The sequence below is a fragment of the Streptomyces sp. NPDC053432 genome (assembly GCF_055585365.1).
Genome location: NZ_JBVJKF010000005.1, coordinates 207,950 through 323,292, shown reverse-complemented (window position 1 = coordinate 323,292; position 115,343 = coordinate 207,950). Strand labels below are relative to the sequence as shown.

At 72.1% G+C, this 115,343-nt stretch carries 93 protein-coding genes and 1 riboswitch (2 of these 94 running past the window's edge); of the genes, 60 read left to right on the top strand and 33 right to left on the bottom strand.

Annotated elements, in window-relative coordinates:
• Window positions 1-456 carry the end of an ATP-dependent 6-phosphofructokinase gene (locus tag ACZ6Y1_RS11810; protein ID WP_469626354.1) on the top strand. Its footprint begins 570 nt before the window's first position, so 456 of the gene's 1,026 nt are visible here — the last part of the coding sequence; its start codon lies beyond the left edge, outside the window; it ends in the stop codon at window positions 454-456.
• 162 nt (window positions 457-618) lie between these two features.
• On the opposite strand, the gene ACZ6Y1_RS11805 is transcribed toward ACZ6Y1_RS11810, so the two are convergent.
• On the bottom strand, window positions 619-1,308 hold the full coding sequence (locus ACZ6Y1_RS11805) for a helix-turn-helix domain-containing protein (RefSeq protein WP_469626351.1): 690 nt from the start codon (window positions 1,306-1,308) through the stop codon (window positions 619-621).
• Window positions 1,309-1,574: 266 nt separating this feature from the next.
• Here ACZ6Y1_RS11805 and ACZ6Y1_RS11800 point away from each other — a divergent pair, with 266 nt between their 5' ends.
• Window positions 1,575-1,967, top strand: coding sequence for a MerR family transcriptional regulator (locus ACZ6Y1_RS11800; RefSeq protein WP_469626347.1), 393 nt, complete (start codon window positions 1,575-1,577; stop codon window positions 1,965-1,967).
• Between the two features lie 110 nt (window positions 1,968-2,077).
• Window positions 2,078-2,431 (top strand): thioredoxin family protein, encoded by a 354-nt coding sequence (locus tag ACZ6Y1_RS11795; RefSeq protein WP_469626344.1) that lies wholly within the window; start codon window positions 2,078-2,080, stop codon window positions 2,429-2,431.
• Here the strand turns inward: ACZ6Y1_RS11795 and glgB are convergent.
• From glgB to ACZ6Y1_RS11775, 4 genes are all read right to left on the bottom strand, one after another.
• Complete coding sequence (glgB, locus tag ACZ6Y1_RS11790) at window positions 2,421-4,718, bottom strand: 1,4-alpha-glucan branching enzyme (RefSeq protein WP_469626341.1); 2,298 nt, start codon at window positions 4,716-4,718, stop codon at window positions 2,421-2,423. The genes ACZ6Y1_RS11795 and glgB overlap by 11 nt on opposite strands.
• Window positions 4,715-6,184, bottom strand: coding sequence for a maltokinase N-terminal cap-like domain-containing protein (locus tag ACZ6Y1_RS11785; RefSeq protein ID WP_469626338.1), 1,470 nt, complete (start codon window positions 6,182-6,184; stop codon window positions 4,715-4,717). Before ACZ6Y1_RS11785 ends, glgB begins: the two co-directional genes overlap by 4 nt.
• Window positions 6,185-6,337: 153 nt before the next feature.
• Window positions 6,338-8,056: a maltose alpha-D-glucosyltransferase gene (gene treS, locus ACZ6Y1_RS11780; protein WP_469626336.1), complete on the bottom strand. Its 1,719-nt coding sequence runs from the start codon at window positions 8,054-8,056 to the stop codon at window positions 6,338-6,340.
• A complete protein-coding gene (locus ACZ6Y1_RS11775; RefSeq protein ID WP_469626333.1) occupies window positions 8,053-10,047 on the bottom strand; it encodes an alpha-1,4-glucan--maltose-1-phosphate maltosyltransferase in 1,995 nt (664 codons plus the stop codon). The genes treS and ACZ6Y1_RS11775 overlap by 4 nt, the downstream gene beginning before the upstream one ends.
• Before the next feature lie 451 nt (window positions 10,048-10,498).
• Here ACZ6Y1_RS11775 and ACZ6Y1_RS11770 point away from each other — a divergent pair, with 451 nt between their 5' ends.
• Window positions 10,499-11,398, top strand: a complete 900-nt coding sequence (locus ACZ6Y1_RS11770) for a helix-turn-helix domain-containing protein (RefSeq protein WP_469626330.1) — start codon at window positions 10,499-10,501, stop codon at window positions 11,396-11,398.
• A 62-nt stretch (window positions 11,399-11,460) separates the two neighbouring features.
• On the top strand, window positions 11,461-14,097 hold the full coding sequence (glgP, locus tag ACZ6Y1_RS11765) for an alpha-glucan family phosphorylase (RefSeq protein ID WP_469626327.1): 2,637 nt from the start codon (window positions 11,461-11,463) through the stop codon (window positions 14,095-14,097).
• A 166-nt stretch (window positions 14,098-14,263) separates the two neighbouring features.
• Here glgP and ACZ6Y1_RS11760 read toward each other — a convergent pair whose 3' ends face one another.
• Window positions 14,264-15,292 (bottom strand): Lrp/AsnC family transcriptional regulator, encoded by a 1,029-nt coding sequence (locus tag ACZ6Y1_RS11760; RefSeq protein ID WP_469626324.1) that lies wholly within the window; start codon window positions 15,290-15,292, stop codon window positions 14,264-14,266.
• Between the two features lie 148 nt (window positions 15,293-15,440).
• Here ACZ6Y1_RS11760 and ACZ6Y1_RS11755 point away from each other — a divergent pair, with 148 nt between their 5' ends.
• The gene (locus tag ACZ6Y1_RS11755; protein WP_469626321.1) at window positions 15,441-17,012 is read left to right on the top strand and encodes an MFS transporter; all 1,572 of its coding nucleotides are present in this window, start codon (window positions 15,441-15,443) and stop codon (window positions 17,010-17,012) included.
• Between the two features lie 224 nt (window positions 17,013-17,236).
• Window positions 17,237-17,797 carry a hypothetical protein gene (locus ACZ6Y1_RS11750; RefSeq protein WP_469626318.1) on the top strand — a complete coding sequence of 187 codons (561 nt, stop codon included), beginning with the start codon at window positions 17,237-17,239 and terminating at the stop codon, window positions 17,795-17,797.
• A 143-nt stretch (window positions 17,798-17,940) separates the two neighbouring features.
• Here ACZ6Y1_RS11750 and ACZ6Y1_RS11745 read toward each other — a convergent pair whose 3' ends face one another.
• Entirely contained in the window at window positions 17,941-20,208 is a 2,268-nt protein-coding gene (locus tag ACZ6Y1_RS11745; RefSeq protein WP_469626315.1) for a M4 family metallopeptidase, read from the bottom strand.
• A gap of 381 nt (window positions 20,209-20,589) precedes the next feature.
• Here ACZ6Y1_RS11745 and ACZ6Y1_RS11740 point away from each other — a divergent pair, with 381 nt between their 5' ends.
• Entirely contained in the window at window positions 20,590-22,065 is a 1,476-nt protein-coding gene (locus ACZ6Y1_RS11740; protein ID WP_469626312.1) for a sugar transferase, read from the top strand.
• Between the two features lie 44 nt (window positions 22,066-22,109).
• Here ACZ6Y1_RS11740 and ACZ6Y1_RS11735 read toward each other — a convergent pair whose 3' ends face one another.
• Window positions 22,110-23,075, bottom strand: a complete 966-nt coding sequence (locus ACZ6Y1_RS11735; RefSeq protein WP_469626309.1) for a GDP-L-fucose synthase family protein — start codon at window positions 23,073-23,075, stop codon at window positions 22,110-22,112.
• Window positions 23,076-23,978: 903 nt separating this feature from the next.
• Here ACZ6Y1_RS11735 and gmd point away from each other — a divergent pair.
• The 3 genes from gmd to ACZ6Y1_RS11720 all read left to right on the top strand — a co-directional run bounded on the left by gmd (window position 23,979) and on the right by ACZ6Y1_RS11720 (window position 28,772).
• Entirely contained in the window at window positions 23,979-24,992 is a 1,014-nt protein-coding gene (gene gmd / locus ACZ6Y1_RS11730) for a GDP-mannose 4,6-dehydratase (protein ID WP_469626305.1), read from the top strand.
• 236 nt (window positions 24,993-25,228) lie between these two features.
• Complete coding sequence (locus ACZ6Y1_RS11725) at window positions 25,229-28,015, top strand: CBM96 family carbohydrate-binding protein (RefSeq protein WP_469626302.1); 2,787 nt, start codon at window positions 25,229-25,231, stop codon at window positions 28,013-28,015.
• Between the two features lie 97 nt (window positions 28,016-28,112).
• Window positions 28,113-28,772, top strand: a complete 660-nt coding sequence (locus tag ACZ6Y1_RS11720) for a hypothetical protein (RefSeq protein ID WP_469626300.1) — start codon at window positions 28,113-28,115, stop codon at window positions 28,770-28,772.
• Between the two features lie 336 nt (window positions 28,773-29,108).
• On the opposite strand, the gene ACZ6Y1_RS11715 is transcribed toward ACZ6Y1_RS11720, so the two are convergent.
• Entirely contained in the window at window positions 29,109-30,230 is a 1,122-nt protein-coding gene (locus tag ACZ6Y1_RS11715) for a glycosyltransferase (protein ID WP_469626620.1), read from the bottom strand.
• A gap of 11 nt (window positions 30,231-30,241) precedes the next feature.
• Window positions 30,242-30,781 carry a WcaF family extracellular polysaccharide biosynthesis acetyltransferase gene (locus ACZ6Y1_RS11710; RefSeq protein WP_469626297.1) on the bottom strand — a complete coding sequence of 180 codons (540 nt, stop codon included), beginning with the start codon at window positions 30,779-30,781 and terminating at the stop codon, window positions 30,242-30,244.
• A gap of 122 nt (window positions 30,782-30,903) precedes the next feature.
• Here ACZ6Y1_RS11710 and ACZ6Y1_RS11705 point away from each other — a divergent pair, with 122 nt between their 5' ends.
• Together ACZ6Y1_RS11705 and ACZ6Y1_RS11700 are read left to right on the top strand one after the other, a co-directional pair.
• Window positions 30,904-32,418, top strand: coding sequence for a hypothetical protein (locus ACZ6Y1_RS11705; protein WP_469626294.1), 1,515 nt, complete (start codon window positions 30,904-30,906; stop codon window positions 32,416-32,418).
• Between the two features lie 45 nt (window positions 32,419-32,463).
• On the top strand, window positions 32,464-33,870 hold the full coding sequence (locus ACZ6Y1_RS11700) for a Gfo/Idh/MocA family protein (protein ID WP_469626291.1): 1,407 nt from the start codon (window positions 32,464-32,466) through the stop codon (window positions 33,868-33,870).
• On the opposite strand, the gene ACZ6Y1_RS11695 is transcribed toward ACZ6Y1_RS11700, so the two are convergent.
• The 3 genes from ACZ6Y1_RS11695 to ACZ6Y1_RS11685 are packed head-to-tail and all read right to left on the bottom strand — an operon-like array spanning window position 33,867 to window position 38,025.
• Window positions 33,867-35,078, bottom strand: coding sequence for an MATE family efflux transporter (locus tag ACZ6Y1_RS11695; RefSeq protein WP_469626289.1), 1,212 nt, complete (start codon window positions 35,076-35,078; stop codon window positions 33,867-33,869). The genes ACZ6Y1_RS11700 and ACZ6Y1_RS11695 overlap by 4 nt on opposite strands.
• Complete coding sequence (locus tag ACZ6Y1_RS11690; protein WP_469626286.1) at window positions 35,075-36,823, bottom strand: lipopolysaccharide biosynthesis protein; 1,749 nt, start codon at window positions 36,821-36,823, stop codon at window positions 35,075-35,077. The genes ACZ6Y1_RS11695 and ACZ6Y1_RS11690 overlap by 4 nt, the downstream gene beginning before the upstream one ends.
• Entirely contained in the window at window positions 36,820-38,025 is a 1,206-nt protein-coding gene (locus ACZ6Y1_RS11685) for a glycosyltransferase family 4 protein (RefSeq protein ID WP_469626617.1), read from the bottom strand. The genes ACZ6Y1_RS11690 and ACZ6Y1_RS11685 overlap by 4 nt, the downstream gene beginning before the upstream one ends.
• A gap of 170 nt (window positions 38,026-38,195) precedes the next feature.
• Here ACZ6Y1_RS11685 and ACZ6Y1_RS11680 point away from each other — a divergent pair, with 170 nt between their 5' ends.
• A complete protein-coding gene (locus tag ACZ6Y1_RS11680; protein WP_469626284.1) occupies window positions 38,196-38,696 on the top strand; it encodes an FAD synthase family protein in 501 nt (166 codons plus the stop codon).
• On the opposite strand, the gene ACZ6Y1_RS11675 is transcribed toward ACZ6Y1_RS11680, so the two are convergent.
• Window positions 38,677-39,399: a CDP-alcohol phosphatidyltransferase family protein gene (locus ACZ6Y1_RS11675; RefSeq protein WP_469626281.1), complete on the bottom strand. Its 723-nt coding sequence runs from the start codon at window positions 39,397-39,399 to the stop codon at window positions 38,677-38,679. The two genes, ACZ6Y1_RS11680 and ACZ6Y1_RS11675, sit on opposite strands and share 20 nt — an antisense overlap.
• A gap of 63 nt (window positions 39,400-39,462) precedes the next feature.
• Window positions 39,463-41,811, bottom strand: a complete 2,349-nt coding sequence (glgX, locus tag ACZ6Y1_RS11670; RefSeq protein WP_469626278.1) for a glycogen debranching protein GlgX — start codon at window positions 41,809-41,811, stop codon at window positions 39,463-39,465.
• Between the two features lie 172 nt (window positions 41,812-41,983).
• Between glgX and ACZ6Y1_RS11665 the strand changes: the two genes are divergently transcribed.
• The 9 genes from ACZ6Y1_RS11665 to ACZ6Y1_RS11625 all read left to right on the top strand — a co-directional run bounded on the left by ACZ6Y1_RS11665 (window position 41,984) and on the right by ACZ6Y1_RS11625 (window position 51,300).
• The gene (locus ACZ6Y1_RS11665) at window positions 41,984-43,204 is read left to right on the top strand and encodes a L,D-transpeptidase (RefSeq protein ID WP_469626614.1); all 1,221 of its coding nucleotides are present in this window, start codon (window positions 41,984-41,986) and stop codon (window positions 43,202-43,204) included.
• A 119-nt stretch (window positions 43,205-43,323) separates the two neighbouring features.
• A complete protein-coding gene (locus ACZ6Y1_RS11660) occupies window positions 43,324-44,121 on the top strand; it encodes an MSCRAMM family protein (RefSeq protein WP_469626275.1) in 798 nt (265 codons plus the stop codon).
• A 112-nt stretch (window positions 44,122-44,233) separates the two neighbouring features.
• Complete coding sequence (locus ACZ6Y1_RS11655; protein WP_469626272.1) at window positions 44,234-45,181, top strand: L,D-transpeptidase family protein; 948 nt, start codon at window positions 44,234-44,236, stop codon at window positions 45,179-45,181.
• A 122-nt stretch (window positions 45,182-45,303) separates the two neighbouring features.
• Window positions 45,304-46,545, top strand: a complete 1,242-nt coding sequence (locus tag ACZ6Y1_RS11650; RefSeq protein WP_469626268.1) for a L,D-transpeptidase — start codon at window positions 45,304-45,306, stop codon at window positions 46,543-46,545.
• Window positions 46,546-46,647: 102 nt separating this feature from the next.
• Window positions 46,648-47,415 carry an enoyl-CoA hydratase/isomerase family protein gene (locus tag ACZ6Y1_RS11645; RefSeq protein WP_376656779.1) on the top strand — a complete coding sequence of 256 codons (768 nt, stop codon included), beginning with the start codon at window positions 46,648-46,650 and terminating at the stop codon, window positions 47,413-47,415.
• A gap of 230 nt (window positions 47,416-47,645) precedes the next feature.
• The gene (locus ACZ6Y1_RS11640) at window positions 47,646-48,158 is read left to right on the top strand and encodes an ATP-binding protein (RefSeq protein ID WP_469626264.1); all 513 of its coding nucleotides are present in this window, start codon (window positions 47,646-47,648) and stop codon (window positions 48,156-48,158) included.
• 418 nt (window positions 48,159-48,576) lie between these two features.
• Window positions 48,577-49,326: a polysaccharide deacetylase family protein gene (locus ACZ6Y1_RS11635; RefSeq protein WP_469626611.1), complete on the top strand. Its 750-nt coding sequence runs from the start codon at window positions 48,577-48,579 to the stop codon at window positions 49,324-49,326.
• On the top strand, window positions 49,323-50,510 hold the full coding sequence (locus ACZ6Y1_RS11630) for a YncE family protein (protein ID WP_469626261.1): 1,188 nt from the start codon (window positions 49,323-49,325) through the stop codon (window positions 50,508-50,510). Before ACZ6Y1_RS11635 ends, ACZ6Y1_RS11630 begins: the two co-directional genes overlap by 4 nt.
• 577 nt (window positions 50,511-51,087) lie before the next feature.
• Window positions 51,088-51,300: an EF-hand domain-containing protein gene (locus ACZ6Y1_RS11625; protein WP_469626258.1), complete on the top strand. Its 213-nt coding sequence runs from the start codon at window positions 51,088-51,090 to the stop codon at window positions 51,298-51,300.
• Between the two features lie 46 nt (window positions 51,301-51,346).
• Here ACZ6Y1_RS11625 and ACZ6Y1_RS11620 read toward each other — a convergent pair whose 3' ends face one another.
• Window positions 51,347-51,913 (bottom strand): PadR family transcriptional regulator, encoded by a 567-nt coding sequence (locus tag ACZ6Y1_RS11620; protein WP_469626256.1) that lies wholly within the window; start codon window positions 51,911-51,913, stop codon window positions 51,347-51,349.
• Window positions 51,914-52,058: 145 nt separating this feature from the next.
• Between ACZ6Y1_RS11620 and ACZ6Y1_RS11615 the strand changes: the two genes are divergently transcribed.
• Entirely contained in the window at window positions 52,059-52,772 is a 714-nt protein-coding gene (locus ACZ6Y1_RS11615) for a flavodoxin family protein (RefSeq protein ID WP_469626253.1), read from the top strand.
• Between the two features lie 2 nt (window positions 52,773-52,774).
• Here ACZ6Y1_RS11615 and ACZ6Y1_RS11610 read toward each other — a convergent pair whose 3' ends face one another.
• The 6 genes from ACZ6Y1_RS11610 to gcvT all read right to left on the bottom strand — a co-directional run bounded on the left by ACZ6Y1_RS11610 (window position 52,775) and on the right by gcvT (window position 58,631).
• Entirely contained in the window at window positions 52,775-53,287 is a 513-nt protein-coding gene (locus ACZ6Y1_RS11610) for an AMIN-like domain-containing (lipo)protein (RefSeq protein WP_469626608.1), read from the bottom strand.
• 110 nt (window positions 53,288-53,397) lie between these two features.
• Window positions 53,398-54,780 (bottom strand): L-serine ammonia-lyase, encoded by a 1,383-nt coding sequence (locus ACZ6Y1_RS11605; RefSeq protein WP_469626249.1) that lies wholly within the window; start codon window positions 54,778-54,780, stop codon window positions 53,398-53,400.
• Between the two features lie 139 nt (window positions 54,781-54,919).
• On the bottom strand, window positions 54,920-55,594 hold the full coding sequence (locus tag ACZ6Y1_RS11600) for a hypothetical protein (protein WP_469626246.1): 675 nt from the start codon (window positions 55,592-55,594) through the stop codon (window positions 54,920-54,922).
• Window positions 55,595-55,760: 166 nt separating this feature from the next.
• On the bottom strand, window positions 55,761-57,017 hold the full coding sequence (gene glyA, locus ACZ6Y1_RS11595) for a serine hydroxymethyltransferase (protein WP_469626242.1): 1,257 nt from the start codon (window positions 57,015-57,017) through the stop codon (window positions 55,761-55,763).
• 15 nt (window positions 57,018-57,032) lie between these two features.
• Window positions 57,033-57,413, bottom strand: coding sequence for a glycine cleavage system protein GcvH (gene gcvH, locus ACZ6Y1_RS11590; RefSeq protein ID WP_376657649.1), 381 nt, complete (start codon window positions 57,411-57,413; stop codon window positions 57,033-57,035).
• A 102-nt stretch (window positions 57,414-57,515) separates the two neighbouring features.
• The gene (gene gcvT, locus ACZ6Y1_RS11585; protein WP_469626238.1) at window positions 57,516-58,631 is read right to left on the bottom strand and encodes a glycine cleavage system aminomethyltransferase GcvT; all 1,116 of its coding nucleotides are present in this window, start codon (window positions 58,629-58,631) and stop codon (window positions 57,516-57,518) included.
• Between the two features lie 157 nt (window positions 58,632-58,788).
• Window positions 58,789-58,892, bottom strand: a riboswitch (glycine riboswitch).
• Window positions 58,893-59,138: 246 nt separating this feature from the next.
• Here gcvT and ACZ6Y1_RS11580 point away from each other — a divergent pair.
• The 11 genes from ACZ6Y1_RS11580 (at window position 59,139) to ACZ6Y1_RS11530 (ending at window position 71,500) form a co-directional block, all read left to right on the top strand.
• Window positions 59,139-59,825: an AAA family ATPase gene (locus tag ACZ6Y1_RS11580; RefSeq protein WP_469626236.1), complete on the top strand. Its 687-nt coding sequence runs from the start codon at window positions 59,139-59,141 to the stop codon at window positions 59,823-59,825.
• A gap of 191 nt (window positions 59,826-60,016) precedes the next feature.
• Window positions 60,017-60,763: an enhanced serine sensitivity protein SseB gene (locus tag ACZ6Y1_RS11575; RefSeq protein ID WP_469626233.1), complete on the top strand. Its 747-nt coding sequence runs from the start codon at window positions 60,017-60,019 to the stop codon at window positions 60,761-60,763.
• 61 nt (window positions 60,764-60,824) lie between these two features.
• Complete coding sequence (locus ACZ6Y1_RS11570) at window positions 60,825-61,565, top strand: enhanced serine sensitivity protein SseB C-terminal domain-containing protein (protein ID WP_469626231.1); 741 nt, start codon at window positions 60,825-60,827, stop codon at window positions 61,563-61,565.
• 439 nt (window positions 61,566-62,004) lie between these two features.
• On the top strand, window positions 62,005-63,000 hold the full coding sequence (locus ACZ6Y1_RS11565) for an ABC transporter permease (protein WP_469626228.1): 996 nt from the start codon (window positions 62,005-62,007) through the stop codon (window positions 62,998-63,000).
• A 90-nt stretch (window positions 63,001-63,090) separates the two neighbouring features.
• Window positions 63,091-64,866 (top strand): ABC transporter substrate-binding protein, encoded by a 1,776-nt coding sequence (locus tag ACZ6Y1_RS11560; protein ID WP_469626225.1) that lies wholly within the window; start codon window positions 63,091-63,093, stop codon window positions 64,864-64,866.
• Between the two features lie 144 nt (window positions 64,867-65,010).
• On the top strand, window positions 65,011-66,009 hold the full coding sequence (locus tag ACZ6Y1_RS11555; RefSeq protein ID WP_469626223.1) for an ABC transporter permease: 999 nt from the start codon (window positions 65,011-65,013) through the stop codon (window positions 66,007-66,009).
• The gene (locus ACZ6Y1_RS11550) at window positions 66,006-67,106 is read left to right on the top strand and encodes an ABC transporter ATP-binding protein (RefSeq protein ID WP_469626220.1); all 1,101 of its coding nucleotides are present in this window, start codon (window positions 66,006-66,008) and stop codon (window positions 67,104-67,106) included. Before ACZ6Y1_RS11555 ends, ACZ6Y1_RS11550 begins: the two co-directional genes overlap by 4 nt.
• A 35-nt stretch (window positions 67,107-67,141) precedes the next feature.
• Window positions 67,142-68,230, top strand: coding sequence for an ABC transporter ATP-binding protein (locus ACZ6Y1_RS11545; protein WP_469626604.1), 1,089 nt, complete (start codon window positions 67,142-67,144; stop codon window positions 68,228-68,230).
• A gap of 335 nt (window positions 68,231-68,565) precedes the next feature.
• Window positions 68,566-69,222, top strand: a complete 657-nt coding sequence (locus tag ACZ6Y1_RS11540; RefSeq protein ID WP_469626217.1) for a trimeric intracellular cation channel family protein — start codon at window positions 68,566-68,568, stop codon at window positions 69,220-69,222.
• Window positions 69,223-69,281: 59 nt separating this feature from the next.
• Window positions 69,282-70,139 carry a thioesterase family protein gene (locus ACZ6Y1_RS11535; protein WP_469626214.1) on the top strand — a complete coding sequence of 286 codons (858 nt, stop codon included), beginning with the start codon at window positions 69,282-69,284 and terminating at the stop codon, window positions 70,137-70,139.
• 197 nt (window positions 70,140-70,336) lie between these two features.
• Entirely contained in the window at window positions 70,337-71,500 is a 1,164-nt protein-coding gene (locus ACZ6Y1_RS11530; protein WP_469626210.1) for a cysteine desulfurase family protein, read from the top strand.
• A gap of 10 nt (window positions 71,501-71,510) precedes the next feature.
• Here the strand turns inward: ACZ6Y1_RS11530 and ACZ6Y1_RS11525 are convergent, their stop codons facing one another.
• A complete protein-coding gene (locus ACZ6Y1_RS11525; protein WP_469626207.1) occupies window positions 71,511-72,170 on the bottom strand; it encodes an N-acetylmuramoyl-L-alanine amidase in 660 nt (219 codons plus the stop codon).
• Between the two features lie 68 nt (window positions 72,171-72,238).
• Between ACZ6Y1_RS11525 and mnmA the strand changes: the two genes are divergently transcribed.
• Complete coding sequence (gene mnmA / locus ACZ6Y1_RS11520; RefSeq protein ID WP_469626204.1) at window positions 72,239-73,375, top strand: tRNA 2-thiouridine(34) synthase MnmA; 1,137 nt, start codon at window positions 72,239-72,241, stop codon at window positions 73,373-73,375.
• Window positions 73,376-73,484: 109 nt separating this feature from the next.
• A complete protein-coding gene (locus ACZ6Y1_RS11515; protein ID WP_469626202.1) occupies window positions 73,485-73,976 on the top strand; it encodes a CAP domain-containing protein in 492 nt (163 codons plus the stop codon).
• A gap of 24 nt (window positions 73,977-74,000) precedes the next feature.
• Here ACZ6Y1_RS11515 and ACZ6Y1_RS11510 read toward each other — a convergent pair whose 3' ends face one another.
• Complete coding sequence (locus tag ACZ6Y1_RS11510; protein ID WP_469626199.1) at window positions 74,001-74,924, bottom strand: NADP-dependent oxidoreductase; 924 nt, start codon at window positions 74,922-74,924, stop codon at window positions 74,001-74,003.
• 124 nt (window positions 74,925-75,048) lie between these two features.
• On the opposite strand from ACZ6Y1_RS11510, the gene ACZ6Y1_RS11505 reads away from it, so the two are divergent.
• The 11 genes from ACZ6Y1_RS11505 (at window position 75,049) to gatB (ending at window position 87,909) form a co-directional block, all read left to right on the top strand.
• Window positions 75,049-76,107, top strand: a complete 1,059-nt coding sequence (locus ACZ6Y1_RS11505; protein ID WP_469626196.1) for a GlxA family transcriptional regulator — start codon at window positions 75,049-75,051, stop codon at window positions 76,105-76,107.
• Window positions 76,108-76,158: 51 nt separating this feature from the next.
• The gene (locus ACZ6Y1_RS11500) at window positions 76,159-76,503 is read left to right on the top strand and encodes a DUF1330 domain-containing protein (protein ID WP_469626194.1); all 345 of its coding nucleotides are present in this window, start codon (window positions 76,159-76,161) and stop codon (window positions 76,501-76,503) included.
• Window positions 76,504-76,505: 2 nt separating this feature from the next.
• Complete coding sequence (locus ACZ6Y1_RS11495; RefSeq protein WP_469626191.1) at window positions 76,506-77,453, top strand: hypothetical protein; 948 nt, start codon at window positions 76,506-76,508, stop codon at window positions 77,451-77,453.
• A gap of 30 nt (window positions 77,454-77,483) precedes the next feature.
• Window positions 77,484-78,173, top strand: coding sequence for an SDR family oxidoreductase (locus ACZ6Y1_RS11490; protein ID WP_469626188.1), 690 nt, complete (start codon window positions 77,484-77,486; stop codon window positions 78,171-78,173).
• The gene (locus ACZ6Y1_RS11485; protein ID WP_469626185.1) at window positions 78,170-79,153 is read left to right on the top strand and encodes a methionine synthase; all 984 of its coding nucleotides are present in this window, start codon (window positions 78,170-78,172) and stop codon (window positions 79,151-79,153) included. Before ACZ6Y1_RS11490 ends, ACZ6Y1_RS11485 begins: the two co-directional genes overlap by 4 nt.
• Window positions 79,154-79,183: 30 nt before the next feature.
• Complete coding sequence (gene ligA / locus ACZ6Y1_RS11480) at window positions 79,184-81,385, top strand: NAD-dependent DNA ligase LigA (protein ID WP_469626183.1); 2,202 nt, start codon at window positions 79,184-79,186, stop codon at window positions 81,383-81,385.
• A 367-nt stretch (window positions 81,386-81,752) separates the two neighbouring features.
• Window positions 81,753-83,933: a putative bifunctional diguanylate cyclase/phosphodiesterase gene (locus tag ACZ6Y1_RS11475; RefSeq protein WP_469626180.1), complete on the top strand. Its 2,181-nt coding sequence runs from the start codon at window positions 81,753-81,755 to the stop codon at window positions 83,931-83,933.
• A 407-nt stretch (window positions 83,934-84,340) separates the two neighbouring features.
• Window positions 84,341-84,637, top strand: coding sequence for an Asp-tRNA(Asn)/Glu-tRNA(Gln) amidotransferase subunit GatC (gatC, locus tag ACZ6Y1_RS11470; RefSeq protein WP_376662368.1), 297 nt, complete (start codon window positions 84,341-84,343; stop codon window positions 84,635-84,637).
• Between the two features lie 5 nt (window positions 84,638-84,642).
• Window positions 84,643-86,139, top strand: a complete 1,497-nt coding sequence (gene gatA, locus ACZ6Y1_RS11465) for an Asp-tRNA(Asn)/Glu-tRNA(Gln) amidotransferase subunit GatA (protein ID WP_469626176.1) — start codon at window positions 84,643-84,645, stop codon at window positions 86,137-86,139.
• A 62-nt stretch (window positions 86,140-86,201) separates the two neighbouring features.
• Window positions 86,202-86,381 carry a hypothetical protein gene (locus ACZ6Y1_RS11460; protein ID WP_344165909.1) on the top strand — a complete coding sequence of 60 codons (180 nt, stop codon included), beginning with the start codon at window positions 86,202-86,204 and terminating at the stop codon, window positions 86,379-86,381.
• A 16-nt stretch (window positions 86,382-86,397) separates the two neighbouring features.
• Window positions 86,398-87,909 carry an Asp-tRNA(Asn)/Glu-tRNA(Gln) amidotransferase subunit GatB gene (gene gatB / locus ACZ6Y1_RS11455; protein WP_469626173.1) on the top strand — a complete coding sequence of 504 codons (1,512 nt, stop codon included), beginning with the start codon at window positions 86,398-86,400 and terminating at the stop codon, window positions 87,907-87,909.
• Between the two features lie 58 nt (window positions 87,910-87,967).
• Here the strand turns inward: gatB and ACZ6Y1_RS11450 are convergent, their stop codons facing one another.
• From ACZ6Y1_RS11450 to ACZ6Y1_RS11430, 5 genes are all read right to left on the bottom strand, one after another.
• A complete protein-coding gene (locus ACZ6Y1_RS11450; RefSeq protein ID WP_469626169.1) occupies window positions 87,968-89,878 on the bottom strand; it encodes a protein kinase domain-containing protein in 1,911 nt (636 codons plus the stop codon).
• A gap of 32 nt (window positions 89,879-89,910) precedes the next feature.
• Complete coding sequence (locus ACZ6Y1_RS11445; protein WP_469626167.1) at window positions 89,911-90,603, bottom strand: GNAT family N-acetyltransferase; 693 nt, start codon at window positions 90,601-90,603, stop codon at window positions 89,911-89,913.
• Window positions 90,600-92,663, bottom strand: a complete 2,064-nt coding sequence (locus ACZ6Y1_RS11440; RefSeq protein WP_469626164.1) for a penicillin acylase family protein — start codon at window positions 92,661-92,663, stop codon at window positions 90,600-90,602. The genes ACZ6Y1_RS11445 and ACZ6Y1_RS11440 overlap by 4 nt, the downstream gene beginning before the upstream one ends.
• A 43-nt stretch (window positions 92,664-92,706) precedes the next feature.
• Window positions 92,707-93,207, bottom strand: a complete 501-nt coding sequence (locus ACZ6Y1_RS11435; protein WP_469626161.1) for a DinB family protein — start codon at window positions 93,205-93,207, stop codon at window positions 92,707-92,709.
• A 584-nt stretch (window positions 93,208-93,791) separates the two neighbouring features.
• Window positions 93,792-94,589, bottom strand: a complete 798-nt coding sequence (locus ACZ6Y1_RS11430; RefSeq protein WP_469626158.1) for a GNAT family N-acetyltransferase — start codon at window positions 94,587-94,589, stop codon at window positions 93,792-93,794.
• 59 nt (window positions 94,590-94,648) lie between these two features.
• Between ACZ6Y1_RS11430 and ACZ6Y1_RS11425 the strand changes: the two genes are divergently transcribed.
• The 6 genes from ACZ6Y1_RS11425 to ACZ6Y1_RS11400 all read left to right on the top strand — a co-directional run bounded on the left by ACZ6Y1_RS11425 (window position 94,649) and on the right by ACZ6Y1_RS11400 (window position 102,217).
• Window positions 94,649-95,035: a cupin domain-containing protein gene (locus tag ACZ6Y1_RS11425; RefSeq protein ID WP_469626155.1), complete on the top strand. Its 387-nt coding sequence runs from the start codon at window positions 94,649-94,651 to the stop codon at window positions 95,033-95,035.
• Between the two features lie 175 nt (window positions 95,036-95,210).
• Window positions 95,211-97,451 (top strand): MMPL family transporter, encoded by a 2,241-nt coding sequence (locus ACZ6Y1_RS11420; RefSeq protein ID WP_469626151.1) that lies wholly within the window; start codon window positions 95,211-95,213, stop codon window positions 97,449-97,451.
• A gap of 21 nt (window positions 97,452-97,472) precedes the next feature.
• A complete protein-coding gene (locus ACZ6Y1_RS11415) occupies window positions 97,473-98,027 on the top strand; it encodes a GNAT family N-acetyltransferase (protein WP_469626148.1) in 555 nt (184 codons plus the stop codon).
• A 100-nt stretch (window positions 98,028-98,127) separates the two neighbouring features.
• A complete protein-coding gene (locus ACZ6Y1_RS11410) occupies window positions 98,128-98,721 on the top strand; it encodes a hypothetical protein (protein WP_469626146.1) in 594 nt (197 codons plus the stop codon).
• A gap of 185 nt (window positions 98,722-98,906) precedes the next feature.
• A complete protein-coding gene (locus ACZ6Y1_RS11405; RefSeq protein WP_469626143.1) occupies window positions 98,907-99,074 on the top strand; it encodes a hypothetical protein in 168 nt (55 codons plus the stop codon).
• An 80-nt stretch (window positions 99,075-99,154) separates the two neighbouring features.
• A complete protein-coding gene (locus ACZ6Y1_RS11400) occupies window positions 99,155-102,217 on the top strand; it encodes a helix-turn-helix transcriptional regulator (RefSeq protein WP_469626600.1) in 3,063 nt (1,020 codons plus the stop codon).
• Here ACZ6Y1_RS11400 and ACZ6Y1_RS11395 read toward each other — a convergent pair.
• From ACZ6Y1_RS11395 to ACZ6Y1_RS11385, 3 genes are all read right to left on the bottom strand, one after another.
• Window positions 102,180-102,368 (bottom strand): DUF6191 domain-containing protein, encoded by a 189-nt coding sequence (locus ACZ6Y1_RS11395; RefSeq protein ID WP_469626140.1) that lies wholly within the window; start codon window positions 102,366-102,368, stop codon window positions 102,180-102,182. The two genes, ACZ6Y1_RS11400 and ACZ6Y1_RS11395, sit on opposite strands and share 38 nt — an antisense overlap.
• A gap of 39 nt (window positions 102,369-102,407) precedes the next feature.
• Window positions 102,408-103,631 carry a PQQ-dependent sugar dehydrogenase gene (locus ACZ6Y1_RS11390; protein WP_469626137.1) on the bottom strand — a complete coding sequence of 408 codons (1,224 nt, stop codon included), beginning with the start codon at window positions 103,629-103,631 and terminating at the stop codon, window positions 102,408-102,410.
• A 123-nt stretch (window positions 103,632-103,754) separates the two neighbouring features.
• Window positions 103,755-104,762: an aldo/keto reductase gene (locus ACZ6Y1_RS11385; protein WP_469626133.1), complete on the bottom strand. Its 1,008-nt coding sequence runs from the start codon at window positions 104,760-104,762 to the stop codon at window positions 103,755-103,757.
• Between the two features lie 73 nt (window positions 104,763-104,835).
• Here ACZ6Y1_RS11385 and ACZ6Y1_RS11380 point away from each other — a divergent pair, with 73 nt between their 5' ends.
• From ACZ6Y1_RS11380 to serA, 6 genes are all read left to right on the top strand, one after another.
• Window positions 104,836-105,783: a 2-hydroxyacid dehydrogenase gene (locus tag ACZ6Y1_RS11380; protein WP_469626130.1), complete on the top strand. Its 948-nt coding sequence runs from the start codon at window positions 104,836-104,838 to the stop codon at window positions 105,781-105,783.
• Between the two features lie 309 nt (window positions 105,784-106,092).
• Window positions 106,093-108,969, top strand: coding sequence for a putative bifunctional diguanylate cyclase/phosphodiesterase (locus ACZ6Y1_RS11375; RefSeq protein WP_469626126.1), 2,877 nt, complete (start codon window positions 106,093-106,095; stop codon window positions 108,967-108,969).
• Between the two features lie 203 nt (window positions 108,970-109,172).
• Complete coding sequence (locus ACZ6Y1_RS11370) at window positions 109,173-111,059, top strand: acetolactate synthase large subunit (RefSeq protein ID WP_469626598.1); 1,887 nt, start codon at window positions 109,173-109,175, stop codon at window positions 111,057-111,059.
• Window positions 111,060-111,090: 31 nt separating this feature from the next.
• Complete coding sequence (ilvN, locus tag ACZ6Y1_RS11365) at window positions 111,091-111,615, top strand: acetolactate synthase small subunit (protein WP_376656536.1); 525 nt, start codon at window positions 111,091-111,093, stop codon at window positions 111,613-111,615.
• Window positions 111,616-111,714: 99 nt separating this feature from the next.
• Entirely contained in the window at window positions 111,715-112,716 is a 1,002-nt protein-coding gene (ilvC, locus tag ACZ6Y1_RS11360) for a ketol-acid reductoisomerase (RefSeq protein WP_469626122.1), read from the top strand.
• A 266-nt stretch (window positions 112,717-112,982) separates the two neighbouring features.
• Window positions 112,983-114,572: a phosphoglycerate dehydrogenase gene (gene serA / locus ACZ6Y1_RS11355; protein WP_469626118.1), complete on the top strand. Its 1,590-nt coding sequence runs from the start codon at window positions 112,983-112,985 to the stop codon at window positions 114,570-114,572.
• A gap of 257 nt (window positions 114,573-114,829) precedes the next feature.
• On the opposite strand, the gene ACZ6Y1_RS11350 is transcribed toward serA, so the two are convergent.
• On the bottom strand, window positions 114,830-115,343 hold the end of the coding sequence (locus tag ACZ6Y1_RS11350) for an MFS transporter (protein ID WP_469626115.1). It continues 1,034 nt past the right edge of the window; only the last 514 of its 1,548 coding nucleotides appear in the window; its start codon lies off the right edge, out of view; the stop codon is at window positions 114,830-114,832.

Genomic DNA, 115,343 nt, shown 5'->3' with positions numbered 1-115,343 from the left:
CTGCCGGAGCGCCCCTTCGAGGTGGACGCCCTGGTGAAGATGGTGGAGGAACGGTTCTCCCGCGGCAAGAAGTTCGCGGTCATCTGCGTGGCGGAGGGCGCGCACCCCGCCGAGGGCAGCATGCCGTACGAGAAGGGCGAGATCGACGCGTACGGTCACGAGCGCTTCGCCGGCATCGGCAACCGGCTCGCCACCGAGCTGGAGCACCGCCTCGGCAAGGAGGCCCGCCCGGTCATCCTCGGCCACGTCCAGCGCGGCGGCACCCCCACCGCATACGACCGCGTGCTCGCGACCCGCTTCGGCTGGCACGCCGTCGAGGCCGTGCACCGCGGCGAGTACGGCAACATGACCGCCCTGCGCGGCACCGACATCGTGATGGCCCCGCTGGCCTCCGCGGTCACCGAACTCAAGACGGTCCCCGAGCACCGCATGTACGAGGCCGAGTCGGTCTTCTGACCCCTCCCGGGTCCCCCGAACCTCCGGACCCCGGACCCCCGCCCCCCCCGGGTCCTTCGGCCCGCGGCCGGGACCCACGGCCCCGCTTCCGCAGCCGAACGGCCCCGGTCCCGTCCCTCTCCGGGACGGGACCGGGGCCGTTCGCAAGGGCCCGGATGTGTCCTAGGCCGCACCGCCCGCGAGGCTCCAGAAGCGGTCCAGGATGTCCGCGAGGTACTCCCGCCCCGCGTCGCCGCTCGCCGCGTCGCCGCCGCTGCCCCAGCTGAGCGTCGCCACCATCCGGGACTGGTACTCGGCGTGCAGCTGCTCCAGCACCCGCTCCAGGTGGCCCCGGGGTATCGGCAGCAGCTTGGTCAGCGGCTTCACGTACGCCTGCCAGCGGGTGGTCACCGCACTGCGCAGGGCGTCGGCGAGTTCCTCGTTCTTGCCGGTCGCGGTCAGGAACTGGGCCAGCGTCAGCCCCAGCACCGTCGCCAGCGCGGCGGACTGCCGCTCGTTGCCCTTCCAGCGCCCGGAGTCCTCCATCTTCTGGTAGGTGCCCGGCTCCACACCGATCCGCCGGGCCAGTTCCTCGGGGGCCAGCCCGCGCGCGAGCCGGTGCTCCCGCAGGGTGACGGGTTCGGCGAGCAGTTCCCCGGGCGAACACCACAGGACGCCCGCCAGAGCGGTGAGCTCGGCGGACGTGGGCGATATCTCGCCACGCTCCCACGCCATCACGGTCTCGGGCGCGACGACGAGTCCGTACTGGGCGTGAAGGCCGTAGGCGACGTGACCGGGTGCCATGCCCAGGGCCGCGCGCAGGCGGCGCGCGGCGGGGGCATTGAATGGTGGGCTGGATTGCACACGGCACACCGTAGAAGTGGCCAAGGCGCGGCGCCTACAGACCAAACAAACAAGCCCATAACTCGTAGGAAAGTCCTACGGAGTTAAGGGCTTTTGCCGGTCTGCGAGGCGACTGTCCGGTAATCGGGCGCTTGAAGATCCACTTCCGCATACGGTTCCAGGTCGAGCGCGTCCGCGCAAGGGCCATCACATCCCCTTCACGCGGGAACCACCGCCCCTTCCCCGGCGCACCACTTCCTTGCCTTGACCCCGACGTCAAGGAATAGCGTCGGGGCATGCGAATCGGCGAACTGGCGGAGCGGGCCGGGACCAGCACGCGGGCCCTGAGGTACTACGAATCGCGCGGGCTGCTGACCGCGCGGCGCAGCGGCAACGGGTACCGCACCTACGACGAGGACGACCTGCGCCTGCTGCGCCAGATCCGCATGCTGCAGGACTTCGGGTTCGAGCTGGAGGAGACCCGCCCGTTCGTGGACTGCCTGCGGGCGGGGCACCCCGCCGGGGACTCCTGCCCGGCCTCGCTGGCCGTCTACCGGCGCAAGCTCGCCGAGATGGACGCGCTGATCGGGCAGCTGGCCGACGTACGGGAGCAGGTCGCACGGCAGCTGGCCGAGGCCGAGGAGGCCGCCGGGCAGGCGGCGGGTCCGCGCTGCGAGATGACCGGCTGAAACGCGGGTGCGCGGCGCACCGAAGCGCGACCGCACCGAAGCGCGACCGCACCGCCGCGGCGAAGTGCTCAGCCGATGAACGCCGAAACCACACGAGAGGGGAAGACGACATGATCCGTGCCCACGGGGTGCCCGAGGTGACCGACGACGACTTCGAGGCCGAGGTGCTCGCAGAACGGGGCCGGCCCGTCCTGGTGGAGTTCACCGCGGACTGGTGCCCGCCCTGCCGGCAGCTCGCGCCCGTCCTGTCCGCCGTGGCCGCCGAGGAGGCCGGCCGGCTCAAGGTCGTGCAGCTCGACGTGGACAGCAACCCCGGTTCGGTCGCCCGGTACGGGGTGCTGTCCATGCCGACCCTGCTCGTCTTCCGTGACGGCGAGCCCGTCCGGCAGATGGTCGGGCTGCGCCCCAAGCGGAAGCTCCTCCAGGAGCTGGAGGAGGAGATGGCGAAGGCCGTTACGGCCTGAACCAGACCGTCGCCAGCGGCGGGAGCGTCAGGCGCAGGCTCGCCGGGCGCCCCTGCGCCGGCACCGGCTCGGGCCGCAGCGGTCGCGCGTGGTGGACGCCGCTGCCGCCGTAGAGCTCGTTGTCGGTGTTGAGGACCTCCCGCCACAGCGGAACCTCCTCCGGGACGCCGATCCGGTACCCGTGCCGGACCACCGGTGAGAAGTTCGACACCGCCAGCAGTGGCGAGCCGTCGTGCGCGTACCGCAGGAAGGCGAACACGTTGTCGTCCGCCGCGTCGGCCTCCACCCAGCCGAAGCCCTCCGGCACGGTGTCCCGCTCCCACAGCGCCGGCGTCGCCGTGTAGGTACGGTTCAGGTCGCGCACCAGGCTCCGTACGCCCCGGTGGTCACCGGCCGCCACGTACGAGTCGTCCAGCACCCACCAGTCCGGCCCGTGCACCTCCGACCACTCCGAACCCTGCGCGAACTCCTGCCCCATGAAGAGCAGCTGCTTGCCCGGGTGGGCCCACATGAAGCCCAGGTACGCCCGGTGCGCGGCCCGCTTCTGCCACCAGTCGTCCCCGGGCATCTTCGACACCAGCGAGCCCTTGCCGTGCACCACCTCGTCGTGCGAGATCGGCAGCACGTAGTTCTCGCTGAAGGCGTAGATCATCCCGAAGGTCATGTCGTGGTGGTGGTACTTGCGGTGCACCGACTCCTTCGACATGTAGCGCAGCGTGTCGTGCATCCAGCCCATGTTCCACTTCAGGCCGAAGCCCAGCCCGCCCGAGTCCGTCGGCCGGGTGACCCCGTCCCACGCCGTGGACTCCTCGGCGATGGTCACCACGCCCGGGCAGCGCCGGTACACGGTCGCGTTCATCTCCTGGAGCAGCGCCACCGCGTCCAGGTTCTCCCGCCCGCCGTGCTCGTTCGGCGACCACTCGCCCTCGTTTCGCGAGTAGTCGAGGTAGAGCATCGAGGCCACCGCGTCCACGCGCAGCCCGTCGACGTGGAACTCCTCGCACCAGTACACGGCGTTGGCGACGAGGAAGTTGCGGACCTCCTTGCGGCCGTAGTCGAACTCCAGCGTGCCCCAGTCCGGGTGCGCGGCCCGGCGCGGATCCTGGTGCTCGTACAGCGGCCGCCCGTCGAACTCCGCGAGCGCCCACTCGTCGCGCGGGAAGTGCGCCGGCACCCAGTCGACGATCACCCCGATCCCCGCCCGGTGCAGGGCGTCCACCAGGCAGCGGAAGTCATCCGGCGTGCCCATCCGCGAGGTCGGCGCGTAGAAACCGGTCACCTGGTAACCCCACGAGCCGCCGAAGGGGTGCTCGGCGACCGGCATGAACTCCACGTGCGTGAAGCCCAGCTCCTTGACGTACGCGGGCAGCTGATCCGCCAGCTGCCGGTAGCTGAGCCCCGGCCGCCAGGACGGCAGGTGCAGCTCGTAGACGGAGAACGGGGCCTGGTGGACGGGCCGGGAGCCGCGCGTCGCCATCCACTCCGCGTCCTGCCACACGTACCGGGAGGCGGTGACGACCGAGGCGTTCGCCGGGGGCACCTCCGCCGACCGGGCCATCGGGTCGGCGCGCAGGGTGTGGCTGCCGTCGGGGCGCGCGATGTCGTACTTGTACAGCGCACCCGCGCCCACGCCCGGCAGGAACAGCTCCCACACGCCGGAGGAGCCCAGCGAGCGCATCGGGTGGGCGACGGGGTTCCAGTACGAGAAGTCCCCGCTGACCCGGACGCCCTGGGCGTTCGGCGCCCACACCGTGAACCGGGTCCCGGAAACCCCCTGGTGCTCCATCGGCTCGGAGCCGAGGGCCTTCCACAGCTGTTCGTGGCGGCCCTCACCGATCAGGTGCAGGTCCAGCTCGCCGAGGGCGGGCAGGAACCGGTAGGGGTCGTGGACCTCGATCTCGTCGCTGTCGTAGGCGACCAGCAGCCGGTAGTCCGGCACTCCGGTGAGCGGCAGCAGCCCGGCGAACAGCCCGTCGCCCTCGTCGAGGAGTTCGGCGCGCAGCCCCTTGGCGATGACGGTCACCGTCTTGGCGTACGGGCGCAGCACGCGGAAGACCACCCCGCCGCGCTGGGTACGGGCGCCCAGCACGGAGTGCGGATCGTGGTGGCGGCCCTCCAGGAGCCGGGCCCGCTCCTCCCCGCCGAGCGCGGGCGCGGGCCGGACCCCGTGGGGCGGGGCGGCGCTGCGGGCCCGCGGGGCGCGGCCCTTCTTCGCCGGCGCAGCGGCCGGTACGGGTGCGGCGGCTTCGTCGCGGACGGTCGGTGACGGCTGTCGTGCGGCGCTCACGCGAGCGGCCTCCTCGGGGGCTTCGGATGGGGGGTGGTGCCCGGGGTGGGCGGGGGCATGCGGTGGGCGGGGGTGCCAGGGCCGGGCGGGGGCATGCGGTGGGCGGGGCGCTGCGGCTCCGACAGCCGGCGGATCGCTGCCATCGGGACGTGCAGCCAGTCGGGGCGGTGCCGGGACTCGTAGCGGGCCTCGTACACGGCCTTGTCGGTCTCGTACGCGCGCAGCAGGACCGGGTCCTCGCGCGGGTCGCGGCCGGTGGTGCGGGCGTAGCCCTCGCAGAACGCGGCCCGGCAGTCGTCCGCCCAGGCCGGGGCGAAGGGCCGGTGCGAGCGGGCCGCGTAGTCGAAGGAACGCAGTATCCCCGCGATGTCGCGGACGGCCGGTTCGGGGCGGCGGCGGTCCGCCAGCGGCCGGGCCGGCTCGCCCTCGAAGTCGATCAGCGCCCAGCCGCCGTCGGCGGTGCGCAGGGTCTGGCCCAGGTGCAGGTCCCCGTGGATGCGCTGGGCGGACACCCCGGTGCCCCGGGAGGCGGCCAGCGCGTCGAAGGCCCCGCGCAGCCCCGCCTCGTAGGGCCGCAGCGCCGGCACCTCCCGGGCGGTGGCCGCCAGCCGCGCCGTCATCCCCGCCGCCAGCCGGGCCGTCTGCTCCGGGCCGAGGGCGACGGTGGGCAGGGCCGAGGCGAGCGCGCTGTGCACCTCGGCGGTGGCCCGGCCCAGCGCGTACGCCTCGGAGGTGAAGTCCGCTCCCGCGCCGAGCCGGCGCAGCGCGAGCTGCCACCCGTCGTCGGAGCCGCGCAGGTACGGCTGGAGCACGCCCAGGGTCAGCGGTTCGCCGCCGGGCAGCGCGGCCTCGTACCAGGCGACGGGCGCCGGGACGCGGGTGCAGCCGGCGGCGGCCAGGGCCCGGGGCAGCTCCAGATCCGGATTGACCCCGGGGCCGACCCGGCGGAACACCTTCAGGATGTACGAATCCCCGTAGATCAGCGAGGAGTTGGTCTGCTCGCCGGACAGCGGCCGCGGCACGAGCCCGGCCGGGATCGGCGCGCCCGGGTCCCGGTCGAAGCCGAGCGGTCCGAGTGCGCCGGGGGAGCGCAACCGTTCCAGCAGCATCGCCGCGAGCCGGGGGTCGCCCAGCGCCTCGTACACCGCCCGGCCCCGGTACGGGCCGTCCTCGGCGTGCCCGATCAGGGCGGGCGCGAGGGCCGGGGGCAGCGGGGACGGGCGGATGCCCAGGAGGAGCTGGTAGCAGTCCCCGTCGACATCGAGGAGCAGGTGCAGCAGTCCGGGGATGGAGCCCGGCGGCAGCAGTTCGGCGGCCGAGACGGCCCTGAGCCTGGTGATGGTGCGGCCCTTGCCCGCGAACCAGCGTTGCGCGGGCAGCCAGGCCCGCAGCATCGGTTCCAGCGGGCCGATCCCGGCGGCCCGGTCGGCGGTCAGCCGGTTCCGGGCGGATGCAGCCTCCGACATGGCGTCGCGTCCTTTCCCCGGGCCGTCACAGAATGCGCAGAGTGTCCCGGATGTGCGGCAGTTGCTTCTCCGGTATGTGGGGGTGTCGGATCAGGATGATCCGTACAGGGGCGGGCGATTGACCCATCCGAGCCGCCCGCCCCGTACCGGGCCCTACTCGGCGCGCTGCTCGCCGCGCTGTTCCTTGCGTAGGCGGAACCAGTAGAAGCCGTGCCCCGCCAGGGTCAGCAGGTACGGCCACTCGCCGATCGGCGGGAAGCGCACGTCACCCGTGAGCTCCACCGGTACCCGCCCGTTGAACGACCGCAGATCCAGCTCGGTGGGCTGCGCGAAGCGGGAGAAGTTGTGCACGCACAGCACCAGGTCGTCGCCGAACTCGCGCAGGAACGCGAGCACCGCCGGGTTGGACGAGGGCAGTTCGGTGTACGAGCCGAGTCCGAAGGCCGGGTTCGCCTTGCGGACCTCGATCAGCCGGCGGGTCCAGTGCAGCAGCGACGCGGGCGAGGACATCGCGGCCTCGACGTTGGTGACCCGGTAGCCGTAGACGGGGTCCATGATGACCGGCAGGTTCAGCCTGCCCGGATCGCACGAGGAGAAACCGGCGTTGCGGTCCGGGGTCCACTGCATCGGCGTGCGGACGCCGTCGCGGTCGCCCAGCCAGATGTTGTCGCCCATGCCGATCTCGTCCCCGTAGTAGAGGACGGGCGAGCCGGGCAGCGACAGCAGCAGGGCCGTGAACAGCTCCATCTGCTTGCGGTCGTTGTCCAGGAGCGGGGCGAGCCTTCGCCGGATGCCGATGTTGGCCCGCATCCGCGGGTCCTTGGCGTATTCGGCGTACATGTAGTCGCGCTCTTCGTCCGTGACCATTTCGAGGGTGAGCTCGTCGTGGTTGCGCAGGAAGATGCCCCACTGGCAGCGGTCCGGGATCGCCGGGGTCTTGGCCAGGATCTCGGAGACGGGGTACCGGGACTCCCTGCGCACCGCCATGAAGATGCGCGGCATGACGGGGAAGTGGAAGGCCATGTGGCATTCGTCCCCGCCCTTCGTGAAGTCGCCGAAGTAGTCGACGACGTCCTCGGGCCACTGGTTGGCCTCGGCGAGCAGCACGGTGTCCGGATAGTGGGCGTCGATCTCGGCGCGGACCCGCTTGAGGAGCTGGTGGGTGCGCGGGAGGTTCTCGCAGTTGGTGCCCTCCTCCGCGTACAGGTAGGGCACGGCGTCGAGGCGGAAGCCGTCGATGCCGAGGTCCAGCCAGAACCGCAGCGCCGAGATGATCTCCTCCACCACGGCCGGGTTCTCGTAGTTGAGGTCCGGCTGGTGGGAGAAGAAGCGGTGCCAGTAGTACTGCTTGCGCACCGGGTCGTACGTCCAGTTCGACGTCTCGGTGTCGACGAAGATGATGCGGGCGTCCTGGTACTGCTTGTCGTTGTCGGCCCACATGTAGTAGTCGCCGTACGGGCCGTCCGGGTCCTTGCGGGACTGCTGGAACCACTCGTGCTGGTCGCTCGTGTGGTTCATGACGAAGTCGATGATCACCCGCATGCCGCGCTGGTGGGCGGCGTCCACGAACTCCACGAAGTCGGCGAGGTCGCCGAACTCGGGCAGTACGGAGGTGTAGTCGGCGACGTCGTAGCCCCCGTCACGCAGGGGCGAGGCGAAGAACGGGGGCAGCCACAGGCAGTCGACGCCGAGCCACTGGAGGTAGTCCAGCTTGGCGGTGAGCCCCTTGAGGTCGCCCACGCCGTCGCCGTTGCTGTCGTGGAACGAACGGACGAGGACCTCGTAGAAGACGGCCCGCTTGAACCAGTCGGGGTCGCGGTCCTTGGCGGGGGTGTCCTCGAAGGTGTCGGGGACGGGATCGTTGATCATCATGTGGTGGGTGACCCTCCGGTGGGCGGGGACGGTCGCAGGGCGGCCAGTACGTGCGCGGGTGTGCGGCCCGGTTCCAGGCGTACGTAGTTCGCCCTGCCCCAGTGATAGGTCTCGCCGGTGAGCTCGTCGCGCACCGCGAGGGACCCGTGCCAGTCGAGGCCGAGTACCGGCATGTCCAACGAGACCGTCGCCTCCTGGGTGTGGTGCGGATCGAGGTTGACGACCACCAGTACGGAATTGGCGCCCGCGTGCTTCGAATAGGCGATCACCTGTTCGTTGTCGGTCGAATGGAAGTGGATGTCACGGAGCTGCTGGAGGGCCGGGTTCCGGCGGCGCAGCCGGTTCAGCGAGGTGATCAGCGGGGCGATGGTGCGGCCCTCGCGGTCGGCGGCGGCCCAGTCGCGCGGCCGCAGCTCGTACTTCTCGGAGTTCAGGTACTCCTCGCTGCCCTCGCGCACCGGCTCGTTCTCGCAGAGCTCGTAGCCGGCGTAGACACCCCACGTGGGGGAGAGCGTGGCGGCGAGCACCGCGCGCACCTCGAAGGCGGGGCGGCCGCCCTTCTGGAGGTACTCGTGGAGGATGTCCGGGGTGTTGACGAAGAAGTTCGGCCGCATGACCGACGCCGAGGCGGTGTCGGCGAGCTCCCTCACGTACTCCGTGAGCTCGGCCTTGGTGTTGCGCCAGGTGAAGTACGTGTACGACTGCTGGAAGCCGATGGAGGCGAGCGCCCGCATCATCGCGGGCCGGGTGAAGGCCTCCGCGAGGAAGATGACGTCCGGGTCGGACTTGTTGATCTCGGCGATCACCCTCTGCCAGAAGACCACCGGCTTGGTGTGCGGATTGTCGACGCGGAAGATCCGGACGCCGTGCTCCATCCAGTACCGCAGGATCCGCACCGTCTCCTCGACGATCCCGGCCATGTCGGTGTCGAAGTGGACCGGGTAGATGTCCTGGTACTTCTTGGGCGGGTTCTCCGCATACGCGATCGTCCCGTCGGCGCGGTGGCGGAACCACTCCGGGTGCTTCTCCACCCACGGGTGGTCGGGGGAGCACTGGAGCGCGAAGTCCAGGGCGATCTCCAGACCCAGCTCGCTCGCGCGCGCGACGAAGGCGTCGAAGTCCTCGATGGTGCCGAGGTCCGGGTGGACCGCGTCGTGCCCGCCCTCCGTGGAGCCGATCGCCCAGGGCACGCCCGGGTCCCAACACCCCGCGGACAGCGTGTTGTTCGGGCCCTTGCGGAAAGTGGACCCGATCGGGTGGATCGGCGGCAGGTACAGCACGTCGAAGCCCATCGCGGCGATCGCCGGCAGCCGCTCGGCGGCCGTCCGGAAGGTGCCGCTGACCGGCGCCTCGCCGGGCTCGATCACCGCCCCCTCCGACCGGGGGAACATCTCGTACCAGGAGCCGAAGAGGGCCCGCTTGCGCTCGACCAGCAGCGGCAGCGGCTTGGAGGCGGTGACCAGCTCGCGCAGCGGCTTCTTCGCCAGGGCGGCGGCCACGTCCGGGTCGAGGGCCGCCGCGTAGCGGGCGGCCACCTCGGCCTCGTCGTCCCGCATCAGCTCGGCGGCGGCCAGCACCGCGTCGCGGCCGTCGCGCTTGGGGATCTTGGCGGCCGCCCGGGTGTAGAGCTCGGCGCCCTCCAGCAGGGTCAGCCCCGTGTCGATCCCCGCGGGGATCTTGACGGCGGCGTGCGCCCGCCAGGTGGCCAGCGGGTCGCTCCACGCCTCGACGGTGTACGTCCACCTCCCCTCGACCTCGGCGCAGACCCTGGCCCCCCACCGGTCGGTACCGGGGGCGAGCTCCCGCAGCGGCACGGGGGGCCGCAGCCGTCCGCTCGGATCACGGAGCACGACGTGCGCGGAGAGGGCGTCGTGGCCCTCGCGGAACACGGTGGCGGAAATCTCGAATACCTCGTCCACGACCGCCTTGGCGGGTCTGGCGCCGCAGTCGACGGCAGGGCGGACGTCCAGCACGGGAATGCGACCGATCATGATGGGATCACCTGGGGGCAGTTCGCAGGGCTCGGTGACAACAGGCCAGCCGGGATCGCGGCTGGTAGTGCACGCTCTGTTCGCTCTGTTTCTAGCCGCTCAAGAGACGGCTGGGCTGCGGGCATGGCCGCTCCTGTCCGCGTTCACTCGGGTGGCGGGGAGAGGTTGTGGGCGGGTGCGCCGTGCGTGTACGGCGCGTGCACCGTTTCGTGCGTCGCGCGTACCCGGGGAGCCCTTCCCACTCTCGCCCCGCCCAATCCGGGTGCTTGGTTAACTACTCGTACGTACTGGCACGGTCGATACCAAGAGCCGGGTCGACATCCGCCGATGCTCAGTCAAGTCGGTTCTGCCGCAGCGTCCGTGGGCGGCGCGCGGGGGAGAATGGCATGTCACCCCGAGGGGCGGGAGTGATCGATGTGGCGGGCGGGGGCCTTGGAAGATGTGGGCGAAAATGTCCTCGGCCGCGGTGCCGGCGGCGGACCCGTTCGAGCGGTTCGCCGACGTCATCGCCGACGAGCTGGTACCGACGCAGCTCCTCGACCCCGCGGCCGGCGGCTTCCGGGCGGAGTCCGGGGCGCTCGGTCTTGACCCGGCGATTTTGTCCACTTTCGAGTGCACGCCGTGCCAGCCGCGGCGTACACCCGCACAGGTCATCCTCCTGAACACCGCACACCCCCACAGGGCCGGGGCCAGGGGCGAGGACCGGGCCGTCCGCGACATCGTCATCCAGCTGCCCGGGAGCGAGCTGCCGCTCCTGTCCGACAGGGCGGACCGGCTGGTCGCCCGGCGGATCTCCGGCGACACCGGCATGGGCGCGATCCTGGCCGGATTCATGACCTCGCTGGAAACCCACGCCGCCGAATGCGGGCCCGCCGAGCGGAGCCGGTTGGGCCGGGTCGCCGTCGACCTGATCAGCGCCGTCCTCGGCGGGCACGGCGACGCGTACGACGCCCTGCCCGCCGAGACGCGGACCCGGAGCCTGATGGAGCGCATCGACTCCTTCATCGACCACAACCTCGGCGACCCGGGCCTGACGCCTCAGCTCGTCGCCGAACGCCACCACATCTCGGTGCGCCTGCTGCACCGGATGTTCCAGGACCGGCGGGAAGGCGTCGCCGCCTCCATCCGCCTGCGCCGCCTGGAACGCTGCCACGCCGACCTCGCCAGCCTCGAACTCCTCTCCCGCCCCATCGGTGCCATCGCCGCCCGCTGGGGCTTCGGCAACCGGGCGGCCTTCAGCCGCGCCTTCCGCGAGGCGTACGGCATCACCCCGAGCGAACGGCGCGCGCAGGCGGCGGCACCGGGACGCCATGGCCGGGAAGGAGAGTCCTCGCTAGCCTTCCGGGGGTGATGCGCGGGTGCACAGCGTGGTGCGGCCGCTCCGATCCGCAATCCCCTGCGAAGGTGGAACGTGTGAAGGCTATCCGTCGATTCACCGTACGCCCTGTCCTCCCGGAGACCCTGCTGCCGCTCTCCGACCTCGCGCGCAACCTGCGCTGGTCGTGGCATGCCGAGACCCGCGAACTCTTCCAATCCGTCGACCCCGAGGGCTGGCAGGCCGCCGGCGGTGACCCCGTCCGGCTCCTCGGCTCCGTCTCCGCCGCCCGCCTCGCCGAACTCGCCGCCGACCGGCGGTTCCTGCGCCGGCTCGCCGTCGCCGCCGCCGATCTCGATGACTACGTGAACGGCGGGAGGTGGTACCAGGGGCAGGAGAACGGCGCGGAGCTGCCCGCGGCGATCGCCTATTTCTCGCCCGAGTTCGGGATCACCGCCGCCCTGCCCCAGTACTCCGGCGGCCTCGGCATCCTCGCCGGGGACCACCTGAAGGCCGCCAGCGACCTCGGCGTCCCGCTCATCGGCGTGGGACTCCTCTACCGTCACGGCTACTTCCGCCAGTCGCTCTCCCGCGACGGCTGGCAGCTGGAGCACTATCCCGTGCTCGACCCCAACGAACTGCCCCTCTCCCTGCTGCGGGAGGCCGAAGGGGCACCCGCCCGGGTGTCCCTGACCCTGCCCGGCGGCCGCGCCCTGCACGCGCACGTCTGGCAGGCCCGCGTGGGCCGGGTGCCGCTGCTGCTCCTGGACTCCGACGTCGAGGACAACGACGCCGCGGCCCGCGAGGTGACCGACCGGCTCTACGGCGGAGGCAGCGACCACCGGCTGCTCCAGGAGATGCTGCTCGGGATCGGCGGCGTGCGCGCGGTCCGTGCGTACTGCGCGATCACCGGACACCCCGACCCCGAGGTGTTCCACACCAACGAGGGGCACGCCGGATTCCTGGGGCTGGAGCGCATAAGGGAACTGGAGCGGGAGCAGGGCCTCGGCTTCGAGGCCGCCGTCGAGGCCGTGCGCGCCGGCACCGTGTTCACCACGCACACCCCCGTCCCGGCCGGGATCGACCGCTTCGAGCGGTCCCTGGTCGCCCGGCACTTCGGGGAGGGCGGCGAACTCGCGGGCGTACCGGTCGAGCGCATCCTGGAGCTGGGGGCCGAGAGCTATCCCGGCGGCGATCCCGGCGTGTTCAACATGGCCGTGATGGGGCTGCGCCTGGCGCAGCGCGCCAACGGGGTGTCCACCCTGCACGGCGCGGTCAGCCGGGAGATGTTCGCCGGGCTGTGGCCCGGCTTCGACCCGGCCGAGGTGCCCATCACCTCGGTGACCAACGGCGTGCACGCCCCGACCTGGGTGGCCGCCGAGGTCGTCCGGCTCGGCGCCCGCCAGATCGGCGCGGGCCGCACCGAGGACGCCCTGTCGGTGGGCGGCTCCCAGCGCTGGGACGCCGTGGCCGAGATCCCCGACCAGGACGTGTGGGACCTGCGCCGGGTGCTGCGCGAACAGCTGGTCCAGGAGGTGCGCGACCGGCTGCGCGCCTCGTGGCGCCAGCGCGGGGCGGCCGACGCCGAACTGGGCTGGGTGGACTCCGTGCTCGACCCGGACGTCCTCACCATCGGCTTCGCCCGGCGCGTGCCCTCGTACAAGCGGCTGACGCTGATGCTGCGCGACCCCGAGCGGCTGCGCAGGCTGCTGCTGGACCCGGACCGCCCGGTGCAGATCGTCGTCGCGGGCAAGGCGCACCCGGCGGACGACGGCGGGAAGCGGCTCGTGCAGGAGCTGGTGCGGTTCGCGGACGACCCGCGGGTGCGCCACCGCATCGTCTTCCTGCCCGACTACGGCATGGCGATGGCGCAGAAGCTCTACCCGGGCTGCGACGTCTGGCTGAACAATCCGCTGCGGCCCCTGGAGGCCTGCGGCACGAGCGGGATGAAGGCCGCGCTGAACGGCTGCCTCAACCTGTCCGTGCTGGACGGCTGGTGGGACGAATGGTTCGAGCCGGACTTCGGCTGGGCCATCCCGACCGCCGACGGGCTCGGCGCGGACGAGGACCGGCGCGACCACCTGGAGGCGAACGCCCTCTACGAGCTGATCGAGGGCCGGGTCGCACCCCGCTTCTACGACCGGGCCGGCCGCACCGGGCTCCCCGTGCGGTGGATCGAGATGGTCCGGCGCACCCTCGTCTCACTGGGACCGAAGGTGCTCGCGGGGCGGATGGTGCGCGAATACGTGGAACGGCTCTACACGCCGGCCGCACTCGCCCACCGGGCCCTGACCCCCGAGGCGGCCCGCGACCTGGCCTGGTGGAAGGGCCGGGTCCGGGCGGCCTGGCCGAGGGTGGGCGTCGAACACGTGGAGGCGCTGGCCGCGGCTCCGGTCAACGGCACCGCCGAACTCGGCGCCACCCTCACCCTGCGCGTGCAGGTGTCGCTGGACGCGCTGAACCCCGAGGACGTCGAGGTGCAGGCCTTCGCGGGCCGGGTGGACGCGCAGGACGTGATCCGGGACGGGCGGAGCTTCCCGCTCAAGCCGGCCGCCGGGCCCGACATGGAGGGCCGCTGGGTGTACGAGGGCCCGCTCGCCCTCGACCGCACCGGTCCCTTCGGCTACACCGTACGGGTCCTGCCGGCGCACCCGCTGCTGGCGACCCCGGCCGAACTGGGCCTCGTCGCCGCCCCGGTGGCCACGGACGCGGGAGGCGGCGTAGTGCTGCGCTGACGCCCGCTGGTGCCGTGACCGGAAAGGTTCACCGGGTCGCGCTGCCCGGCACGGCATCTCGCCGCGTTGCCGGACCACGGCGGTACGTCCAGTACGAGCCGTGGCCTCCGCCTTGCGATGCACCGCACCGGACAACGCGACCCGGCAAACCTCTCCGGTCACGCCACTAGGGGGCGGGCGGCGGATCCACCAGCCGCCCGTCCTCCACGAGCATCCCGGCCCGTTTGACGCTGCGCAGGGCCGGGATGACCTCCACCTGCCCGACGCCGTCCACCGCACCGATCCGCTCGGTCAGGTACGTGTACAGGGCGTCGGTGTCCCGGCACACCACCACCGCCATCAGGGAGGCCGACCCGGTGACGGCCGCCGTGAAGGCCACCTCGCGGTGGCCCGCCAGCGCGGCCCCCACCTCCGCCAGCCGGGCCGGCGGGACGGTCAGCACCAGGGTCGCCTCCGCCTCGTAGCCGAAGAGCGCGGGGACGAACTCCACGTCGAAGAAGATCGCTTCGAGGTCCCGCAGCCGTTCCACCCTGCGCCGGGCGGTGGACTCCGACAGGCCGGCGGCCTGCGCCAGTTCCGCGTACCCGGCGCGGCCGTCGCGCCTCAGCACGGACAGCAGCGCGTGCTCGGACTCGTCCATGACGTACCGCTCGGGGGCCGGTCCCCCGGCCGGCGGCCGCCGCAGGGCGGCGATCTGGTCGGGGCGCAGCGCGTCCACGCCCACCCAGCCGTCGTGGCCCCCGAAGAACTTCCGCAGGATCGTGTGGGCACTGATGCCGGTCACCCGCCGGGTGCGCGGCAGCTTGTCCAGCAGCAAGGCGTCCCGGTCCTTGCGGGTCCGGGACCGGGTCATGCAGTGGATCTCCGTGCCGCCCGAGTTCAGGGTCACCCAGGCGATGTCCGGGCGGCGGGCGAGCGCCTCGGCCACCGGGAGCGCCACGTCCGGGGCGCACTGCACCCGCAGCCAGGACTCGAACAGGCCGACACGGCTGCCCGTCGGCAGACCGACGACCCGGACCAGGCCGGCGGTCCGCAGGCGCCGGTAGCGGCGCACGACGGTCTGGTCGGACACCTCCAGGACCTCGGCGAGGCGGCTGAAGGAGGCCCGGCCGTCGAGCGAGAGGGCCTGGACCAGCGACCGGTCGAGAGCGTCCAGCTCGGCCGGCTCCGTCGACTGCTTCTCCGTGACATTCACGGTTTCCATCATCCCAGAGCCCCACATGAGGGAAATCCGGCGGATCGGCAGGTGCGGGTGGGGCACGCGGGCGGAGCGCTGCCAGCCTGGGGTTCCCGGGGAGCCACCCCGGGGACCCTTCACCCCTCCCTCTCCGAGGAGAACTTCCATGCGCAAATGGCTGCCGTTGACGGCCGTCTGCCTCGGGGCCTTCATGCTCCTGGTCGACGTCACCATCGTGACCGTGGCCCTGCCGGACATGGCCGCCGACATGCACACCGGCTTCGCCGGACTCCAGTGGGTCATGGACGTCTACGCCCTCGCGCTGGCCGCCCTGCTGCTCGGCGCCGGCTCGCTCGCCGACCGGATCGGCCGCCGCCGGGTCTACGTCGGCGGGACCGCCCTCTTCGCCGCCGCCTCGCTCGCCTGCGGGCTGGCCACCGGCCCGGCCGCGCTGATCGCCTTCCGCGCCGTCCAGGGCATCGGCGGAGCCGCCATGTTCGCCACCACCATGGCCCTGCTCAGCGGCGCCTACCAGGGCCGCGACCGCGGGGTGGCCTTCGGGGTGTGGGGCGCGGCCAACGGCGCCGCCGCCGCGTCCGGCCCGATCATCGGCGGTCTGCTCACCGAGCACTTCGGCTGGCGCTGGATCTTCTTCATCAACCTGCCCGTCTGCGCACTGGCCGTGTACGTCACCCTGCGCGCGGTCGCCGAGTCCCGCGATCCGCACGCCCGGCGCCTGGACCTGCCGGGGATGGCCACCTTCACCGCGGGCGCGGCGGCCGTCACGTACGCCGTGATCCGGGGCGCCGAGAACGGCTGGACCTCTGCCACCACCCTCGGGCTGCTCGGCCTCGGCGCCGCCGCCTTCGCCGGCTTCGTCCTCGTCGAACTGCGCGGCTCCCACCCGATGCTGGACCTCTCGCTCTTCCGCAGCCCCACCTTCGTCGCGGTCATGACCGCCGGACTGCTGCTGACCGGCGCCGCGTTCTCGTACCTGATGTACGTCTCCCTGTGGCTCCAGTCCGCCGGGGGGATGAGCCCGGTCGGCGCGGGGCTGGCGCTGCTGCCGATGAGCGCGGCCGGGTTCGTCGTCGCCGCGGGGGCCGGGCGGCTGCTGCACGGGGTCCCGCCGCGGCTGACCATCGGCGGCGGGCTGCTGCTGGTCGGGGCGGGCGCGCTGCTCCAGGCCTGGATGCTGGACGCCGGTGACGGCTGGTCGGCGCTGGTCCCGGGGCTGCTCGTGACCGGCGTGGGCGTCGGCGCGGCGACCCCGGCACTGGCCGCCACCGCCATGGGGGCCGTGGCCCCGGCGCGGGCGGGAATGGCCGGCGGCGCCCTCAACACGGCGCGGCAGCTCGGCACCGCCCTCGGCATCGCGGTGCTCGGCGCGGTCTTCCACGCGGGGCTGCGGTCGGGGCTCGGCGAGGGCGCCCAGGAGCTGGCGGAGCCGCTCGCCTCGGGCGGGGCCGGACAGTTGCTCGCGGCCGCACCCGCCGGTGCGGCACGCGACGCGCTGGCGGCGGCGGTGGACGCGGCCTTCGCGAGCGGGCTGCGGGGGACCTTCCTCACCTCGGCGCTGATGGGTCTGGCCGGCGCCCTGGCGGTGTTCCTCCTGCTGCGTCCTTCACCGCGCGCGACGGCCCCGGCCATCCCCGCCCCGGCGGCCCCGGCCGCTGCCCCGGCCCCGGCCCCGGCCCCGACTCAGACTCCGGCTCCGACTCCGACCATGCGGCCCTGAGCGGCCGGCTCCCGGGGCCGCAAGCCCCGGTTTCGGGAAGGGGCGGGGCGGGGGTGAGCCGCCCGCAGGGCCCCGCCGACCGGGCCGGAGGCCGCCCGGCCTCTTGGGTGAACCACGTACGCACCCACGGCGGTGAATCGTTTCGGCTGGGGTCCGCGCTCCTACGCTGGCCGCAGATGCCGGGCGGAACCGGTGTCCGCGGACCCGAGGAACGGACTTCCCCCATGCGTCTTCGTACCACCGCCGCCGTGCTCGCCGGCGCCGTCGCGCTCGTGCTGCCCACCGCCGGCCCGTCGCTGGCGGACGGCCACGACGGGCGGAGCCTGGGCCTGCTGCACTACCGGTTCCTCGACGAGGCCGGGGTGGAGCGCACCGGGCAGATCCGGCCCGCGGAGAACGACACCTGCTACGTGCTGACGCACACCTCCCGGGACGAGCCCGCCATCGAGGTCTGGAACGACACGGAGTCGCTGGCCGTGCTCTTCGACAACCGCGGCTGCAACGGCCACGCGGAACGGGTGCTGGACCCGGGGGAGCGGGCCCACGGCGTGGAGGTCGTCTCCGTCTTCTTCAAGCCGGCGGGGGAGGGCGGCGACGGCCACCACTGGAACGGCGGCGGCGGTGACGGCCGGGGCGACTGGAACGGCGGTGGCGGCGACGGCGGCGGCCGCTGGGACTGGAACGGAGGCGGAGGCGAGGGCGGCGGTGACGGCCGGGGCGACTGGAACGGCGGCGGCGAGGAACTCCTGCGCCGTTTCGGCGGACCCCTGACCCCGCGCCGCTAGGCCGTCCTCGCGGGAACGGACGGTCGGTTGTCGGGGCGGTGGTCCCGTCACGGCCTCATGGGACAGGGCCGCCCGGGGAGGTCTTCCTCCCGGGCGGCCCCGTGTTCAGCGGTTCAGCAGGTGCTCATCCGGCCCCGGTGGGGTCAGAAGGTGAGCTTCCAGCTGTCGATCTTGCCGGTGTCGGCCGACGCGTTGTCGTTGACGCGCAGCTTCCAGACGCCCTGGGCCACTTCGGAGGAGGCGTTGACCGTGTAGGACTTGATGATGTTGTCCGTGCTGCTGCCGGTGCGGTTGTGCAGGTTGTAGACGCTGCCGTCGGGGGCGACCAGGTCGACCTTCAGGTCACCGATCCAGGTGTGGAGGATGTTGACGTCCACCTTGAGGGTGCTCGGCGCGTTGCCCGTGCGGTTCACGGTGATCGGCGACTCGACGGTGGAGTTGTCGTTGATCGCGTAGTCCGTGGTGTTCTCGAACACGGTCTGCTGCTGGGTGCCGACCGTCCAGGTGAACGCCGCCGTACCGGTCTGGTTCGCGGAGTCGGTCACCGTCACGGTCACGTTGGACGTGCCCGCGGTGTTGGCCGTACCGGAGATCAGGCCGGTCGAGGAGTTGATCGACAGCCCGGCCGGGAGCCCGGTCGCCGCGTAGCTCAGCGCGCCGGCGTTGGTGCTGGTGGCCTGGATCTGGAGGCTGACGGCGCTGCCCGTGATGGTGTTCTGGTTACCGGGGTTGGTGACCGAGACGCCGTTCACGATGCGCGCGCCGACGCCGACGCCCGCCCAGGCGTTGGCCGCGTTGTTGTAGGTCGCTGAACCGGCGCCGTACAGGTCGGCAGCCGCCTGCAGGGTGGCCGTGCGGGCCGCCGCGTAGTTGGTGTTCGACTTGAACAGACCGGTGGTCAGCGCGCGGAACCAGATCTTCGAGGCGGCGTCACGGCCGATGCCGGTGACCGGGAGGCCGTCGGCGGTCGGCGAGTTGTAGCTCACGCCGTTGATGACCTTGGCGCCCGAGCCCTCGGAGGCCAGGTAGTACCAGTGGTTGGCCGGGCCCGAGGAGTAGTGGACGTCGATGGAGCCGATGCCCGAGTACCAGGAGTCCTTCGACGCGCCGTCCTTGCTCGGCTTGTCCTGGTAGCGCAACGGGGAGCCGTTGCCATTGATGTCGATCTTCTCGCCGATGAGGTAGTCGCCGACGTCGGTCGGGTTGTTGGCCCAGAACTCGACGGCCGTGGCCATGATGTCGGAGGTCGCCTCGTTCAGACCGCCGGGCTCACCGCTGTAGGTCATGTTGCCGGTGACCGAGGTCAGGCCGTGGGTCATCTCGTGCGCCGCGACGTCGATCGAGGTCAGGGGCTTGTTGTTGCCCTCCCCGTCGCCGTAGGTCATGCAGAAGCAGGAGTCGTCCCAGAAGGCGTTGACGTACGCGTTGCCGTAGTGGACCCGGCTGTAGGGGGCCACGCCGTCGTTGCGCAGGCCGTTGCGGCCGTGCACGTTCTTGTAGTAGTCCCACGTCAGCTGGGCGCCGTAGTGGGCGTCCGCTCCGGCGGTCTCCGCGTTGGAGGCCAGGCCGTTGCCCCAGATGTCGTCCGAACCGGAGAAGAGCGTGCCGGTGCCGGAGGAGCCGTGGTTCAGGTTGTACGTCTTGTGGCCGCCGCGCCCGGCGTCCGTCAGGTTGTACGTGCTGCCCGACTGCGTGGTGCCGAGAGTCACCTGACCGCTGTACTGCGTGTTGCCGGTGCCCGTCTCGATGGCCTGCCACTCGGTGATCTTGGCGCCGGTCTTGGCGTTGGTCACCACGTGGAGCTCGCTCGGGGTGCCGTCGTCCTGCAGACCGCCGACGACGGTCTCGAAGGCGAGGACCGGAGCGCCCTCGGCGGCCCAGATCACCTTGCGCGCGCTCTTCGAGGCCTTGGCCTCCTTGGAGCCCGCGGCGTTGGCGGCGGATATCGCCTGACCCTCCGCGGCCGACGGCGCGACCGAGGCGGTGGTGTCCGCGACCTTGATCTCGTGGTTGGTCGCCTTGGTGACGGACTTGGTGACGCCGCCCTTCGCGTGGACGGTGAGGTCACCGCCGAGGACCGGGAGGCCGTCGTAGGTCCGCTCGTAGGTGGTGTGCGTGGTGCCGTCCGCGTCCTTGACCACGTCACGGACGACGAGCTTCTCGCCGCTGCCGAGGCCGAGCGCCTTGGCGGCCTGGGCGGTGGTCGAGTTGGCCTCGGTCAGGAGCGTCGCACGCTCCGAAGCGCTGAGTTTGGCGGGCGCCGCGCCCGGGTTGGGCTTGGCGGCCGTGGGTGCCTTCGACGCGGTGACGTCGGCGGATGCGGTACCGGCCTGGATGCCGACGGCGAGCATGGCTGCCGCGGCAACGAGCGCGCCGGCCGCGGTGGCACGCCTCTGGGGGGTGGACCTCAACGCAGACTCCTTCTGCAAGGGGGGTTCCGGACGGCTGGGTGGGCCTCCGGGCAGATCAGGGCTGTGCGATGAACGGTCGAAGAGTGCCACCCGGGGAACATAATGTCAGGACCGCGTCAAAGAATTGGCCAAAAACGGTTCGTTGTTCGAAGAGACATATCCGATATCCGGACTGTTCACTTTTGCGTGCATGGTGCGGAGTCCGGTGTTCGGAGCGACCGGTACCGCTTGCTAACACTTGGGCAACGGGAGCCCGCGTTGCCCGAAACGGCGTTTGCCGTACTGGCGTTTGTCGTACTGTTTCTCGGTGCGACAGTCGTCCGTTGCCTGGGGAAGCCGTGGACGGTCGCCGCTGACATCGACCACGTGCCAGGGGGGCCCATGAGGCATGTCCATGTTCCTGCGCAAAGGTTGGCCAGGGCTGCCCGGGGCGCCTTCGTGCCCGCAAGGAGCCTCGGTGACAAGGCCCGTTGGTACCTGCCCGCCGCACTCGCCGCCGACTTCCTCGGCGCCGCCGTGCCCGTAGGCCTCGTCTTCCACGCGGCCCAGCAGGTACGACCCCTCTACTGCGCGCTCGCCGCCGCGATCGCGTGGACCGGGGTGCAGGCGCTGCGCCGGCGCTACACGGCCCGCGTGCTCGGAGAATCCCGCGGAGTGCTGCCCGTCCTGCACGACTGGCTGATTCTCATCGGGGTCCTGGCCGTGGCCCGTGTGGTGACCGAGGAGGACACGCCCAGGCTGTCCGCGCTGGGCGCCCTCCTGCCCGCCCTCCTCATCACCGTCGCCTGCCACAAACTGACCTACCGGCACCTTTCGGCCGCCCGTCGCGAGGCCCAGGCCGTCAGCCGGGTCCTGGTCGTGGGAGAGCCCGACGCCGCCGAGGACGTCGTCGCGCACCTCGCCTCGCGCACCGACCACCCGTACGTGGTCGTCGGCGTGGTCCCGGTCGGCGACGGCCCGCTCGGCAGCGGTGCGCCCGAGGCCGCCCGGCTCGCCGCCGACATGCCCAAGAGCCCCAACGGCGATTCCGCCGCCGTCCTCGGAGCCGTCCGCAGCCTGGGCGTCGACCTGGTGCTGGTGGCGCCGGGCGCGCGGATCGCGGGCGAGCGGCTGCGCCGGGTCGCCTGGGCCCTGCACGACGCCGGGCTGGAACTCGCCGTCTTTCCAGGGCTCATTGAGGTCTCCGTCAAGCGCCTGGAGACCCTGTCCGCGGGCGGACTCGCCGTGCTGCGGGTCGCACCGCCGGTCAGCCGGGGCGTGCAGACCTTCCTCAAGTCCGCCCTGGACCGGGCGGGCGCCGCGGGCGGGCTGGTGCTGCTCGCGCCGGTCTTCCTCGCGATCGTCCTCGCCATCCGCCTCGGCTCGCGCGGCCCGGCCTTCTACCGGCAGGAACGCATCGGCCGCGACGGGGTCCCGTTCACCATGTGGAAGTTCCGCACGATGGTCGTGGACGCCGACGCGCGCAAGGCCGAGCTCTCCGGGTCCAACGAGAACGACGGCCTGATGTTCAAGATGCGCCGCGACCCCCGGGTGACCAGGGTCGGCCGGCTGCTGCGCCGCACCTCGATGGACGAACTGCCGCAGCTGATCAACGTGCTGACGGGCCATATGTCGCTGGTCGGCCCGCGCCCGCCGCTGCCGGAGGAGGTGGCGCAGTACGACGAGGTCGAGCTGCGCCGGCTCACCGTACGGCCCGGGATGACGGGGCTCTGGCAGATCAGCGGGCGGTCGGACCTGTCGTGGGACGAGACGATCCAGCTCGACCTGCAGTACGTCGACAACTGGTCCTTCACCAGCGACGTCGACGTGATGGGCCGCACGCTCCGCGCCGTCGTCGACGGCCGCGGAGCGTACTGAGCGGACCGGGGACCCGGCCGGGTGGCCGGCGGGACGGGGAGGGGTCAGACGTTCCGCCCGCCGCCGGCGGCCTGCTCCCGCAGCCACCACCGGTACGTGGCCGCGATGCCGTCGCGCAGCGGGATCCCGGGCTTCCAGCCGAGCGAGGTCAGCCGGGCGACGTCCAGCAGCTTGCGGGGGGTTCCGTCCGGCTTGGAGGTGTCCCAGGCGAGGCGGCCCCGGAAGCCGGTCACCTCGGCGACGGTCTCGGCGAGTTCCCGGATGGTCAGGTCCTCGCCGCAGCCGATGTTGACCGGCTCGTCGCCGTCGTACGACTCCAGCAGCACCGCGCAGGCCGCGGCGAGGTCGTCCACGTGCAGGAACTCCCGGCGCGGGGTGCCCGATCCCCACAGGGTGACCTCCTCGCGCCCCTCGGCCGCGGCCTCGTGGAACCGGCGGATCAGGGCCGGCAGCACGTGCGAGGACTGGAGGTCGAAGTTGTCGCCCGGACCGTAGAGGTTCGTCGGCATGGCAGAGATGTACGAGGCCCCGTACTGCTTTCGGTACGACTGGACCTGGACGATCCCGGCGATCTTCGCGAGGGCGTAGGCCTCGTTGGTCGGCTCCAGGGGGCCGGTCAGCAGCGCGTCCTCGTGGATGGGCTGCGGGGCCAGCTTGGGGTAGATGCAGGACGATCCGAGGAACAGCAGCCGGCCGACGCCCGCGGCATGCGCGCCGGCGATCACGCTGAGCTGGATCTGGAGGTTCTCCTCCAGGAACTGCACCGGGTACGTGCTGTTGGCCATGATCCCGCCGACCTTGGCGGCGGCCAGCACGACGGCGTCCGGGCGGACGTCCTTCAGGTACGCCCCGGTCGAGGCGGCATCGCGCAGGTCGAGGTCGGCACGGCCACGGGTGAGCACCTCGTGGCCGTCGGCGGTCAGCCGCCGGGCGACCGCGGACCCCACGAGACCGCGGTGGCCCGCGACGAAGACACGGGCGTTCGGGGGCAGAAGAGGCGTGCTAGTCATACGGCCGATGATGCCAGTCCGCTCCCGCGGGGGTGGCGGCAGTCCGGACCCCACCGGCCCGAACCCCCCCGACCGGGGGCGGGCCCCCCGGCCCCAAGGGGGCGGAGTCCGTCCACCCCCTCGTGCGTACGGTGGGGTTCGGGGCTGAGCCCCCTCCCAGCCTCGCCGGCGTTTGATGGGCGGGGTCTGGGGCGGAGCCCGGACGTGAGCCCCCACCCCAGCCTCGCCGGCGTTTGAGGCGCGGGTCCGGGCGGAGCCCGGGGAACGGTGGAAGGGCGGGTAGGGGACCGGCTCCGCGCAGCGGCCCGCACGCAGGGGCCGGCGGGACCGGGCGCGCGCCGGGGTACCTCCTCGGGCGTCGAACCTGCAGAGGCAGCGGACATGTGGCGACGTGGTTGCGTTCGACGCCCTGCGGGGGCACCCCGCCGCACACCCGGCCCCGGCGGCGCGGGGGTTGCGGTGGGGCCGGCCCGCAGGGCACCAGGTTCAAACGCCCTGCGGGGTCGCCCACGGCGCGCATGCCCCGGCGGTGGGGGCGGCCAATCGGGCACCGGGTTCGGCGGCCTGCGGGGGTGCCCGCGGCGCGCATCCGGCCCCGGCGGTGGGGGCGGCCAATCGGGCATCGGGTTCGGCGGCGTGCGGGGGCGCCCACGGCGCGTACCCGGCCCCGGCGGGGCGGGGGTTGTGTGAGGGGCGGCCGGCCGGGCACCGGGACCTGTGGGGGCGGCCCGCCGGGCACCCGGCCCCGGCGCAACCGGGACGGGCGTGTACGGTACGCATCCAGTCCAGGTTCCGGACGGCCCCGGACCGGGGGCCGCCGCGCGGGGGCGCGACCGCCGGGCCACGGGAACCCGCAGGACACGACCGACCGCAACGAACGGCAACGCACCCCAGGGGGACCGCATGGGCAAGACCGCACTGATCACCGGAGTCACCGGGCAGGACGGCTCGTACCTCTCCGAGCTGTTGCTCTCCAAGGGCTACACGGTGCACGGGCTCGTGCGGCGGTCCTCCAGCTTCAACACCGAGCGCATAGACCACATCTACCAGGACCCCCAGACCGCCAACCGGTCCTTCGTCCTGCACCACGCCGACCTCTCGGACGGCGTCGCCCTGGTGAACCTGCTCCGCGAGATCCGCCCCGACGAGGTCTACAACCTCGGTGCGCAGTCGCACGTCCGCGTCTCCTTCGACGCCCCGCTCTACACCGGCGACGTGACCGGCCTCGGCGCCCTGCGCCTGCTGGAGGCCATCCGGGCCAGCGGTGTCGACACCCGCATCTACCAGGCCTCGTCCTCCGAGATGTTCGGCGCGACGCCGCCCCCGCAGAACGAGGGGACCCCGTTCCACCCGCGCAGCCCCTACGGCGCCGCGAAGGTCTTCGCGTACTGGACCACCGTCAACTACCGCGAGGCGTACGACATGTTCGCCGTCAACGGGATCCTCTTCAACCACGAGTCCCCGCGCCGCGGCGAGACCTTCGTGACCCGCAAGATCACCCGCGCGGTGGCCCGGATCAAGTCCGGCCTCCAGGACAAGCTCTACCTCGGCAACCTCGACGCCGTCCGCGACTGGGGCTACGCCCCCGAGTACGTGGACGCCATGTGGCGGATGCTCCAGCAGGACGAGCCCACCGACTACGTCGTCGCCACCGGAGTGGCCGCCACCGTCCGCGAGTTCGTCGAGGCCTCCTTCGGCCACGCCGGTCTCGACTGGAACGAGCACGTGCGTTACGACCCCAAGTACGAGCGCCCCAGCGAGGTCGACGCCCTCATCGGCGACGCCTCCAAGGCCGAGTCGCTGCTCGGCTGGAAGCCGACGGTCCTGGTCGCCGAACTGGCGCGCATCATGGTCGACGCCGACATCCGCCAGGTCGAGGACCAACTCGCGGGTGCGACAGTCCGCATCGACCGCTGAGGCCTTATATTTCGCCTACGATTTGCCGTGTCCCGGTCAGGCCGTCGAATACGACCGGGTCAAACCTGCCGTATGTCCGCAGTGCGCCCTCCAAGCGGAACCTGTTGATTCCAAATTGGTAGCAATGGGTCGAGCAAGGGGACCAGGCCTTCTCGTGAGCCCTAGTCTGCGCAGGTACATATGGCTGTTCGGACAGTTCCAGCCATCAACACCGGGCAACTCGCCCTGGGGGGCTCATGCGTAGATCCAGAGGGCTGACCGCTGCCCTCGTCCTGTCACTGGCCGGTGCCGGCACGGGTATAGGCCTGGTGCTGATGCCCGAGGCGTCCGCCATCACGCCTCCGGTGGCCTTCACCGCCGACGAACTGCCCACCTGGCAGACGAACGGCGTGGTCTGGGCGATGGCCCAGGCGAACGGCACCGTCTTCGCCGGTGGCACGTTCTCCGCCGTGCGCCCGCCCGAGGGCACCGCCGGCACGGAGCAGGAGGCCGTGAACTTCGTGGCGCTGGACGCCGCGACGGGCAATCCCACCTCGTGCAAGCTGGCCTTCACCATCGGCGAGGGCACCGCGACGGTGCGCACGCTGGTCGTGTCGAAGGACAACAAGACCCTCTACGCGGGCGGTTCCTTCGGCGCCGTCAACGGGACCCCGGTGTCCAGCCTCGCCGCGATCGACATCGCGAGCTGCACCCCCAAGGCCTCGTTCCACCCGAGCTTCCCCGCCACCGTGCGTGCGCTCGCCGTCACCGACGACACCCTGTACGCGGGCGGCGACTTCAACACCGTCGACGGCCAGACCCGCGAGCGGTTCGCCGCGATCGACGCCGGCTCCGGAGCGCTCAAGCCGTTCGTCGCCGACGTCGACGAGCCGGGCCGCGCCGTCGAGGTCACCCCCGACGGCAAGAGCGTGCTGCTCGGCGGTGACTTCTTCACCGTCAACGGCAAGAGCAGCCACGCGCTGGCCGTGGTCGACGCCGCCACCGGCGCGGTCAAGAAGACCTACAGCAACATCCCGTCGAACTCGGTGGTCAAGGACATCGCCACCGACGACAACGGCGGCTGGTACACGGGCAACGAGGGCTCCGGCGGCGGTGTCTTCGACGGCCGCATCGCCCTGAACCTCAGCGACTTCAACGAGAAGTGGCGCGACCGCTGCCTCGGCGCGACCCAGTTCGTGCTGCCGTACCAGGGCGTGCTGTACAGCTCCTCGCACGCGCACAACTGCTCCACCGAGCAGGAGTTCCCCGACGGCAAGCGCAACTTCCTGCTGGCGCAGAAGACCAACTGGGAAGGCGCGGCCCCCGCGCCCGTGGACGGCTTCGTCCGCAGCCCCGGCAAGCTCGGCTGGCACCCCACGGCCAACGACGGCATGGACGGCACCGAGGGCATCGGCCCGCGCGTCATGGCCGTGGCCGAGAAGAACGACGTCAAGTACATGTGGGTCGGCGGTGAGTTCACCCTCATCAACGGCAAGACCCAGTGGGGTCTGACCCGCTTCGCCTCCACCGGCGACCGCGGTGTCCCGACCACCCCGGTGGTCAGCGCGGGCAGCGTCAAGCCCGGCGAGGCCCAGGTCCGCTGGCGCACCAGCTACGACGCGGACGACAGCAAGCTGACGTACCGCATCTACCGCAACGGCTCGGCCACCCCGGTCGCCACCGTCGCCGCGAGTTCCCTGGAGTGGGAGCGCCCGCAGGCCTCCTGGACCGACACCACGGTCAAGGGCGGCCAGACGTACACCTACCGCGTGACCGCGACCGACGGCGCCGGCAACACCAGCGCCCTGTCGGCCACCGCCTCGGTGACCGTCCCGACCGCGGTCCAGGCCTACCCGGACCAGGTCCGCGCGGACGGCGCCCAGCTGTACTGGCGCTACGACGACTCGGTCAGCCCGTACGTCGCCGACTCCTCGGTCAGCGGCAACATGAGCGGTCTCCAGCTGGGCGCCCCGGCCCTGCGCCAGTCGCCCGGTGCCATCTCCGGCACGAGCACCGCGATGGGCTTCAACGGCACCAGCCAGCAGGTGTACGGCGACCGCCGCCAGACCCCCGGCGCCGCGTACACCATCGAGACCTGGTTCAAGACGAACACCACCCGCGGTGGCAAGCTCGTCGGCTTCGGTGACAACCAGAGCCGCAACAGCGGCACGTACGACAAGCACATCTACATGACCAACACCGGTCGTCTGGCCTTCGGCGTCTACAACGGCGGGACCAAGACGATCACCACCGGTCTGTTCGAGACGTACAACGACAACAAGTGGCACCACGTGGTCGCCACCCAGGGGCCGGCCGGCATGGCCCTGTACGTCGACGGCCAGAACAAGGGCACGCTGAACGTGACCACCTCCGTCTCCTACGCGGGCTACCTGCACGTCGGCGGCGACAACCTGGCCGGCTGGCCGAACCGCCCGACGAGCAACTTCTTCGCCGGGCAGCTCGACGAGACGGCCGTCTACCCGTCGGCGCTCACCCAGGCCCAGGTCAAGAACCACTTCGACCTGGCCAGCGCCCCGACGGACACCGTCTCCACGGTCAAGGCGTCCGAGGACACCTACATCAACCAGGGCGCGCCCAGCACCGCCTACGGCACGTCCACCTCGCTCGCGGTGCGCGGCACCTCGGCGTACGAGACGTACCTGCGCTTCCCCCTCCCGGCGGCTCCGGCCGGTCAGGTCCTGAAGTCGGCCTCCCTGCAGTTCAAGACCACGACGCAGACGGGCGCCGGCACCGCCGACAAGGTGTCCGTGGTCCCGGTCACCGGCACCTGGAGCGGCGAGGGCACCACCTTCAACACCAAGCCCACCCTGGGCACCACCCCGCTCGGCAGCATCGCGAGCGTGCCGGACGGCTCGGCGGTCCAGAACGTGCCGCTCGACACCGCCGCGCTCTCGGCCGCGCTGGGCAGCAGCTACAGCGTGGGCCTGACCAGCACGGGCACCGACGCGCTGTGGCTGTGGTCCGCGGAGTCCACCGCGGCGGACGGCGCCCCGCAGCTGGTGCTCACCTTCGGCGCGAAGTAGCCGCAGGAGCGGGGCCCGGCCGCTGTGGCCGGGCCCCGCACCCCCTTTCAGCAAGTACGCACGTACGGGAGCCATTCCGATGTACCGACGCCCCGCAGTGGCTGCTGTTCTGCTGGCCGCGGCCCTCACGCTGACCGCCTGCAGTTCGGACGGCGGCAAGGCCGACTCCGGCGCGGACGCCAAGGCGAAGCCCCCGGCCTCCTCGCCCGTCCCCGACCCGGCGGACAGCGCCGCCCCGTCGACCGACCCCAACGCGAAGCCGACGGGCCCCGTTGTGCCGGACGCGAAGCTCACCCCGAAGACGGGCAGCTTCACGGCGCAGGAGAAGCAGTACCTGAGCGGCCGCGTCCCGGACAAGATGGACCCGGCGGCCGTCCTGCAGAAGGGCCAGGAGGCCTGCCAGCGGGTCGAGCGCACGGCGAAGCACGACAAGGACGCGGCGACCGGGTCGATCATCGCCGGGGAGATCCCGGGCGCGAAGGACGCCATCCCCCTGCTGTGCCCGGAGCAGAAGCCGGTCCTGGCGGCGGCCGAGAAGGGCTTCCCGGACGGCACCCGGCAGTCTCCCGCGGCGGGCAACTACCGGGCGCTGACCCAGGCCACCACCTGCAAGTGGGAGGCGAGGGGCAAGGACGGCGCGACGCTGGCCGCGGGCCCCGAGACGGCGCCGAAGCCGGGCGACAAGATCACCGCCACGATCCCGGCCGGCACGGCGGAGTTCACCTCCACGGGCTGCTACGCCTGGATCCCGGCGTAACCCTGTCGCTGCCGGCACTCGGGCGCGGCGCCGTTGCCGGGGGCGCTGCCCCCGGACCCCCGGTCCTCAAACGCCGGACGGGCTGATTCTGCCTCCGGCGGCGCCTCAAACGCCGGCGAGGCTGGGTTTGGGCCCCTGCCGTCCGCCAGGCGCGAGCCTGATCGCCCGAAGGGCGAAATCCCGCCTGGCCGGGGAAGATCCGGCTGCGCCGGGCGAAATCCAGCCCGTCCGGCGTTTGAGGACCGGGGTCCGGGGCGGAGCCCCGGGGAACGGTGGAAGAGGGGGCCCCGGACGGAGTCCGGGGGAGGGTGGGGGGCCGGGTCCGCGCAGCGGGAGCTAGCGGCGGGCCGCGTCCGCGTAGACCGCCAGCAGCGTGTCCAGGACGGAGTCCATCGAGAAGGACTCTCCGGCCAGCTTGCGCGCAGCGCACGACGCCGCGGCGTTCACCGCAGGGTCGAGCAGGGACAGCACCGCCGCGGACACCCCCGCCGGCCCCGGGTCCACGACCCGCCCCGCCCCCGCCCCCGCCACATCCCGCGCCAGCCCGTTCGACCGCGTCACCACCACCGGCACGCCCACCGCCAGCGCCTCCAGCACCGACATCGGGAACGGCTCGTCCACCGACGGCAGTACGTACACGTGCGCCCGGCGCAGCTCCGCCTGGACCTCCTCCGCGGACAGCGCTCCCGGCACCGTGAACCGCTCCGACAGGCCGAGCCCCGCGATCCGCGCGCGGACGGCCGCCAGCTCTCCCTCGTCCGGGCCCGCGACCACGAAGTGCGCGTCCGGGTGCACGGCCAGCACCGCCGGCGCCGCGTCCACGAAGTCCACCGGCCGCTTGCGGGCCTGCAGCCGCGCCGAGTACAGGATCCGCGGCGGACCGCTCGGCGCCGGCCGCTCCTCCTGCGCCGGGGTCCCGTTCACCAGCCGTACGGCCCGCCCCAGCGGCGGAGCCCCCACGACGGCGTCCAGCCCCTCCCGCTCGTACGGCGTCAGGTACAGCACGGCGTCCGCGCCGCGCAGCACCCGGCGCACCGCCACCGCGTCCAGTACCTTCGCCAGCAGCTTCTCGCTCGGGTCCACCATCCCGTGGGTCTGCAGCACCAGCGGCCTGCCCGCCCGCAGCGCCGCGAGGGCCACCGGCAGGGTCACCAGGTCCCGCGCCAGGTGTACGTGGACCACATCGGCCTCCCGTACCAGCCGCCCGGCCGAGGCCAGCAGCGCGGGCGAGGTCATCCCGCTGAAGCCCAGGGGGAGCAGCCGGCGGGCCGGGAACAGCCTGGCGGGCACTCCCTCCACGGCATCGGGCCACGGCTCGCCGAAGCCCGCGCCGAGGGCCAGCAGCCGCGCCTCGTGGCCGCGCGCCCGCAGTCCCTTGGACAGGTTCAGCGCGACCCGGACCGGCCCGCCGAAGGCGTGCGAGGGGGAGTGCAGTGTGACGGCGTGCAGGACTCGCAGACCACGCGTGCTCACTTCGGCTCCTCCACCGGGCGGCGCCGCCCGTCCTGGGTCTGCAGGGTCAGCTCCGGCAGGTCCCTGTGCACCACCGAGCCCGCGCCCGCGACCGCGCAGCGGCCCACGGTCACGCCGGCCAGCACGGTCGCCCGTACCGCGACCCACGCGCCGTCCTCGACGGTGATGGGCGCGTTCCGGTAGCGGAAGTCGGCGGCCCGGTGGTCGTGCGAGCCGGTGCACAGCATGGCTTCCTGCGAGAGGCACACGTTCGCGCCGATCGTCACCGGTTCCAGGTTCAGCAGCCAGGCGCCCTCGCCGATCCAGGTGTGGTCCCCGACCGTGAGCTTCCACGGCCACAGCACCCGCACCCGGTGCCGGATCAGCACGCCCTCGCCGATCCGCGCCCCGAACGCCCGCAGCAGCGAGACCCGCAGCCGCGCCGGGCAGAACCAGCTCATGAACAGAGTGTTCATCACGGCGAACCAGAGCGCCTGCGTCAGCAGCCCGCGCCCCTTGTCGTATCCGGCCAGTGTGAAGGCGGGAAGGTCACGCAACTGAAGCCCCGATCGTGTCCGCCCCCGGACCTACGTCCGGGGGGACCGCGCCGGCGCCTCCCCTGGCGCCGCGCGCTCAGACTAGACTGCGCGCGGACCAGGCACATGGGGTGGGGGCGGCAGTGGCAACGGACATACGCAGGCCCGCGATCGCGCCCGGACCGCCCGGCGCCGTCGAGGACGAGTCGCTGTGGGGCCGGGTCACCACCCCGCGCACCCTGCTGTCGCGTGCGCTGTCCGTACCCCTCGCCCTCGGGTTCACCGTCTTCCTGCCGCTCTTCGTCGCCGTGCAGGCCGGCGAGGGCCGGCGCGACGCGGCCTTCTGGCTCCAGCTCCTGCTCACCATGTACGCGGGTGCCCGGCTGTCCGCGATGGTGCTGACGAGCCGCCGCAAGCTGCTCCAGGGCTCCTTCTGGCTGTTCGTCTACATGGCCATGGGCGTGGCCCCGCTCGCCCAGGCCGTCCTCGGCAGGGTGCCGACCCCTGTTGTCGGGCCCCGCTCCGACCTGACCGTCGCCATCGGGCTGGTGCTGCTCGGCTGTCTCGCGTTCGACGTCGGCGTCCTGCTGGCCCGCCACCGGCCCGCCGGCCGTGCGGGCGGCTCCCAGAAGGAGTCGCGGCCGGTGATGGCGCACCGGCGGCGCCTCCAACTGCTCACCGTCATCGCGTTCCTGGGCAGCGCCGCCTTCATCGTGAAGCTGGGCGGCCCGGCCGTCTTCTTCTCCAGCCGCCAGGAGATCATCGCCGGCATCGAGGAGGCGGGCATCTCCGACGGCGACGGCCAGGCCGGACAGGCCCTGCTGCGAGGCTTCGGCACCGTACCGGCGCTGCTCGCACTGCTGCTGTACACGCGCTGGCTGATCACCTCGAAGTTCGCCCGCCGCAAGGTGTCGGTCATCGTCACCTGGGGGGCGCTCGCCGTCCTCAACCTGGTGGTCAACAATCCGATCTCGAACCCGCGCTACTGGTTCCTCACGGTCATGTTCGCCCTGCTGTTCACCGTCTTCCCGGTGAGCGCCGCGATGTACCGGGTGGCGCTGTCGATGGCGGTGGTCGTCGCCCTGCTCGTCTTCCCGTTCGCGGACCGCTTCCGCTACGACGAGAAGAACTACAAGCCGGTCGAGACCACCTCCTTCCTGGAGCCGATGGCGCTCAAGGACTACGACCAGATCGGCATGTTCGCCAACACCATCACCTTCTCCAACTCCGGCCCCGGCCATTTCTACGGGCGCCAACTCGCGGGATCGGTGTTCTTCGCGGTGCCGCGCGCGGTGTGGCCAGGCAAGCCGCGCGACACCGGCGTGATGGTCGGCCAGTGGATGGGTACGGTCAACACGAACCTCTCCTCGCCGATCTGGGCGGAACTCTGGCTCGACTTCGGTCCGTTGGGCATGGGGGCGGGACTGCTCGGCATCGGGTACGCCTCCGCCCGCGTCGACCGCCGGTACGCCAAGCGCGCCACCCGCCGGTCCCCGCCGGGCAGCCTCATCTCGGTGGTGGTGCCGCTCGTGGCGGGGTATTCCTTCATCCTGCTGCGCGGTCCGCTGCTCCAGGCGTCCGGCCGGGTCGCGATCGCGGCCATGTGCCTGGCGCTGGTGGCCACGTACCGGCAGGACAGGGCCACGACGCTGCGCTGACCGGCCGGAGGCGCAGCCGTACGCAATCGACGGAAGGCGGGTCGCATGTCCTCCCTCGTCACTCTCGCGGTCATCGGCGCCGGCGACCGGGGCACCGGTTACGCGCGCTGGGCCCTGGCCCACCCGGACCGGGCACGGGTCGTCGCGGTGGCCGAACCGCGCGGGATCCGACGCGACCGCCTCGCCGCCGACCACGGTCTGGACGACGCGGCGGCGGTGGCGGACTGGCGGGAGCTGGCGGCCCGCGGCCGGATCGCGGACGCGGTCCTGATCTGCACCCTGGACCGGGACCACCTCGAACCGGCCCTGGCCTTCGCCGCGCTCGGCTGCCACATCCTGCTGGAGAAGCCGATGGCACCCACCGAGGAGGAGTGCCGGCGGATCGTGGCCGCGGTCGAGCGGGCCGGGGTGACCCTCGCGGTCGGCCACGTCCTGCGCTACACGCCCTACACGCGGGCACTGAAGGCCGTTGTCGACTCCGGCCGGCTCGGGGAGGTCGTCAGCGTCCAGCACCTGGAGCCGGTCGGCTTCTGGCACCAGGCCCATTCGTTCGTACGGGGCAACTGGCGGCGCGAGGACGAGGCCACGACCATGCTGATGGCCAAGTCCTGCCACGACCTGGACTGGCTGCAGTACGTGCTCGGGCAGCCGCCGGTCCGCGTCTCCAGCTTCGGCCGCCTCTCGCACTTCCGGCCCGAGAACAGGCCGCCCGGCGCCGCCGACCGCTGCCTGGACTGCGCGGTGGAGACGACGTGCGCGTACTCCGCCAAGCGCGAGTACGGGGACCGGCTCGCCCGTGGTGAGCGGGGCTGGCCGCTGCGCGTGGTGGTCGACGAATTCGACCCGCAGAGCCTGGAGACCGCCCTGCGCGAGGGCCCGTACGGGCGGTGCGTGTACGCCTGCGACAACGACGTGGTCGACCACCAGGTGGTGGCCATGGAATTCGCCTCCGGAGCCACCGCCACCTTCACCATGACGGCCTTCACCGAATCCGCGGACCGCCGGACGCGGATCTTCGGCACCCGCGGTGAACTCCGCGGCGACGGGGCGAACCTGACGCTCTACGACTTCCTCACGCGCACGGAGGAACCGGTCGGGCTCCCCGCCCGGGGGGCGATGGACGCCGCGGGCGGTCACGCGGGCGGCGACGCCGGGCTGATGGACGCCTTCGTCGCCGCCGTCGCCTCCGGGAACCCCGCCCTGGTGAAGTCGGGCCCGCAGGAGTCCCTGACCAGCCACCTGACGGTCCTGGCCGCCGAACGCGCCCGGCTGTCGGGCACCGTGGAGACGGTCCAGGGGGTGTTGCGAAAGTCCCGCACGGCGCCCGGCACGCACTCTCGCCGCACCGGCCGAAGCCCCGAGTACGCCCAGTACGAGGACCTTCGCCCGGCACGCCGAGAGCACGCACCGGACACCGCGGGCCCCGCACAGGACTCCCGCAACACCCCCTAGGCGGCCAGCGCGGGGGCCGGCTCCGGACGCAGGCGCGCGACGCGCAGCCAGCCGGCGGTCGCCTTGGCCGCCGAGCCCGCCGCCAGGCCCCAGGCGGCGCCCGCCACACCCCACAGCGCGTAGCCGCCCAGCAGCAGGGCTACCGCCAGCAGCGAGTAGACCACCTGGAGGGAAAGCGTCGCCTTCGGGGCGAGCACGCGCAGGGTGAGCAGCGCACAGGTGCCGAGGCCCATCACGGCGTACTGTGCCCCGGTCGCCGGGAGCAGCGCGGACGCCGCCGCCCACGTGTCGCCGAGCAGCGAGGAGCCGAGCCGGTCGGGCAGCGCGTACAGCACGGCCCCCCAGCCCGCGCCGACCGCGGCCAGCACCAGGCCGAGCAGGGCCGTGGCCCGCACCGTGGCCCGCTTGCCGCGCAGCCGCCCGAGGAACGGCGGAGCGAAGGCGTTCGCGGAGTTGAACAGGACGTTGAGCGGCCCGAAGAGGGTCGTGGCGCCCCGCAGCGCGCCCACGGCGAGGGGCGTCGCGAAGACTCCCAGGCCCAGGACCGCGAGCTGGCTGGAGCCGTTGCCCACGGCGAACTCGACCACGAACCGCCGGCCGAGGTGACCGCGCCGCAGGTACGGCCGCAGGTCCGCGCGCCGCCCCCTGACGTACGGCCGCAGCAGGAACAGCCCGAGTGCCAGCGCGGGCAGCGCGGAGACCCCCCACACCAGCACCAGCCGCCCCGCGGAGGTCCCTTCGGGCTGGACGCCCAGCGCCGCCACCACGCACACCAGCCGCAGCGCGTCGGCGGCCAGCGCCCGCTCCGGCGTGCGCAGCGCCGAGAAGCAGTACCGCAGCCCGTCCTGCAGCAGCACCAGCGGCAGTACGAGTCCCAGCGCGAGGAAGGCCCGACCGGTCGCCCCGGGCAGTACGAGGCCGACGAGCGCGAGCACCGCGCCCGCTGCGGCCGAGGCGGCCCCGGTGAAGCCGGCCGCGGACCGGGCGAGGGCGCCCACCCGGTCGCCCTTCTCCAGGACCAGGCTCTGGCCGACGTAGGCCATGTTCAGCCCGAGGAGCACGCTGAAGGTGACGTAGACCATCGAGAAGTCGGCGAACCCGGAGGCCGAGGACAGCCGGGCGGCCAGCACCAGCACCAGGATGTTCGTGGCGCTGGAGGCCGCCTGGTCCAGGACCGACGCGATCGCCGCGAGGCCGCGCCGCCTCACCGCCGGCCCGGGCGGACCGTACGCAGCGCGACCGTGTCGGTGCCGTCACCCGGGATGTGCTGCTCGCCCTCGTCGACCTCGTAGCGCAGCGGCTGGGCCTGCTGCTCGGGGGGCGCGACCGGTTCGGCGGCGGCGGACCGGCCGCGGTCCTTGCCGCGGCCCCGCTTCTCGCCGGGCAGCGGGGCGTGCAGCACCGCGCCCAGCACGGTGCCGCCGGCACCGCTGATGAGCTCGCGGATCCGGGACAGGTCGGAGCGGTGGACGGCGCGCGGGTCGCAGACCACCAGGACGCCGTCGACGCGGTCCACGAGCGCGAGGGCGTCGGCGTAGGAGAGCACGGGCGGCGCGAGCACGACGACCGTGGAGTTGGGGGAGTCGGCCTCGGAGATCAGCCGGGTGGCGCGCGACGAGGTCAGCGAACGGGCCACGTTGCGCACCGGGCGGCCGGGGATGAGGTCGAAGGCGCCGGACTCACCGGCGTCCACGACCAGCTGGCGCCCGTCGGGCCACTCCGTGTCCCCGTGCTGCGCCGGCTGCTTCCCGCTGCCGGGGCCGCCCGCCGCCTTGCTCCAGCGCGGCCGCCCGCCCGCGTCGGTGGGCAGCTGGCTGGCCAGCACGGGCGTGCGCAGGTCGGCCTCGATGAGCAGCACGTCCTTGCCGGTCTCCGCGAAGGAGGCGGCCAGGTTCACGGCGACCGCGGCGGCCGTCTCGCTGCTGCCGCGGGGGGCGACGACGAGCAGCCGCCGCCGGTCCGCGAAGCGGGCGTCGTAGGCGAGCCGGAAGGCCACCGAGCGGTACTCCTCGGCGAGCTTGGGGTCGGCCTCGCCGGCGGCGAGCAGCGGCCCGCCGCCGGTCCGGTCCCGGGGCAGGTAGCCCAGCACGGGGGAGCGCAGGGCCCGGGCCACGTCGCCCTCGGAGCGCGGCGCCGGGTCGAAGACGAGCCGGACCCAGGCGGCCAGCAGGCCGAGCGCGAGGCCCACCGCCGCGCCGAGCGCGAGCGACATCACGATGCCGGGGCCGTCGGAACCGGGAGGCGCGGTCGCGGCGCTGGTGACCCGGCCCGGCGTCATGTCGAGGGCCTGGAGCTTGGTGATGTTGCTGTTGAGGGTGTTGACCTTGCCCTGCAGGTCCGTCTTGGACGCGTAGGCGGCGTCCCGGGCGGCGCCCGCCGGCATGGTGTTGACCTGCTTGACGAGCTCGTCGAGCTGCTTGGCGACCGGGTCGCGCTGCTCCTGGTAGCTCTTGACCATCTTGTCGCGGGTGACGTCCAGGGCTTCCTGCCGCTTCGTCAGGTACGCCTCCGTCATCACGTTGGCCCGCTTGGCGGCCTCCTGCGGGGAGGACGCCGTGTAGGTGAAGCGGAGCACCATCGTCTGCGGCGGGTTGGTCACCTGCAGGCCGCTGCGCAGGGCCGCGAAACCGGAGGCGCCCACTCCGAGCTTCTTCGCCGCCTCGTTGGCTATGGAGGAGCTGAGCGCGACCTGCCGCTCCGAGCCGATGTTGATCGCCTTGTCGGGGGCGAGGCTCGGGTTGAACGGGTCGTCGGTCGGCGCGCGCAGCACCACGTCGGCGGTCGCGACGTAGGTGTCGGCCGTGGAGACACCGAGGTAGACACCGCCCAGCAGTCCGACCCCGATGCCCGCGCCGAGGAGCCGGCGGTAGCGCAGGAGCTGTCGGAACTGGTCCCGCAGGAGGTCCGGTTCGTCCTCCGCCGGGGCCGCCGCAGGGCGGTTCGTCTCGATCACGGCCGGGGACCCCCAAGTGCTTCGTCCATCAATGCGTCGATCCGGGCCAGGCCCGCTTCACGGCTCAGGTGGGCCGCCACGTGGCGCGGTCCGGCAGCCCCGAGTGCGTCCGCCCCGTCCGGGTCCTCGGCGAGGATCCGGACGGCCTTCAGGAGGGCCTCCGGGTCCTCCGGCGGCACGAGCACCCCCGCGCCCGAGCGTTCCACTTCCTGGGCCGTTCCGCCCTCCGCCGCCACGGAGGCGACGACGGGCCGGCCGGCCTGGAAGTAGGAGGTGAGTTTCGACGGCACGCTCATGTCCAGTACGGCGGCGTGCTGCGTGACCGCGAGCACGTCCGCCGCCGCGAGGATATCGGGGAACTCGCCGTCTGCGGCAGGGGGGATGATGTCTAGGTTGGGGACGTCGGCCGAGAGCTCTGCGAGCGCCGAGCGCTGGCTGCCGTCGCCCATCAGGACGAAACGGACGCCGGGGTCGAGGCGGGCGGCGCCCACGAGGACTTCGAGCCCCTGCTTGAGACCCATGTTCCCGGAGTGCAGGACGACGGTCTGCCCGGGTGCCCAGCCCAGGTGGTGGCGGGTCTCGTCGCGCGGCCTGGTGGGCTGCGCCACGTGGGACCAGTTGGGGACCAGCCGGATCCTCCCCGGGTCCACGCCCATGCCGACGACCCGGTCCACGAAGGTCTCGTGGATGACGCCGACGAGCGTGGCCCGCTTCAGGGCGTAGGCCTCGGCGCGGCCCGCGATCGCGGCGGCCTTGTCACCGCCGCTGATCCCGCTCTGCGCGGCGGCGGCGCCCATCAGGTCCTGGACGACCGGGACGTAGGGGACCTTCCAGCGGGCCGCGAGACGGGCGGCGATCACCCCGCCGGCGAGGCTGGGCATCTGGGCGAGGACGGCGTCCGGCCTCGGCATCCGGGGCGGGGCCACGGTGCCGTGCAGGAGAATCGATCCTTCGAACAGGGCTCGTCTGACGGCGGTCTGACGTGGCGGCACGGTGTGCGCGCGCCGGTGCACGGTGACCCCCGCGCGCCGTTCCGTGCGCTGGAGCGCCCCCCGGTACTCCGGCTCGACAGACCAGGCCGGGTAGTGTGGCATGCCCGCCAGGACGTGGGTCTCGTGGCCGAGATCCGCCCAGTGCTCCGCGATCTGGGTGGCGTACGGCCCAATCCCCGCGTGCTCGGGAGCGTAATTCGTGGAAACCAGCAGCAGGCGCCGGTTGCCGGATCTCGACACTGAACGTTCCTTCCGCCCCAGGATGATGCGCAGGCCACCCTATTCGTTCACCCGCGTGGTGCGGAACGTGCACGCTATTGTCTGCTAATCGGCCGCGCCGGGGGGCGCGGCTCTGGGGGTAAGAGATGACGGAGCGGGAAATGTCGGACTTTGGCGCGCCCGCGCGGCGAGACCACGCCAGGCCCTACCGAGTCGGCTACGCACCAGGTGCCTACGACCTGTTCCACATAGGGCACCTCAACATCCTGCGGCACGCCCGCAGTCAGTGCGACTACCTGGTGGCCGGCGTGGTCTCCGACGAGATGGCCGAACTCGCCAAGGGACGGCGGCCGATGATCCCGCTGGTCGAACGGCTGGAGATCGTCCGCAGTGTGAAGTACGTGGACGCCGCCTTCGTGGAGACCGTCCCGGACAAGGTGGAGACCTGGAAGCAGGTCCGCTTCGACGTCATCTTCAAGGGCGACGACTGGCGCGGCACCCCCAAGGGCGACAAGCTGGAGAAGGACTTCGCCGCCCACGGCGTCGACGTCGTCTACTTCCCCTACACGGTGCACACGTCCAGCACCCAGCTGCGCCGGGCACTGGACGCGCTGGCCGAGGCCCCCGCCGCCCCGGGCCAGCTCACCGCCGAACTGCGCTGAGCTCCCGGAACCACTTCGCGAGGAACGCCGCCAGGAACAGCGCGGCGACCGCCCCGAAGGCCGCGTAGGCCCAGGCGAACAGCTCACCGCCGCCGAGCAGCAGGAAGACCAGGCAGAACACCCCGTAGTCCACCGGCAGCAACGCCACCGCGCGCAGCGTCGACGGCGCCTCGGCCGGGCTGCCGGGGGCCGGCCTGGCCTTCAGCTTCTCGGTCAGCAGGCCGCCGAAGAAAGTGACCACGGCGGCGAGCTGGAAGCCCAGCGGCACCAGCAGCCAGCCGTCCGAGCCCGTCCCGTACGCGTCGGGGAAACGGTGGAAGGCGATCAGCACGCAGCTGTGCAGGGCCGTGAGTTTGGCGGCGTCCACGACGTGGTCGAGCCACTCGCCCGCCGCACTCCCGCCCCCGCGCAGCCGCGCGAGCTGGCCGTCGGCGGAGTCGAAGGCGAACCCGAGGGCGAGGGCCGCCCACACGGCGAGCCCCAGGCCCCACGACGGCGCGGCCACGGCGACCAGCGCCACGGCGGCGAAGCTGAGGGCGGCGCTGATCAGCGTCACCTGGTTCGGGGTGAGCCCGAGCGCGTACGACCCGGCCGCCAGGTACCGCCCCACGGGCCTGTTGACGAACCGTGAGTAGAGCGACACCCCCTTCGCCGACTTCTGCGCCCCGCGCAGCTCTCGCAGCGCGGTTCCGACTCTGCCCATCCGGCGACCCCCTCGGTGACGATGCCGTTCGAACACATCATCGCAGGGCGGCGCGGGGTCCTTTCAGCCAGCGGCCCGGCCTGGCCGGAAGCCGCCGACCCGGAGCAGGAGCACCGCGCGGGCCGGGACCGTCACCGTCTCCCCGCCCCGGTGCCGGGTGCCGGGCGGTTCGGCCTGGTCCTCCCGGGAGGTGTCGAGGACGACCTCGTACGCGTCCGCCCACGGCGCCCCCGGCAGCACCCACGGCACCGGCCGGTCCCCGGTGTGCAGCAGGACCAGGAAGCTGTCGTCCGTCACCTGCCGGCCCCGCTCGTCACGCCCCGGGATGTCCCGCCCCGACAGGTACATCCCGAGCGAGGCCGCGGGCGCGTACCAGTCCCGCTCCGTCATCTCCGCCCCCGCCGGGGTGAACCAGGCCAGGTCCCGCAGTCCGTCGGCGCCCTGCGGCCGTCCCGAGAAGAACGCCCGCCGCCGCAGCACCGGATGCGCCTGGCGCAGCGCGACCAGCCGCGAGGCCAGCGCGAACAGCGACTGCCAGGCCGGGTCCTCCAGCAGCGACCAGTCCACCCACCCCGTCTCGTTGTCCTGGCAGTACGCGTTGTTGTTGCCGCCCTGCGTGCGCCCGAACTCGTCCCCCGCCACCAGCATCGGCACCCCCGTGGACAGCAGGAGCGTCGTCAGCAGGTTGCGCAGCTGACGGCGGCGCAGCGCACCGATCCGCGGGTCCGGGCCCCCCTCGGGCTCCCCCTCCACCCCGCAGTTCCACGACCGGTTGTCGTGCGTCCCGTCCCGGTTGTCCTCGCCGTTGGCCTGGTTGTGCTTGCGCTCGTACGACACCAGGTCCCGCAGGGTGAAACCGTCGTGCGCGGTCACGAAGTTCACCGAGGCGTACGGCCGCCGCCCGCCCCACGCGTACAGGTCGCTCGACCCCGACAGCCGGTAGCCCAGATCCCGTACGTCGGGCAGCGCGCCCCGCCAGAAGTCCCGCACCGCGTCCCGGTAGCGGTCGTTCCACTCCGTCCACAGCGGCGGGAACGCGCCCACCTGGTACCCGCCCGAGCCCACGTCCCACGGCTCGGCGATCAGCTTCACCCGCCGCAGCACCGGGTCCTGGGCGATCACCGCGAGGAACGGGGACAGCATGTCCACGTCGTGCATCGAACGGGCCAGCGCCGCTGCCAGGTCGAAGCGGAAGCCGTCCACCCCCATCTCGGTGACCCAGTAGCGCAGCGAGTCCGTGATCAGCCGCAGCACGTGCGGCCGGCCCGCGTGCAGGGTGTTCCCGCAGCCCGTGTAGTCGGAGTACCGCCGCTGGTCGGACTGGAGCCGGTAGTAGCCGCGGTTGTCGATTCCGCGCAGCGACAGCGTCGGACCGAGCTCGCCCGCCTCCGCCGTGTGGTTGTAGACCACGTCGAGGATCACCTCGATCCCCGCCGCGTGCAGGGCCTTCACCATCCGCTTGAACTCCCCGACCTGCTGGCCGGCCGTCCCGCTGGCGGAGTAGCCCGCGTGCGGCGCGAAGTAGCCGATCGAGTTGTAGCCCCAGTAGTTGCGCAGGCCCCGCCGCAGCAGGTGGTCCTCGTGTGCGAACTGGTGCACCGGCAGCAGTTCCACCGCCGTCACCCCGAGCCGCGTCAGGTGGCCCACCGCCGCCGGATGGGCGAGCCCCGCGTAGGTGCCGCGCAGCTCGTCGGGAACACCCGGATGGCGCATGGTGAAACCGCGCACGTGCAGCTCGTAGATCACCGAATCGGCCCAGGGGGTCTTGGGCCGTACGTCGTCCGCCCAGTCGTCGTCATCGTGGACCACGACCCCCTTGGGGACGAACGGCGCGGAGTCCCGGTCGTCGCGCACGGTGTCCGCGATGTACTGCTGCGGCCAGTCGCGGACGTGCCCGTACACCTCCGGCGGGAGCCGGAAGTCGCCGTCCACGGCCCGCGCGTACGGATCCAGGAGCAGCTTCGCCGGATTGAACCGGGCGCCCGTCCACGGGTCCCAGCGGCCGTGCACCCGGAACCCGTACCGCTGTCCGGGGCGCACGCCGGGCAGGAAACCGTGCCAGATCTCGTGCGTGAGCTCGCCCAGCGGGCACCGGGTCTCCGTGCCGTCGGCGTCGAAGAGGCACACCTCCACGGCCTCCGCGCCCTGCGCCCACAACGCGAAGTTGGTGCCCTCCGTCCCGTCGGCCGCGTCGGAGCCCGGACGGAACCGGGCCCCCAGGGGATGGGAGGACCCTGGCCACACCGGTGGCCCGGAGCGCGCGGACGCCCTCGGCACCTGGCCCCCGACCAGCCCGTTCGGCTGGATCCCGGCGCCGTCGACCCGCGGTGCGGGCGCGGCCGCGCCGCTCCGCACCGCCGGTACGGCGTCCATGACGGCTTCCACCGCCTCTTGCTCGGCTGCGCTCGACACTGCCCGCCTCCACGGCTCCTGGGTACCGGCGGGGGTGCGGCCCGGGCGTCCCGGCCCGGTCCGCCCCCGTCTGGTCCTTCACACTGTTCTGCCCGGACTGCCGTACCCGGAACGTCCACCGCGCTCACGTTTCCCCCGGAGGGGCCCGGTCGTTGAAGGGATCGTGACACTTCTGACGAGGCGGGCAGGGGCGGGTCTGGCCGCCGTGGCGGCTTGGGCGGGTCTGCTCGGCGGCCTGACGGGATGCACCGAGGACGGCCGGTCCCCGGTCGAGATCGCGCTCCCGGGCAAACCCCGCTCGCCGGACGAGGCCATCCGCATCACGCCCGAGGACAACGCCAAGGACGTGCCGGCCGACGGACGCCTCGTGGTCGCGGTGCCGGAGGGCCGGCTGGAGCGGGTCGTGGTCACCAAGGTGGAGGACGCGCAGCAGGAGCAGGTCCCCGGCTCGATCGCCGAGGACGGGCTCAGCTGGAGCCCCGACCCCGGCTCCGCCCGGCTCGCGCTCGCCGCCAAGTACACGGTGGACGCCGTCGCCCTCGACGGGCACGACCGCCGCCAGGCCCGGCACACCACCTTCACCACCTTCGTCCCCGAGGAGAGGTTCATCGGCTACTTCAAGCCCGAGAACCGCTCCACCGTCGGCACCGGCATGATCGTCTCGTTCGCCTTCAGCCACGCCATCGAGCGCAAGGTGGACGTGGAACGGGCCATCACCGTCACCTCCGAACCGCCGGTGCAGGTCGTGGGCCACTGGTTCGGCAAGGAACGGCTCGACTTCCGGCCCAAGGAGTACTGGAAGCCCGGCACCCGGGTCACGGTGAAGGTGAACCTGCGCGACGTCGAGGGCGCCCCCGGCTCCTACGGCATCCAGGACAAGACGATCACCTTCACGGTGGGCCGCTCCCAGACCTCCCTGGTGGACGCGGCCGCGCACACCATGGAGGTGCGCCGGGACGGGGAACTGCTGTCGACCGTGCCGATCAGCGCCGGAGCCCCCAAGACCACCACCTACAACGGGAAGATGGTGGTGATGGAGATGTTCGACGTCACCCGCATGAACGGCCAGACCGTCGGCTTCGGCGGCGAGTACGACATCCCCGACGTCCCCCACGCCATGCGCCTCACCTCCTCCGGGACCTTCCTGCACGGCAATTACTGGCTGAGCCCCGACACCTTCGGCTCCAGCAACATGAGCCACGGCTGCGTGGGCCTGCGCGACGACAAGGGCGGCGGCTCGGACACCCCGGCGGGATGGTTCTTCGACCGGACCCTCGTCGGGGACGTGGTGGAGGTCGTGAACTCGCAGGACAAGACGGTGGCCCCGGACAACGGCCTCGGCGGCTGGAACATGTCCTGGGCGGACTGGGTGGCCGGCTCCGCCGTCGCGTGAGCCGTGCGGGTGATCCGTGTGATCGGAATGCCGTACCGGACGAGTGTCCTCCCGCACTCCCGTACGAGGCTCCGCGCAGCCTGTCAGGGCGGACAGGCCCGCCCCACGGACGGAGTGCCATGACAGGCAGGACAGCACGTACAGCCGCGAGGGCGAAGGCGTGGTCGCTCGGCCTCGCGGCCCTGGCGGTGCTCGCCGCGGCGCCGGCGGCCGAGACGGCCAAGGTGGTGCTGCGGCAGACGGACGTCGACACCGGGGCGCCCCTGCGCGGCGCCCGGTTCGAGCTCTGGCGGGAGGCCAACGGCCGGGCCGGGCTGCAGACCACCGGCGCGAAGGCCGACGTGCTGCGCGGCAGCGGCTGCGTGACGGACGCCAAGGGCACGTGCACGGCCACCCCGCCGGTCGGCGAGACGTACTACTGGCGGCAGACCGCCGCCGCCGCGGGCTACGAGGGGACGGCGGAGCCGGTCACCCCCTTCGACCTGGAGGAGGCGGACGCGCCCGAGGGCATCGTCCTCAACGTCCCGCAGCGCAGGAAGGGCGTGGTGCACCGCGGCGTGATCCGCATCCTGAGCAAGGACGCCAAGACGGGCCGCCCGCTGCGCGGCACGGTGTTCGAGGTCTGGAAGGAGACCAACGGCACCAAGGGCCTCCAGGACCACGGCCTGAACTCCGACCAGCCGACGGGGGGCCCGGGCCTGGCCTCCGACGCGGGCGGCATCAGCGACTTCACCGGCCTGTCGGACGGCTCGTACTACCTGACCGAGCGGGACCTCCCCGAGGGCTACGTGATGCCGGGCCAGCCGGTGACCGGCCCGCTGGCCCTGGGCGCCGCCACCCCGGGCCGCCGGCTCGTGGTGACCGTCAAGAACGGGCGGGACTACTACGGCAAGCTGCCCGACAGGCGGCGCCGCTGAGCCGTCGGGAGGACAGCGTTCACCCCGACGGTCCAGCCCCGGGCGCCCCGCCCCGGCCTTCCGGGTTGGCTGGGGGCAGCGGGGCCCGGCCGGCGGGCCCGAGGAGGCTCCGATGGCCGCAGCCCGGACGACAGCCGTGACGGCCCGAGCGGCCGCGCTCGCCGCCGCACTCGCCCTGGCGGGACCGGCCCCGGCGACGGCGGCTCTGGAGACCCGTGCCGCGGAGCCCCCGGCCGCGCAGGCCCGGGCAGCGGAGACTCGGGCCGCGGAGCCCTCGGCCGCGCAGGCCCGGGCAGCGGAGACTCGGGCCGCGGAGCCCTCGGCCGCGCAGGCCCGGGCCGCGGAGACCCGGGCAGCGGAGACCCGGGCCGGGCAGGCCCCGGCCGGGCAGGCCCCGGCGGACGCGGCCCAGGCCCCGGCCGCCGAGGGCGCCGCGGCGCAGGCCGCCGGCCCCGAGCCGGTCAGTGCCTGCTGGTCCAACACCGGCCCCTACCAGCGCGAGCTGGAGGCCCATCTGCACCTGCGGGTCGACGGCACGGAGTCCGTGGCGGACTGCCTCGCCATCCGCTCCTTCCAGTGGAAGAACGGGCTCCGCCCGGCCGACGGCTACGCGGGCGTGGACACGTACCGCACGATGCTCGTCGTGGCGGCCCGCCCGAATCCCAATCGCGACGGCGACTGTCCGGTCGAGGAGTACCGGGTGACCTGCGTGGACCTGGACCGGCAGCTGCTCTGGGTGCAGGAGGACGACCGGATCGTCTTCCCGGTGGTCCCCATCCGCACCGGCCGGGACGGGGACGAGACCCGCCGCGGCATGCACGAGATCTACTGGCGCAGCAAGGACCACAAGTCCACGCTGTACAACAACGCCCCCATGCCGTACGCCCAGTTCTTCGACGGCGGCCAGGCGATCCACGCCCGTTCCGACTACCTTTACGCCCACGGCGGCTCCGGCGGCTGCGTCAACCTGGCCGAGCCCGACGCCGTACGCCTGTGGAACCTGCTCACCGAGGGAGACGCCGTCTACGTCTGGGGCACCAAGCCGGGCACCGACGACTGACCCGGGACCGGCCGGCGCGGCCGGCGCGTCTTGGGACGGAACGGTGACAAGACCGTTTCTCTTCGTGATCCCCCCATGTGATTTCCTGTCGACATGCGCGCGACTGTCCGCGCGCGGGGGACATGGGGAGAACACGAGTGAACCTGCAGCCGATTCGCGGTCGCGCCCGCACCGGCCTGCCGGCCCTCCTGCTGGGGGCGGCCCTGCTGTTCACCACCGCGTGCAGCGGCGGGGGCGGGGGCAACAACGCGGGCACGGGTGGGGACAAGGCCGGCGGCGCCGGCAAGACCGGCACCGAAGCCTCCAAGGCCGTGGTCAGCGTCCAGCCCGAGGACGGGGCCAAGGAGGTCGCCACCAGCGGCGTCCTGAAGATATCCAGCACCGGCGGAAAGCTCGCCACGGTGACCGTCGCCGACACCAAGGGCAACGCGGTCGAGGGCAAGATGGCCGCCGACGGCGCGAGTTGGGAACCCGCCCGCAACCTGGCCGCCGCCACCGAGTACAAGGTGCACGCGGTCGCCAAGGACGAGGCCGGCCGGGAGTCCGCCAAGGACACCACCTTCACCACCCTGACCCCGCAGAACACCTTCGTCGGCCACTACACGCCCGAGGACGGGGCGGAGGTCGGCGTGGGCATGCCCGTCTCGATCAACTTCACCCGCGGCATCACCAACACCGAGGCCGTCGAGAAGGCCATCACGGTCACGGCCGAGCCCGCCGTGCAGATCGAGGGCCACTGGTTCGGCAACGACCGTCTCGACTTCCGCCCCGAGAAGTACTGGGCGGCGGGCACCAAGGTCACCGTGAAGATCGCCCTCGACGGAGTCGAAGGCCGCCCCGGCGTCTACGGCAAGCAGACCCGCACGGTCTCCTTCAAGATCGGCCGCTCCCAGGTCTCCACCGTCGACGCCGGCGAGCACACCATGGAGGTCGTGCGCGACGGCCAGGTGATCAAGAACCTCCCGATCACCGCGGGCGCCCCGTCGACGACCACCTACAACGGGCAGATGGTCATCAGCGAGAAGTACAAGGTGACCCGGATGAACGGCGCGACCGTCGGCTTCGGCGGCGAGTACGACATCTCCGACGTCCCGCACGCGATGCGGCTGTCGAACTCCGGCACCTTCGTCCACGGCAACTACTGGGCCTCCTCCGGCACCTTCGGCTCGGAGAACGTCAGCCACGGCTGCGTCGGCCTGAAGGACGTCCGCGGCGCCGGCGACGACAAGCAGCCCGCGGCCTGGTTCTTCAACGAGTCCCTGATCGGCGACGTGGTCATCGTGAAGAACTCCAAGGACAAGCAGATCGCCCCCGACAACGGCCTCAACGGCTGGAACATGGACTGGGCGGAGTGGATCAAGTAGGTCCCGTCCGTACGTAGTCGAATCGGGCCCCGTGCCCGTGGCCCGGTGCTGTGACCCACAGCACCGGGCCTCTTCGCGTTAACCGGGGCTAACCTGATCCGCATGACCATCTCTCTCGAAGTCTCCGAAGGCGTCGGCACCATCCGCCTGGACCGGCCGCCCATGAACGCCCTGGACATCGCCACCCAGGACCGGCTGCGCGAGCTCGCGGTGGAGGCCACCGACCGGGCGGACGTCCGCGCGGTCATCCTCTACGGCGGCGAGAAGGTGTTCGCGGCGGGCGCGGACATCAAGGAGATGCAGCTGATGGACCACGCGGCGATGGTCGCCCGGTCACGCGGCCTGCAGGACGCCTTCACCGCGGTGGCGCGCATCCCCAAGCCCGTCGTCGCGGCCGTCACCGGCTACGCGCTGGGCGGCGGTTGCGAGCTCGCGCTGTGCGCCGACTACCGGATCGCCGCCGACAACGCCAAGCTCGGGCAGCCCGAGATCCTGCTCGGCCTGATCCCGGGCGCGGGCGGCACCCAGCGGCTCTCCCGGCTGGTCGGCCCGTCCAAGGCCAAGGACCTCATCTTCACCGGGCGGATGGTCAAGGCCGACGAGGCGCTCGCCCTCGGCCTCGTCGACCGGGTCGTGCCCGCCGCCGAGGTGTACGAGCAGGCGCACGCCTGGGCCGCCAAGCTGGCCCAGGGGCCCGCGCTCGCGCTGCGCGCCGCCAAGGAGTGCGTGGACGCCGGTCTGGAGGCCGACATCGACACCGGGCTCACCATCGAACGCAACTGGTTCGCGGGCCTGTTCGCCACCGAGGACCGTGAGCGCGGCATGCGCAGCTTCGTCGAAGAGGGCCCGGGCAAGGCGAAGTTCGTCTAGATCCTCCCTGGGGGTGGATTAGCCAGGCCTTAAGGCAGCCTTAAGGAGAAACGGTGATCCACTCACGGTGATCGTTTCCGTGCGGTGTGTAACGGCAGGTCAGGGCTGGTTTTACGGCCCTCTTCATGCCTGCCGCATATGACAGGACACCCCCTTGGATTCGTTGAATCCAGGGGGTGTTTTCCTGCGGAACGGCCCGGAGGGGCGGTGCCGCCGTCCATGATGGGTCCATGGCGGGCCTGGAGGGTGTGGAACAGCCGCGGCAGCGCAGTGGCGCGTCGGCCGTGCGGCTCACGGCGGCTCTTGAGGACGAACAGGGTCTCAAGGCGATGGAGTCGTACGGGAATCCGGCCGAGGCCGAGGTGACGCTGCCGTCCATGCCGGAGTCGGCGAGTACGGCTCGCCGGCTCACCCAGTGTGTGGTGATCCGCCTCTGGGGACTCTCGCCGCAGACCGCCGAGCATGCCGTCCTGCTGGTCTCGGAGCTCGTCGGCAACGCGGTCCGGCACACCGGGGCCCGCTCCTTCGGCTTACGCATGCTGCGCCGGCGCGGCTGGATCCGCGTCGAGGTGCGCGACCCCTCGCGCGGGCTGCCCTGCCTGATGCCGGTCCACGAGCTGGACACCACCGGCCGGGGGCTCTTCCTCGTGGACAAGCTCTCCGACCGCTGGGGCGCCGACCTGCTGCCACGCGGCAAGATCACCTGGTTCGAGATGCGCGTGGCCGACCGCCAGAACGCCTGAAGCCCCCGGTTCGCCGTGGTGGGGCTGGTGCGGGGGCTTCATGAGGGTGCCGAGGATCTAAGGGGGTGTGATCCTCGGCAGTGCGACTTCGCTCGGGTCAATGGGGAAGTCGTGGTCTCGACTATGGCAGACGAGGGCTCAAACGCCAAAAGTCCTTACTCGGACATAAGTGTGCAAATCAGAAGGCTTGCGCGTTGAATCCTAGGTGAGGTGGGCCACTCACCTCACAATCGATGAATAAATATCGAACGGTACGTGTGATTCGTTGCCCGGATAGCGAACGGAAGGCCCTCGGGAGGGCCTCCGGCGAATGGCCCGAATTGGGTCAATCATTACCTTTCGGCCCATCCGCCCCTTAAATGGGCAGGTGCTCTCACATCCAGGCCGCCGCGCGGCCCTGCGGGCGGCCGCTCTCGGGATGGCCGGTGCGGCGACGGCCGGCCTCACCGCCGCCTGCGGATCGGGCCGCCCCGCCACCGCTCCCTCCGACCCGCCCCCGGGCCCGGCCAGACCGTCCTCCCGGCCCGTGCCGGCGGCCGCGGCCGCCCCGCGCCGGTTCGCCGGCCAGCCCGTCGAGATCGGCCACGGTCCCCGCGACCGCCCCCGGGTCGCCCTCACCTTCCACGGCAACGGGGACCCCGCCATCGCCCGCGCGGTGCTCGCCGAGGCCGAGCGGGCCGGCGCGCGGGTGACCGTACTGGCGATCGGGACCTGGCTCGACGAGCACCCGGACATGGCCCGCCGCGTCCTCGACGGCGGCCACGAGCTCGGCAACCACACCCAGCGCCACCTCGCGATCAACGAGCTGCCCGAGGCGGAGGCGTACGCCGAGATCACCGGATGCGCCCAGCGCCTCAAGCGCCTCACGGGCTCCATCGGCACCTGGTTCCGGCCCTCGCAGACGCAGTACGCCACCCCGCTCGTCCGGACGCTCGCCCAGCGGGCCGGGTACCCGCACGTCCTCTCGTACGACGTGGACTCCCTCGACTTCACCTCGCCCGGTGCCGCGGCCGTCATCCGCACCGTCACCGGCACGATCCACGGCGGATCGGTGGTGAGCCTGCACTTCGGCTACGCGGACACGGTCGACGCGATGCCTCCCCTCCTCGAAGAACTCGCGCGCCGCAAGCTGCGCGCGGTGACCACCACGGAGCTGCTGACCCCATGACGACCATCCGCCTTCCCCGGAAGGCCACCGTGCTGATCGCCGGTCTGGTCCTCGCCGCCCTGGCCGGCTGCGGATCAGCCGACAAGGGTCCCGCCGAGGCCATGGGCACCAAGGGCCCGGCCCAGCCCGTCAAGGCCGTGCCCGCCATTCCGCCCGGACTGCCCGGCATGCCGCCCGTCCTCGACCCCAAAGACGTCTACGCGGCGGACCGGCCGAACAAGCTCTCCCCGGTGGTCAAGGACTTCCCGTCCCGCGTCTACGTGCCGAACACCAACTCCAACACGGTGTCCGTCATCGACCCGGCGACCTACCAGGTCATCGACACCATCCCGGTCGGCGTCCAGCCCCAGCACGTGGTCCCGTCCTGGGACATGAAGACCCTGTGGGTCAACAACAACCGGGGCCACACGCTCACCCCGATCAACCCGGCCACCGGCGAGGCGGGCAAGCCGGTCGAGGTGCACGACCCGTACAACCTCTACTTCACGCCCAACGGCAAGTACGCCGTCGTCATGGCCTCGATGGACAAGGAGCTGGTCTTCCGCGACCCGCACACCATGGACCGGGTCAAGACGGTCCCGGTGAGCTGCTACGGCGTCAACCACGCCGACTTCTCGCTCGACGGCCGCTACTTCATCGTCAGCTGCGAGTTCTCCGGTGAGCTCCTCAAGGTCGACACCGAGAAGATGGAGGTCATCGGGCAGCAGAAGCTGCCGTTCGAGGGCGCGATGCCGCAGGACGTGAAGGTCTCGCCGGACGGGAAGACCTTCTACGTCGCCGACATGATGGCGGACGGCATGTGGGTGCTCAGCGGAGACAAGTTCGAGACGCCCAAGCTGCTGCCCACGGGCAAGGGCTGCCACGGCCTCTACGTCAGCCGCGACTCCAAGGAGATGTACGTCTCCAACCGCGGCGAGGGCTCCATCTCGGTCTTCGACTTCCCCCGGAACAAGCTCACCAAGAAGTGGGAGCTGCCCGACGGCGGCAGCCCCGACATGGGCGGCGTCTCGGCCGACGGCAAGGTGCTGTGGCTGTCCGGCCGTTACAACTCCGAGGTCTACGCCATCGACACCACGAGCGGCAAGGAGCTCGCGCGGATCCCCGTGGGCAGCGGCCCGCACGGCCTCGCCGTCTACCCGCAGCCCGGCCGCTACTCGCTCGGCCACACCGGCATCTTCCGGTAGCCGGCGGGCGGGAGGGACCCCGGGAGCTCGCACCGCTCCCGGGACCCCGGTCAGGAAGGCGGAAGCGGAGACCGCGCCCCGACAGAATGCAGGGCCATCTCCTCCCGGCCCTTACGGAATTCGTCCTCGGTTCCCAGGCAATGCAGAATCCGCCGGTGCGGCAGTTGGTGAGCAGAATTCGACTGGAACTCGGAAAGCGCGTACGCGAAGCCGACCCGCGCGAAGCGGGACACGGCCCACCGGGCGACGCCGCCTTCCCGGATGTCTCGGCAGGTGCGGTGCGGGTGGCGGGCAGGACCTCGGATGATGCGCCGCCTGTGATCGGCATTTGATGGATCGCCCTTTGTGTCGCTCGTCCCGGGGAGCCCCGCGCTCCTGGTGTGGCGGCAGCCATTATTTGCGTTGATCCCGGAGCGCGACAAGGGGGCGCCGCAATCGTGGGGTCGAATTACAGCTTCCGCCTGCCCCGGAGGTAATTGAATTTCTTTCCGCCGCTCGAACGGGACCCGCGGCGGCCCCCGCCCCGGGCGGCGGCTACCCTGGGCCGGTCAACAAGCACCAAGAAGGGGTGGACCCAGTGGCGGACATCGAGAGCGCACGGGCGACGTTCGACAAGTTCGACGTCGACGGTGACGGCTTCATCACGGCCGACGAGTACAGCGCTGCCATGAAGGCGATGGGCGACGCGTTCGTCACCGCGGCGGTCGCCGACGCCGTCGTCGCCTCCAAGGACCTGAACGGCGACAAGAAGCTGAGCTTCGACGAGTTCTGGACCTCCCTGAACAAGTAACACGCCACCGCACGCCCCCTCCCCGCCTGCCGGGGCGGGGGCGCGGTCACGCCGCCGGACCCCCGGTCCCGCCGTCGCCGGTCATGGACTCGACCTCGGTCAGCGCCTCCTCCAGCCAGTGGAGCCAGAACGTCTCCAGGGCGATCCCGCCGTGCAGGACGAGCCGGCGGAGCCGGTCCTCCACGGCGTCGCGGCCCGGCGGGAAGTCCTTCTCCTCGATGGCCTCGTACTGCGCCAACTGCCGCTGGTGCAGCTCCAGATGGCGCCGCAGCTCCGGTCCGAGCCCCTGCGGGCCCACGACGCCCGCCGCGCGGATCCGCAGCAGCAGCGGATCGCGCATCGGCTTGGGGTCCTGGCTCTCGCCGACCCACCGCGCGAGCTCGGCGCCGCCCGCCGGCAGCACCTCGTACTCCTTCTTCTGCCCCCGCAGCGGCACCTCGCTCGGCAGCTCCCGGATCAGCCCCGCCTCCTCCAGCCGGCCCAGCTCCCGGTAGATCTGCTGGTGCGTCGCCGACCAGAAATACCCGATCGACTTGTCGAACCGCCGCGTCAGCTCCAGCCCCGACGAGGGCTTCTCGAGCAGGGCGGTGAGGATGGCGTGCGGGAGGGACATGCGGCCATCCTAGATACGCCGGTCGGGCGGCCGGCTGCCTGCCGGCAGTCGGCCGGTGCCCGCGGGACCCGGAAGACCCGCTGACCCCGTCCCGTCCGGCTGCGCCCGGGTGGCGGCGCCTCTGCGGCCCGGCAAGGCTGGGGGAGTGGCTGCCGAACCCGACTACTCGAACCTTTCCGCCCTCTTCGTCAACTGCACGCTCAAACGCTCGCCCGAGGTCAGCAACACCGAAGGCCTGATCGACAAGAGCCGGGCCGTCATGGAGTCGGCCGGGGCGCGCACCTCGCTCGTCCGCGCCGTCGACCACGACATCGCGACCGGCGTGTGGCCGGACATGACCGAACACGGCTGGGAGACCGACCAGTGGCCGGTGCTCTACAGCCAGGTCATGGACGCCGACATCCTCGTGCTCTGCGGCCCGATCTGGCTCGGCGACAACAGCTCCGTGATGAAGCAGGTCATCGAGCGGCTCTACGCCTGCTCCTCGCTCCTGAACGAGCACGGTCAGTACGCCTATTACGGCCGGGTCGGCGGCGCGCTCGTCACCGGTAACGAGGACGGCGTCAAGCACTGCGCCATGAACATCCTCTACAGCCTCCAGCACCTCGGCTACGCGATCCCGCCGCAGGCCGACGCGGGCTGGATCGGCGAGGCCGGTCCCGGGCCGTCCTACCTCGACGCGGGTTCGGGCGGCCCCGAGAACGACTTCACCAACCGCAACACCACCTTCATGAGCTGGAACCTGATGCACCTCGCGGCCCTCCTCAAGGGCGCGGGAGGCATCCCGGCGCACGGCAACCAGCGCTCCCTGTGGGACGCCGGCTGCCGCTTCGACTTCCCGAACCCCGAGCACCGCTAGGTTCAGCGGGCGATGTCCACGACGAACCGTTCCGGGGAGTGCAGGGGGAAGGCGCGGTAGTAGGGCAGGGTGTCGAAGGCGGCGCCGAAGGTCACGTACCCCTCGAAGTCGCCGGTCAGCGCAATGCCCTTGAGCTTCGGCAGACCGATCCGCTGCAGCACGGGCCCGTGGTAGACGTTGCCGCCCGAGTCGTCGTGGGCGGCGGCGGGGGTGAGGCGGATCTCCAGGAAGTACCTGCCGGGCAGCGGCACGGGCGTGCCGGACCCGTCGTGGAGCAGCCGCCGGACGGGGGTGACGGTCGCCGTGGGGACGTACCCCTGGATGTCGATGACGATCCGGTCGTAGGCCGGGTGCCCGCCCCAGCGGGCGTCGACCACGAGCGGGGTCCCGGACTGCGTCCGGGCGGTGGTGGTGGCGGTGGTGGTGGCCGTGGCGGCGGGAGCGGCGAGCGGGAGCCCCACGGTCAGCAGGGCGCCGGAGGCCAGGGCCACAATCCGGCGGAGATGTGTGTGGATCATGACGTCCCCTCGATTCACGGGAGACGGGGACTGGTACACCACAGGGGACGCCGGAAGCGGAACTCTTGGTTCCACTCCCGGCGTCCCCTGTGGCCGGAGCTACCGGATCAGCACTCGATGACGTTCACCGCGAGGCCGCCGCGGGCCGTCTCCTTGTACTTGATCTTCATGTCCGCGCCGGTCTCCTTCATGGTCTTGATGACCTTGTCGAGGGAGACCTTGTGGCTGCCGTCGCCGCGCATCGCCATCTTCGCCGCGGTGACGGCCTTGACCGCCGCCATGCCGTTGCGCTCGATGCACGGGATCTGCACCAGGCCGCCGACCGGGTCGCAGGTCAGGCCCAGGTTGTGCTCCATGCCGATCTCGGCCGCGTTCTCCACCTGCTCCGGGGTGCCGCCCAGCACTTCGGCGAGGGCGCCCGCCGCCATCGAGCAGGCCGAGCCCACCTCGCCCTGGCAGCCGACCTCGGCGCCGGAGATGGAGGCGTTCTCCTTGAAGAGCATGCCGATCGCGCCGGCCGCGAGGAGGAAGCGGACCACGCCGTCCTCGTCCGCACCCGGCACGAAGTTCATGTAGTAGTGCAGGACCGCAGGCAGGACCCCGGCCGCGCCGTTGGTGGGCGCGGTGACGACCCGGCCGCCCGCCGCGTTCTCCTCGTTGACCGCCATCGCGTAGATCGTCGTCCACTCGCTGCGGTGCATCATCGGGTCGCCCTCGGTGCGCAGCTGGCGCGCCGTGGAGGCGGCCCGGCGCTTGACCCGGAGGCCGCCCGGCAGGATGCCCTCGCGGGACATGCCGCGCGCGACGCAGGCCTGCATGACGCGCCAGATCTCCAGGAGGCCCTCGCGGATCTCCTCCTCCGTGCGCCAGGCCTTCTCGTTCTCCAGCATCAGCGAGGAGATCGACAGGCCGGTCTCGTTCGCGAGGCGCAGCATCTCGTCGCCGGAGCGGAAGGGGTACTTCAGCACCGTGTCGTCGAGCTTGATCCGGTCCTCGCCGACCGCGTCCTCGTCCACGACGAAACCGCCGCCGACCGAGTAGTACGTCTTCTCCAGCAGGGGTGCGCCGGCCGCGTCGTACGCGAAGAGGGTCATGCCGTTCGCGTGGTACGGCAGGGAGCGGCGGCGGTGCAGGATCAGCTGGTTCGGCTCGTCGAAGTCGATCTCGTGGCCGGCGCCTATCTCCGTGCCCAGCAGCCGCAGCCGGCCGGTCCTGCGGATGCGCTCGACCTCGTCGTCCGCCGTCTCCACGTTCACCGTGCGCGGCGAGTGGCCCTCCAGGCCCAGCAGCACCGCCTTGGGGGTGCCGTGGCCGTGGCCGGTCGCGCCGAGGGAGCCGAACAGCTCGGCCCGCACCGACGCCGTCTGGGCGAGTACGCCGTCCTTCTTCAGCCGCGTCACGAACATGCGCGCCGCGCGCATCGGACCGACCGTGTGGGAGGAGGAGGGGCCGATACCGATGGAGAAGAGGTCGAAGACGGAGATGGCCACTGGCGGACTCCCTTGTCTGCTCGTGGGGTGGGAGGGGGGCAGGAGAGGTGTATTGCGGATTTTGTCCGGCAGGCGAGCTTATCGCGGTGAGGTGAACGGCTCGTCCGCCGGACGAGGTGGTGTGCGTTACGCGGACGGGTCAGGCGGGTGTCAGCTCACGCTCCGGAGCGGGTACGTCGCCGGGTGCGGACGTGCCGGCGTCGAGGACCGGGTCGGGGCCCGGCAGGCCCGCGTGGTGGGCCTTCACGCCCGCCCGCACGGCCCGGTGGTACGTACCGAGGGCCAGGGCCGCCACCAGGGCGATGTCCACGCCGCCCGGGGCGGACAGCAGGGTCGGGGCGGTGACGATTCCGGTGTTCGGCCACGTCGACCAGTACGGGGCGCAGGCCGCGAAGACGAAGGCCGGCGGGCACAGGATGCTCGCCGCCGGAAGACGGAAGGGGCGGGGCGGGCCGGGCTTCGTACGGCGCAGGACGCCCACCGCGACCGGACCGATCAAGTACGAGATCACCATGGCGGCCGGGATGACCGGAGCCAGGGTCTTCCGGCTGTGGCCGACGGGGCCGTGCGAGAGGGACCCGTAGCGGGCCATGCCGCCGGGGATCGGGTGGGCCGCGCCCACCTCGGCGTAGGACATGGCGATCACGCCGATGAAGACCGCACCGATGACCCAGGCCACGAGCGCCGCGGGACCGGCGACCTGAGCGGCCGTACCGGCACCGAAGAGCCGGCCGGATCCGAAGATCGAACCTGTGCCGATCATGACCAGTGCGAAGAGACCGAGTCCCTTCTTGTCGGCTGCGCTCATGTCCATGAGGTGCCTCTTCCGTCCTGCCAGGGGATGCCGTACTGCTCTTATCCGGACCCTATTTGCCGTTTTTGGTGGATTCAGTGGCAATCGGCCGCATCCGCCTGGAGCTTTGGTCATGAGAAGGGCCCGGCCCTGTGGAAACCAAGGCCGGGCCCTCCCAGGGCGCTGCCTAGAGCGACGGGTACAGCGGGAACTTCGCGGCGAGCGCGGAGACGCGCGCCTTCAGGCCCTCGCTGTCGTAGACCGGCTTCAACGCGGCCGCGATGATCTCGGCGACCTCGGTGAAGTCCTCGGCGCCGAAACCGCGCGTGGCCAGGGCCGGCGTACCGATCCGCAGACCCGAGGTGACCATCGGGGGCCGGGGGTCGTTCGGGATGGCGTTGCGGTTGACCGTGATGCCGATCTCGTGGAGCCGGTCCTCGGCCTGCTGGCCGTCCAGCTCGGAGTTGCGCAGGTCGACCAGGACCAGGTGCACGTCGGTGCCGCCGGAGAGGACGGACACGCCCACCTCGGTGACGTCCGGCTGGACCAGGCGCTCGGCGATGATCTTCGCGCCCTCCAGGGTGCGCTCCTGGCGCTCCTTGAACTCGGGCGAGGCCGCGACCTTGAAGGAGACGGCCTTGGCCGCGATCACGTGCTCCAGCGGACCGCCCTGCTGGCCCGGGAAGACGGCGGAGTTGATCTTCTTGGCCAGCTCCTGCGTCGACAGGATGACACCGCCGCGCGGACCGCCGAGGGTCTTGTGCGTGGTGGTGGTGACGACGTGGGCGTGGGGCACCGGGTTCGGGTGCAGACCCGCGGCGACCAGGCCCGCGAAGTGCGCCATGTCGACCATCAGGTACGCGCCGACCTCGTCCGCGATGCGGCGGAAGGCGGCGAAGTCCAGCTGGCGCGGGTAGGCGGACCAGCCCGCGACGATCAGCTGCGGCTTGGACTCCTTGGCGAGGCGCTCGACCTCGGCCATGTCGACCTGGCCGGTCTCGTCGACGTGGTACGGAACCACGTTGTAGAGCTTGCCGGAGAAGTTGATCTTCATGCCGTGGGTCAGGTGACCGCCGTGGGCCAGGTTCAGGCCCATGATCGTGTCGCCCGGCTTCAGGAGCGCGAACATCGCGGCGGCGTTGGCCTGCGCACCGGAGTGCGGCTGGACGTTCGCGGCCTCGGCACCGAAGAGCGCCTTGATCCGGTCGATCGCGATCTGCTCGACGACGTCGACGTGCTCGCAGCCGCCGTAGTAGCGGCGGCCGGGGTAGCCCTCGGCGTACTTGTTGGTGAGGACGGAGCCCTGGGCCTCCATGACGGCGACCGGAGCGAAGTTCTCCGACGCGATCATTTCCAGGGTCGACTGCTGGCGCAGGAGCTCGGCGTCGACGGCTGCGGCGACGTCGGGGTCGAGTTCGTGAAGAGGGGTGTTCAGTACGGACATCAGGATCCCCTGGGGTCAGTTACCGGCGGTGAGGGAGGCGTACTCCTCGGCGGAGAGCACGTCCTTGGGCTCCTCCGAGATGCGCACCTTGAACAGCCAGCCGCCCTCGAAGGGGGCGGAGTTCACCAGCGACGGGTCGTCGACGACGTCCTGGTTGGCCTCGACGACCTCGCCGGAGACGGGGGAGTACAGGTCGCTGACCGACTTCGTCGACTCGAGCTCGCCACAGGTCTCGCCCTCGGTGACGGTGTCGCCGACCTCGGGGAGCTGGGCGTAGACGACGTCACCGAGCGCGTTGGCGGCGAACTCGGTGATGCCGACCGTCGCGACGCCGTCAACGACGTCCGACAGCCACTCGTGCTCCTTGGTGTAACGCAGCTGCTGGGGGGTGCTCATGACCTGATTCTCCTGGATGCGCGGGGGTGGGAACGAACGGTGGTCTGGGGTACTGCGACATCGCCGCACGGGGCACCCGGGCGGCAGGCCGGACTACAAGGACTACTTCTGCCGCTTGTAGAACGGCAGAGCGACGACCTCGTACGGCTCATGCGTACCGCGAATGTCGACGCCGACGCCGGAGGTGCCGGGCGCGGCGTGTGCCGCGTCGACGTACGCCATGGCGATCGGCTTGCCCAGGGTCGGGGACGGGGCGCCGGAGGTGACCTCGCCGATCACCTGGCCGTCGGCGACGACGGGGAAGCCGGCGCGCGGGACGCGGCGGCCCTCGGCGACCAGGCCGACCAGCTTGCGCGGCGGGTTCGTGGCGGCGCGCTCGGCGGCGGCCTCCAGGGCGGCGCGGCCGACGAAGTCGACCTCCTTCTCGAACTTCACGACCCGGCCCAGACCCGCGTCGAACGGGGTCAGCGAGGTGGTCAGCTCGTGCCCGTACAGCGGCATGCCCGCCTCCAGGCGCAGGGTGTCGCGGCAGGACAGGCCGGCCGGGACCAGGCCGACGCCCTCGCCGGCCTTGGTCAGCGCCTGCCACAGCTCCACGGCGTGCTCGGGGGAGACGAACAGCTCGAAGCCGTCCTCGCCCGTGTAGCCCGTACGCGCGATCAGCGCGGGCACACCGGCCACGGTGCCCGGCAGGCCGGCGTAGTACTTCAGCCCGTCCAGGTCGGCGTCGGTGAGGGAGGCGAGGATGCCGGGGGACTCCGGGCCCTGCACCGCGATCAGCGCGTAGGCGTCGCGGTCGTCGCGGACCTCGGTGTCGAAGCCGGCGGCGCGCTCGGTGAGCGCGTCCAGCACCACCTGGGCGTTGGAGGCGTTCGCGACGACCATGTACTCGGTCTCGCCGAGGCGGTAGACGATCAGGTCGTCGACGATGCCGCCGTCTTCCTGGCAGATGTGCGTGTAACGGGCGCGGCCGACGCCGACGGTGGAGATGTTGCCGACCAGCGCGTAGTCCAGGGCCTTGACGGCCTCCGGCCCGGTCAGGGTGATCTCGCCCATGTGGGAGAGGTCGAAGAGACCGGCCTTGGTGCGGACGGCGTTGTGCTCGTCGCGCTCGCTGGCGTACCGCAGGGGCATGTCCCAGCCCGCGAAGTCGGTCATGGTCGCACCGAGGGAACGGTGCAGCGCATCGAGGGCGGTCAGGCGGGGGGCAGTGCTCATGGGTGTGGCTCCCGGGTCCCAGGGCATGACATGACGAGGAGGTGTCCTCCCCATCTGTCATCGGAACCTGAGAGGTTCGCCGAGAGTGCCTGACGGGTCAGGATCTCCGGCTTGCACCTTGGGTGGAGCTGACGGACAGCTCGCTTTTCAGATCTGCCTCATCCACGCGGTACGGGGCCTGAGAGATTCAAGGGAGGTTCTTGCTCCTTCGGCGCCCGGGCACCGCCTCGCGGCGTGCCGGGACTCTCCCGCGCGGATTCAAGCGGCCGGTATGCAGTTGGTGATGCGGGGGTGATGCGGTTTGGTCCAGATGGCGCACATCATTGCACGCCGTGGTGGTGATCGGGCGGGCGGGCCCGAAAGATCGTGCGGTTGTCCAGGGGGTGGACGGGACGGGGACCGGAACCCCGCGCGGGACCCGGACCGGAACCGAAGCCGCCGGATTACCGTCTTTTTACACTCAGTGGGCAAGGGTCCCGGTGACCCGATTCGGGGGAGGCGAACACTGTGCGCAGATTCGTAGGCGTGGCGGCGGCCACGGGGGCCGTGGGCGCGGTCCCGGCGCAGCGGACCGGTGCGGCGGTCCATGCGTACGGCCACGGGGCCGGGTCCGTACGGGACCTGCGCGGACCGGGGGTGCGGGGGCCGCAGCGGCTGCGCTTCACCACGGGCGACATCGTGGTCGTGTCCGGCCTGCCGGGCGGCGGCAAGAGCACGCTGATCAAGCGGGCGGCGGCCGAGGGCGGCGCGGAGGGATGCGCCGTCGACTCCCAGGACACCCGCGAGCGCTGGGAGCGCCGGATGCCGGGGGCGCTGCCGTACGCGGTGTACCGGCCGCTGGTGCGGGCCGCGCACTACTGGGGGCTGTGGCGGCACCTGCGCTCCGGGCGCTCCGTCGTCGTCCACGACTGCGGTACCCAGAGCTGGGTGCGGGCGCTGCTCGCGGCGTCGGCGCGACGGCGGGGGCGCGCGCTGCACCTGCTCCTGCTGGACACCAGCCCCGAGGAGGCGCTGGCCGGGCAGGCCGCGCGGGGGCGGGCGGTGTCGGCGTACGCCTTCGCCCGTCACCGGGGCGCGGTGGGGCGCCTCCTACGCGACGCGGAAGCGGGCCGCCCGCCGGCGGGGTGCGCCTCGGCCACCCTCCTGGACCGCCGATCCGCCGCCGCGGTGACCCGCATCGTGTTCCACCCGTAGCCGCGGGGTGCGGCGCCGCCGCGGGGGCTCCGCCCCGAACCAGCCCCTCCGGCGATCGAGGAGCGGGGTACGCGGGGCGGAGCCCCGGGAGCGGCGCGGCGCGTTCCGTACAACCGAACCCCGGCGGAGGCCTGTCGGCGGGGGCCGGTACCCTGCGGGGCGACAACTCGCGGGATCACGGAGGCACGTACATGCACAGCGGCGGCGGCTGGCCGGGCAATGAGCTGGAGCAGGTGCTCGGGGCGGCACTCGGGCAGCCGGACGCCGGCGGCCGGATCCTGGAGGTGCTCGGGCGGAGCCTGCTGTGGGTGCCCCTGCCCGCCGGCGCCGGCGCCGAGCAGGGCGGCGCCGAGGGCCTGACCCTCCCCACCATGGACATCGGCGGAGCCGCGTACGTCCCGGTCTACAGCTCCGAGGCCCAGTTCCTCGCCTGCGTCGGCCCCGGCATGGACTTCACCGTGGCGCCCGCCGTCGAATTCGCCCGCGGCCTGCCCCCGCAGCTCGGCATCGCGCTCAACCCCGAGGGCGCCGTCGGCGTCCCCCTCCCCCCGCCCGCCGTCGCGGAGCTCTGCCGCAGCGGCCGGACCGCCCTCGACGGCCCCGCCGCCGGCGGCCGCGTCCGGCTCTACGAGCCCGACTGGCAGGAGGACCCGGTGGACTTCCTGGCCGCCGCCGCGGAGGAGTTCCGGGCGGCCGGGGTGGTCTCCGCCGCCTACCGCTGCCTCGCGAGCGTCGAGGGCGGCGAACCGCAACTGTTCATCGGCGTCCGACTGGTGGGATGGGAGCCCGGGACCCGGAACGCGCCGATGGACGCCCTCGGCCGGGCCCTGACCCGGGTACCGCCGCCCTGGCCCGTGCAGTTGATCCTGCTGGACGCCGCCGAGGACCCGGTCACGGACTGGATTCGTGAGCGCGTACGCCCCTTCTACCTCCCGTAGGGCGGCTTAAGCTGTTCTCGCGTTGACGTCGGGCGGAAGAAGAGACGAAGAGGGGTACCGGGTGAGTGCGTCAGGCACGGCCGCGGCCGGGCAGGTCGAGCACATGCTGCGCCAGGTGACTCCCGGGCGCTACGAAAGCTATGAGTCGCTCCTGCGCGCCCTCGCCGAGGGCCGGCTGTGGATGCTGCTGTGGCAGGGGCAGCCGGGCTCACCGGACGCCCAGTACGGCGGCATGGAGGTCGAGGGCCTCGGTTACGCGCCCTGCGTGACCTCCCCGCAGGAGCTGGCCGCCAGCGGCTGGGGCCGGGGCTACGAGGTCGTCACCGGCCGGGACATCGCCCGCGCGCTCTATCCCGACCGCTGGGGCCTGTGGCTCAATCCGCACGCCCAGGGCGGCGGCGTCGGCATCCCGTGGGCGGACCTGCGCCGCATCGCCACGGGTCTGGACCGGATGCCGGCCGGCCCGCTGCGGCTGTCCGAGCCCGCCATCGAGCTCCCGCAGTTCTACGGGCTGCTGACCCAGCACGCGCACCGGACGCCCGCCGTCCGCTCGCTGCGCCGGGCCTGGGTGCAGCCCGCGCTCGGGTCCCCGTACCTCGCGGTGGGGCTCGACCTGTACGACGCCTCCGCGCCCGCGCTGGAGTCCGTACGGGAGATGATGCGCCAGTCGGTCGGCGTCGTCCCGGAGGGCGTACCCGTGTGCACGGTGGCGCTCGCGGACGAGCACGATCCCGTGGCGATGTGGCTGCGGGCGCAGACCCGCCCGTTCTACGACCGCGAGGGGCAGGCACCCGCCTACTGACGGGTGCGCACCCGGCTTCCGTACATCCGCATATTGAGACATCCGTCTCGAAGGCCGCATCGATCCCATCGGTGCGGCCTTCGCCATATCCGCCGAATCAGCCCAAGATCCGTGCCCGACATGGCAGTTGGGCGGGATGTCCGTTCTGTGACGAAGGGGCGGTGTTTCACCGCTCAACAGACCTTGTCGTTCGGATAACGGAAGGTGTAGGCGCAGATCACGGTTGCGCATCACATCCCCGGCGGGTCTGGCGGCCGGTTGAGACGCCGTTGAAGACTCCCCCCACCGAAGGCAGGTCAGTCCCGCAACCACCAGCTCTTCACGTGCATTTCAGGCGCATTTCGCGCCAATCGCACCATCAGCGACGCCGAGTAGAACCAAGCCGCCACAGCGGCGGGCATGGGCCGGCCACAGTCGGCCGAGAGGGGTCCCCACCACGATGACGGCACCACTGCACGACACCAGCGCGGCCGAGCCCGCAGCCGTGGCCGCCCCGGAACCACCGCAGAAGGCGATCGAGGGGCGCTCGCCGTGGCGCATCGCCTGGCTGCGCCTCAAGCGCGACAAGGTCGCCCTTGCAGGCGGTGTCATCGTGCTCCTGCTGATCCTCGTCGCGATCTTCGCGCCGCTGATCGTCAAGGCCTTCGGCCACCCGCCGGAGGAGCTGCACGAGGACCTGCTGGACCCGCTGCTCGGCCTGCCGGCCGGCGACTGGGGCGGCATGAGCGGCGACTTCCTGCTGGGCATCGAGCCGGTCAACGGCCGTGACGTCTTCAGCCGGATCGTCTACGGCGCCCGGATCTCGCTGCTGGTGGCCTTCCTGTCCGCCTTCGTGGCGGTCTCGCTGGGCACCGTCTTCGGCATCATCGCCGGATACTTCGGCGGCTGGGTCGACGCGGCCATCAGCCGGGTCATGGACCTGCTGCTGGCCTTCCCGCAGCTGCTCTTCATCATCGCGCTGATCTCGGTGGTCCCCAGCAAGCTGTGGGGCTTCGAGGGATCGGGCCTGCGCATCGCGGTGCTGGTGCTGGTCATCGGCTTCTTCGGCTGGCCGTACATCGGCCGCATCGTCCGCGGGCAGACCCTGTCGCTGCGCGAACGCGAGTACGTCGAAGCGGCCCGGAGCCTCGGCGCCGGCCGCGGGTACATCCTCTTCCGCGAACTGCTTCCGAACCTGGTGGCGCCCATCACCGTCTACTCGACGCTGATGATCCCCACCAACGTGCTGACCGAGGCCGCCCTGAGCTTCCTCGGAGTCGGCGTCAAGCCGCCCACGCCGTCCTGGGGAGAGACCCTCTCCACGGCAGTGCGGACCTACGAGGACGATCCGCTCTTCATGATCTTCCCCGGCGTAGCGATCTTCATCACCGTGCTGGCCTTCAACCTCTTCGGCGACGGCGTCCGTGACGCCCTCGACCCGAAGGGCTCCCGCTAGCCGCCGCAGGGCGCACACCAGATCCCGGCTTCGAGTTTCGAGCCGTAAGTAACCAGTACACCGGAACTACAACGGAGGGTTGCGAGCATCGTGACTACCCATCGCACGTCGAAGCGCAGGCTTGCCGCTGGCACGGCCGTCGTGCTCGCGGCCATGCTCACCGCCACCGCCTGTGGCGGCAACGACAAGAAGGACGACAAGCCGGCCTCCGCCGGTGGCTTCAACGCCGGCATAGGCAAGGTCGCCAACGCGTCGGACAAGAAGGGTGGCGAGCTCAAGTTCGTCGGCACCCAGGAAGCCGACTCGTGGGACCCGCAGCGCGGTTACTACGGCTTCATGTGGGACTTCGCCCGCTACTACACGCGTCAGCTGGTCAGCTACAAGGCGGCCCCGGGTGAGCAGAGCACCGAGCTGGTGCCCGACCTCGCCACCGCGAAGGCCGAGATCAGCGACGGCGGCAAGACCTACAAGTACACCCTCAAGGACAACGTGACCTGGGAGGACGGCACCCCCGTCACCGCCCAGGACGTCAAGTACGGCATCGAGCGCACCTGGGCCCAGGACGTCATCTCCGGCGGCCCGGTCTACCTGATGCAGGTCCTCGACCCGAAGACCGAGTACCCCGGTCCGTACAAGGACACCGCCCCGGACAAGCTCGGCCTCAAGGCGATCGAGACCCCGGACGCGAAGACCATCATCTTCAAGCTCCCGGCGCCCAACGGTGACTTCGAGCAGATGCTGGCCATGCCGGCGGCGAGCCCGGTCAAGCAGGAGAAGGACACGGCGGCCAAGTACGGCCTGAAGCCCTTCTCCAACGGCCCGTACAAGATCGACTCGTACGAGCCCAACAAGAGCATGAAGCTCTCGCGCAACGACAAGTGGAAGCCCGAGTCGGACACCATCCGCAAGGCGCTCCCGGACTCCATCTCGGTCACGTTCATGGCGAACGCGGACGACATGGACAAGCGCCTGATGAACGGCGAGTTCGACCTGGACATCAACGCGACCGGCATCGGCCAGGCGGCCCGCGCCACCGCGCTGAAGGACCACAAGGACAACCTGGACAACGGCCAGACCGGCTTCATCCGGTACGCCGTCATGCCGACCACTGTCGCGCCGTTCGACAACGTCGAGTGCCGCAAGGCCGTCATCTACGCGGCCGACCACAAGTCCCTGCAGACCGCCCGCGGCGGCCCGCAGGCCGGTGGCGACATCGCCCCGAACATGCTCCCGGCCGGCATCAAGGGTTCCGACCCGTCGTACGACCCGTACGGTGTGCTGAAGAACGACGGCAAGCCGGACGTGGAGAAGGCCAAGGCCGCGCTGAAGGCCTGTGGCAAGGAGTCCGGCTTCAAGACCACGATCGCGGTCCGCAACAACAAGCCGGTCGAGGTCGCCACCGCCGTCTCGCTGCAGAACGCCCTGAAGCAGGTCGGCATCGAGGCCGACGTCGACCAGTTCGACGGCGCCCAGACCTCCGGCATCATCGGTTCGCCGAAGGTCGTCAAGGAGAAGAACTACGGCATCATCATCATGGGCTGGGGCGCCGACTTCCCGACCGGTCAGGGCTTCTCGCAGCCGCTGGTCGACGGCCGCTTCATCCTGCAGAGCGGTAACAACAACTTCTCCGAGCTGAACGACCCGGCGATCAACGCCCTGTTCGACCAGGCGATCGCGGAGACCGACCCGGCCAAGGCCGGCGAGATCTACAAGCAGATGAACCAGAAGGTCTCCGAGGCCGCGGTCTACCTTCCCTTCGTCTACGACAAGACGATCACCTGGCGCTCCAGCCGTCTGACGAACGCCTACACCTCCGACGCCTACAACGGCCGCTACGACTACGCGTCCCTCGGCGTCACCAAGTAACACCCGTCAGACCAGGCTCAGTTCCAGTTTCCAGTGTTCCAGTGCCACACCCGCTAGGCACGAAGGGCAGGTGATGGCCGCGGTTACGGCCTGGGGGCGCTCTCCAGAAGGGGGCGCCCCCGGGCCGCAGCCAGGCCGAGCGCAGTGCTTGCATATCTCACCCGACGGATCTTCGCCGTCATCGTCATGCTGTTGGTCATCACGCTGGTGACCTTCGGAATCTTCTTCCTCTTCCCGAAGCTGATCGGGACCGATCCGGCTCTGTACTTCGTCGGGAAGCAGTCCGACCCCGCCGCGATCGAGGGCATCCGGCAGAAGATGGGTCTCAACGACCCGATCCTCGTCCAGTTCGGCAAGTTCGTCGTCGGGCTGGTGGCGGGTCGTACGTACGCCAACGGCTCCGACGTCACGCAATGCGCCGCGCCCTGCTTCGGCTACTCCTTCAAGACCGAGCAGGAGGTCTGGCCGCTGCTGCTGGACTGGCTCCCGGTCACCCTCTCGCTCGCCGCCGGCGCCGTCGTCATCTGGGTCATCGGCGGTGTCGCCACCGGCGTCGTCTCCGCCCTCAAGCGCGGTACGGTCCTGGACCGTTCGGCGATGGGCGTCGCCCTCGCCGGCGTCTCCCTCCCCATCTACTTCACGGGCATGCTGTTCATCGCCCTCTTCTCCGACCAGCTCGGCTGGTTCGGCAGGCCCGAGGCGACCTTCGCCGAGGATCCCGGCAAGTGGTTCAACGGCATGATCCTGCCGTGGGTCTCGCTCGCCTTCCTCTACGCGGCGATGTACGCGCGGCTCACCCGCGCGACCATGCTCGAAGTCCTCAACGAGGACTACATCCGCACGGCCCGCGCCAAGGGCCTGACGGAACCGGTCGTCATCGGCAAGCACGCCATGCGTTCCACGATGACCCCGATCCTGACCGTCCTCGGCCTGGACCTCGGCGCCCTGATGGGCGGCGCGGTGCTCACCGAGTCCACGTTCTCGCTGCACGGCCTCGGCTACAGCGCCGTCCGCGCCATCAGCGACCACGACCTGCCGGTCATCCTCGGCATCACCCTGATCTCCGCCTTCTTCGTCGTCGCGGCGAACCTCATCGTTGACCTCATGTACGCGGTGATCGACCCCCGAGTGAGGCTGTCATGACCGAACTGACCAAGACCGGAGCTCTGAACGAGCCCGTCGGCGGCCCGGGGGAGCCCTCCGGCTCATTCCTGGAGGTCCGCGACCTCAAGGTGCACTTCCCGACCGAGGACGGCCTGGTCAAGTCGGTCGACGGACTCTCCTTCACGCTGGAGAAGGGCAAGACCCTCGGCATCGTGGGCGAGTCCGGCTCCGGCAAGTCCGTCACCTCGCTGGGCATCATGGGCCTGCACCGCGTGGGTCAGTACGGCCGCCAGCGGGCGCAGATCTCCGGCGAGATCTGGCTCAACGGCAAGGAACTGCTCTCCGCCGACGAGGACGAGGTGCGCAGGCTGCGCGGCCGGGAGATCGCGATGATCTTCCAGGACCCGCTGTCCGCGATGCACCCGTACTTCACCATCGGAAAGCAGATCGCCGAGGCCTACCGGGTCCACAACAAGGTCGACAAGAAGGTCGCCCGCACGCGTGCGGTCGAGCTCCTGGACCGCGTGGGCATCCCCGAGCCGCACAAGCGGGTCGACAGCTACCCGCACGAGTTCTCCGGCGGCATGCGCCAGCGCGCGATGATCGCGATGGCGCTGGTCAACAACCCCGAACTGCTCATCGCGGACGAGCCGACGACCGCCCTGGACGTCACCGTCCAGGCCCAGATCCTCGACCTCATCCGGGACCTGCAGAAGGAGTTCGGCTCCGCGGTCATCATGATCACGCACGACCTCGGCGTGGTCGCCGAGATGGCCGACGAACTCCTCGTGATGTACGGCGGCCGGTGCGTCGAGCGGGGCAGCGCCGAGAAGGTGTTCTACGAACCCCGCCACCCCTACACCTGGGGCCTGCTGGGCTCGATGCCGCGCATCGACCGCGAGCAGACCGAGCGCCTCATCCCGGTCAAGGGCTCGCCGCCCAGCCTGATCAACATCCCGAGCGGCTGTGCCTTCAACCCGCGCTGCCCGTACGCCGACGTACCCAAGGGCAACGTGACCCGCACGGTCCGGCCGGAGCTGGTCGAGGAGGACGGCAGCCGCCACTGGTCCGCCTGCCACATGTCGGCGGAGGAGCGGACCCGGATCTGGACCGAAGAGATTGCGCCGAAGCTGTGACCGACACGCCTGACAAGAACGAGGCCACCGCGTCCATCCCGGCGCAGGCCACCGACTCTCCCGACGTCGCAGCCGCCCCCGAGGTGCTGCTGAAGGTCACCGGCCTGACGAAGCACTTCCCGATCACCAAGGGGCTGCTGCGCCGGCAGGCCGGCGCGGTCAAGGCCGTCGACGGGATCGACTTCGACGTCCGCCGCGGCGAGACCCTCGGCGTCGTCGGCGAGTCCGGCTGCGGCAAGTCCACCATGGGCCGCCTGATCACGCGGCTGCTCGAACCGACCGGAGGAACGGTCGAGTTCGAGGGGAAGGACATCACGCACCTGGGTGTGGCGGGCATGCGCCCGATGCGCCGCGACGTGCAGATGATCTTCCAGGACCCGTACGGCTCGCTGAACCCGCGCCACACGGTCGGCACCATCGTCAGCGCGCCGTTCAAGCTCCAGAAGGTCACCCCGGAGGGCGGCCTGAAGGCGGAGGTCCAGCGGCTGCTGTCCCTGGTGGGCCTCAACCCGGAGCACTACAACCGCTACCCGCACGAGTTCTCCGGCGGCCAGCGCCAGCGCATCGGCATCGCCCGGGCGCTCGCGCTCAAGCCGAAGCTGGTGGTGGCGGACGAGCCCGTCTCGGCACTGGACGTCTCCATCCAGGCCCAGGTGGTCAACCTGCTGGACGACCTCCAGGAGGAGCTCGGCCTCACGTACGTGATCATCGCGCACGACCTGTCGGTCATCCGGCACGTGTCGGACCGCATCGCGGTGATGTACCTGGGCAAGATCGTCGAGCTGGCCGACAACAAGTCGCTGTACGACGCGCCGATGCACCCGTACACGACGGCCCTCATGTCGGCGGTGCCGGTTCCGGACCCGCGCCGGCGCGGTGCGAAGAGCGGCCGCATCCTGCTGAAGGGCGACGTGCCGTCGCCGATCTCCCCGCCGAGCGGGTGCCGCTTCCACACGCGGTGCTGGAAGGCGACGCAGATCTGCACGACGCAGGAGCCGCCGCTGCTGGCCCTGAAGACGGGCCACCAGGTGGCCTGCCACCACCCGGAGAACGCCCCCGACCAGGCTCCGGGCGACAAGCCCCTGCCGGGGGCGGCGGACGCGGTGGACACGATTTCGGAGTAGCGGCCGAAACCCGGCGGGGCCGGGCGACCCCCGACCCCGCCGGTTCCGCTGCGCGGAGCCCCTCCGATTCACCCCTCGGCGGCCGCAGCCACCCCCGCGGTCTGTGCCGCTGCGCGGCGCGCTTCGGCTGTCGCCGCGCCCCTCCTGCTGCGTGGTGAGCCGCAGCTCCGGCCGTTCCCGCCCGCTGCCCCGGGGGGAATCCAGCCCCTCCGGCGTTTGAGGAGCAGGCCCGGGCGGAGCCCGGCGGCGGGGCCGCACGCGCATCACGCCGGGGCGCCGCACGGCACGGGGCGCCCCCGGCGAGCCCCGGCCCCCCGTCGGGCGACAATGGCCCGGTGCCCCACGATCTCTTCCCGGCGGGGATCCAGCATGCCCTGGACCTCGCCGGCATCTTCGTCTTCGCCACCGCCGGCGCCCTGCTCGCGGTCCGCAAGAACTTCGACGTCTTCGGCATCGCCGTGCTCGCCCTGGTCACCGCCCTCGGCGGTGGCCTCTTCCGCGATCTCGTCATCGGCGCCGTCCCCCCGGCCGCCTTCGGTGAGCTCAGCTTCTTCATCACCCCGCTCGTCGCCGCCGGCATCGTCTACTTCCTGCACCCCGAGGTCCAGCGGATCAACCGGGCCATCAACGTCTTCGACGCGGCCGGCCTCGGCCTGTTCTGCGTGACCGGCACGACCAAGGCGTACGGCTTCGGCCTCGGTCTCACCGCGTCCGCCGCGCTCGGCGTCGCGACCGCCGTCGGCGGCGGCGTCCTGCGCGACGTGCTGGTCAACGAGGTGCCCTCGCTGCTGCGGGACCGCGAGATGTACGCCGTCCCCGCACTCGTCGGCGCCTCGATGGTCGCCCTCTGCATCCGTTTCGAGGCCCTCACCGCCGTGACCACCGGCCTGGCGATCGTCACCACGTTCGTCCTACGGCTCCTCGCGATGCGCTACCACTGGCGGGCCCCGCTGGCCTGGAACCGCCGCTCGGCCGTGGCCGAAGAGCCGTGACAGAACCGGCCTCCAGCCAAAGCTACCGCTTAGTAGCAAGCCGGTGTACCGTCGGTTTCATGTCACATGCAGCTGCCAAGGCAACCATCGGCGACAGTGAGTTCGACCGCGACACCACCGTCACCGCCCGCGCGGACGAGCCCGGGGTGTACGACGCGGAACTCTCCGCCGGCTGGACGATCATCACCGCCGTGAACGGCGGCTACCTGCTGGCCCTGGTCGGCCGAGCCCTCTCGGCGGCCCTGCCGCACCCGGACCCGTTCACGGTCTCCGCGCACTACCTGACCTCCTCGGTGCCCGGCCCCGCCGTGATCCGCACGCAGGTGGTCCGCGTCGGCCGCACCCTCTCCACCGGCCAGGCCTCGCTGTTCCAGTACGACGAGACGGGCGCCGAGGTCGAGCGCATCCGCGTCCTCGCCTCCTACGGCGACCTCGCCCAGCTCCCCGAGGACGTCCGCACCACCGCCACCGTGCCCGTGATGCCGGCGTACGAGGACTGCCTGGGCGCCGAGGCGGGCTCGGCCCCGATCCCGGGCAGCTCCGCGATCGTCGACCGGCTCCGGCTGCGCCTGGACCCGGCGACCGCGGGCTGGGCCGTCGGCGCGCCCTCGGGCAAGGGGGAGATGCGGGCCTGGTTCGAGCTGGCCGACGGCCGCGACGCCGATCCGCTGTCGATGCTCCTCGCGGTGGACGCACTGCCGCCGACCGTCTTCGACATGGGCCTGATCGGCTGGGCCCCGACGGTGGAGCTCACCACCCACATCCGCCGCCGCCCCGCCCCCGGCCCGCTCCGGGTCTCCATCGCGACCCGCAACCTGGCCGGCGGCTTCCTGGAGGAGGACGCCGAGGTCTGGGACTCCGAGGACCACCTGGTGGCCCAGTCCCGCCAACTGGCCCGCTCCCCCCGACAGGGCTGACCGAACCCAGCCCCGCCGGCGTTTGAGGCGCGGGGTCCGGGGCGGAGCCCCGGGAAACGGAGAAAGGGCGGGGCGGGGAGCGGCTCCGCGCAGCGGCCCCCGGCCCGCACGGCCCAGACCCGCACCGGCCGGCCCGGGAAGGCCAAGACCCCGCCGCGCGCAAGCGCCCCCGACGCGACTCGTAGAATCGGGGGATCATGGCCTACCTCGACCACGCCGCAACCACGCCGATGCTGCCGGAGGCCGCCGCGGCGATGACCGCGCAGTTCTCCGCGACGGGGAACGCGTCCTCCCTCCACGCCGCCGGCCGCCGGGCCCGCCGTACCGTCGAGGAGGCCCGCGAGGCCTTCGCCGAGGCGATCGGCGCGCGCCCGAGCGAGGTGGTCTTCACCGCCGGCGGCACCGAGGCCGACAACCTCGCCGTCAAGGGCCTCTACTGGGCCCGGCGCGACGCCGACCCTGCCCGCACCCGGGTCCTCGCCAGCCCCGTCGAGCACCACGCCGTCCTCGACGCCGTCCACTGGCTCGCCGAGCACGAGGGCGCGCAGGTCGAGTACCTGCCCGTGGACCGGCACGGCCGTGTGCACCCCGAGGTCTTCCGCGAAGCCGTCGAGCGGAACCCGCACGACGTGGCCCTGGCCACCGTCATGTGGGCCAACAACGAGATCGGCACCGTCATGCCGGTGCGCCGACTGGCCGACGTCGCGGGGGAGTACGGGATTCCGCTGCACTCCGACGCCGTCCAGGCCTTCGGGCAGCTCGACGTCCGGTTCGGCGACAGCGGCCTCGCCGCACTGACCGTCAGCGGCCACAAGATCGGCGGCCCCTACGGCATCGGCGCCCTGCTCCTGGGCCGCGACCAGACCCCCGTACCCGTCCTGCACGGCGGCGGCCAGGAGCGGCACGTGCGCTCCGGGACCCTCGACGTGCCGGCCATCGCCTCCTTCGCGGTGGCGGCCGTACTCGCCGCGGAGCGGCGCGAGCGCTTCGCCGCGGAGATCGGCGCCCTGCGCGACGAGCTCGTCGCCGCCGTCCTCGCGGCCGTGCCCGACGCCGTCCTCGGGGGCGACCCCGACGACCGGCTGCCGGCCAACGCCCATTTCAGCTTCCCCGGCTGCGAGGGCGACTCCCTGCTGCTGCTGCTCGACGCCCAGGGCATCGAGTGCTCCACCGGTTCGGCCTGCACGGCGGGTGTGGCCCAGCCCAGCCACGTCCTCCTGGCAGCCGGCACCGACCCCGAGCTCGCCCGGGGGACCCTGCGCTTCTCCCTGGGACACACCTCCACCAAGGAGGACGTGGCCGCCCTGGCCGCCGCCATCGGCCCGGCCGTGGAACGCGCCCGCACGGCGGGCCTCAGCTGAGCCCCGGACCCTACGACGCCAGGCGCGACCGCACGAGGGCGATGTACCTGTCCCAGTCCCAGTGGGGGCCGGGATCCGTGTGGTCGGCGCCCGGGACCTCGGAGTGCCCCAGGATGTGCTTGCGGTCCGCCGGTATGCCGTAGCGCCGGCATATGCCGGCGGCCAGGACGGTCGACGCCTCGTACATCGCGTCCGTGAAGTCCTCCGGCCGGTCCACGTAGCCCACGTGCTCGATGCCGACGCTCCGCTCGTTCATCGAGCGGCTGCCCGCGTGGAAGGCGACGTCGAGTTCCCGCACCATCTGCTCCACATGGCCGTCCCCGCGCACGATGTAGTGCGCCGACGCCTTGTGCCACGGGTTCCTGAAGGCGTCCACCGAGGACTCGAAGCCGCCCTGCGTGACGTGCACGACGATCCGGTCCACCCGGTAGTCGTCCGGCCGGTCCGCCATCCGCCAGTTCGCCGGCGAGGCCGCCGTCCAGCTCGCGCCCGCGTGGTCGAGCTCGCCCTCCTTGCGCGGCTTGGCCACCCCCGGCACCAGCCACCAGCCCCGGCGGATCTCGTCCCGTCCGGCGATCGCCGCCACCGTGAAGACCCCGAGCCCGCCGAAGAGCACCGCCCTGCGGGTCCGGCCCGGACCTTTCCCGCCCTTGTCCCCCTGCTCGGCCATGTGATCCACCCCCCACAGCCGATAACGCGCCGTGACCCCTTGCGGTTCCCCGTACCCTGGACGGTGCTATGACTGAGAACCTGCCGCGCACCGCCCGCCCCCTCCGCGTCCTGGCCGCCATGTCCGGCGGAGTGGACTCCGCCGTCGCCGCCGCCCGCGCGGTCGAAGCCGGGCACGACGTGACCGGCGTCCACCTGGCGCTCTCCGCGAACCCGCAGTCCTTCCGGACCGGCGCCCGCGGCTGCTGCACCATCGAGGACTCCCGCGACGCCCGCCGCGCGGCCGACGTCATCGGCATCCCCTTCTACTGCTGGGACCTCGCGGACCGCTTCCGCGAGGACGTGGTGGAGGACTTCATCTCCGAGTACGAGGCCGGGCGCACCCCCAACCCCTGCCTGCGCTGCAACGAGAAGATCAAGTTCGCGGCGCTGCTCGACAAGGCCCTCGCCCTCGGCTTCGACGCCGTCTGCACCGGCCACTACGCGACCATCGTGGAGAACGAGGACGGCACGCGCGAGATGCACCGCGCCTCCGACATGGCCAAGGACCAGTCGTACGTCCTCGGCGTCCTCGACGAGAAGCAGCTGGCCCACGCCCTCTTCCCGCTCGGCGACACGGTCACCACCAAGGACGAGATCCGCGCCGAGGCCGAGCGCCGAGGCCTGGCCGTCGCGAAGAAGCCCGACAGCCACGACATCTGCTTCATCGCCGACGGCGACACCCAGGGCTTCCTCGCGAAGCGCCTCGGCAAGGCCGAGGGCGACATCGTCGACGAGGCGACCGGCGAGAAGGTCGGCACCCACGACGGCGCCTTCGGCTTCACCATCGGCCAGCGCAAGGGCCTGCGCATCGGCCACCCCGCCCCCGACGGCAAACCGCGCTACGTCCTCGACATCTCCCCGGTGAACAACACCGTCACCGTCGGCCCCGCCGAGGCCCTCGACGTCACCGCGCTGACGGCGATCCGACCCCGCTGGTGCGGCTCCACGGCCGCCGCCCCGGGCACGTACACCGCCCAGCTGCGCGCCCACGGCGGCGAGACCGAGGTCTTCGCCGAGCTGGTCGACGGCGAGCTGCGCGTCTCCTTCACCGAGCCGGTCCGCGGCGTGGCCCCCGGCCAGGCGATCGTGCTCTACGACGGCACCCGCGTGGTCGGCTCCGCCACCATCGCGACGACCACCCGGGCCACCGCCGCGTCCGTGTGAGGCCGGCCCCCGGGTGCGGGCGGCGGGCGGTGCGGCCAGACTCGGAAGTGGGGAACCCGGGGGCGGGAGGGGCAGGGGCCTCCGGGCCGTACCGCCGAGGGGACACCACATGAGGACCTCAACCCACCGCGTCCGCCGTCTGTCCGTCGCCGCCTGCGCGGCATCGCTGCTGTTCGCCGGGGCCGGAGCGGGCACGGCCGTCGCGGCCGCGCCCGGCACCGTCCGGCAGACGAGCCCCGACGAGATCGTCGCGCTGGTCAACGCCGAGCGGGCCAAGGCCAACTGCCCCGCGCTGACCGTGAACGCGAAACTCGCCCAGGCCGCGCAGGGCCACGCCGAGGACATGGCCCGCAACAACCTCACCGGCCACACGGGCTCCGACGGCTCGAACGAGGAGGCCCGGCTCGCCCGGGTCGGCTACGAGTGGAGCGCATGGGCCGAGAACGTCTCCGGCCCCGGCTACCCGGACTCCAAGGCCCACGTCGACGGCTGGATGAACAGCGCCGGCCACAAGGGCAACATCCTGAACTGCAACTTCACCGAGACGGGTGTCGGAGTCTCCGGCGACCGCGCCGTCCAGATGTTCGCCAGGCCCCTCTGACGCCCCCGCGCCCGGTCCGGGCGGTCAGGCCACGCTGAGGACGATCTTGCCGGTGGTGCGGCCCAGCTCGCCGATCTCGTGGGCCCTGGCCGCCTGCTCCAGCGGCAGCACCGTCTCGACCAGCGGACGGAGCAGGCCCTTGTCGGCCAGCGCCGCGATCTCCTCCAGCCCCTTGAGGTCGGGCTCCACCAGCACCCAGGAGGCCCGCACGCCCTGCGGGTCGGCCGGCAGGCCGTCCGGGCCGGGCAGGGTGATCAGGTGCCCGCCCGGCTTCAGGACCTTCAGCGAGCGCCGGCCGTGGTCCCCGCCGAGGGCGTCGATCACGACGTCCACGTCCTCGACGACGTCCTCGAAGTCGGTGGTGCGGTAGTCGACCACCTCGTCGGCGCCCAGCTCGCGCAGCAGGTCGTGCTTGCCCGCGCTCGCGGTGCCGATCACGTACGCGCCCCGGGCCTTGGCGATCTGCACCGCGAGGTGGCCGACGCCGCCCGCGGCCGCGTGCACCAGGACCCGCTGCCCGGCCGAGACCCCGGCCGTGTCCACCAGCGCCTGCCAGGCGGTCAGCGCCGCCAGCGGCAGCGCGGCCGCCCGCACGTGGTCCAGCGAGGCGGGCTTGCGGGCGAAGTGCCGGGCCGGGCCCACCACGTACTCGGCGTAGCCGCCGGCCTGGCGCGGGAAGCTCGGCATCCCGTACACCTCGTCGCCGGGGGCGTAGAGGGTCACGCCGGGGCCGACCGCCTCGACGGTGCCCGAGACGTCCCAGCCGACGACCGGTACCTCGCCCCAGGCGATCAGGCCGCCGCTGGCCCGCGTCTTCCAGTCGACCGGGTTCACACCGGCCGCGTGGACGCGCACCAGGATCTCGTTCAGGCCCGGCTCGGGCCGCTCGATCTCCCGCTCGACCAGGGTCTCGGGGCCGCCCCACTCGCTCACGACGATCGCGCGCATGTCTGTTCTCCTCGTTCCGTCCGGCTACGTGTCGCCGGGGCCTCCCCGGCGACACGTCCCAGACTCGGACAGCGCGGCACCCGGCGGTATTGGCCCGATGGCCACTATGTGACAGGATCTGGCCATGGACGAAAACGGCCAAACGGGTGAGATGCCTACGGTGGGCGCGACCGGCGCACGGGAGCGGCACCGGATCGCGGTGCTCGCCCTGCCCGGATTCCCCCCGTTCGAGCTCGGGATCCCCTCCCGCGTCTTCGGCAGCGCCGTCGATGAGTCCGGCGAGGCCCTGTACGAGGTCGTCGTCTGCACCGCCGACGGACGCCCCGTGCCCAGCGACGCCGGTTTCGCCCTCCAGCCCGAGGCCGGGCCCGAGGCCCTCGCCGCCGCGGACACCGTGATCGTCCCGCCCACCCACGCCATGCCCGAGCTGGCCACCGGGGCCCCGCTGCCGCCCGAGGTGGCCGCGGCCATCGCCGGCGTCCGCCCCGGCACCCGCCTGGTCTCGATCTGCTCCGGCTCCTACGTGCTCGCCGCCGCCGGACTCCTCGACGGCCGCCCCGCGACCACGCACTGGAACCTCGCCGCCGAGTTCCGCCGGGCCTACCCCCGGGTCCGCATCGACGAGGACGTCCTCTTCGTCGACGACGGCGACGTCCTCACCTCCGCCGGGGTCTCCGCCGGAGTCGACCTGTGCCTGCACCTGATCCGCCGCGACCACGGCGTCGCCGTCACCAACCGCGCCGCCCGGATGTGCGTCGTACCGCCCTGGCGCGACGGCGGCCAGGCCCAGTTCATCGACCGGCCCGTCCCCGAGCCCACCGTCGCCACCACGACCGCCACCCGCGCCTGGGCCCTGGACCACCTCGACGAACCCCTCACCCTCGCCGAACTCGCCGCCCACGCCCGGATGAGCCTGCGCACCTTCACCCGGCGCTTCCGCGACGAGGTCGGCATGACCCCGGTCCAGTGGCTCACCGGCCAGCGCCTCGAAGCGGCACGCCACTTGCTGGAGACCACGGACCTGCCCGTCGACCTGGTCGCCCACCGGTCCGGCTTCGGCTCCGGCAACTCCTTGCGCCAGCACATGCGTACCGCCTTCGGTGTTTCGCCGATCGGCTACCGGCGTACCTTCCGGGCCCGCGACATGACCCCGGAGGTCATCGCCACCGCTGCCCTTCCTTGACAAGATCGGGTCAACGAGCCGGTCGGCCGAGGAACTTGTGGAGGCACTGCCATGACCGCGTACGCCATCGGGCACATCCGCCCCGAGACGATGAACGAGGACATCCTGCGGTACATCGAGGAGATCCAGTCCACCATGGACCCCTTCGGCGGCCGCTTCCTCGTCCACGGCAAGGAGGTCGAGGTCAAGGAGGGCCCCTGGCCCGGCACGGTCGTCGTCATCGGCTTCCCGGACATCGAGAAGGCCCGCGCCTGGTACGACTCGGACGCCTACCAGGCCCTGATACCGCTGCGCACCGACCACATCGCGGGCGAGGTCATCCTGGTCGAGGGGGTCCCGGCCGACTACGACGCCACCAGGACGGCTGCGGCCCTGCGCGAAGCCGCCGGTCTCTGACGATGGGCAACCGCGCCGTCCTCGTCATCGCCGGCCCCGGGGGCCACACCCGCCACCGCTCCTCCTTCGGAGCCGTGACCCTGGCACTCGACCTCCTCGGCGGGCCGGAGGCGGCGCTGCCCTTCCTGCGCGACCACGCCGTCGAGGAGCGCTGGTACCCCGACGACGTGGTCGAGGCGGGCGTCCTCGCCGACCCGGCCCGCAGGCTCCTCCTGCTCTTCGCACAGGAGGGGCCGACCGCCTCCCCGCGCACCCGCGCCGCCGCCCTGGAACTGCTGCGGGGGACCTGGCCCGGGTGGGAGGTGCGCTGGCTGTACGACGGCCAGCGCGGGCTGCGCGCCCACCTCGGCCTCGGCCCGGGGGACGAGGAACCCGCCGCCGTGTACCCCGGCCCGGCGCTGGAGCCGGGTGACGAGGAGATCACCGACCCCGACCCGACGGTGGCCGTGGTGACCACCGCGGACGGGCGCTGCCACGTCCTGGCCCACATCGAGGACCACCCGGCCGAGGAGGGGCCCGCCCTGCTGGACCGGCTCCGCGACGCCCCGGACCACGGCGGCCACCGGCTGGGCGCGGAGGCCGGGATCCACGTGGACCCGGAGCGGCGCCGCGTCGGCTGGTGGCTGAACACGGCCCGGGTCCGTCCGGCGGCGGCGCGCTGGCCCGGCTGGACCGTGGAGTTCTGGGAGGACCGCTGGCAGGAGCACCGGCGGGCCTCCGGCGGCCGCTTCGACCCGCCCGCGCCGGACCGCGCCGCCGCGCTCGCCGCCGTACGGGACGAGGCCCTGGAGCGGTGGGCGGGGACCAGGGGCGACGTACGGGCCGGGCTCGCGGCCGCGCACCCGCACATCGTGCTCGGCAGCGGCTTCGGCCCCGCCGTCACGGCCGGACGGGCGGCCGCCGCCCGGGCCGCGATCGAGGCCGCGTACCGAAAGGCCGCCGGGGACTGACGCGCTCCGGCGGGGTGCGAGCATGGCGGTATGGCTACTCACCTGATCACCGGTGCCGGTTCCGGCATCGGCGCCGCCGTCGCCGCCCGGCTGCACGCCCGCGGCGACGACCTCGTCCTGCTCGCCCGCGACGCCGCCCGCGGCAAGCAGCTCGTCGAGCGGTTCCCCGGCGCGCGGGCGCTCGTGGGCGACCTCTCCGACCCCGACCGGCTCTCGTGGGCCTTCTCCAAGCAGGCGATGCCCGAGCGGATCGACTCCCTCCTGCACATCGCCGGCATCGTCGACCTCGGACCCGTCGGTGAGCTGCGGCCCAAGACCTGGCACCAGCAGCTCAACGTCAACCTGATCGCCCCCGCCGAGGTGACCAGGCTGCTGCTGCCCACCCTGCGCGCCTCCAAGGCCACCGTCGTCTTCGTGAACTCCGGCGCCGGCCTCACCGCCCACGCCGACTGGAGCGCGTACGCCGCCTCCAAGCACGGGCTCAAGGCCCTCGCCGACTCGCTGCGCGCGGAGGAGAAGGCCAACGGCATCCGCGTCACCTCCGTGTACCCGGGGCGCACCGCCAGCCCCATGCAGGCCAAGGTGCACTCCCAGGAGGGCAAGGAGTACGACCCCACCGCCTGGATCGACCCCGAGTCGGTGGCGACCACCATCGTCATGGCCGTCGACCTGCCGCGCGACGCGGAGGTCAACGACCTGACCGTGAGGCCCGGACGATGAGCGCGAGCGCCACCGGCATCGGCGCGCTGCCCGGCGGCGACGCCCGCGAGGCCGCCAGGACCACCACCGGTTCCTTCGAGGACTTCCCGTACCTCCCCGAACTGCCCGCCCGCGGGCCCGGCGCCGACATGATCGGCCGGTCCCTCGGCCTGCTCGTCGACATGTACGCCCACGTCGAGCCCAGCGGCTGGCGGATCAGCGACCGGCCCGGACGCGACACGCGGCGGGCCCGGTCCTGGCTCGGGGAGGACCTCGACGCCCTGGAGGAGTTCACCCAGGGCTACACCGGCAAGCTCAAGGTCCAGGTGGTCGGCCCCTGGACGCTGGCCGCCGCCCTGGAACTGCACGGCGGCGAGGCCATGCTCCAGGACGCCGGCGCCTGCCGTGACCTGGCCGGATCCCTGGCCGAGGGAGTGCGCGAGCACCTGGCGGACGTACGCAGGCGGATCCCCGGGGCGGACATCGTGCTCCAGGTCGACGAGCCGTCGCTGACGGCCGTGCTGCTCGGGCGCGTGCGGTCCGCGAGCGGGTACCGGACCTACCGGGCCGTCGACCGGCAGGTCGTCGAGGGCGCGCTGCGGGACCTCTTCGCCGTGCACGGCGGGGATGTGGTCGTGCACTCCTGCGCGTCCGACGTGCCCTTCGGGCTGCTGCGCCGGGCCGGCGCGGCAGGTGTGTCGTTCGATTTCTCTCTGCTCACCGAGCGCGAGGACGACGCCATCGGGGAGGCCGTCGAAGGCGGCGTGAAACTCTTCGCCGGAGTGGTGCCGGGCACCGACGGTCCGTTGTCGGACCCTGCCGGTAGCGTCATGGGTGTCAGGAAGCTCTGGCGCAGGCTGGGACTGGCCCCGGGGACTCTCGCGGAGTCCGTCGTGGTCACCCCGTCGTGCGGTCTGGCGGGCGCTTCACCCGGCTATGCGCGCGCGGTGCAGGCGCATTGCGTCAGGGCGGCGAGGTCGCTCGCCGACAACCCTGAGTGACGGTCGAGACGGGGCACGGGAGGACACGGCATGGCAGCCGAACAGCAGGACACGGCAGTACCGGCGGCGGTGCGTGAGCAGCACCAGCTGCTGGCCGAGCAGGTCGAGGAGCACCGCTTCCGGTACTACGTGAACGACCAGCCGGTCGTCAGCGACGCCGAGTTCGACAAGCTGCTGCGCTCGCTGGAGGCGCTGGAGGAGCAGTACCCGGAGCTGCGCACGCCCGACTCGCCCACCCAGAAGGTGGCCGGGGCGTACGAGACGGACTTCGCCTCGGTCGAGCACCGGGAGCGCATGCTCTCCCTCGACAACGCCTTCGACGACGAGGAACTGTCCGCCTGGGCCGACCGGGTCGCCCGGGACGTGAACACCCCGGACTTCCACTACCTGTGCGAGCTCAAGGTGGACGGCCTCGCCGTCAACCTCACCTACGAACACGGGCGCCTCACCCGTGCCGCCACCCGCGGCGACGGCCGCACCGGCGAGGACATCACGCCCAACGTCCGCACCATCGCCGACATCCCGGACCGGCTGAAGGGCGACCGGATCCCGGCCCTCGTCGAGATCCGCGGCGAGGTCTACTTCCCGATGGAGAAGTTCGAGGAGCTGAACGCCCGCCTCGTCGAGGCCGAGGGCAAGCCCTTCGCCAACCCGCGCAACGCCGCGGCCGGTTCACTGCGGCAGAAGGACCCGAAGGTCACCGCGAGCCGCCCGCTGCACATGGTCGTCCACGGCATCGGCGCCCGCGAGGGCTTCGAGATCGAGCGCCAGTCGCAGGCGTACGAGCTGCTCCACGAGTGGGGCCTGCCCACCGCCCAGCACAACAAGGTGGTCTCCTCGCTCGCCGAAGTCCGGGAGTTCATCGCCCACTTCGGCGAGAACCGGCACTCGGTGGAGCACGAGATCGACGGCGTGGTCGTCAAGCTCGACGAGGTCGCCCTGCAGGGCCGGCTCGGCTCCACGGCGCGCGCCCCGCGCTGGGCGATCGCGTGGAAGTACGCCCCCGAAGAGGTCAACACCAAGCTGATCGACATCAAGGTCGGCGTCGGCCGCACCGGGCGCGTCACCCCGTACGCGCAGGTGGAGCCGGTGACGGTGGCCGGTTCCGAGGTGGAGTTCGCGACCCTGCACAACCAGGAGGTCGTCAAGGCCAAGGGCGTGCTCATCGGGGACACCGTCGTCCTGCGCAAGGCGGGCGACGTCATCCCCGAGATCCTCGGCCCGGTGGTCGACCTGCGTGACGGCAGCGAGCGCGAGTTCGTCATGCCGGCCGTCTGCCCCGAGTGCGGTACGGAGCTGCGGCCGATGAAGGAGGGGGACATCGACGTCCGGTGCCCCAACGCGCAGACCTGCCCCGCACAGCTGCGCGAACGGATCTTCTACCTGGCCGGGCGCCAGAGCCTGGACATCGAGAACTTCGGCATGGTCGCGGCCGCCGCCCTGACCGGCCCGCTGGAGCCGGCGCAGCCGCCCCTGCTCGACGAGGGCGACCTCTTCAACCTGACCATCGAGGACCTCCTGCCCATCAAGGCGTACGTCCTCGACCAGGACAGCGGACTGCCCAAGCGGGATCCGAAGACCGGCGAGGAGAAGATCGTCACGGTCTTCGCCAACCAGAAGGGCGAGCCGAAGAAGAACGCCCTGGCGATGCTGGAGAACATCGCGGCCGCCAAGCAACGCCCGCTCGCGCGGATCATCAACGGTCTGTCGATCCGTCACGTCGGCCCGGTCGCGGCCGAGGCGCTCGCCCGCGAGTTCCGGTCGATCGAGCGCATCGAGCAGGCCACCGAGGAGGAGCTGACCGCCACCGACGGGGTCGGCGCGATCATCGCGGCCTCCCTCAAGGAATGGTTCGCCGTCGACTGGCACCGGGAGATCCTGCGCAAGTGGCGGGAGGCCGGGGTGCGGATGGAGGAGGAAGGTTCCGCCGAGGAGACCGGTCCGCGCCCGCTGGAGGGGCTGACCGTCGTGGTCACCGGCACTTTGCAGAGCCACACCCGGGACGGCGCCAAGGAGGCCCTGCAGAGCCTCGGTGCCAAGGTGACCGGATCCGTCTCGAAGAAGACCTCGTTCGTCGTCGTCGGGGACAACCCCGGCTCCAAGTACGACAAGGCCGTGCAGCTGAAGCTCTCCATCCTCGACGACGCCGGTTTCGCGGTACTCCTGGAACAGGGCCCGGAAGCGGCACGCGAAGCCGCCCTCCCGCTGGACGGCGGGGCCGCCGAGGAGTAAGGACGGAGTAGCGAAGGCGAACGGATGCATGGCGTACGGCCGTCCGGGCGGGCGTACGCCAGGCGCGACCGTCGGTGGTAAACGGCTGGTACAAGGCTGGTCGCAGGGCGGTGACCTGTCGGATCATCGGATGGGTGAGCAGGGGGTCCTGGTCCAAACTCACCCGTTCGGCGGATACCGTACTGATGAGGATGGCTGGGGCGCATTCGGGCAACCACTGCCGACGGCTGCCCCTGGGAGCCTCCCGCGTCCTACTGTTGAGGGGTGCGCCAGTCGTGCACGGCAGCGGGATGCGATTCCGGCCGTGATGGCATGACATCGGGGCCATCGCGTGACATCGGCATCGCCGGCTGTGAGAGGGACGGGCATGAAACCCACCGAAAGCGCCGACCCGTCACCTGAATTCGGCGGGGACATCCCGTCCATGCGGGCGGGCCGGCTCGGTGTCCTGGGTGCCAGGACACCGGACACCCGACCGCTCGACACGGGTGCGGGCGGACAGGGGCGGGGCAACGTGCTGCCCTTCCTCGTCGTGGGCCTCTCCGCCGTGGTCCTCGTCGTGGGCATCGCCTCCGCGCTGAGCAGCCGTCAGGCCCTGTTCCCCGGCGGCTCGGTCGGCTGGGCCCTGGCCCTGCTCACCGGCATCATCGTCGGCCACCTCGTCGCCCTCGGCCGCGACCGCTGGTGGGGTGGCACCGGATCGGGCGCCGCCCTCACCCTCGGCGTCCTCCTGCTCTACGGATGGGTTCCGGCCGGACTCGTCTCCCTCGCCGTCGTCTCCCTGGTCGGGGCCGCGCGCCGGCACCGGTGGCGGCAGGGGCTGCTGCACGGCTCGGTCGACGTCCTCGGCATCGGCGCGGGAGCCCTCGTCCTCTCCGCCTTCGGCGAGCGGCCGTCCGTCGAAACCCCCTGGAAGCCCACCGGCTGGGGACTGGACGCCGTCCCCGAGGTGATCCTCGTCGCCGTCGCCTACCTCCTCGTCACCCGGATCCTGCTGTGGGCCGCGCTCGCCCCGCGCGGCGGCGGCCTGCCCACCGTCGCCCGCACGGCCCTGCTCCGCCAGGCCCTGGTCGCCGTCGCGCTGCTCGGTATCGCGCCGCTGATCTGCGCCGTCGCCGTCACCCAGCCGGTGCTCCTGCCGCTGTTCGCCGTACCGCTGATCGCGCTGGACTCCACGCTGTGGATCGCCCGGGCACGCGCCGAGGAGCAGCTGCGGGACCCGCTGACCGGGCTGCCGAACCGGCAGTGGCTGCTGGAGCGGGCCTGGACCGCCCTCGACGAGGCTGAACGTTTGGGCACCCGGGCCGCCCTCGTGCTGATCGACCTGGACCGCTTCCGCGCCGTCAACGACACCCTCGGGCACCTCGCAGGCGACCGGCTGCTCCTCCAGATCGCCGAACGGCTGCGCCATGCCCTGCCCGAGGACGCCGAGGCGGCCCGGCTCGGCGGCGACGAGTTCGCCGTCCTGCTCCCCACGACCGACTCCACCACCAGCGCCCAGCGGATCGCCCGCCACCTGGTGGCCGAGCTCAGCTCCCCCCTCGACCTGGACGGCCTCACCCTCGTCCTGGAGGCCAGCGCCGGCCTCGCCGTCTTCCCCGACCACGCGCTCGACGCGGAGGGGCTGCTCCGGCGGGCGGACGTGGCGATGTACCAGGCCAAGCGCGACCGCACGGGCGTGGAGGTGTACGAGTCCAAGCGGGACAGCAACACGCCCGACCGGCTCGGCCTCCTCGGCGACCTGCGGCGGGCCCTGGACGCGGGCGAAGTGGAACTCCACTACCAGCCGAAGGTCCGCTTCGACGGCCAGGTGGCCGGGCTCGAAGCCCTGGTCCGCTGGGTCCACCCGGAACGCGGCCGGGTACCCCCCGACGAGTTCATCGCCATCGCCGAGACCTCCGGTCTGATGCCGCACCTGACGGAGTACGTCCTGGAGACGGCCCTCGCCCAGGTCGCCCGGTGGCGCGCGCAGGGCCTCAAGGTCCCGGTGGCCGTCAATGTCTCGCCGCGCGACGTCCACACCCCCGGCTTCGCCGGCGCGGTGGCCGCGCGCCTCGCCCGGCACGGCGTGCCCGCGAGCGGGCTCCAGCTGGAAATAACGGAACACGTCCTGCTGGAGGACCCCCAGCGGGCGGCCGACACCATGGCCGGCCTGACCGGGCACGGCGTGAAGATGTCCCTGGACGACTTCGGCACCGGTTACTCCTCCCTGGTCCACCTGCGGCGGCTGCCGGTCAGCGAGCTGAAGATCGACCGCTCCTTCGTGGGCCGCCTCGCGGTGGATGCCCAGGACGCGGAGATCGTGCGGTGCACGGTGGACCTGGCCCACTCCCTCGGCCTCCTGGTGGTCGCCGAGGGCGTGGAGGACGACGAGACGTGGGAGCGCCTGCGGGACCTGGGCTGCGACGCGGTCCAGGGCTGGCTGGTCGCGGCCGCCATGCCGCCGCAGGAGGCCACGGCCTGGCTCCTGGCCCGCGGCGAACGCGGCTGGCGCCGTCCGGCCGACATCACGGCGGAGCTCGCCGCCGCCGAGGCTGACGCCGTCTGACTCCCGCCGGGTGCGAGGGTGCGGCCCCGCCGCTGGGGCGCTGCCGCAGACCCCGCGCCTCAAACGCCGGCGAGGCTGGAGTGTGCCCGGACCAGGCTGGATGCCCGGAGGGCAATTCCAGCCCCGTCGGCGTTCGAGGCGCCGCCGGAGGCAGAACCAGCCCCTCCGGCGTTTGAGGAGCGGGGTACGGGGCGGAGCCCCGGTTCGGTGAGCCGCACCTGGGAGCGCCGGCCGACCACGATCCAGCCCCGCCGGCGATTGAGGCGCGGGTCCGGGTGGAGCCCGGAAGGCCCCGCGCAGCGGCCCCGCACCCGGCACTCGTGGCCAACCGTTTAGCGGCGCAGCCACCCGGCCCCATAGGATTGGGCCCGAAACCTACACACTCAAAACCCCCAGAGGATCGCTGCATGCCTGGCATCACGCGCGAGGAGGTCGCCCACCTCGCTCGGCTGGCACGTCTGGAGCTCAAGGCCGAAGAGCTGGACCACTTCGCCGGACAGCTCGACGACATCATCGGCGCGGTCGCCCGCGTATCCGAGGTCGCCGACCGAGACGTACCGCCGACCTCCCACCCGCTGCCCCTGACGAACGTCATGCGCGCGGACGAGGTCCGTCCTTCGCTCACCCCCGAGCAGGCGCTCTCCGGCGCTCCCGCCCAGGAGCAGCAGCGTTTCAAGGTGCCGCAGATCCTGGGGGAGGACTAACAGCCATGACCGACCACATCATCAAGCTCACGGCAGCCCGGACCGCCGAGAAGATCGCTTCCGGCGAGCTCACGGCCGTCGAGGTCACCGAGGCCCACCTGGCCCGCATCGACGCGACCGACGAGAAGGTCCACGCCTTCCTGCACGTCGACCGCGAGGGCGCCCTCGCCCAGGCGGCGGCCGTCGACGCCAAGCGCGAGCGCGGCGAGAAGCTCGGCCCGCTGGCCGGCGTCCCGCTCGCCCTCAAGGACATCTTCACCACCGTCGGGGTCCCGACCACCGTCGGCTCGAAGATCCTCGAAGGCTGGATCCCGCCCTACGACGCCACCCTGACGCGCAAGCTGAAGGAAGCCGACGTCGTCATCCTCGGCAAGACCAACATGGACGAGTTCGCCATGGGGTCCTCCACCGAGAACAGCGCCTACGGCCCGACGGGCAACCCGTGGGACCTGACCCGGATCCCCGGCGGCTCCGGCGGCGGCTCCGCGGCCGCGCTGGCCGCCTTCCAGGCCCCGCTCGCCATCGGCACGGACACCGGCGGCTCCATCCGCCAGCCCGCCGCCGTCACCGGCACCGTCGGCGTCAAGCCCACCTACGGCGGCGTCTCCCGCTACGGCATGGTCGCCTTCTCGTCCTCCCTCGACCAGGGCGGCCCGTGCGCCCGTACGGTCCTGGACGCGGCCCTCCTCCACGAGGTGATCGCCGGTCACGACCCGATGGACTCCACCTCCATCGACGCCCCGGTCCCGCCGGTCGTCGAGGCGGCCCGCAACGGCTCCGTCGCCGGCATGCGCGTCGGCGTGGTCAAGCAGTTCGCCGGCGAGGGCTACCAGGCCGGTGTCGTCCAGCGCTTCAACGAGTCGGTGGAGCTCCTCAAGGAGCTCGGCGCCGAGATCGTCGAGCTGGACTGCCCGTCCTTCGACCTCGCGATGGCCGCGTACTACCTGATCGCGCCGTCCGAGTGCTCCTCGAACCTGGCCCGCTTCGACGCCATGCGCTACGGCCTGCGCGTCGGCGACGACGGCACCAAGTCCGCCGAGGACGTCACCGCCCTGACCCGCGAGGCCGGCTTCGGTGACGAGGTCAAGCGCCGCATCATCCTCGGCACGTACGCGCTCAGCTCCGGCTACTACGACGCGTACTACGGTTCCGCCCAGAAGGTCCGCACCCTCATCTCGCAGGACTTCGAGAAGTCCTTCGAGCAGGTCGACGTGATCGTCTCCCCGACGACCCCGACCACCGCGTTCCCCATCGGCGAGCGCACCGACGACCCGCTCGCCATGTACCTCGCGGACCTGTGCACCATCCCGACCAACCTGGCCGGCAACTCCGCCATGTCGCTGCCCTGCGGCCTGGCCCCGGAGGACGGTCTCCCGGTCGGACTGCAGATCATTGCCCCGGCGATGAAGGACGACCGCCTCTACAAGGTGGGCGCGGCCGTCGAGGCCGCCTTCGTCGAGCGCTGGGGCCACCCGCTGCTTGAGGAGGCACCGTCGCTGTGAGCACCAGTGCACTGTCCAAGGCCAAGGGCTTCAAGAAGTCCAAGACCGGCACCTACCTGTCGATGGGCACCACCGCCTTCGGCGCGTTCAGCGTGATCAAGCAGGTCCGCAAGGCCCGCACCGAGCACGACACGCTGCAGCTGGTCGACGCCGTCGTGTCCGCCGCCGCCATCGTCACCGGTCTCGCGATCCTGTACCGCGAGCTGAAGCGCCTGGGCGACGACGACGTCCTGCTGGGCTGAGAGGGAAAGTTTCACCGTGACCACCTTCACCGAACTGCTGTCGTACGACGCGGCGCTCGCGATGTACGACCCCGTCATGGGCCTGGAGGTCCATGTCGAGCTCGGCACCAGGACCAAGATGTTCTGCGGCTGCTCGACCGAGCTGGGCGCCGAGCCCAACTCGCAGACCTGCCCGGTCTGCCTGGGCCTGCCCGGCGCGCTCCCGGTCGTCAACGCCGTCGGCATCGAGTCCGCCATCAAGATCGGTCTCGCGCTGAACTGCGAGATCGCCGAGTGGTGCCGCTTCGCCCGGAAGAACTACTTCTATCCGGACATGCCGAAGAACTTCCAGACCTCCCAGTACGACGAGCCCATCGCCTACAACGGCTACCTGGACGTCCAGCTGGAGGACGGCGAGATCTTCCGCGTGGAGATCGAGCGTGCCCACATGGAGGAGGACACCGGCAAGTCGCTGCACGTCGGCGGCGCCACCGGCCGTATCCACGGCGCGTCCCACTCCCTGCTGGACTACAACCGCGCCGGCATCCCGCTCATCGAGATCGTCACCAAGCCGATCGAGGGCGCGGGCGAGCGGGCCCCCGAGGTCGCCAAGGCGTACGTCGCCGAGCTGCGCGAGGTCATCAAGGCGCTCGGCGTCTCCGAGGCCCGCATGGACAAGGGCCAGATGCGCTGCGACGTGAACCTGTCGCTGCGGGCGAACCCTTCGGCACCCTTCGGCACCCGTTCGGAGACGAAGAACGTCAACTCGCTGCGCTCCGTCGAGCGCGCGGCGCGCTTCGAGATCCAGCGCCACGCGGCCGTCCTGCAGTCCGGCGGCTCGATCGTGCAGGAGACCCGGCACTTCCACGAGGAGGACGGCTCCACCACGGCCGGCCGCATCAAGGACAACGCCGAGGACTACCGGTACTTCCCGGAGCCCGACCTGGTGCCCGTGGCCCCGGCCCGTGAGTGGGTCGAGGAGCTGCGCGCCGCTCTGCCCGAGATGCCGCGCGTGCGCCGCAACCGCCTCCGCGAGGAGTGGGGCGTGAACGAGCACGACATGCAGTCGATCCTCAACGCGGGCGCGGTGGACTCCATCGTCGCCACCATCGAGGAGGGCGCCGACTCGGCCGCCGCCCGCAAGTGGTGGATGGGCGAGCTCGCCCGCAACGCCAACGAGCAGGGCGTCTCGGTCGACGAGCTGCCGATCACCCCGGCCCAGGTGGCCCGGGTCGCGGCGCTCGTCGCGGACGGCTCGCTCAACGACAAGCTGGCCCGCCAGGTCATCGAGGGCGTCCTCGCCGGCGAGGGCACCCCGGACGAGGTCGTCGAGAAGCGCGGCCTGAAGGTCGTCTCGGACGAGGGCGCGCTGGGCGCGGCCGTGGACGAGGCCATCGCGGGCAACGCGGCCATCGCCGACAAGATCCGCGGCGGCAAGGTCGCCGCCGTCGGCGCCCTGGTCGGCGCGGTCATGAAGACCACCCGCGGCCAGGCCGACGCGGCGCGCGTCAAGGAGCTCATCCTGGAGCGCCTGGGCGTCTCGGAGTAACCTCCGCGTTCCGTACGACGGCCCCGCACCGGCTTCCCGGTGCGGGGCCGTTCGCGTGTCAGCGTGTCAGCTGCGGGCCGGCGATGACCACCTTGCCCATGTCGCAGCCCGCGTCCACCTTGATGCGCAGGCGCAGGGCGCCGTTGACGTCCACCCGCTTCGTGACCGGCTTGCCGAGCTCGACGAGTTCGGAGAAGGCGGCCGGCTGGCCGTCGAGCGAGACGCTGACGCGGCCCTTCTCATGAGTGGATCCGTCGTCGATTCCGGCCGTGAAGTCCAGGTACTTCCACTCGCGGTTGAGGTCGAACTCCGCGATCGCGTCGCCGTTGCACCCGAGGTCGGCGATGAACGCGGCACCGTACTGCTTGGTGTTGATCTTCGCCGCCCCGACCGCGAAGTCACCCAGCCCGTTCACGGGGTTCATGACGGTCAGATCGGCCGCGTTGACACCCGGCGCGACACCGCCGGGGGGCTTCGACCCGGTGGCGGAGGGCTGCTCCAGGGGTTCACCGGAGGACGCCGAGGGGCTGGGCGTCGGCGACGCGGACGGGCTCGGGGTCCCCGTCGCGGCGGGTGCACTCGCCGCCGCCTTGTCGCCGGCTGCCCGGGCCTGGGAACCCTTGTCCTTGTCCTTGCCGTTCAGCAGCTGTACGCCGATCACCGAGAGCACCGCGATGACCAGTACGGCAGCCACCGAGGCCACGATCAGCCCGGTCCGCCGCTTCCTTGCGGGCGGAGGCGGAGGCAGCGTCGGGGCGGGTGCCGGGTGGGCCGGGCCCTGGGCGAGCGGCGGCCCGTACCCCTCCGGGACGGTCGCCCGAACCGCGTCTGGGACCGTCACCGGGGCCGTCGCCGGGGGCTGGGCCGCGGCGGCCTGGGCCGGCGTGGCCGGGGCCTGGGCCTGCGTGGCCGGGGCCGGCGCGGCCTGGACCGGCGTGGCCTGGGCCTGCGTGGCCGGGGCCGGCGTGTGCGCCGGAGGGGGCGTCACCGGCTGCGGCGGGGCCGCCGGAAGGGGCGGCGGGAGCACCGGCTTCGCCGGCACCGCGTCCTGGACCACGCGCTGCGAGGTGGACGTGGTCGTGGACACCACCGCGTGCCGGATGTCCTTCATCCAGCCTGCCAGGTTCACCGGCCGTTCCCCGGGGTCGGCGGCGTAGATCGAAGCGATCCGCGCCCGCTGCTCCGCGTCCAGCACCGCGAACTGCGGCAGGGCCACGAAGGCCCGCGCCAGCAGCTCGGGGGTGGCGGGCGGGGACTCCCCGCTCAGCAGGAAGTAGGCGATGGCCCCGAAGGCGTACCGGTCCGTGCCCGGGGTCCGCTTGCCGTCGAAGACCTCCGGCGCCGCGTAGCCCGGCGTGAACCACACCTCCGCGGTCTGGTGGTCGGCCGTCAGCTTGCTGAGGCCGAAGTCCACCAGCGTGGCCTGCCCGTGGGCGTCGACCATCACATTGCCGGGGGAGAGGTCGCCGTGGATGACCTGGCGGCCGGACGGGGTGGCCTTCCCCGAGTGCAGCCAGTCCAGTACGTCGGCCAGCTGCTCCAGCGTCCGCATCACCTCGCGCCGCTCGGCGGCCGTCGCGAGGGTACGTTCGGCCCGCCAGTCCCGCAGGTCGAGCCCGTCGACGTGGTTCATGACGAGGACGAGTGCCCGCCCGGTCAGCGTCCCCGACTCCCCGGGCCGGTGGATCGGCGGGCCCTCGAAGTGCTCCCGTACGCCCACCACCCCGGGCCGGTGCACGAACCGCAGCAGCTCCGCCTGCTCGTTCCACTTCTGGCTGATCCGGTCGAAGACGTCGGGCGTGATGGTCGTCTTGGAATCGAGCACCTTGACGACCACGGGTTCGGATCCCCCGGCCAGCTCGATCTCCGCGAGATAGAGCACGGCCTCCCCGCCGCGCCCGATCGACCGGAGCAACCGGTACCGGTCGGCTGCCGCGTCCGGCCCGATGTGCAGGTTCTGGCTGGTCAATTTCCCCCCAGCGCCGATGGTTTGAGTGAGGATCAGCTTCCAGCGGCCGGACGCGCACGGTCAATGGGAATCGGCATCCCGTTAGGGTGACGTGACGATACGACCGCCGCTCGGACCGGTGCGTCCAGGAAAGCGAGGCGGGCCCGCTTCGCCGGCAGGTACACCTCGGGCAGGTCGATCTCCGGCAGCTCGATCTCGGGGCCGAGCACGAAACCGGTCCGCTCCAGCAGGGAGACCGCCTTCCCGTTGCGGGCGTCCGGCTCGGCGACCACCCGGCGACAGGCCGGGTCCGAGAACACGAACGCGATGAAGGCCGTCAGCAGGGCCGCCGTGAAGCCGTGCTCGGCAGCCCCCTTGGCCGGGCCGAGCAGCAGGTGCACGCCCACGTCCCCCGGCCGCACCTCGTAGCACTCACTGACCCGGTCCTCCGCGCAGTCGTACGTCTGGAACAGCGCGACCGGCACCCCGTCGCGGCGGGCCAGGAACGCGTGGTGCGTCGTACGCCGGTCGACGTCCTCGTAGATCTCCTGCACCTGCTCGCGGCCGGCCTCGCGCATGCCCCAGAAGCGGGCCCGGTCCTCGGTCACCCAGCTGTGGATCAGGGCCGAGTCCGCGGCCGGGTCGACGGGGGTCAGGGTGACCGTGCCGAAGCCCTCGACGGCGTGGCTGTACACGGGCTGCCGGGTGGCGGTGGCGGTGGTGGAGGCGGTGGAGGCGTTGCTCATATCGATTCCTTGGTGAGGCCGGCCCAGTCGGTGACGACGGGGACGAGTGCGCACCGCGCCCACAGCGGCAGCTGGTCGCGGTGATGGGGCGAGCCGGTGACGCCGTCCGCGCCGAGCGGGACCGCCCACAGGCTGTCCTCGCGCCGGGCGAGGTCCCAGACGTAACGGGCCGCCGAGGCACGGGCGGTGAGGTCGGTGAGGCCGGGGACGGAGGAGGTCGCGTTCACGCAGTCGTGATCGCCGCCGAGACCGGGCCACTCGGCCTGCGGATCCGGGAGCGCCGACCAGGGGGCCAGCCGGTGCACCCCGGACCACACGGTCTGCGGCGCACCGGCCGCCGCGGTCTCCTCCAGCGCGGCGCGGACGTGCGCGGCCCGGTCCAGTCCGGGCAGCAACGGGCTGGCCAGCAGCCCCTCCAGGGCGTAACCGATGCGGGGGACCAGGTACAGCCAGGGATGGAAGACCTCGGGACCCTCGGGTGCGCCCCACAGGTCCGCGAAGACGGGATCGGCGGCGAGACGGCGGACGGTCGCGGTCCGGAAGGCCGCGAACAGGGTGGCGTCGGCGCTGTCGGCGTCCATGTGCCGGTCCCACGCCAGCAGCCGGGTGCGCAGGTCGTGCGCGGCCGGGGTCAGGTCCGCGAAGCCGGGCAGCAGGTCGAGCAGCGGCGCCGCCGAGCCCAGGTAGGTGTCCCGGTGCACGTCGGCCATCGCCTTCGGGGACCACCGGGTCCGGCCGCTGAGCAGCTCGCGGATGCGGTTGGCGCGGTGCGGGGGAGCGAACTCCACACCGAGCGGGGAGGCGATCCCACGCGCGTTCGCCATCACGGCGAAGCCCTGCACCGGCTCCTCGGGGGTCTCGGCCCAGCCCTGCCAGGCGTGCCGCGCGTCCCGTGCGGGTACGGGGCGCAGCCGGTTCGCGGGATCGCGCAGCGGCACGGCGCCCGCGACACGGTGCAGCAGGCCGCCCTCGGAGTCGGCGGCCTGGACGACGTTGACGGGCTCGGCCCAGCCGTCGAGGGCCCGGTCGACGTCGCCGACGGTGCGCGCCCGCAGCAGGGCGGGGAGCGCCGCGAACCCGAGGTCCCCGCGGACCCGCGGCGGGTAGCGGAGCGCGAGGGTCTGCTCGTCGGGCGCCCGCCCCCGGACGATCACCGGGCCCCGGGCCGTCTCCAGGACCTCCACCTCGACGTCGTCGCCGCCGGCCACGTGGACGGTTTCCGTGTGGCGGTGCACCGGCTCCCACTCGCCGTCCGGGCCCAGTGCCTCCACGGCGGGGCCGGCCCCGCGCAGCTCCTCGGCGTACAGGTCCTGGTAGTCCGCCATCGCGTTGGTGATGGCCCAGGCGACGGTGCCGGCGTGCCCGAAGTGGGCGAGGCCGGGGACACCGGGGACGGCGAGGCCGAGGACGTCGTACTCCGGGCAGGAGAGACGTATCTGCTGATAGACGCCCGGGTCCTCGATGAACCGGTGCGGGTCGCCCGCGATGATCGCCGAACCGGTGGCGGTCCGGTCGCCCGGCACCAGCCAGCCGTTGCTGCCGGCCGTGCCGGGGCCGTCGGTGGCGAACAGGGTGGCCGCCTCGTCGCCGAGGGCGCGGGCCGCGCGTTCGCGCCACAGCTTCGTGGCGAAGCCGGCGAACAGGATGTGCGTGGCGGTCCAGATGCCCAGCGGAACCCACGGTTCCCACGGGGTCGGGGTCAGCCCGGTACGGGCGAAGCGCGGATCGCGGGCCGAGCCGGCGGCGAGCCCGTCATTGACCCCCTCCACGTAGGCGCGGACCCAGGCCGCGGTCACCGCGTCCAGCGCCTCGTAGCACCGCCGGGCGGTGTCGGCGAGGCGGCACTGGCGGGCGAAGCGGTCCCAGGCGACGGATCCGGCGCCGAGGAAGGCGGCGCTGGAGCCCTGCGCGCGGTGGCGCTCGACCTCCAGCTGCCAGGCCCGGTCGAAGGCGGTGGCGCGGCCCTGGGCGTAGGCGAGCCCGAGGTGATCGGCCGCACGGAGGTGGGGGATGCCCCAGGGATCGCGGAAAACCTCGTACGGACCGCTGTCGCTGCTCACACTCTCCCCCAGGGCTTAGGTTAGGCTGGCCTAACTATAGGGCCTATGCGCCGGTGACCCCGTCGATCGCCTCCCGGAGGAAGTCGGCGTGGCCGTTGTGGCGGGCGTACTCGTGGATGAGGTGCAGCATGAGCAGCCGCAACGAGGCCTCCTCCTTCCAGCTCGGCACGTACGCCGTCACATCGAGGGACTCGGCGTGCGCCTCGATGCGGCGGGCGTGGGCCACTTCGGCCTCCCAGGCGGCGAACGCCTCCTCGCGGGTCGAGCCGGAGGCGTCGTAGGCGGCCTGGAAGTCGTGGCTGTCCGACCACAGGTGCGGCAGCTCTTCACCGCTGAGCACCCGGCGGAACCAGTGCCGCTCGACCTCGGCCATGTGCCGGACGAGGCCCAGCAGGGAGAGGGTGGACGGCGGCATCGATGTGCGCCGAAGTTCTTCGTCGGTGAGGCCTTCGCACTTCCACGCGAGGGTGGCCCGGTGGTAGTCGAGGTAGGCGCGCAGGGTCTCGCGCTCGCCGGCGGTCAGGGGCGGGCTGATTCGTTCCATGGGCCGATCCTGCCCACCCTCTCCCCACCACGGAACCCTCCGGCCCGCCCGTGCCCCCCTCCCGGCCTCGCCGGCGTTTGAGGGGCGGGGTCTGGAGCGGAGCCCAGACACGAGCCCCCACCCCAGCCTCGCCGGCGTTTGAGGCGCGGGGTCCGGGGCGGAGCCCGGACGTGAGCCCCCACCCCAGCCTCGCCGGCCTTTGAGGCGCGGGGTCTGGGGCGGAGCCCGGACGTGAGCCCCCACCCCAGCTCGCCGGCGTTTGAGGCGCGGGTCCGGGCGGAGCCCGGGGAACGGTGGAAGGGCGGGTAGGGGACCGGCTCCGCGCAGCGGCCCGCACGCAGGGGCCGGCGGGACAGGGCGCGCGCCGGGGTACCTCCTCGGGCGTCGAACCTGCAGAGGCAGCGGACATGTGGCGACGTGGTTGCGTTCGACGCCCTGCGGGGGCACCCCGCCGCACACCCGGCCCCGCCGGCGCGGGGGTTGCGGTGGTGCCGGCCCGCGGGGCGCCAGGTTCGACGCCCTGCGGGGGCACCCCGGCACCCCGGCATAACACCGGCCCCGCCGGCCCCGCCACGGCCGGAGCGTCAGGCGAGGCCGGGGAGCAGGTACGGCACCGTCACGCCCAGCCGGAAGAAGCCCAGCCGTTCCAGGATCGGGCGGCTGTCGTCCGAGGCGTCGACCTGGAGGTACGGGATGCCCCGCTCCGCCGCGATGCGCGCGCGGTGCGCCACCAGCAGCCGGTAGATGCCCCGGCCCCGCCACTCGGGGACCGTGCCGCCACCCCACAGGCCGGCGAACGACGTGCCCGGCCGCATCTCCATGCGGGCCGCGCTCACCGGGGTGTCACCCGCCATCGCCAGCACCGCCGCGATGGTCTCCGGCTCGTCCCGCAGCAGGCTCAGCATCTGCTCCCGGATCCGCGGCCGCTCCGTCCCGAAGGCCCGCGCGTGGACCTCCATCATCAGGTCCACCCCCGCCTCGTCGGTCACCACCCGAAGGGTGATCCCCTCCGGCGCGTCGAGCGGCAGCCGCGAGAGTTCGGACACCCGTCCGATCATCAGCGTCTCGGCCGGCTCCGGCACGAAGCCCGCCGCCCGCAGCCGGTCCCCGAGGTCCGCCGGCCGGTCGTAGTCGTACAGCTTCCACTCGAACTCCGACGCCCCGCACTCCGCAGCGAACGCCACCTGCGCCGCGATCGCGGAGTCCGCCGTCTCCTCGTCGAGGTCGGACCAGAGGACGCCGCTCCAGCCGAGCCCCGGCATGACCTGCCGCACCACCGGGCCCGCCCGCTCCACACGCGCCTCCGCCGCATCCGGCTGGGCCCCCTCGCGCATCTCCGCGTCGAAACGCGCCCGCACCTTCAGCATTTCATCGTGATCCATGGTCATCGCCCCAGATCATCAGTGTCGGACGGGCCGCACAACTGCATTAGCCTCGGCCCGTGAACCACGACTCCGACGTCACCATCCACACCGGCAAGGCCGGCCCCGACGCGGCCGTCGACCGGGGCTGGCTCCTCGGCCACTTCAAGGACCCCGGCGATCCCCGCCACAGCGAGGACGTGGAGATCAAATGGGGAGTCCACCCGAAGGGTGAGGCGCGGGAGCGGTGGGCCACCGCCGAGAAGCGGACCGCGCTGCTGGTCCTGATCAGCGGGCGGTTCCGGATGGAGTTCCCCGGCCGTACCGTCGTCCTCGCCGAGCAGGGGGACTACGTACTGTGGGGCCGCGGGGTCGACCACTCCTGGTACGCGGAGGAGGACGCCGTCGTCCTCACCGTCCGATGGCCCTCGATCCCCGGCTACCGGGTGGACGAACCACCCCTGTGACGATGCACACGAAACGGGCCAACGATCACGAAACGCTGAGATCGTTGTCTTGTAGACCATCTCGGCACGTCACGGGGCGACCCCCCGTACCCGCAGCCGGGCCTTCACGAGTTCCAGCGTTCTTTGCGACGGGCTGTCCCCCGGTAAAGATCCGAACCACCAGGGAGCACGTCCGTTGGCAGCAATAGCACGGTGGTGCATCCGCCACCGTCTCCTCGCCGTCCTGATCTGGCTGCTCGCCCTCGGTGCGACCGCGGTGGCCGCCGGGACCGCGGGATCGGCGTTCTCCAACGACTACGAGGTCCCCGGCACCGAGTCCGGCAGGGCGCACGCACTCCTGCGCGAGGGCTTCCACGGCCAGGGCGGTGACACCGACACCATCGTGTGGCGGGCCCCGGACCATCAGAACGCGCGCACCCCGGACATCGAACAGCGCATGACCCGCGCACTCGGCACCGTCGCGCACCTTCCCGGGGTCGGGTCGGTGGCCGGGCCCTACGGCCCGGGCCTCGAGAGCGCCGCCAGGATCAGCCCCGACGGGCGCACCGCCTACGCCGTGGTGACCTTCGACCGGCAGGCCGACTCCGTACCCAAGGCCCAGGCGCAGGCCGTGGTCGACGCGGCGAAGAACCCGGCCACCGAGGCCGACGGCCTCCAGGTCGAACTCGGCGGCCGCGCCATCGGCCTGACCGAGGCCCCCGCCACCCACCTCGCCGAGGTCATCGGCGTGGTCGTCGCGGCCCTGGTGCTCTTCCTCGCCTTCGGCTCGCTCGCCGCGAGCCTGCTGCCCATCGCGACCGCCCTGGTCAGTGTCGGCACCGCCTATTTCGGGATCACCCTCCTCGGGCACGCGATGGCCGTCGCCGACTTCGCCCCGATGCTCGGCACGCTGGTCGGCCTCGGCGTCGGCATCGACTACGCCCTCTTCATCGTCACCAGGCACCGCAAGGCACTCGCCCGGGGGATCCCGGTCGAGGAGGCCGCCGAGAACGCCGTCGCCACCACCGGCCGGGCCGTCGTCTTCGCCGGAGCCACCGTCTGCATCGCGCTCCTCGGCATGCTGGTCCTGCGGCTGAACTTCCTGAACGGCGTCGCGATCGCCGCCTCCGTGACGGTGGTCCTCACGGTCGCCGCGTCGGTCACCCTGCTGCCCGCCCTCCTCTCCTGGATCGGACCGCGCGCCCTGTCGCGCCGCGAACGGCGCAGGCTCGCCGCCCAAGGCCCGCTGCCCGAACAGGCCACGGGCTTCGCCGTCCGCTGGTCCGCCTTCGTGGAGCGCCACCCGAAGCTGCTCGGCCTCGTCGCCACCGCCGTGATGGTCGTCCTGGCGCTGCCCACCTTCTCGCTGCACCTCGGCACGTCCGACCAGGGCAACAATCCGGCCACCTCCACCACCCGGCAGGCCTACGACCTGCTGGCGGAGGGCTTCGGTCCCGGCGGCAACGGACCGCTCACCGTCGTCGCCCGTCTCGACGGGGCCGGCGACCGGCTCGCCGTGGAGCACCTGGCGGAGGCACTCGGCAGGACGAAGGGCGTCGCCTCCACCGGCCCCGCCGTCTTCAACCGCAGCGGGGACACCGCGGTCATCACGGTCGTCCCGGAATCCGCCCCCCAGTCCCGGGCCACGAGCGAGCTCGTCGACCGGATCCGCGAGGACGTGGTCCCCCGCGCGGAACGCGGCAACTCCATGGAGGCCCACGTCGGCGGCGTGACCGCCGGCTACGACGACTTCGCCGAGGTCGTCATCGGCAAGCTGCCGCTCTTCGTCTCGGTGGTCGTGGCCCTCGGCTGCGTCCTCCTGCTGCTGGCCTTCCGCTCCATAGGGATCCCGCTCAAGGCCGCGGCCATGAACATCGCCGCCGTCGCCTCCTCCTTCGGAGTCGTGGTCGCGATCTTCCAGTGGGGCTGGGGCAGCGAGCTGCTGGGACTGGGCAGCGCGGGCCCCGTCGAACCCTTCCTGCCCGTGATCATGGTGTCCGTCCTGTTCGGACTGTCGATGGACTACCAGGTCTTCCTCGTCAGCCGGATGTACGAGGAGTGGCTGGAAACCGGCGACAACAAGCGGGCCGTCCGCGTCGGACTCGCCGAGACCAGCCGGGTCATCAACTCGGCTGCCGTCATCATGATCTCCGTCTTCCTGGCCTTCGTGCTCAGCGGGGACCGGATCATCGCCATGTTCGGCATCGCGCTCGCCGCGGCCGTCGCCCTCGATGCCTTCGTGCTGCGCACCCTCCTCGTCCCGGCCCTGATGCACATGCTCGGCGGCGCGAACTGGTGGCTGCCCGCCTGGCTCGACCGGCGCCTGCCCAGGATCAGCATCGAACCCCCGGAACGGCACCCGCATGGGAAACTTCCGGCACAGCGGCCGAGCGAAGACAGCGCGGAGCCGGCTGACTCCGTACCCGTGTCCAGCTGACCAGCCGTAAGGACCCCACTGATGTTCGCGATAGACCTGGCCGAAGACGCCCAGCTCAGGCCGCTCGAGGTGTGGCACGCCGAGGAGTTCCTCGCCCACATCGACCGCGGCCGCGCATTCATCGGCCAGTATGTCGGCTTCCCCGACCGGGCCACCGACCTCGACTCGGCGCGCGAGCTGCTCCGGTCGAACGCCGAGAAGGCGGCCAACGACGGCACCCGGTTCTTCGGTATCTGGGTCGACGACACCCTCGTCGGCGGGGTGCTCTACCCGGCCTTCGACGCCGCCGCCGGCAACTGCGAGGTCGGCTGCTGGCTGGAGCCCTCGGCGGCCGGACGCGGACTGGTCACCGCCGCCTGCCGGGTGCTCATCGACTGGGCCTTCGACGGGCGCGGCATGCACCGCGTGGAGTGGCACGTCGCCACCGGGAACAAGAAGAGCATCGCCGTCGCCGAGCGCCTCGGCCTCACCCGTGAGGGCGTGATGCGCGAGAACCACCTGCACCGGGGCGTCCGCCAGAGCACCGAGGTCTGGTCGGTCCTCGCCCACGAGTGGGCCGCGGCCCGTACCTCCTGAGGCACCCGTCCCGACGGGCCCCGCGGACCGCGGGGCCCGGGGCGTCCATGACCAGCGGATTCTCAGAAGACTCTCAGACAAGGCACCTACGGTGCCCCGCATGGACACCACCAAGACCCCCGACGCCCCCGAGGCGGAGACCACCCCGGCCGACCTGACCAAGGCCGAACCCGCCGCCGAACCCGCCGCCGAGGCCGCCGCCGAACCCGCCGTCGAGGCCGCCGCCGCCGAACTCGCCGACGAGGAGCTGGACGACGCCGAGTTCACCGACGAGCAGGCCGAGACGGAGGGGTCGGGCCACGTAGGGGCCGCGGCCTGCGCGCTCGTGGCCGCGGGCCTCGGTGCCGTGGCCCTCAGCGGAAGCTGGATCGGCGGCATAGTCGCCGAACGCGCCCGCGTCACCAGCCAGCTGAAGCTCAGCCAGGCCGCCGACGTCAACGCGCAGATCGCCGCCCAGTTCGTCGACCCGTGGCACACCACCGCTCTGGTGAACGGCATCTTCTCCGCCCTCGCCCTGATCATCGGAATCCTCGTGCTGGCCCTGCCCGCCCTCGGCTCCCCCCAGCGCACCCTCCCCGCCTGGGTCCGGTCGGTCTCCTGGGCGGGCGTCGCGCTCGGCGCCGTGGGCGTCCTGCTCTTCGTCCTCATGTACTTCGACCTCCTCCTCACCATCCCGGCACCGGCGGCCGGCTAGTCCCCCACCACCCGCTAAGCACGGCCTTAGGCGTCCCCGGCCCGACCGAGGTGCCTCAGGCCCGGGACTAAGGCCCCCTGCCCCTCCCGGATGCGGCATGCGACCGATGTGCCGGTACCCCCTGGGACGCGAAGCTTGGATCACACCGAACGAGGTGACCGGGAAACGCAACCAGGGAGCATGAGATGTTCGAGTACGAGATCGCCACCGCCCGCCGCGCCGACCTCATCCGCCAGGCCGACGAGTACCGCCTGGTCCGGGAGGCCAAGAAGGCGCGACGCGCCTCCTCTCGAAGCCAGGATCCCGAAGGGGTGGTGAGCGCACAGCGGAGCCGGTTCACCCGAGCCGCGTGAACCGCGCCCCGATACGCGTGGACTGACACGTGATGAGCAGCGCGCCGATAACGAGTGCCGCCGAACAGCACGGATGTGCGATGCTCGGCGACGTGGAGACCAGATCTGTCAGCCCGGTGTTCGTCGGCCGCGCCGACGAACTGGCCGTACTCACCGACGCATTGACACGAGCCGCGGGCCACGAGCCGCAGGCGATGCTCATCGGGGGAGAGGCAGGGGTCGGCAAGACCCGCCTCACGGAGGAGTTCCTCTGCGAGGCCGCCCGCCGCGGCGCGGTCGTCGCCGTCGGAGGCTGTGTGGAGATCGGGGCGGAGGGGCTTCCCTTCGCCCCGTTTTCGACCGCCCTGCGCAGCCTGCACCGCGCGCTCCCCGCAGAGCTGGCCGCCGCTGCCGCCGGCCAGGAGGACGAACTCGCCCGGATCCTCCCCGAACTCGGAGACACCCCGCGCGGCCCGCACGACGAGGAGAGCACCGCCCGGCTCTTCGAACTGACGGCCCGGATGCTGGAACGGCTCGCCGCCGACCACACCGTCGTCCTCGTCCTGGAGGACCTGCACTGGGCGGACGCCTCCACCCGGCACCTGCTCTCCTACCTCTTCCGCACCCTCGCCGGCGGCCGGCTCGTCGTGGTCGCCACCTACCGCGCGGACGACGTCCACCGCCGCCACCCCCTGCGCCCGCTCCTCGCCGAACTGGACCGGCTCCGCACCGTCCAGCGCATCGAGCTGCCCCGCTTCAACCGCGCCGAGGTACGCCGCCAGCTCGCGGGCATCCTCGCCTCGCAGCCCGACGAGGACTTCGTCGACTCCGTCTTCGAGCGCTCCGACGGCAACGCCTTCTTCGTCGAGGAACTCGTCGCCTCCCACGAGAGCGGATGCCGCGCCGGGCTCACCGAATCCCTGCGCGACCTGCTCCTCGTCCGCGTCGAGGTCCTTCCCGACGAGGCCCAGCGCGTGGTCCGCCTCGTCGCCGAGGGCGGATCCACCGTCGAGTACCCGCTCCTGCGCGCCGTCGCCGGGCTGGGCGAGGACGCGCTGATCGAGGCGCTGCGGGCCGCCGTCGGAGCCAACATCCTGCTCGCCACGCCCGACGGCGACGGCTACCGCTTCCGCCACTCGCTGGTCCGGGAAGCCGTCAGCGACGACCTGTTGCCCGGCGAACGCGCCCGCGTCAACCGCCGCTACGCCGAGGCCGTGGAGGCCGACGACTCGCTGATCCGCGCCGAGGAGCGGGTCATCCGGCTGGCCAGCTACTGGTACCAGGCCAACGATCCCTCCCGGGCGCTGCCGGCCGTACTGGCCGCCTCCGTGGCCGCCCGCCGCCGGCACGCCTACTCCGAGCAGCTGCGCCTGCTGGAGCGCGCGATGGATCTGTGGGACAGCGTCCCGGAGCAGGTCCGAGAGGCGCTCCGCCCCGCGGACTACACCGATGTGTACCCGCCGTGCGGCTGCGACCCGGCCACCCCGCTCCAGCGCCTCGACCTGCTGGCCGAGGCGACCGTGGCGGCCCGCTACGGCGGCGAACGGGAACGAGCCCTGAAGTTCTGCAAGACGGCCGCGCGCATGCTGGAAGACGGACACGACCCGCTGCGGGCCGCCTGGTTCTGGACCGAGCGCTCCCGGCTCGTCGCGGGGCTCGGGCGGGGCGACGGCTGGGACGAGATCGCCAAGGCGCAGGAACTGGTGCAGGGGCTGCCCCCGTCCCAGGTGCACGCCGAGGTCCTCGTCCGGGCCGCGGGCTGGGGCATGCTCCACGATCCCGGCCCCGGCAACATCGTCGCCGCCGAACGCGCCGTCGAGTACGCGCGGATGGTCGGCGCCGAGGACATCGAGCTCAACGCGCGGATCACAGTCGGCAGCCTGCTCACCGACTCCGGTGACCGCGAACGGGGCCTCGCCGAGATCCAGGCGGTCAGGGAACGGGCCACGGAACTCGGCCTCATCGCGCTCGCGGGACGTGCACATATCAATCTCACCTCTCAGCTGGAAGGACTGGGCCGGTCCCGCGAAGCCGTGGAACTGGCGGAACAAGGGGCCGAACTGGTCAGGAGGTCCCGGCTGCTGGACGCCGAGTCCTGGATCCGCGGCAACATGGCGGAGAGCCTGTACAGCCTCGGCCGGTGGGACGAGGCAGCGGAGGCCGCCCAGCGGGCCCTGCGCGTCGGGCAGAGCGCGAGCCCCCGCGGCTCGGCGGCGGCCCGGCTCGCCTACCTGGCGCTGGGCCGGGGCGAGTTGACGGAAGCGGCCCAGCAGCTGGCCGCCGCCCACGCCCACTTCGGCACCCACGACATCCAGCCCCAGCACCGGATACCGCTCTACCACCTGGCGGTCGGCGTCGCCGCGGGGGAGGGCCGCATCGCCGACGTCCGGGCCGAGACGGCCGCCGCCGTCGCCTACGGGTTCCCGCTCGGGCACCACCGCTACGGCTGGCCGATGCTGCTGGCCTCCGCCACCGCGGAGGCGGACGCCCGGGGACTCCCGGCGGCCGAACCCGGCCGGAAAGCCGCGCTCGACCTCCTGCGCCAGGCCGCCCGCCACCTGTCGACCCCGGCCCCGGTGTGGTGCGCCCACGCCGAGTACGTCCGCGTCGAACTGCTGCGGGCCGAAGCCCGGGACACCGTCGCCGACTGGACCGCGGTCGAGGAGGCCGTCCGCCCGCTGGAACGCCCGTACCTGCTGGCGAGCGCCCGCCACCAGCTCGCCGAGGCCGTCCTGGCCTCCGGCGGCGACCGGGCGCCCGTGACCGCCCTGCTACGCGAGGCCCACGCCACCGCGAACCGGCTCGGCTCACGGCGCCTGCGCGAGGACCTGGCCCTGCTCGCCCAGCGTGCCCGGCTCCCCCTCACCGCGGCCGACACGCTCCCGGCCACCCCCGCACCGCCCGCCGACCCCGTCGAGGCGCTCGGCCTCACCAGCCGCGAACGGGACGTACTGCGCCTGGTGGCGGCCGGCAGCACCAACCGCAAGATCGCCGAGGAGCTCTTCATCTCCCCGAAGACGGCGAGCGTCCACGTATCGAACATCCTGGCCAAGCTGGGCGTCGCGGGCCGCGGCGAGGCCGCCGCCCTCGCCCACCGGCTGAGGCTCTTCGCCCCACCCGTGCCGGTCAGTGCCCGGACGGAGGCTCCTCTTCGAGGCGTATGAGCACCCTGCCGGAGTCCAGGTCTATCGGACCCCGTCCCGGGTCGCCGTCACCGACGTCGACCCGGGACAGCTCCAGCCGCTTCTTCTCCTCGTCCGAGTGTCTGCGGCCCGGGTTGAACAGCTCCTCGATCATGTTGAACACCGTGCCCACCGTGCCTTCCCCGCCGGTCCGGGCCTGCGCCGGGGCCGGCTACTGCACCGTCAGTGTCAGGATCCTGTCGTCGCCCGCCTCCGGCGACCCGCGGCCATCGGTCTCGCTCGTGACCAGCAGCAATCTGTCACCGCCGAGTGCCACCACCGTGCGCAGACGACCGTACTTCCCCTCCAGGAACGCCTCGGGTGCCGCGCTCGGTTCCGCACCGGCCAGAGGGATGCGCCACAGCCGCTCGCCCTTCAGACCGGCCATCCATATCGAACCCTGAGCCCATGCGATCCCGCTCGGCGAGGCCTCGTCCGTCCGCCAGACCGCCACCGGATCCCGCATCCCCGGTCTGCCCGCCTTGCCCTCCGCCTCCGGCCAGCCGTAGTTCGCGCCGGGCTCGACGAGATTCAGCTCGTCCCACGTGTTCTGCCCGAACTCGGCGGCCCACAGACGCTTGTCCTTGTCCCAGGCGAGGCCCTGCACATTGCGGTGCCCGTAGGAATAGACGACCGAATCGGCATCCGGATTCCCGTGCACCGGCTTCCCGTCCGGCGTCATCCGCAGGATCTTGCCGCCCAGGGACTTCTTGTCCTGGGCGAGCGTGCCGTCTCCGGTCTCGCCCGTCCCGGCGTAGAGCATCTTGTCCGGGCCGAAGGCGATCCGGCCGCCGTTGTGGATCGACCCTCTGGGGATGCCCCGCAGCACCGTGTCCGGAGCGCCCAGCTGCTGACCGGGGGCTCTGTGCTCGTCATAGCGCATCCGCGCGATGCGGTTGTCGGACTCGGTCGTGAAGTACGCGTACACCAGCCGGTCCGAGGCGAACGAGGGCGACAGCGCGAGGCCCAGCAGCCCGCCCTCCCCGCCCGGCGCCACCCCAGGCACCTCACCGATCTCCGTCACCGTGCCCGAGCCCACCGAGACCCTGCTGATCGTCCCCTTGTCCCGCGAGGCCACCAGCAGATCCCCGTCGGGCAGCGGGGCCACGCCCCACGGACTCCCCAGTCCCTTGGCGGTCTCCCCGGTGACCGTCACCGACCCCTTCGCCGGAGGACCGGAAACCGCCGGCGAGCCGGACGGGCTCCCCGACGGGCCCGATGACCCCGGGCCCGCGGCCGTCGCACCCGGTGGGGAGCCGCTCGGCCCCGCTCCCGCACCGCCCGGAGGCGAGCACCCGGCGGCCAGCAGAGCACCGCACCCGGCCGCCGCGACCGCCGCCACCACGCTCCGGCGCCGCGCGCCCCCGCCCCCGTACTTCCCGGCTCCGTATCGCATCGCCCTGCTCCCCTCCCGTGCCCCACTCGTGCCCTACACCTGTCTCAACAGCTCCGGCCGTATCCCGAGTTCCGCCCCTCGTACACTCGATCGAGTGGTTGTCGAGCCGTCCGCGGAGAGCCGTCAGTCCCAGGCTCCCACCGCCGCGGGCAGCGCCGCGATCTCCGCCAGGTCCGCCGCCGAGAGCCGGAGCTCCGCCGCCCGCGCGTTCTCCTCCGCCCAGTGCGCCCGGTCCGCCCCCGGCACCGGCACCACCTGCGGCCCCTGCGCCAGCACCCATGCCAGCGCCACCTGCGCCGCGGTGACCCCGGCCCCGTGCCGCAGCGCCACCCGCCGCAGGCCCGCCACCAGCCCCTGGTTCGACGCCATCGCGTGCGCCGTGAACCGGGGATGCCTGGCCCGCACGTCCTGCGACTCGAAACCCTCGCCCGGCGTCAGCGTCCCCGTGAGGAAGCCGCTGCCCAGCGGCATCGCCGCCAGGAACCCCACCCCGCGCGCCGCACACCACGGCAGGAGCTGCCACGCGGCCTGCGGCGACCACACCGACAGCTCCGCCTGCACCGCGCTCACCGGGAAGACCTGCTGCGCCCGCTCCAGGTGCGCCAGCGTCGTCCCGTACGCCCGGTCCCCGCGCCGCCCCGCCCCCGGCCCGGCCCCCGCGCCCAGCGCGCAGAACCCCAGCGCCCGCACCTTCCCCGCACCCACCAGCTCCGCCATCGCCCCCCAGGTCTCCTCCACGGGCACCTCCGGATCCACCCGGTGCAACTGGTAGAGGTCTATGACGTCGGTCCGCAGCCGCCGCAGCGAGGCGTCGCACGCCCGCCGCAGATAGCCGGGCCGCCCGTCGGCCACCACGTGCTGATCACCCGCGCGCAGCCCCACCTTCGCCGACACGAACGCCTCGGCGCGGCGCTCCCGCAGCACCCGCCCCAGCAGCAGCTCATTGGTGAACGGCCCGTACACGTCGGCGGTGTCCAGCAGGTTCGACCCCAGGTCGAGCGCGGTGTGCACGGCGGCCAGCGATTCCTGCCCCCGCCGCCGCGAAGGCGCGTACGCCCAGCTCATCGGCATGCAGCCGAGGCCCACGGCCCCCACCGCCAGCGCCCCCGCCCCGATCGACCTGCGCTCCACCCCTGGGTCCCCCTCCCGCTCCGGCAAACAAACTAACGGCTTGATCGCGAAGGCTTGGCATAGCCTCGTGATCATGACCTCAAAGACCGGGGACGTCTGGCTCCCCTTCCCCGCCGACGAGATCGCCGGCCTGCCCGACTCCTTGCGCTACCGCCTCTGGGACGGCGAGGAGGCCTTCCCGGCCGACCCGGCCGACTGCGTCTTCTACGTGACCCCGTACATGAAGTCCGCCGCGGTCACCGTGCGCCCCCTCGCGGCGATGCCGGCCCTGGAGGTCGTGCAGACCCTGACCGCGGGCATCGACCACGTGCTGGGCGGCCTCGGCGACCTGCGCCCCGGGGTACGTCTGTGCAACGCCGTCGGGGTCCACACGGCCAGCACGGCCGAGCTCGCCCTCGCCCTGACGCTCGCCTCGCTGCGCGGCATCCCCGGCATGGTCCGCGGCCAGGACCGCGAGGAGTGGCGCGGCGGCTTCTACGAGGCCCTCGCGGACAAGTCCGTCCTGATCGTCGGCTACGGATCGATCGGCTCGGCCGTCGAGGACCGCCTCGTGCCGTTCGAGTGCGGGCCGGTCACCCGCGTCGCCCGCACCGCGCGGAGCACGCCGCGCGGCCCCGTCCACGCCATCGCCGACCTGCCGGGACTCCTGCCCGCGGCGGACGTGGTGATCCTCGTGACGCCGCTCACCGACGCCACCAGGGGCCTGGCCGGCGCCGAGTTCCTGAGCCGCATGAAGGACGGCGCCCTGCTGGTCAACGTCGCGCGCGGCCCGGTCGTCGACACGAAGGCCCTGCTGGCCGAGGTGGAGTCGGGGCGGCTGCACGCCGCGCTCGACGTCACCGACCCGGAACCGCTGCCGGCCGGCCACCCGCTCTGGCATGCTCCGAACGTCCTGATCACCCCTCATGTGGGGGGCAGCAGCTCGGCGTTCGAACCCCGGGCCAAGCGCCTGCTGGCGCGTCAGCTCGGCCGGTTCGCCGCCGGGGAGCCCGTGGAGCACACGGTGCTGATCACCGAGTGACCCCGGGTGCGCCCCAGGCGCCCCCGCGCCCCGCGCCCGCGCCCCCGCGTGCGCGCGGAGGCGCAGAGGCTCCACAACTCCCGTATCGGTGACGGAGAGTAGAGAACCTATGTCGCTGAGTGACGAAAGTGGTGTATCGTCCGGAAGAAGGGGCTGCGCCACGAACGTCTGGCGCTGGGGAGTGATCGGACACTTTGGGGGGCGACGGGCGATGCACGGCCAATGGACGAAGGATCCGATGCGGCAGAGCCGCCGGAGGCGACGCTGCCGGGACTGGGCTGCACCGGAACCAGCGGGCGAGGGGGAGCGGTGAGTGCCCCGGGGGCGGCGCTCCTGAACCGGCCTCCCGTCCCGCAGGGCGGAGGCGGCCGGGTGGTGGCCGTCCAAGTGCTCCTGGCCGTGGTGTGGTGCGGCTACGCGGTGGGTGCGGGCTTCGGCTGGGGCAGCGCCGAACTCGCCGACACCATGGGCGACTTCGGCCTCGCCGCCGCGGCCTTCGTGGCCGCCGGATCCTGCTACCAGTACGCGCGCACCCATGCGAACCGAGACCGGCTCGCCTGGGTGCTCTTTGCTCTCTCGTCCCTGATGTCGGCCTGCGGCAACACCGTCTGGGGCTGGTACGAGGTCGTCGTCCACGAGCCGATGCCCAGCCCGTCCCCGGCCCAGTTCTTCTTCCTCTGCTTCGCGCCGCCCGCCATCGTGGGCCTGCTCGTCCTCGCCAAGCGGCCCGTCACCCGGGCGGGCTGGGTCTGCCTGGCCCTCGACTCCTGGCTGATCGCCGGCTCGTTGCTCACGCTCTCCTGGAGCCTGGCCCTCGCGAAGGCGGCCCGCTCGCACGGCGCCGGCAGCGTCCCGGGGGCCGCGCTCGAACTCGCCTACCCGCTGTTAGACATCGCGCTCGTCTCCATGGTGCTCGTCCTGCACTTCCGGCGCTCCGCGACCAACCGCTCCGCCATCAACACCGCCATCGCGGCTCTCGCCCTGACCGTGCTCTGCGACGCCATCTTCACCTCGCCGCTGCTGAAGGAGACCTACCGCTCCGGGCAGCTCCTCGACGCAGGCTGGTTCGCCGGATCCCTGCTGCTCGCCTACGCGCCCTGGGGAGCCCGCCGGATCGGCGCCGTCCACGAGCCCGTGGAGCCGCGCGGCCCGCGCCCCGTCAGCCGCCCGATCGCCCGGTCGCTGCCGGCCCTCACCCCGTACCTCGCCGCCGCCGTCTGCACGCTGGGCATCCTCTACAACGTGCTGGAGAGCCGCAGCGTCGACAAGGTCGTCGTCGTCACCGGCTGCACGGTCGTGCTCGCCCTCGTCATCCGGCAGGGCATCATGCTGCTCGACAACATCGCCCTGACCCAGGAACTGGCCCAGAAGGAGAACCACTTCCGCTCCCTGGTCCAGGGCTCCAGCGACGTCATCATGATCGCCGCGCCCACCGGCACCCTGCGCTACGTCAGCCCCGCCGCCGCCGGGGTCTACGGCCGCGACGCCGAGGCGCTGGTCGGTACCGAACTCGCCGCGCTGATCCACCCCGACGACCTCGGCCGGGTGGTCCACGAGGTGCGCCGGTTCCTCGCCGCACCCCCCGCCGAAGAGCCCACCACCCGCATCGAGTGCCGCTTCAAATCGGGCACCGGCGAATGGCTCAACGTGGAGTCCACCGTCAACCGCCACCAGGGCGGGCTCATCCTCAACAGCCGGGACGTCACCGAGCGGGTCCGGCTCCAGGCGCAGCTCCAGCACAGCGCCGAGCACGATCCGCTGACCGACCTGCCCAACCGGGCCCTCTTCACCCGCCGCGTCCGCCAGGCGCTGACCGGCCGCCGGGCGGGGGACCACAGCACCGCCGTGCTCTTCATCGACCTCGACGGCTTCAAGGCGGTCAACGACACCATCGGCCACCAGGCCGGCGACGAACTGCTCGTCGAGGCCGCGCGCAGGCTCCAGGACTCGGTGCGCGCCGGGGACACCGCCGCCCGCCTCGGCGGCGACGAGTTCGCCGCGCTGATCCTCGGCGACGGGAGCCGCGACCGCAGCGCCCGCGAGTACCAGGTCCACGAGATCGCGGACCGGCTGCGCACCACCCTCTCCCAGCCGTACCGGATCGGGAGCAGCGAGGTCCGGGTCGCCGCGAGCATCGGCGTGGCCTTCGCGGACCCCGGCATCACCCCTTCGGACCTGATGCGCAACGCGGATCTCGCGATGTACCGGGCCAAGGCCGGCGGCAAGGACCGCGTGGAGCTGTACGCCCCCCAGATGCAGGCCGAGGTCGTCCGCAAGGCCGAGCAGGCGGGACGGCTGCGGACCGCGCTGCACGAGGGGGAGTTCGCCCTGCTGCACCAGCCCGTGGTCTCGCTGGCCACCGGCGAGATCGCCGCGGTGGCCGCGCAGGCCCGCTGGCGCTCGGCGCAGGGGATCCTCTTCACCCCCGCGGAATTCCTCCGGGTCGCCGAGTACAGCGAGGGTGCCTCGGGGGCCGCCGCCGGTCAGGACGCCTCGCGCACCGCGGAGCTGGGGCGCTGGCTGCTGGAGCAGGCCGTGGAGGTGGCCGGCGACCGGTACCGCGCCGGGCACGACGTACCCGTGGTCGTACGGATGACCGCCCAGCGGCTACTGGACCGCGCCATGCCGCTGGGATCGGTCGAGGCTCTGCTGACCAGGCACGGGCTGCCCTCCGGGGCCCTCGTCCTGGAGCTGGCCGTCTCCGACCCCAGGGTGCCGTTCGACGATCTGGAGCGCCGTCTGACGGCCTTGCACCGGCTCGGTGTGGGAATCGCCCTGGACGGCTTCGGGAGCGGCTACGCGGCCATCAGCGCCCTGCGCCGGCTGCCCGTGGACCTGCTCAAGCTGGACCGCGGCCTGGTCGAGGGCGTCGTCGAGTCCTCCCGCCTGCACAAGATCACCGCGGGGCTCCTGAGGATCGCGAACGATCTCGGCATGCGGTCGGTGGCCGACGGCGTGGACCTGCCCGAGCAGGTGATGGCCCTGCGTGCCATGGGCTGCACCCACGGCCAGGGAATGGCCTTCTCGGGGCCACTGGACGAGTACCGGCTGCGCCGCGCGCTCGTGCGAGGTACGTTCCCAGTACCGGGCGGAGCGGTCCAGCCGGCCCTGGCCGGTGGCTCCACCGCGGGCTCCATGGTCATCCACAGAGGCTCACATAATGAGACGGCCGTCCCACCTACTTGACATCAGCCTCCCGCCGGAGGGAAGGTCGGTGCCATGCGCACCCGAATTCTCGTACTTGGAAAGCGCGTCGGCTGAAGCCGGGACCAGCATGTCCCCGCTGAACGCACCCGACGCGCTCCCCTCGCTTGCCCACCGGCACGAGGGGTTTTTTGTTGCACTGGCACAGAGCCGACTCCCGTAAAACCCTCAGCTTCGAGAAGAGAATGCCGATGACCGAGCAGGCCACCGGGGCCCACCATCCGCAGCCGCGGCCCCGTTCCGGAGGACAGCAGTCCGCCGCAGTTGAGCACGTCACGGGTGCGCAGTCCCTCATCCGCTCTCTCGAAGAGGTGGGGTGCGACACCGTTTTCGGCATCCCGGGCGGCTGCATCCTCCCGGCGTACGACCCGATGATGGACAGCAAGAAGGTCCGTCACATCCTGGTCCGCCACGAGCAGGGCGCGGGGCACGCGGCGACCGGTTACGCGCAGGCCACCGGGAAGGTCGGCGTGTGCATGGCGACGTCGGGTCCGGGCGCCACCAACCTGGTGACCCCGATCGCGGACGCGCACATGGACTCGGTGCCGCTGGTCGCGATCACGGGTCAGGTCTCGTCCAAGGCGATCGGTACGGACGCCTTCCAGGAGGCGGACATCGTCGGCATCACGATGCCGATCACCAAGCACAACTTCCTGGTCACCAGGGCGGGGGACATCGCGAAGACGATCGCGGAGGCGTTCCACATCGCCTCGACCGGCCGTCCGGGCCCGGTCCTGGTCGACATCGCGAAGGACGCCCTCCAGGCGCAGACCACCTTCTCCTGGCCGCCCAGCCAGGACCTGCCCGGCTACCGGCCGGTCACCAAGCCGCACGCCAAGCAGATCCGCGAGGCGGCCAAGATGATCGCGGCCGCCAGGCGTCCGGTCCTCTACGTCGGCGGCGGTGTGATGAAGGCCGGCGCCAGCGCCGAGCTGAAGGTCCTCGCCGAGCTCACCGGTCTGCCGGTCGTCACGACCCTGATGGCTCTGGGCACGATCCCGGACAGCCACCCGCAGAACCTCGGCATGCCGGGCATGCACGGCTCGGTCACCGCCGTCACCGCCCTGCAGAAGTCGGACCTGCTGGTCGCTCTCGGTACCCGCTTCGACGACCGTGTCACGGGCAAGCTGGACAGCTTCGCCCCCTTCGCCAAGGTGATCCACGCGGACATCGACCCGGCGGAGATCGGCAAGAACCGTGCGGTGGACGTTCCGATCGTCGGCGACGCCCGCGAGGTCATCGCCGACCTGATCCAGGCCGTCCAGGCCGAGATCACCGAGGGCAACACGGGCGACTACGCCGCCTGGTGGAACGACCTCAACCGCTGGCGCGAGACCTATCCCCTGGGGTACGACCTGCCCGAGGACGGCAGCCTGTCGCCGCAGCAGGTCATCGAGCGGATCGGCCGGCTGGCGCCGAAGGGCACCATCTACGCGGCGGGCGTGGGCCAGCACCAGATGTGGGCCTCGCACTTCGTGAACTACGAGGAGCCGCGTACCTGGCTGAACTCGGGTGGCGCCGGAACGATGGGCTACGCGGTCCCGGCCGCGATGGGTGCCAAGGTCGGCATGCCGGACCGTACGGTCTGGGCGATCGACGGCGACGGCTGTTTCCAGATGACCAATCAGGAACTGGCCACCTGCGCGCTGAACAACATCCCGATCAAGATCGCGATCATCAACAACGGTGCGCTGGGCATGGTCCGCCAGTGGCAGACCCTGTTCTACAACCAGCGGTACTCCAACACCGTCCTGCACGCGGACGACACCGGCCACGACACCGTCGGCTCCCAGCTCGGCGAGTCCGCCGCGCCGCGCATGGGCACCCGTGTTCCGGACTTCGTGAAGCTGTCCGAGGCGATGGGCTGCGTGGCGCTGCGCTGTGAGGACCCGGCCGACCTGGACAAGGTCATCGCCGAGGCCAACGCGATCAACGACCGCCCGGTCGTGGTCGACTTCATCGTCCACGAGGACGCCATGGTGTGGCCGATGGTCGCCGCCGGCACCTCCAACGACGAGGTCATGGCCGCGCGGGGCGTCCGTCCCGACTTCGGCGACAACGAAGACGACTGAGCCGAGAGAGCCGAGAGAGAGAACGCCTCACATGTCCAAGCACACGCTCTCCGTCCTGGTCGAGAACACGCCCGGCATCCTCGCCCGGATCGCCGCGCTGTTCTCCCGCCGCGGGTTCAACATCGACTCCCTCGCGGTCGGTGTCACGGAGCACCCCGACATCTCCCGCATCACCATCGTCGTGAATGTCGAGGACCTCCCGCTCGAGCAGGTGACCAAGCAGCTCAACAAGCTGGTCAACGTGCTCAAGATCGTCGAGCTGGAGCCGCACAACGCCATCGAGCGCGAACTCGTTCTGGTGAAGGTCCGCGCAGACAACGAGACCCGCTCCCAGATCATCGAGATCGTCCAGCTGTTCCGCGCCAAGACGGTCGACGTCTCCCCGGAGGCCGTCACCATCGAGGCCACCGGCGGTGCCGACAAGCTCGGCGCGATGCTCAAGATGCTGGAGCCCTTCGGCATCAAGGAGCTCGTCCAGTCCGGCACGATCGCCATAGGGCGTGGCGGACGGTCCATCACGGACCGCAGCCTGCGGGCGCTCGACCGCACCGCCTGACGCGTCGACACGGCACGTTCGCATAGCGAGACCGAAAACTCAGATTCCGTTCCCCGCCGTACGGTGGGTGCAACACCAGCGCACCAAGGAGATATCCCAGTGGCCGAGCTGTTCTACGAGAACGACGCCGACCTGTCCATCATCCAGGGCCGCAAGGTCGCGGTCATCGGTTACGGCAGCCAGGGCCACGCCCACGCGCTGTCGCTCCGTGACTCCGGCGTCGACGTCGTCGTCGGCCTGAAGGAAGGCTCGAAGTCCAAGGCGAAGGCCGAGGAGCAGGGCCTGAAGGTCCTCCCCGTGGCCGAGGCCGCCGCGTGGGCGAACGTCATCATGATCCTGACCCCGGACCCGCTCCAGGCCGAGATTTACGAGGAGTCGATCAAGGAGCACCTGCAGGAGGGCGACGCGCTCTTCTTCGGCCACGGCTTCAACGTCCGCTACGGCTTCATCAAGCCCCCGGCCAACGTGGACGTCGCCCTCGTCGCGCCGAAGGGCCCGGGCCACCTGGTCCGCCGCCAGTACGAGGAAGGCCGCGGCGTGCCCTGCATTGCCGCCGTGGAGCAGGACTTCTCCGGCAACGCCTTCGCCCTGGCCCTGTCGTACGCGGCCGGTATCGGCGGCACCCGTGCCGGTGTCATCAAGACCACCTTCACCGAGGAGACCGAGACCGACCTGTTCGGTGAGCAGGCCGTCCTCTGCGGTGGTGCCTCCGCGCTGGTCAAGGCCGGTTTCGAGACGCTGACCGAGGCGGGCTACCAGCCGGAGATCGCGTACTTCGAGTGCCTGCACGAGCTGAAGCTCATCGTCGACCTGATGTACGAGGGCGGCCTGGAGAAGATGCGCTGGTCGGTCTCCGAGACCGCCGAGTGGGGCGACTACATCACCGGCCCGCGCGTCATCACCGACGCCACCAAGGCCGAGATGAAGAAGGTCCTGGAGGAGATCCAGTCCGGCAAGTTCGCCGAGGAGTGGATGGCCGAGTACAAGGCGGGTCTGCCCAAGTACAACGAGTACAAGAAGGCCGACTCCGAGCACCTGCTCGAGACCACCGGCAAGAAGCTCCGCAAGCTCATGAGCTGGGTCGACAGCGACGAGAGCTGATCGGCTGAATGGCGGGGCCGGGACACTGCGTCCCGGCCCCGCCGCGCATCACCGGACGGGCCGTGAGGCCCCGGCTTGTCCAACGCGGCCAACCACGGACGGGTGATCCTTCCGTACAGGCGGAAATCCGGTCCGCCGTCGCCACTACACTGCTCAACACATACGCGTCAGGCCCACAGTGTCGTGCGTCTTCCACGCGGCTACCCCCTCCACCGCCTGCGGCCGTCGGGACGGCCGTCCGCACTGGACTTGTGAGGATGACCCACGTGAGCTCGAAACCTGTCGTACTCATCGCCGAAGAGCTGTCGCCCGCGACCGTCGAGGCGCTCGGCCCGGACTTCGAGATCCGGCACTGCAACGGCGCGGACCGCGCCGAGCTGCTGCCCGCGATCGCCGACGTCGACGCGATCCTCGTGCGCTCCGCCACCAAGGTCGACGCCGAGGCCATCGCCGCGGCCAAGAAGCTCAGGGTCGTCGCCCGTGCCGGCGTCGGTCTGGACAACGTGGACGTCTCCGCCGCCACCAAGGCCGGCGTGATGGTCGTCAACGCCCCGACCTCGAACATCGTGACGGCCGCCGAGCTCGCCTGCGGCCTGCTCGTCGCCACCGCCCGCAACATCCCGCAGGCCAACACCGCTCTGAAGAACGGCGAGTGGAAGCGGAACAAGTACACCGGCGTCGAGCTCAGCGAGAAGACCCTCGGTGTCGTCGGCCTCGGCCGCATCGGCGTCCTGGTCGCCCAGCGCATGTCGGCCTTCGGCATGAAGATCGTCGCGTACGACCCCTACGTGCAGCCCGCGCGCGCCGCCCAGATGGGCGTCAAGATGCTGGCCCTGGACGAGCTCCTCGAGGTCGCCGACTTCATCACCGTGCACCTGCCCAAGACCCCCGAGACCCTCGGTCTCATCGGGAACGAGGCGCTGCACAAGGTGAAGCCGTCCGTCCGCATCGTCAACGCCGCCCGCGGCGGGATCGTGGACGAGGCCGCGCTGTACTCGGCCATCAAGGAGGGCCGCGTCGCCGGCGCCGGCCTCGACGTGTACGCGAAGGAGCCCTGCACGGACTCCCCGCTCTTCGAGCTCGACCAGGTCGTCTGCACCCCGCACCTCGGCGCGTCCACGGACGAGGCCCAGGAGAAGGCCGGCATCGCGGTCGCCAAGTCCGTGCGCCTCGCGCTCGCGGGCGAGCTCGTGCCGGACGCGGTCAACGTCCAGGGCGGTGTCATCGCCGAGGACGTCCGTCCGGGTCTGCCCCTCGCCGAGAAGCTCGGCCGCATCTTCACCGCCCTCGCGGGCGAGGTCGCGGTCCGCCTCGACGTCGAGGTCTGCGGCGAGATCACCCAGCACGACGTGAAGGTGCTCGAACTCTCGGCGCTCAAGGGCGTCTTCGAGGACGTCGTCGACGAGACGGTCTCCTACGTCAACGCCCCGCTGTTCGCGCAGGAGCGCGGCGTCGAGGTGCGGCTGACCACCAGCTCTGAGTCTCCGGACCACCGCAACGTGGTCACCGTCCGCGGCACCCTCTCGGACGGTCAGGAGGTCTCGGTCTCCGGCACGCTGGCGGGCCCGAAGCACCTGCAGAAGATCGTGGGCGTCGGCGAGTACGACGTGGACCTGGCGCTCGCCGACTTCATGGTCGTGCTGCGCTACACCGACCGCCCGGGTGTGGTCGGCAAGGTCGGTCAGCTGCTCGGCGAGGCGGGTCTGAACATCGCGGGCATGCAGGTCGCCCGTGCCGAGGAGCACGGTGAGGCGCTGGCCGTCCTCACGGTCGACGCCGAGGTTCCGGCGAACGTCCTCGCGGACATCGCGGCCGAGATCGGCGCCGTTTCCGCGCGCACCGTCAGCCTGGGCTGACCGGTACCAGGCACGGAGAAGGGCCCGGGGGACTTCCCTCGGGCCCTTCTCCGTGTTCGGTCGGCCGTAGGTCGGGGCGGGTCCGGGTCCCTGCGGGGCTTGTCCCCTACCCGCCCTCCCACCGTTCCCCGGGGCTCCGCCCCGGACCCCGCGTCTCAAGCGCCGGCGGGGCTGGAGGGTGGGGGCTCCGGCCCGGGTCCCGCGCGTCAAGCGCCGGCGGAGGTGGAGGGTGGGGGCTCCGGCCCGGGTCCCGCGCCTCAAACGCCGGCGGGGCTGGAGGGGCGCCCGGCGGGGCTGGATACGTCCGTCGGGGTCGGGGTGGCGATGGGTCGCAGCAGGGTTGCGGCGAGGAGGGCCGCTCCGAGCAGCAGCGTGGTGCCGGTCCAGGCCGCGTACTGCATTCCGTGGACGAAGGCCTCCCGGGCCAGGGCCAGCAGCTGGCCGCCCGCCTCCCCGCCGATCCGGTGGGCGACGGCCACGGCTCCGCCCAGGGTCTCCCGGGCGGCCGGGTCGGCGGCGGCGAGGTCGCCGCGGTAGACCGCGGTGCCCAGGCTGCCCAGGACCGCCATGCCCAGGGCGCCACCGAACTCCTGGCCGGTCTCCAGCAGGGAGGCGGCGGAACCGGCCTTCTCGGCTGGGGCCGAGGCGAGCGCCATGTCGGAGACCAGGGACATCACGGTGACGATGCCCGAGGCCAGCACCCCGGCACCCGCCAGCAGCAGCCACAGCGAGTCGGTGCCCAGCAGCGTCATCAGGGCGAATCCGGCGGCG

Excerpts from the sequence above, each read along its gene's own strand:
- ACZ6Y1_RS11735 (WP_469626309.1), bottom strand. The coding sequence starts at position 23,075 with ATGACTAGCACGCCTCTTCTGCCCCCGAACGCCCGTGTCTTCGTCGCG.
- ilvN (WP_376656536.1), top strand. The coding sequence starts at position 111,091 with ATGTCCAAGCACACGCTCTCCGTCCTGGTCGAGAACACGCCCGGCATC.
- ACZ6Y1_RS11445 (WP_469626167.1), bottom strand. The coding sequence starts at position 90,603 with ATGAGCAACGCCTCCACCGCCTCCACCACCGCCACCGCCACCCGGCAG.
- ACZ6Y1_RS11430 (WP_469626158.1), bottom strand. The coding sequence starts at position 94,589 with ATGGATCACGATGAAATGCTGAAGGTGCGGGCGCGTTTCGACGCGGAG.
- gatC (WP_376662368.1), top strand. The coding sequence starts at position 84,341 with ATGCCTGGCATCACGCGCGAGGAGGTCGCCCACCTCGCTCGGCTGGCA.
- ACZ6Y1_RS11565 (WP_469626228.1), top strand. The coding sequence starts at position 62,005 with ATGACGGCACCACTGCACGACACCAGCGCGGCCGAGCCCGCAGCCGTG.
- ACZ6Y1_RS11505 (WP_469626196.1), top strand. The coding sequence starts at position 75,049 with ATGGACGAAAACGGCCAAACGGGTGAGATGCCTACGGTGGGCGCGACC.
- ACZ6Y1_RS11405 (WP_469626143.1), top strand. The coding sequence starts at position 98,907 with ATGTTCGAGTACGAGATCGCCACCGCCCGCCGCGCCGACCTCATCCGC.
- gatA (WP_469626176.1), top strand. The coding sequence starts at position 84,643 with ATGACCGACCACATCATCAAGCTCACGGCAGCCCGGACCGCCGAGAAG.
- treS (WP_469626336.1), bottom strand. The coding sequence starts at position 8,056 with ATGATGATCAACGATCCCGTCCCCGACACCTTCGAGGACACCCCCGCC.
- ACZ6Y1_RS11400 (WP_469626600.1), top strand. The coding sequence starts at position 99,155 with ATGCTCGGCGACGTGGAGACCAGATCTGTCAGCCCGGTGTTCGTCGGC.
- ACZ6Y1_RS11770 (WP_469626330.1), top strand. The coding sequence starts at position 10,499 with ATGTCCTCGGCCGCGGTGCCGGCGGCGGACCCGTTCGAGCGGTTCGCC.
- ACZ6Y1_RS11800 (WP_469626347.1), top strand. The coding sequence starts at position 1,575 with ATGCGAATCGGCGAACTGGCGGAGCGGGCCGGGACCAGCACGCGGGCC.
- ACZ6Y1_RS11500 (WP_469626194.1), top strand. The coding sequence starts at position 76,159 with ATGACCGCGTACGCCATCGGGCACATCCGCCCCGAGACGATGAACGAG.
- ACZ6Y1_RS11650 (WP_469626268.1), top strand. The coding sequence starts at position 45,304 with ATGGGGAGAACACGAGTGAACCTGCAGCCGATTCGCGGTCGCGCCCGC.
- ACZ6Y1_RS11725 (WP_469626302.1), top strand. The coding sequence starts at position 25,229 with ATGCGTAGATCCAGAGGGCTGACCGCTGCCCTCGTCCTGTCACTGGCC.
- mnmA (WP_469626204.1), top strand. The coding sequence starts at position 72,239 with ATGACTGAGAACCTGCCGCGCACCGCCCGCCCCCTCCGCGTCCTGGCC.
- gcvH (WP_376657649.1), bottom strand. The coding sequence starts at position 57,413 with ATGAGCACCCCCCAGCAGCTGCGTTACACCAAGGAGCACGAGTGGCTG.
- ACZ6Y1_RS11490 (WP_469626188.1), top strand. The coding sequence starts at position 77,484 with ATGGCTACTCACCTGATCACCGGTGCCGGTTCCGGCATCGGCGCCGCC.
- ACZ6Y1_RS11680 (WP_469626284.1), top strand. The coding sequence starts at position 38,196 with ATGTCGGACTTTGGCGCGCCCGCGCGGCGAGACCACGCCAGGCCCTAC.
- gcvT (WP_469626238.1), bottom strand. The coding sequence starts at position 58,631 with ATGAGCACTGCCCCCCGCCTGACCGCCCTCGATGCGCTGCACCGTTCC.
- ACZ6Y1_RS11460 (WP_344165909.1), top strand. The coding sequence starts at position 86,202 with ATGGGCACCACCGCCTTCGGCGCGTTCAGCGTGATCAAGCAGGTCCGC.
- ACZ6Y1_RS11700 (WP_469626291.1), top strand. The coding sequence starts at position 32,464 with ATGTCCTCCCTCGTCACTCTCGCGGTCATCGGCGCCGGCGACCGGGGC.
- gmd (WP_469626305.1), top strand. The coding sequence starts at position 23,979 with ATGGGCAAGACCGCACTGATCACCGGAGTCACCGGGCAGGACGGCTCG.
- ACZ6Y1_RS11645 (WP_376656779.1), top strand. The coding sequence starts at position 46,648 with ATGACCATCTCTCTCGAAGTCTCCGAAGGCGTCGGCACCATCCGCCTG.
- ACZ6Y1_RS11475 (WP_469626180.1), top strand. The coding sequence starts at position 81,753 with ATGAAACCCACCGAAAGCGCCGACCCGTCACCTGAATTCGGCGGGGAC.
- ACZ6Y1_RS11640 (WP_469626264.1), top strand. The coding sequence starts at position 47,646 with ATGGCGGGCCTGGAGGGTGTGGAACAGCCGCGGCAGCGCAGTGGCGCG.
- ACZ6Y1_RS11575 (WP_469626233.1), top strand. The coding sequence starts at position 60,017 with ATGCACAGCGGCGGCGGCTGGCCGGGCAATGAGCTGGAGCAGGTGCTC.
- ACZ6Y1_RS11515 (WP_469626202.1), top strand. The coding sequence starts at position 73,485 with ATGAGGACCTCAACCCACCGCGTCCGCCGTCTGTCCGTCGCCGCCTGC.
- ACZ6Y1_RS11600 (WP_469626246.1), bottom strand. The coding sequence starts at position 55,594 with ATGGACATGAGCGCAGCCGACAAGAAGGGACTCGGTCTCTTCGCACTG.
- ACZ6Y1_RS11495 (WP_469626191.1), top strand. The coding sequence starts at position 76,506 with ATGGGCAACCGCGCCGTCCTCGTCATCGCCGGCCCCGGGGGCCACACC.
- ACZ6Y1_RS11485 (WP_469626185.1), top strand. The coding sequence starts at position 78,170 with ATGAGCGCGAGCGCCACCGGCATCGGCGCGCTGCCCGGCGGCGACGCC.
- ligA (WP_469626183.1), top strand. The coding sequence starts at position 79,184 with ATGGCAGCCGAACAGCAGGACACGGCAGTACCGGCGGCGGTGCGTGAG.
- ACZ6Y1_RS11655 (WP_469626272.1), top strand. The coding sequence starts at position 44,234 with ATGGCCGCAGCCCGGACGACAGCCGTGACGGCCCGAGCGGCCGCGCTC.
- ACZ6Y1_RS11660 (WP_469626275.1), top strand. The coding sequence starts at position 43,324 with ATGACAGGCAGGACAGCACGTACAGCCGCGAGGGCGAAGGCGTGGTCG.
- ACZ6Y1_RS11630 (WP_469626261.1), top strand. The coding sequence starts at position 49,323 with ATGACGACCATCCGCCTTCCCCGGAAGGCCACCGTGCTGATCGCCGGT.
- ACZ6Y1_RS11620 (WP_469626256.1), bottom strand. The coding sequence starts at position 51,913 with ATGTCCCTCCCGCACGCCATCCTCACCGCCCTGCTCGAGAAGCCCTCG.
- ACZ6Y1_RS11785 (WP_469626338.1), bottom strand. The coding sequence starts at position 6,184 with ATGTCGGAGGCTGCATCCGCCCGGAACCGGCTGACCGCCGACCGGGCC.
- ACZ6Y1_RS11380 (WP_469626130.1), top strand. The coding sequence starts at position 104,836 with ATGACCTCAAAGACCGGGGACGTCTGGCTCCCCTTCCCCGCCGACGAG.
- ACZ6Y1_RS11410 (WP_469626146.1), top strand. The coding sequence starts at position 98,128 with ATGGACACCACCAAGACCCCCGACGCCCCCGAGGCGGAGACCACCCCG.
- ACZ6Y1_RS11675 (WP_469626281.1), bottom strand. The coding sequence starts at position 39,399 with ATGGGCAGAGTCGGAACCGCGCTGCGAGAGCTGCGCGGGGCGCAGAAG.
- ACZ6Y1_RS11370 (WP_469626598.1), top strand. The coding sequence starts at position 109,173 with ATGCCGATGACCGAGCAGGCCACCGGGGCCCACCATCCGCAGCCGCGG.
- ACZ6Y1_RS11775 (WP_469626333.1), bottom strand. The coding sequence starts at position 10,047 with ATGATCGGTCGCATTCCCGTGCTGGACGTCCGCCCTGCCGTCGACTGC.
- ACZ6Y1_RS11535 (WP_469626214.1), top strand. The coding sequence starts at position 69,282 with ATGTCACATGCAGCTGCCAAGGCAACCATCGGCGACAGTGAGTTCGAC.
- ACZ6Y1_RS11550 (WP_469626220.1), top strand. The coding sequence starts at position 66,006 with ATGACCGAACTGACCAAGACCGGAGCTCTGAACGAGCCCGTCGGCGGC.
- ACZ6Y1_RS11510 (WP_469626199.1), bottom strand. The coding sequence starts at position 74,924 with ATGCGCGCGATCGTCGTGAGCGAGTGGGGCGGCCCCGAGACCCTGGTC.
- ACZ6Y1_RS11390 (WP_469626137.1), bottom strand. The coding sequence starts at position 103,631 with ATGCGATACGGAGCCGGGAAGTACGGGGGCGGGGGCGCGCGGCGCCGG.
- ACZ6Y1_RS11530 (WP_469626210.1), top strand. The coding sequence starts at position 70,337 with ATGGCCTACCTCGACCACGCCGCAACCACGCCGATGCTGCCGGAGGCC.
- ACZ6Y1_RS11795 (WP_469626344.1), top strand. The coding sequence starts at position 2,078 with ATGATCCGTGCCCACGGGGTGCCCGAGGTGACCGACGACGACTTCGAG.
- ACZ6Y1_RS11635 (WP_469626611.1), top strand. The coding sequence starts at position 48,577 with ATGGCCGGTGCGGCGACGGCCGGCCTCACCGCCGCCTGCGGATCGGGC.
- ACZ6Y1_RS11755 (WP_469626321.1), top strand. The coding sequence starts at position 15,441 with ATGCGCAAATGGCTGCCGTTGACGGCCGTCTGCCTCGGGGCCTTCATG.
- ACZ6Y1_RS11415 (WP_469626148.1), top strand. The coding sequence starts at position 97,473 with ATGTTCGCGATAGACCTGGCCGAAGACGCCCAGCTCAGGCCGCTCGAG.
- ACZ6Y1_RS11750 (WP_469626318.1), top strand. The coding sequence starts at position 17,237 with ATGCGTCTTCGTACCACCGCCGCCGTGCTCGCCGGCGCCGTCGCGCTC.
- ACZ6Y1_RS11525 (WP_469626207.1), bottom strand. The coding sequence starts at position 72,170 with ATGGCCGAGCAGGGGGACAAGGGCGGGAAAGGTCCGGGCCGGACCCGC.
- glyA (WP_469626242.1), bottom strand. The coding sequence starts at position 57,017 with ATGTCCGTACTGAACACCCCTCTTCACGAACTCGACCCCGACGTCGCC.
- ACZ6Y1_RS11740 (WP_469626312.1), top strand. The coding sequence starts at position 20,590 with ATGAGGCATGTCCATGTTCCTGCGCAAAGGTTGGCCAGGGCTGCCCGG.
- ACZ6Y1_RS11435 (WP_469626161.1), bottom strand. The coding sequence starts at position 93,207 with ATGGAACGAATCAGCCCGCCCCTGACCGCCGGCGAGCGCGAGACCCTG.